We start from the raw sequence: 114,263 nt of genomic DNA on the forward strand, positions 1-114,263 counted from the left end.
GATCAAGGGTGGGGGGCGGCCAAGGGCGATGAGTTCGCGGCGGGATACCCCCACCCTGCTCGATGGACGGACTTAGCAGGCTAAGTCCTATCTCGCTTCCCTCCCCACAAGGGGGAGGGAAAGGGCCGTGGGCGTAAGTTTCCAAGTCATCGTCATTGCCCGGCTTGTCCGGGCAATCCATCGCTCACCGGGCGTAGCGGCGTGGATCACCCGGACGAGCCGGGTGATGACGATGGGGGAGCGTCCGTGTCCCCAAGGGCAAAGGGCCTAATACGTGCCATGCTGCGGTTGGCTGAAGATGATCTGGTTGCCGTCGGGGTCGCGGAATTTGGCGGTTTTGAAGAAATCGCCCATCGATTTGGCGACCGGCATCAGGCCCTGGAGGCTGAGGCGGCCCAGCTCTTCTGACAGGTCATCGACGATCAGCGTGACCAGCGAGGCGCCGGCGCGGTCGGCGTCGGTGGCGATGTGGACCCAGCCGCCGCCGGGCAGCTTCCATTCGGCCACCTCCCCCATCGGTCTTGCGTCCGCGGGGCGACCGAACAGGCGCTCGTAGAAATCGAGCGCATCCGCAAGATTGTCTACAGCTATGCCGGCCAGCGCATTGGTGATGGTCAAATCATTGGTCCTTTTGTTCAAACCAGTTTGCATCCTAGCATGGTGGCACCAATGGGGCACGGCTGTTGGCGTTTTGTCATGGCGCTGTTATAGCCGGACCTGAGTTTTGGAGACGGATGGATGGCAGATCTCAAGGTCGTGGTAGCGGGCGCTGGTGGGCGCATGGGGGCGGCCAATATTCGGGCCGTGGTGGCGCTTTCGGGTCTGGCGCTGCATGGCGCGGTAGCCAATGCGCGCAACCTGACACTCCACGCCGCCGTCGATCGCGCAGGCACCCCGGCCATCGGGCAGGATGCGGGCCTGTTTGCCGGGATCGAAGCGCTTGGCGTTCTGATCACCGATGACATGGACGCGGCCCTAATGGGCGCCGATGCCATCATTGATTTTACCGCACCTGCGGCCAGCGTCGCGCTGGCGCAGAAGGCAGCCTCGCTGGGCCTCGTCCATATCATCGGCACCACGGGGTGCTCGGAAGCCGATGACGCGGCGATTGCTGCAGCTGGCAGGTCGGGCGCGCGCATCGTCAAGTCGGGCAACTTCTCGATGGGCATGGTGGTGCTGGCCAATCTTGTCGAAAAGGCCGCGGTGGCTCTGGCCGATTACGACATCGAAATCCTCGAAATGCACCACAACAAGAAGGTCGACGCGCCGTCGGGCACCGCCCTTTTGTTGGGTGAAGCTGCCGCCAAGGGGCGCGATATTGCGCTCAAGGACAATTCGGTGCGCGTCCGCGACGGTCATACCGGCCCGCGTCAAGCCGGCACGATCGGCTTTGCCACCCTGCGCGGCGGCAATGTCATCGGCGATCACATGGTTATTCTGGCCGGTCAGTCCGAGCGCATCGAGCTGACTCACCGGGCGCAGGACCGCACCATCTATGCCAATGGCGCAGCACGCGCCGCGCTGTGGGCGGCGAGCCAGCCGGCGGGGCTTTACGCTATGACCGACGTGTTGGGGCTCTAGCACCATGGCAACGCCGAACTGCTGGATCGGCGTTGCGGCACGCGCCCATGTGATGGGCGGCAAGGCGGGTGGCTTTGTGATGTTCGCGCATGGCAAACATTCCGCCGTCAAGCAGCTCGCGCCGGGCGACTGGTTTGCCTATTACGCGCCCGCCGAAACGCTGGGTGGCAAGGACACAGTCCGGCGCTTTGTCGCCATCGGCACCATTGCAGAGGGCGAACCTGAGCCTTCGGCGATCATGGGGATTGAGGACGCCTGGCAGCGCCGGGCGCATTATCTCGAGGCACAGGAAGCTGACATCTACCTGTTACTGCCCCAGTTCAAATTCGTCACCGACCCCAGCCATTGGGGCATGCATTTCCGCAAATCGCTGTTCAAGGTCGGCGCGGCGGATTTTTCTCTCATCGCCGAGGCCATGGGCGTCGGCAGCCAATTCAATCTCGGAGACTGACAATGACCGGCACCCTGATCCTCGTGCGCCACGGCCAGAGCGAATGGAACCTGAAGAATCTTTTCACCGGCTGGCGCAATCCGGACCTGACCGAACTCGGTCAGACCGAGGCGCGGGCCACCGGCAAGGCGCTCAAGGCCCATGGCATCGTCCCAGATCTCTATTACACCTCGGCCCTGCGCCGCGCCCAGCACACGCTCGATCTGATGCTCGAAGAGATGGACATTCTCAATGTCACCATCACCCGCAACATCGCGCTGAACGAACGCGACTATGGCGATCTCTCGGGTCTCAACAAGGACGACGCGCGCGATAAGTGGGGTGAGGAGCAGGTGTTGGTCTGGCGCCGCTCGTTCGACGTTCCCCCTCCAGGCGGCGAGAGCCTCAAGGATACCGCAGCGCGCACCCTGCCCTATTACGACGCCGAGATCGTGCCACAGCTCAAGGCCGGCAAGACCGTGCTGATTGCCGCCCACGGCAACTCGCTGCGCGCGCTGGTGATGGCCATCGAGGGGCTGACCCCGGACGAAATCCTCAAGCGCGAAATCGGCACGGGCGAGCCCACCATCTACAAGATCGGGGCTGACGGCGCACTGGTGGAACGCGTCGAACTCTGACCCTCGACCGGTCCCAACAGGACCGGTTTTTCGTCTCTCGGCTCGACATAGAGCTTGAGCACCATGGTGCGGATAACAGCGAAAATGGGTGTCGCCAGCGCGACGCCCATCAATCCGAACAGGCTCCCCAATACCGCCATGACACTGAGCGACCAGGCTGGCGACAACTTGATGATGCGCTGCTGCAGCATGGGGGTGAGGATATAGCCCTCCAGATTCTGGATCAGGAAGAGCCCGATGGCGCCGAGCAGCAGCACCTGGGTGTCCTGGGCGGCCAGGGTTAGCAGCACCGGCACGGCCGAAAAGATCGGGCCCAGGAACGGAATGAAGTTGAGGGCGCCGGCCAGCAGCGCCAGCACGAAGGCATTGGGCACGCCCAGCGCCCAGAGCAGCAGGCCGACAAGCGTACCGATCAGCACCATCATGGCGAGCTGGGTGACGATCCAGCCGCGCAGGGCTTCGCCCGATGCGCTGAGGGCATTGAGAATACGCGGGCGCTGCGCCGTCGGCACCAGTAGCAGGAAGCCATCGCGATAGCCGACGGGGTTGATGGCGAAGAACAGCCCGAGAAAGACGATAATCACCACATCGCCAATCACGCCGATGGTGCTGCCAAAGATCGAGCCGGCCTGATTGAGCAGGCCACCCGGATCAGGCAGCATATTGCGCAGCATGGCTTCGAAGTCGCTGCGGTTGACCTCGTTGACCAGCTCCATATCGACCAGCTGATTGTAAAGTCGCGTCGCCTCGGCGATCAGCACGCGCCACAAATCCTGCAGGCTCCGCCACAGCCCGAACCCGCCAAATGACAAAGCGATACCGATGGCGATGAGAATGGCCAGGCTGACCAGCGTCAGCAGGACCGGGCGCGGCGCTGGCAGGATGCGCCCCAGGCCACGCACGGCCGCGTCGAGCACGCAGGCAATCAGAATGCCGGCAAAGATGACCAGCAGGATATGCGACAGGTGCCAGGCCAGAATCAGCCCGGCGACCAGGAAAATCCCGATGATGATCGAACGCGTAGTGACCGGCATGGACGCTCCCCCAATGACTTACGGGGTACTAAGCCATGGGCAGAGTGATTGTTCCAGCCTTGTGCGGATTCACGTGAAACTTTGCCGGGTGGCTTGGCGCCGCTGAAGCGCCGGACGGTTCCCTCTCCCCTCAGGAGCTAGGGAGAGGCGGCTTAATGCGCCGCCGAGATAACCCCGGCTTCCCAACCGAGGATTGCCCGTTTACGCGGCACGCCCCAGTGGTAGCCGGTCAGCGCACCCGAGGTGCCGACGACGCGGTGGCAGGGGACGACGAAGCTGATCGGGTTTTTGCCCACGGCGGCACCCACCGCCCGCTGCGCGGTGGGGCGGCCGATATGGTTGGCCACCTTCTGATAGGTTGTTGCCTGCCCCACCGGAATCTTGAGCAGCGTCTCCCAGACCTTGACCTCGAAGTCCGTGCCGATCAGCACGACGCGCACCGGGCGGTCGGCTGACCATTTCTCGGGATCGAAGGCTTGCGCGATCATCGGAGCAACGCGGGCGTCGTCGCGGGTGAAGCGGGCATTGGGCCAGCGATTGGCGAGGTCCTCGAAGGCCTGTTCAATACTGGTTTCCGCATCGGCAAAGCCAAGGCCGGACATGCCATATTCGGTGGCGGTGACCACGGCCATGCCGAACGGCGAGGGCGCGGCGCCCCAGATCATGTCGAGCCCTTCCCCACCGGCGCGGAAAATCCCGGGGGGCATGGCCTCATAGTTGACGAACAGATCATGCAGCCGCGAGGTCGAACTCAGGCCCACCTCATAAGTGGTGTCGAGCACGCTCTCCTTGTTGCGCAGCAGGAACTTGGCATGATCGAGCGCCACGGCCTGGGCAAAGCTTTTCGGACTCAGGCCGCACCAGCGCCGGAACAGATCGGTCAGCTGACGTTCGGTGAGGCCAAGGGCGCGCGCAAAACCGGGCAGGTCCGCCACGTCCGGGCCGTTCTCGCTGAGGTAGCGGATTGCCGCACGAATCGTGTCGTAATCCGTCGCCGGGGTCGTTGGCATCATCTGGTTCATCGGAGCACCCGTCGCGTGTTTGCAGATAGCCATATTTAGGGCGTCAGGCGCGGCGCCGCGACCCGGTTTTAACCGCTTAGGCGCGGGCCTTGCGCAGCGCCGTGCCAAAGGCGCGGGCAAAGGTCGAGCGATCATCAAGGCTGAGGAACGACGCGATCTCGACCTGCTCGGCCTCGGCGCGCAGGTGAATGGCGGTGGTCTTTTCGTTGCTGTCGCGCTCGAGCAGCAGGCGTACCGATTTGGGATCAAAGCGGCGCAAGGTCTTTTCCCCCGCCCCGTCGGTCACCAGCACTTCAAGCCCGTCGGTCCACAGCGTCACCAGTTCGCGCTGGCGGCTTCGGCGCAGCGCGGAGAACAGCACCACGCCGATCGCCACAAGGTCGAGCGCCATGGCCCCCAGGATGAACCAGATCCCGGTCTCCAACAGCATCATGCTTGCCAGCGTCGTCAGCAATACCGTGAGCACGACAAGCAGGTTCGCGCTGCGCCGTGACAGCGAGCGATTGGGGGTCAGTTCCGCCGCAAACAGCGGCGTTGTGGTTGTGGCTTGCATTGGCATCGTGACTCTTCGAGATAACTATAGGCGCAGAATCAGGGGCGAGAGAATGGCCGCGAGCAAAAAAGTGAAGAGCCTGACCAAGGCCGAGGCGCAGGCGATTTTCGACCGCTTCCACCAGATGGACCCCGAGCCGACGGGCGAGCTCGATTACATCAATGCCTATACCCTGCTGGTTGCCGTGGTGCTGTCGGCGCAGGCCACCGACGTTGGCGTCAACAAGGCGACCAAGCGCCTGTTCGAACTGGCGCCCGATCCGGCTTCGATGGTGGCGCTGGGTCAGGAGCGGATCGAGGAGCTGGTCAAGACCATCGGGCTGTTCCGCACCAAGGCCAAGAATGTCTATGCGCTCAGCCAGATGCTGATCGACCTGCATGGCGGGGAAGTCCCCGATGATCGGGACTCGCTGGAGGCCCTGCCCGGCGTGGGCCGTAAGACCGCCAATGTGGTGCTCAACATCTATTTCAAGCAGCCCACCATCGCGGTCGATACCCATTTGTTCCGCGTCGGCAATCGCACCGGCATGGCCATCGGCAAGACGCCACTGGCGGTGGAGCAGAAGCTCGAAAAGATGGTGCCAGCCGAATATATGCTCCATGCGCATCACTGGCTGATCCTGCATGGCCGCTATATCTGCAAGGCCCGCACGCCCGAATGCTGGCGCTGCATCATTGCAGAATGGTGCCACTACGAGCCCAAATCGCCCCTGCCCCGCGGCAAGTGATCAGCCGCCGTAACCGCGGGCCATGGCAGCGGCAAAAATGGGGATCAACAAAAACACGCCGGCCTGCGCATGAATGAAGCGGCGCTGGCGCTTGATATCGGCCAGCGGTGGCTCATAGGCCGCATCAGTTGCCTGCGCCTTGTGCCAGAGGCGAAAGGCGAGCGTGGGCATGATGCTGAGCAAGCCGACCACGAGAATGGCCGCCATCTTGGCCCAGAACATCATATTGCCGACGTAATACTCCCAACCGCTGGCGCCAAAGATGACGCGCACGATGCCAACCACAATGACGATCCCGGCCATGGCGCCATAGACGGCATCGATGTTGGCCAGCTGGCGCAGGCGCGCTCCGCCCAGCCCCGGACGCACCAGCGCGAATTCGGCAGCAAAGATCGCCACAAGGGTGAACACCGCAAGATGGTGGGCAATGGCGAGCAGCAGATCGATATCCATTTGGAGCCCTCAACGCTCTATGTTATCAGCGATCACATATATTCAGCGCAAAGTTATCAATGTCAACATCACTCAATTCTCCCTATCACCATGGCAATCTGCGGCAGGCTTTGCTGGAGGCGGCGCTGATCATTTTGCAACGCGACGGGGAAGCGGGCCTGGGGCTGCGCGATATCGCACGGGCGGTTGGCGTGTCGCCGGCCGCGCCCTATCGCCACTTCGATAGCCGCGCGGCCCTGCTCGAAGCTCTTGCGGTAACGGGCTTTCAGCGCTTCACCGCCGCCATGGAAGATGTTGCGGCCAGCCCCGTGCCCGACAAGATGATGCTGATGGGCAAGACCTATGTGCTGTTCGCGCTGGAAAACGCCAACCTGTTCCGGCTGATGTTCTCAGCCGAACTCAAGCGCGAGGGGCGCCCGGGCCTGCGCATGGCGGCTGACGCTGCCTTCGACACCTTACGCCATGTCAGCGGTGGTGACGTTCAGGCCGGGCGGATCGCCGCCTTGGCCGCCTGGGCACGCGTGCACGGGCTGGCCGTGCTGCTACTCGACGGGCAGATTGCCATCCGCGCGGGCGAGGATACCGAGGCGCTGATCGCCGAAGTCATTGGGCATCTCTAGCTGCGGCGTTGCGCGGGGAGGCGCGATCCTCTAAACCGGCTCACGGTTTCCTCCCTCCGGACCCCGTTCATGACCCAGACCCGCTTTGACGTCCTCACCATCGGCAATGCCATTGTCGATATCATCGCGCCGGTCGAGCCAGGCTTTATTGAAGCCGAGGGCATGAGCAAGGGCATCATGCACCTGATCGACGGCGCACGCGCCGAACATCTCTATGGCAAGATGCCGCTGAGCCGTCAGCAGATCTCGGGTGGCAGCGCCGGCAATACCGCCGCCGGTGTCGCGTCGCTGGGTGGCCGCGCGGCGTTCATCGGCAAGGTGGCCGATGATGCGTTGGGCGATGTCTTTGCCAGCGATCTCGACGCGCTTGGCGTGCACTACTCCACCAGCCGTCTCAAGGAAGGCGCGTTGACCGCCCGCTGCATGATCTTTGTCAGCGACGATGGCGAGCGCACCATGAACACCTATCTGGGTGCCTGCCACCAGCTGACCGAGCGGGACATTGATCCCGACGAAATCGGCGGCGCTGGCATCACCTATATGGAAGGCTTTTTGTGGGACCCGGTCGAGGCCAAGAAGGCCTTCGTTCTGGCCGCCCACTATGCCCACAAGAACGAACGTGCCGCCGCCTTCACCCTCAGCGATCCGTTCTGCGTTGATCGCTACCGCGCCGAATTCCTCGACCTGATCCGCTCCAAGACGATCGACTACGTGTTTGCCAATGTGCATGAGCTGAAATCGCTCTACCAGACCGACGATCTCGGCGAGGCGGTGCGCGAAATCGCCAAGGACGCCGAACTGGCCGCCATCACCATGGGCGCAGATGGCGCCATGGCGATCTATAACGGCGAGATTACTTCGGTCCCCGCCTTTCCGATCGACCGCGTGGTCGACGCCACCGGCGCCGGCGATCTGTTCGCCTCGGGCTTCCTGCTCGGCATGGCGCGCGGCCAGACGCTGGAGTCAGCACTCAAGACCGGGTGCCTGGCGGCATCGGAAATCATCAGCCACATCGGCGCCCGCCCCCATGTCGAACTGACGACACTGGCGCAGGAACATGGGCTGGTTGGGTAGGTTTTAGGGGATACCCCCACCTTGCCTCCCCCTGATAGGGGGAGGAATTCTATCGCCGTTTGGCGTCGTCCACAGTCCCGCTTGGCCCTGTCGGTATCATGCGGCCTTGAGCCGGGATCCATCCTGAGATGGCCCATTGAACCACTTTGCGGATGTGGCGAGATATCGAGATGGACCCCGGCTCAAGGCCGGGGTGACCCGGGGGTGTCAGGGGTAACTTACCGTCCGAGGATCCGCACGGTCTCATCCAGTGCCGCAGCCGTGCCGCCAATCGGCTTGAACTCCAGCCCGACGAAACCATTGTAACCATTGGCGAAGAGGCAATCGAGACTTGCCTTGAGCGGCAGCTTGCCGGTGCCGGGCTGGTTGCGGCCGACATGGTCGGCAACGTGGATATGGGCCACGCGGTCAACGCGTCCGGCCAGCACGGTGGCGGTGTCTTCGCCCATCACCATGGAATGGTAGAGATCGTAGAGGATTTTGATCTCCGGCCGGTTGACCGCGTCGACGATGTCGAGGCCTTCGGTGGTCGAGGGCAGGTAATAGCCGACGTGATCGACCAGGGTATTGAGCGGCTCGAGCGCGAGGACCACGCCTGATCCCTTGAGCACCTCGGCCGAGCGGGCCATGGCTTCGACCAGCGCATCATGCTGCTGGTTGCGCTCGATACCAGCTAGGTCCGGGCCCGCCTGGGCGATCATCACCCTGGTGCCAAGGCGCTGCGCGACGACAAGGCTTTTTTCGAGGCCATCGAGAAAGCGCTGGTGATCGCTGGTGCGGGTCAGCTCGGCGAAGGGTTCGGCGACAATGCCGGCCAGTGGCAGGCCCGTTTCGCCCAGCGCGTCTTCGATGGCATCGAGATCCTTGTTGGACCACAGCCAGAATTCCACCGCATCCATGCCCGCCGCCTTGGCGAGACGGATGCGCTGGGCCACGTCGGCGCTTTCGCCGGTGAACAGCATGTCGACACAGGCGGAATAGCGCATCATGCGAACCTCGTGCCGCTGTTCATTTCGGCCAGAATGGCGCGGGCTGCGGCAGCCGGATCGGCTGCCTCGATGATGGGACGGGCGACAACCAGATGGGTTGCGCCTGCGGCCAGCGCTTCGGCTGGTCCCATGATGCGCTTCTGGTCGCCTGCCGCGCTGCCCGCCGGGCGAATGCCGGGGGTAACGATGGCCATTTTGGGCCCAATGATGGTGCGCACCATTTCGGCTTCGTGAGGCGAGCTGACAATGCCGCCAATGCCCGCGTCGCGCGCCTGCTGCGCCCGCAGCGCCACAAGGCCCGCCGCGTCGCGCTCGTAGCCAGCCTCCTTGACGTCGGCATCATCCATCGAGGTGAGGACGGTGACGCCGAGCACGCACAGGCCCGACCCGGCAGCGGCCTTGGCGGCGGCGCGCATGGTTTTGGGATAGGCATGAACCGTCAGCATAGCGGCGCCGGTTTCGGCAAAGGCCGCAACGCCCTTTTCGACCGTGTTGTCGATGTCGAGCAGCTTGAGGTCGAAGAACACCTTCTTGCCTGCCGCGATCAGCGCCTTGCCCAGCGCATAGCCGTCAGCGCCATAAAAGCACTGATAGCCGATCTTGTAGAAATCGACAGCGTCGCCCAGGGCCGCAACGATCTCTTCCGCGCGGGCGCGTGACGAAACGTCAAGGCCCACGATCAATTGGCCAGTCATGAGTTTGCCTCCAATGTCGAATGTTTGGTTGGGACTAGAGCAATTCCCGGCACACCGCAACCTGCTGGAACATCCTAGCCGAACCAGCCCGGCGCGAAATCTTCCATCGCAGTCCATTCGCTGCCCAGCCGCATGGCGTCGAGATCGAAGCTAAAGTAATTGCCGCCGCCTTTATGGCCGCCGCGGTTTTGGTCTTCGGCGCGTGAAATGGAGCGCCCTGCAACATGGCATTTGAGCAGCGTACCGACGGCGCCGTGGCCGCAAAAGACCATGGGCGTGTTTGTCGGGGCGGAGGCGAGCGCTGTTACCACCGCATTGACGATCCGGATTTGTGCATCGATGGCCCGCTCCCAGCCGTCAATGCTGGCATTGGGGTCCGCGAAGAACCGGTCGGCCGTCGCCTCAAACAGGTCAGGTGGCAGAAAGCCGGTGGCGCTGCGATCGTTCTCGCCCATGGCCAAATCGGTGATGATCCGCGTTCCGGCCGCAGCGGCGAGAAACTCGGCCAGTTCAACCGCCTTGGTCTCTTCGCTGGAATGGATCACGGCCCCCTTCGGGATGATGCCGCGCCGGGCGAAGGCCTCGGCGCGGGACCGACCGGCGTCTGACAGACCCCATTGCGGCACGGGTACGCTGGGATCAACCCGCACTTGCGGATGGGTGACATAGAGCGCGCGCATCTTAGCCCCGGCTGAAATGGGTCAGCTCGTGCACCATCTGGCCCACCTTTGCGGTGATGGCGGGTTCGACGGGCGCCCCGGCCGCATCGAACGCGGTTTCGGCGGGGCCGATGCCGAGCAGCGTCGGGACAACCAGGGTGCCAATCTTGGTGAGGGATTCGCGCAAGTGGCTGAGCGACCAGATGGTGCCGTATTTGCCCGAGCTGACGCCCCCAATGCCAAAGACGGCGTGGCGGAATGGGCTGGGCTTTTGCCGACTAAGCCAGGCGACGGTGTTGACCACCAGCGGGGGGACGCCGCCGTTGTATTCGGGCGTGGCGATGAAGACGATGTCGTGGCTGCGAAACAGCTCGGCCAGCCGTCCCGCCGCCTCGGGAATATGGTCGGGCTCAAGGTCTTCATTGAAGATGGGCATGTCGAAATCACTGAGGTCAATCGCGGTGACCGCGACACCCGCCAGTTCCAGCTGACGCCCCATATGGGCCTGCAGCACGCGATTATAGGACCCTTTGCGGATCGAGCCGGAGAGGGTGAGAGCTTTGGTCATCGGGCAGTTTCCTCAGTCTGGGTCACCCGACTGTGCCGTTGCCCCCGCGCGCTGGCAAGCGGCTTGACTCCCGACCGCGCCAATCTGACACTCGCGCCATCACCTGAGCGAGACGTGTGGAGATACAGCATGGCCACCAATATCTTCGTCAATCTGCCGGTTATCGATCTTGATGCCTCAAAGGCATTTTTTGAAAAGCTCGGCTTCGCCTTCAACCCGCAATTCACCGACGAAACCGCGGCGGCGATGGTGATCGACAGCAACATCTTCGCCATGCTGCTGACCCACGACAAATTCCGTCAGTTCACCCCCAAGGCCATCGCCGACGCCAAGACCACCAGCGAAGTGCTGATTGCCCTGTCACGCGATAGTCGCGATGCGGTCAACGACCTCTTCGACAAAGCCATTGCCGCCGGCGCCACCGAAGCGCGCCCGGGCGACGACTATGGCTTTATGATGAGCAAAGCCTTTTCTGACCTCGACGGCCATATCTGGGAAATCATGTGGATGGACCCCGCCAACGTGCAGGGGTGAGGTCTCGGCCAAGTCAGGCCAGGCGGAACAAGCGCTTCACGCTTCGCAGGATGCGCTCGCGGCGATATTGGTAGAAATAGGCATTGGTCATCAGATGCCGATAGGTGCGCTTGAAGGCGACGCGTGACCACACGACCCACGGTTTGTCATTGGCAGAGTAGTGCACGATGGTCGGGTTCAGAACCTCATGCGCCGGTTCGGCATTCTGCAGGTTCCAGGTGTTTTCAAGTTCGAGGATACGATGCTTGAAGCAGAAATTGATGATGTCCTGGTCGTAGTAGAACATTGCCAGTTCGGATTCCGGCAGCCCCTGGGACAGGGTCTGCAGGAAATCCATTTCACGATACTGGGCCATATCAATCAGCATGACGCCTGAATTGAAATATGGCTCGGCCATCGAGAACGCATTGCGCGTGCGCAAATCGGTGCCCGCGACACAGTGGATCCGATCCGGCTGGACGACCGCAGCAATGGCATGACCCTGCATGTCCATGAAGAACAGCGGGTCGAGCGCTGCCCGCACGAACACATCGCAATCGAGATAGAGTACTCTTTCGATGTCTTTATCGAGCAGGTCTGCCAGAAACAGTCGGGCGTAGATAACCTTGCTGAACCGTCGCATGCGGATTTTTGGCAGGCTGGCGATCCGCTCGTCCAACAAGGCGCGTGCATCAATATCGATGAAGTTCATCGTCGCACCATACTCGGTGCCGATGCTCTCAAGCGCTGCCCGGTGTTCTGGCGTCAGCATCCGGTGAAGAAGATGAAACCTGATCTGCCGGGGATTGTGCGTGGTGAGGCACACCGAGCGCATCGTTGCATAGCAAGGCGCCCAGAAGCCGTCGTCGAACGTCAGCGCGATCTCAATGCTGTCCGCTTTCCCCAGACTAGGCGCAGCCTCTGCCTGCAACCCATCTGAACTCACGCCTCAAACATCTTCTTGAGTTTGGCGAAGAAGCCGTCCGAGGTCGGGTTGGTTTCTTCGGTGGTGAGGCGCTGGAATTCTTCGAGGAGTTCGCGCTGCTTGCGGCTGAGGTTTTGCGGGGTCTCGATGTCGAGCTGGACATAGAGATCGCCGACATCCTTGCTGCGCAGTACCGGCATGCCCTTGCCCTTGAGGCGAACGCGCTGGCCGGGCTGGGTGCCAGCGGCAACCTTGACCTTGGCGCGGGCTGCGTCGAGCGTGGGCACTTCAAACTCACCACCCAGAGCCGCCGTCGCCATGGCGATCGGCACGCGCGCATAAAGGTCGGCGCCATCGCGCTGGAACAGATCGTGCGGGCGGATGGAGATGAAAATATAGAGGTCGCCCGGAGGGCCACCGCGGAGGCCGGCTTCGCCCTCATTGGCGAGGCGAATGCGGGTGCCGTCCTCAATGCCCTTTGGGATATCGACGCTGAGCTTGCGATTTTCCTGACGGCGGCCCTGGCCACCGCAATCGGTGCAAGGCTGGTCCATCATCTGGCCACGGCCCTGGCAGACGGGGCAGGTGCGTTCGATGGTAAAGAACCCCTGCGCCGCGCGCACCTTGCCGTGACCATTGCACTGGCGGCAGGTGTGGGTGCCGGTGCCCGGCTTGGCGCCCGAGCCATCGCAGGTGTCGCAGCCGACAAGGGTCGGCACGTCGATTTCGACGGTGCGGCCCTCAAAGCTTTCCTCGAGGCTGATTTCCAGATTATAGCGCAGATCGGCGCCACGCAGCTTGGCCGCATTGCCACCGCCGCCGCGACGGCCACCGCCGCCCATGAAATCGCCGAAGATGTCGTCGAAAATATCGGACATCGAGGAGTTGAAGTCCGAGCCAAAGCCGGATGGACCGCGGGCGCCACCGCCATTTTCGAACGCGGCGTGGCCGAACCGGTCATAGGCGGCGCGCTTCTGGCCGTCCTTGAGCGTGTCGTAGGCTTCGTTGATTTCCTTGAAGGTCGCCTCGGATTCGGCATTGCCCGGATTGCGATCGGGGTGATGCTGCATGGCGAGCTTGCGATAAGCGCTCTTTAGGGCTGCATCGTCGGAGCCCTTGGCTACGCCGAGCACCTCGTAGAAATCGCGTTTGGCCAAGTGTCGTGTCTCCGAAACATAAAGCGTGCGACCAGTCGCGCCCAAACGGCGCGCCATTGCCGGCGCCAATTACAAAATGCCCTGCCCCTAGATGGCAATCGCCCGCCCATCTCGCAAGGGGTCTTGCGGGTCAAGGGGGCAAACCATTTGATGCCTCCTTTAGCAAGGGTGATCGGCGGCAGCAACAATGGTGTGATCATCAAGCAAAACGGCCCCGGTTTGACCCGGAGCCGCAAGGATTCACGTGAAACTTCGAGCCGTGCCCAAGAGGGCAAAAACGCTCCGGTGGAGCGTTTTGAGGCGAGAAGGCCATGAGAGCTGTGCCCGAATGGCGCGGGCCCACGCTCGGTTGGCTCCGACAGGGCCCCCTCACCCGGCCCAAGCGGGCCGACCTCTCCCCCAAAGGGAGAGGTGAAGAACAGGCCTAACCGAGTTTACTCAGTCAGTGCGTCGGCCATCACGACGTTGTTGTCCATCAGCTTCTTGCGCGCGGCGTTGACGGCGTCGACGGTAAACGCGTCTTCATTGCGCAGCACGATGGCTTCGGCGGTCAGATCGCTGCGACCGTGTTCGACGAGCTTTTCAAAGCCTTCGCTGAGGTCGGCTGTCATCATCATGTCGGTCAGGACACGCACCGCGCCAACGCGCTTGTGCTTGGAGCGCACGGTCACCAGTCGCGTGGTGCGGCCTTTTTCGGCGGTGCGGAATTCTTCGACAGCGGTCAGGCCAGTGAAAAACGCGCGCTCGACGGCGTCTTTGTGGGCATTGCCCGCCAGCTCGGCGATGCGCATCTGGCAGCCGAAAGCGAGGTCGGGATAACCGAGCCGGACAGCATTGGCCATCAGCTTGCGCAGTTTCTCAGGGTCGGTGAAGGTTTGGGGGTCTGGAATGTTCATGAAGCACAGTAGGCCATCCCCGCCTCAATAGCCATTGCTAACGGATTGCCGGTCAAAGCGGGCCGGCAACGAAAAAGGGCCCGGCTTGCGCCGGACCCCTGTGGTCGTCAATTCAGAAAAGCTTAGGCGGACTTCTGACCGTTGTCGTCGTCCTTGACCTCTTCGAAGTCAGCGTCGACGACGTCGTCTTCGTCCTCATCATCGGTGCCATTGGCCTTGGCTTCGGCTTCTGCCTGGCTGGCCTTGTACATGGCTTCGCCAAGTTTCATCGAGGCTTCGGCCAGCGCCGAGGTCTTTTCCTTGATCACTTCGGCATTGTCACCGTCGATCACGCCCTTGAGGTCGGTGATGGCAGCTTCAATGGCCGTCTTGTCCTCGGCCGAAACCTTGTCGCCATATTCCTTGAGCGACTTTTCAGTCGAGTGGATCAGGCTTTCGCCCTGGTTCTTGGCTTCCACAGCTTCGCGCTTGGCCTTGTCGGCATCGGCGTTCTGCTCGGCTTCCTTGACCATCTTTTCGATGTCAGCGTCGCTGAGACCACCCGAAGCCTGGATGCGGATCTGCTGCTCCTTGCCGGTGCCCTTGTCCTTGGCCGACACGTTCACGATGCCGTTGGCGTCGATGTCGAACGTCACTTCGATCTGTGGCACGCCGCGTGGTGCGGGTGGAATGCCGGAGAGATCGAAATTGCCGAGCAGCTTGTTGTTGGCGGCCATTTCGCGTTCGCCCTGGAACACGCGGATGGTCACTGCCGACTGGCTGTCTTCAGCGGTCGAGAAGGTCTGGCTCTTCTTGGTCGGGATGGTCGTGTTGCGATCGATCAGACGGGTGAACACGCCACCCAGCGTTTCGATGCCGAGCGAGAGTGGGGTCACATCGAGCAGCAGCACGTCCTTGACGTCGCCCTGCAGCACGCCGGCCTGAATGGCGGCGCCCAGTGCCACGACTTCGTCAGGGTTCACGCCCTTATGGGGATCCTTGCCGAACAGCTGCTTGACCAGTTCCTGCACCTTGGGCATGCGGCTCATGCCACCAACCAGCACGACTTCGTCGATCTGGGCAGCGGTGACGCCGGCATCCTTGAGCGCGAGCTTGCAAGGGTCCAAAGTGCGCTGGATCAGGTCATCGACCAGAGTTTCCAGCTTCGAGCGGGTCAGCTTGAGCGTCAGGTGCTTTGGACCCGATGCGTCAGCGGTGATGAAGGGCAGGTTGATTTCGGTCTGGGTCGCGCTCGAAAGCTCGATCTTGGCCTTTTCAGCGGCTTCCTTCAGGCGCTGCAGCGCCAGCTTGTCGGAGCGAAGGTCGATGCCCTGCTCTTTTTTGAACTCGTCGGCCAGATAATCGACCAGGCGCATGTCAAAGTCTTCGCCGCCCAGGAACGTGTCGCCGTTCGTGGACTTCACTTCAAACACGCCGTCGCCGATTTCCAGGATCGACACGTCGAAGGTACCGCCGCCAAGGTCATAGACCGCGATGGTGCCGGTGTTCTTCTTGTCGAGGCCGTAAGCGAGAGCCGCTGCGGTTGGCTCGTTGATGATGCGCAGCACTTCAAGGCCGGCAATCTTGCCTGCGTCCTTGGTGGCCTGGCGCTGGCTGTCGTTGAAGTAAGCCGGAACCGTGATGACGGCCTGCGTGACGGTCTCGCCGAGATAGCTCTCAGCGGTTTCCTTCATCTTCTGCAGGATCATGGCCGAAACCTGCGAGGGCGAGTACTTGTCGCCCGAGGCTTCCACCCATGCGTCGCCATTGTCGGCGGGCACGATCTTGAAGGGAACGAGGTTCTTGTCCTTGGCAACGACCTTGTCGTCGTAACGGCGCCCGATCAGGCGCTTGACGGCAAACAGCGTGCCTTCCGGATTGGTCACGGCCTGGCGCTTGGCCGGCTGGCCAACCAGACGTTCCCCGTCCTTGGAGAAAGCAACCATGGATGGGGTCGTGCGTGCCCCTTCCGCGTTTTCGATGACCTTAGGGGAAGAACCGTCCATCACTGCAACGCAGCTATTGGTGGTGCCCAGATCAATACCGATGACTTTAGCCATTAACGAGCCTCTCTTTCAGCAAACCCAAGTCAGAGCCCTCCTTGCGAAGCAGCCCCGTGGCCGCGCGGGCCGGGTTCCTTGCAACTGGAATGCGCCCATCTCTGGGCCTTGGGCGTATATAGGGGGGTGGCCTTGGCGCTTCAAGCGCGCAGAGCACTGAATTGCCTCGGGGGTGTTTCATTGTGACGCCCCGCCAGGATAGCGGGCCGCTTGGCCTAAGGAATCGGCGCGGCAAACAGCCTGAGTACGGCCGTGCCGCCCCTCAAAAATGTGTCCATGCTCATACTATCCCAAATGGCGGCGCGGGGTGGTGCGTCGGGTCGGGTTTTCTGCCACGGACACTCCCGTTCGCCAATAGCTAATTGTTGGGTTGAGGCGGTGACGGCGCGCCCGAAATTGCCTAGAAGTCCGCCATGTTCGCACCTGGCTCCGTATTGCTCCATGATACGCGCGCTCCCGGCGGGGAAAACCTGCTGTTCAGCGCGCCCCGCTCTGTGCTGGTGGCCCATGACGCCGCCGGCGTGCGCGCTGCATTGGCGGAGCTGGATGCGGCCAAAAGCCAGGGCCTGTGGGCGGCGGGATATCTGGCCTATGAAATGGGCTTTGTCTTCGAAGAGCGGCTGGCACATCTGCTACCCGAACGCTCGGCAACGCCCCTGCTCTGGCTTGGGCTTTATGACGCACCGCAGCGCTTGAGCGTCGATGAGGTCGATCAGCTGCTCGCCGAGACCGCTGGCACAGCAACCGGGCAAGCAGTGGATGTGGTGCCCAGCCTGGACCTGGCCGATTACACCAAGGCCTTCACGCGGGTGAAAGCGCTGATCGAGGCAGGCGATACCTATCAGGTCAATCTGACGCTCAAGGCGCGCTTTCGGCTCGACGGCGATCCAGTGGCACTCTACCGCGATCTCGTCGCCAAGCAGCCTGTCAGCTATGGCGCGCTGATCCATACCGGCAGCCAATGGATCCTGTCGCGCTCGCCCGAACTGTTTGTCGCGAGCAAGGGCGATACGCTGTCGGCCCGTCCGATGAAGGGCACGCTCAAGCGCGGACGCACCATCGCCGAAGATGCGGTCGGTCGCGCGGCATTGGCTGGCGATGAAAAGAACCGCGCCGAAAACCTGATGATCGTCGATCTCTTGCGCAATGATCTCGGCCGTATCGCCACGATCGGCTCGGTTAAGGTGACGCACCTGTTCACCGTCGAAACCTATTCGACGCTTCACACCATGACTTCGGGGATTGCTGCCCAGCGGCGGCCGGGGATTTCCACCACCGAGGTTTTGGCCAATCTGTTCCCCTGCGGCTCGATCACCGGCGCCCCCAAGCTGCGCGCCATGGAAATCATTCACGAGGTCGAGGCCGGACCGCGCGGCGTCTATACCGGCTCCATCGGCTATTTTGCGCCTGACGGCGATCTCACGCTCAATGTCGCCATCCGCACCGCTGTGATCGACGCAGAGGGTCGTGGCGAGATCGGCATTGGCGGCGGCATTGTCGCTGACTCCACCGCCGAGGACGAGTATCGCGAGGCCCTGCTCAAAATGGCATTCCTGACCAATTCGGCTGTTCCGGTGACGCTGATCGAAACCCTGCGCTGGGACCGGGCAACAGGCTATGACCTGCTCGACCGCCATAGTGCGCGCATGGATTTGTCGGCGCAGTATTTTGGGCTGCCCTACGCGCGAGAGGCTGTTCTCGCCCAGCTTGAACAGGCCAGCGCCGGTTTTGCTGCCGAGCAGATGCGGGTGCGCCTGACGCTCGACGCCAAGGGTCCTGCCGTCACCGCCGTCGCCCTGCCCCCCAATCCGGATGTATTCCGCTTTGCCATCGCGCCAGACCGGCTTGATTCGGCGAGCCTGTGGCTGGCGCACAAAACCACCAACCGCGCGTTTTACGATGAGCCCCGCCAGCGCGCCCATGCCGCCTGGGGCGTGGATGAAGTCGTGTTTCTCAATGAGCGCGATGAGCTGACGGAAGGCTCGATCACCAATCTCTTTGTCGAGCGCGACGGCATCCTGCTGACCCCGCCGCTCAGCTCCGGGCTGTTGCCCGGCACCTTGCGGGCCGAGCTGCTCGCCAGCGGCAAGGCCGTCGAGCAGGTTTTGCGGCTTGCCGACCTCGAACGCGCCGATGCACTCTGGCTCGGCAATTCGGTGCGCGGCCTCTTGCCCGCCCAATGGATCAAAACCGAGGATACGCCATGACCACCGCCATCCGCCCCACCGACGTGCTCGTCATTGTCGATGTGCAATATGATTTCCTGCCGGGTGGTAATCTGGCGGTGGCCGGAGGCGACGAGATCGTGCCGCTGATCAATCAGTTGGCCAAGAAGTTCACCAATGTGGTGCTGACCCAGGACTGGCATCCGGCTGATCACATCTCCTTTGCCAGCCAGCATCAGGGCAAAACGCCATTCGAAACGGTGGAATTGGCCTACGGCACCCAGGTGCTGTGGCCCGATCACTGTGTCTGGAACACCCACGGCGCAGCGATCACCAGTGAACTCGATGTGCCGCACGGCCAGCTGATCATCCGCAAGGGCTATCACCGCCAGATCGACAGTTATTCCGGCTTTCAGGAAGCCGATCGCGAGACGCTGACCGGGCTGGCTGGGTATCTCAATGAGCGCGATGTCGACCGGCTCTATATCGTCGGCCTCGCGACGGATTTCTGCGTCGGCTGGACTGCCATCGATGCGGCTGCGGCGGGCTTTGACGTCACCGTCATCGAGGACGCCACTCGCGCCATCGATAATGCTGGATCGTTGGAGAAGGCCTGGGCGGATATGGAAGACGCCGGCGTGGTGCGGGCGATGAGCCGGGAGATTTTGGGGTAGGCCGCATTCAATGCGCGGGATTCTCCCCCACCCTTGATCCCTCCCCACAAGGGGGAGGGAGACGACTGATGGGCTGGTGTTTCCCTCTTCACTGCGCTGAGTCCCGCCCCCTCACTCACCGCGTCACCCTCGGGCTTGACCCGAGGGTGTTTGCTGAGGCCGCAGAAAGTGCAGAGCCCTCGGGTCAGGCCCGAGTGTGACGACCGGTGGGGGTGGACAGACCCTGTCCCAAGGATTCACGTGAAACCATCGTCCTCTGTCAGGCACCGGCCTCGAGCATAACCTTGATCTTTTGGGCTTTTTCGAAGTGGTCGAGCTTGTGGGTCTGGATCCACCAAGTCGCCGCTTCCATCAGCAGGTCCGGATCTTCATTACGGTTGGCGAAAAAGGCGTAAAAGGACAGCCCGACCCCCTCGCCTTTTGCGGCGATCTTAGCTGTGCACACGGCGATGGCTTTGTGTCGAAGCGATGCTCTCATCGGGCCCATTCTCATTATGCCAAACAAAAAGGACGCCCGCTGGGGCGCCCTTTAATTCTTGTGGCGACAGAAGCGTCAGACGCTCTTGTCGATTGCTTCGTCGGCCGGAGCGTGGCTCGGGCCGCCCTTGGCAACGCCCACCATGGCAGGACGCAGCACGCGGTCGCCAATGGCAAAACCGGCCTGAACCACCTGAACCACGGTGCCTTCGGGGCGCGTGGGATCGGGTACTTCGAACATCGCCTGATGCTTGTATGGATCGAACTTCTGACCGTCGGCCTCGATTGGCGTCACGCCGTGCTTGGCCAGAAGGCGCTGCATTTCGCGCTCGGTCATTTCGATGCCTTCGATCAGGCTCTTTGTGGTTGCGTCGCCGCTTTCGCGCGCCTCGGCTGGCAGCACCATCAGCGCGCGGCTCAGCGCATCGGTGGCGCTCAGCATGTCGCGGGCAAAGCCGGCAATGGCATAGCTGCGGGTATCGGCCACGTCGCGTTCGGTGCGCTTGCGCAGGTTTTCCATCTCGGCAATGGTGCGCAGCACCCGATCTTTGAGCTCGGCGTTCTCAGCGCGCAGCGCGTCCACCGGGTCGATTTCGGGGGTAACGTCCGCCGAAATGTCGATCTCTGGGGTCTCGTCGGGCGAGGCGTTTTCGTCGCTCATCATTATCTGTTCCGCATGTCACTAGGGTTTGAACCCGCATATCGGCCAAAGCGGCACGGTTTTCAAGCCTTGCCAAAGCCGCACCGGATTAACTGCGCTTGCGCGCCATCATCGCGGTGATCACATTGGCGGTGTAGTCGACCACCGGCACAATGCGCGCATAGTTGAGGCGCGTCGGACCGATGACGCCCAGAACGCCGACCACCTTGTCATTGGCATCCTTATAGGGCGACAGGATGACCGAGGAGCCGGAGAGCGAGAACAGCTTGTTTTCCGAGCCGATGAAAATGCGCACGCCCTGCGCCTTTTCGGCGTCGCCGAGCAGGTCGAGCAGGCCATCCTTGCTTTCGAGCTCGTCGAACAATTGCCGTATCCGCGCCAGGTCGTCCGAGGCCATGGTGTCATTGATCAGGTTTGCCCGGCCCCGCACGATGACCGTGGGCTGGCTCGAGGCTGAGGGCTGGCCGAGCGTGGCGATCCCGGCATCGACCAGCTTTTGCGTCAACTCGTCGAGTTCGGCACGTTGTTCGGCGCGCTGTTCGCTCAAAGCCTTGCGCGCTTCGGCAATGGTGCGGCCAATAACGTGATGGGCGAGGTAATTGCTGGCTTGTTGCAGGGCACTGGCGGTGAGGCCCGGTGGCAGTTCGACGATGCGGTTTTCCACCTGTCCGTCATCGCCCACCAGAATCGCCATGGCCCGCATGGCGTCGAGCCGGACGAATTCGAGATGCTTGAGCACCATGTCGGCCTTGGTGGCGATCACAACTCCGGCACCCTGGCTGAGGCCGGATAGCATCTGGCTGGCCTCGGTCAGGAAGTCTTCGACCTGACCTTGCCCCTGCCCCTGAATATGCTTGGCAATCTGGCTGCGCTCGCGCTCATCGACCGAACCCACCTCGAGCATGGCATCGACGAAAAACCGCAGCCCCTCCTGGGTCGGCGCGCGACCGGCGGAGGTGTGGGGCGCCGCGATCAGCCCCAAATCTTCAAGATCTGCCATGACGTTGCGGACCGAGGCAGGCGACAGCCCGACCTGCAACATGCGGCTCAGATCGCGCGATCCCACCGGCACGCCGGTGTCGAGATAGCGCTCCACAATCTTGCGGAAAATGTCCTGGCTGCGGGTGTTGAGCACCGCAAGAAAGTCTTCTGGGGGCTTTGCCATGATGTTTTTGATAAAATCGTCCGCTTTAACCCTGGTGGCTCATTTAAGCCTTATGAGCGCCCGCGCCAAGCGCCCGGCGCTTGTGAGGCGGTCCGAGGAGGGTTAAGAGGCGGTTAACAGGACTTTTTGCACTCTTAAGGTGATTTGCCCATGCGGCCCTCCGGACGTGAACCCAATCAGATGCGCGCTGTGACCATCGAGCGCAACGTCTCGCAAAAGGCGGAGGGTTCGTGCCTTGTGTCGTTCGGCAATACCAAGGTGCTGGTGACGGCATCGGTTGAAACGAGCCTCCCCGGCTGGTTGCGTGGCAAAGGTCAAGGCTGGGTCACTGCCGAATACGGCATGCTGCCCCGCGCCACCGGCAGCCGGACCCGTCGTGAAGCCGCTGCTGGCAAGCAGACCGGCCGCACTCAAGAAATCCAGCGCCTGATCGGCCGCTCGCTGCGGGCGGTCGTCGACATGCAGCTTTTGGGTGAAAACCAGATCACCGTCGACTGCGACGTGTTGGAGGCCGATGGCGGCACGCGCACCGCCTCGATCACCGGCGCCTATGTGGCGCTGGCCGACGCCATTACCTGGATGGACCAGCGCAAGCTGACCAAGGGCAAAGCCCTGCGCGACAGCGTTGCGGCGGTCTCCTGCGGCATCTATCGCGGCACGCCCGTGCTCGATCTCGATTATCTCGAAGACGTTGAAGCCCATACCGACGCCAATTTCGTCATGACCGGCAGCGGCACATTCGTTGAAATTCAGGGTACGGCCGAACAGGTCCCCTTCTCGCGCGATGAGCTCAACGCCCTGATGGCTCTTGCCGAAGATGGCATTGGCGAGCTTACCCTTCTGCAACAGGCGGCGCTGCAAGCATGAAACGCTTCTTCGACCTGATCGTGAACGCGGCCAACCGCGACGGTGCCGTGCGGCGAGCAAAGCCAGCTGCCCATCACCCTGCCCATGACAAGGTCGCCCCTGACTGCGCCATCTGGAACGACATTTCGCGCGCGCTTGACATTTCCCCGCGCGACCTGGTCGGCAAAACCAAATCCGAGGACACCCGCAAATGACATCGATCCCCAAACTGCGCGCTGGTGACCGTCTGGTTCTGGCCTCCCACAACAAGGGCAAGCTGGTCGAGTTCCAGGAGCTGTTCGAGCCTTTTGGCCTCGAGATTGTTTCCGCCGCAGAGCTGGGCCTGCCCGAGCCCGAGGAAACCGGCACCACCTTTGCCGAAAACGCCCGTCTCAAGGCCCATGCTGCGGCGCAGGCCTCGGGCATGCTGGCGCTGTCAGATGATTCCGGCCTCTGCGTTGACGCGCTGGGCGGCGATCCCGGCGTCTACACCGCCGACTGGGCCGGTGTGCCGCGCAATTTCGACCATGCCATGAAGCGCGTCGAAGATGCGCTGCAGGCCGCCAATGCCACCTCGCCCAGCCAGCGCCACGGCTCGTTCAATGCCACGCTGTGCCTGGCCCATCCCGATGGCCGCGACGAGCTCTATGTCGGCAAATGCGAGGGTACGCTGGTGTGGCCGCCACGCGGCGAGCGTGGTCACGGCTATGATCCGGTGTTCATGCCCAATGGCTACGACATCACCTTTGGCCAGATGCCCGCTGAAATGAAGCATTCCTGGGAGCCGGGCAAAGAAGGCCTCTCTCACCGCGCCCGCGCCTTCGCCAAATTTGTCGAGGGTCAGATTGATCAGGCGTGACCTCACAGTGTCACGCTCAGGTCCTGGAGTAGGTCATGGCCGTTAAGACTCGCAACGACCTGTTTGGCGTTTACGTGCACTGGCCCTTCTGCGCCAGCAAATGCCCGTATTGCGACTTCAACTCGCACGTCCATCGCGGTGCGTTCGATGAAGAAGCCTATGTCGCCGCCTATGAGCGCGAAATCGCCCATGCCGCCGAGCTGACGCCCGGTCGCGTGGTGCAGTCGGTGTTCTTTGGCGGTGGCACGCCCTCGCTGATGTCGCCCTGGGCAACCGGGCGTATCATCGACGCCATTGCCAAGCATTGGACCGTCGAGCGCAATGCCGAAATTACGCTCGAAGCCAATCCGACCAGCGTCGAGGTCGATCGCTTCAAGGGCTTCCGCGCCGCTGGCGTCAATCGCGTCTCGCTGGGCGTGCAGTCGCTGCGGCCCAAGCCGCTGGCCGATCTCGGGCGGCGCCACTCGGTGGAAGAAGCCGTCGCCGCCGTGCGCATCGCGCAATCGGTGTTCGAACGCTCCAGCTTTGATCTGATTTATGCGCGTCCCCACCAGACCCTTGATGACTGGGAAGACGAGCTCAAGGAAGCGCTCTGGCTGGCCCAGGGACATCTCTCGCTTTATCAGCTGACCATCGAGCAGGGCACGCGCTACTTTGACCTGCACAAGGCGGGCAAGCTCGCCATGCCCGATGAAGATCTGGCGGCTGATTTCTACGAAATCACCCAGGAGCTGACGGCCGCAGCGGGCATGCCAGCCTATGAGATTTCCAACCACGCCCGCCCCGGTCAGGAGAGCCTGCACAACATGCTCTATTGGCGCTATGGCGAATATGCCGGCATTGGCCCGGGTGCCCATGGTCGTCTGATGATCAACAATCAGCGTCATGCGACGGCGGCTGAAAAGATGCCGTTCGACTGGCAGAAGAAGGTCATGGCCAATGGGCACGGCATGGTGGTGGACGATGTGCTGACCTGGGAAGAACAGGGCGACGAGTTCCTCGTCATGGGCCTGCGCCTCAAGGAAGGCATTTCGCCGGCCCGCTTTACCGCCATTTCCGGTCGCAAAATCAACCAGCGCCAGATCGATGATCTCAAGGGCTATGGCTTTGTCGAAACCCTGCCCAATGGCAATCTGCGCGTCACCGAGAAGGGTTTTCCTGTTCTCGACGCGGTGGTGGCTGATCTGGCGGCATAGGGTAGCGTCCGCGCTGCCCCAGTAGACCTCGTGGTGAGCCCGTCGAACCACGAGGGCGTGGCAAAGGGACCTCCACTCGCTCGACCTCGTCCTTCGACAGGCTCAGGATGAGGTCTTTGAGGATTGGGGCGGTTATGGAACTGCCCAATTTCCCCACACACCGGCGCTGCCCTCGGACTTGATCCGAGGGCCACTCTCCATTCGGCACTCGCGGGAAACTCCGGGCCTAGAGCTTGACGCCCTCGATGACCTGGCTGCCGCCGGGGGCGAGTTTTTTGAGCACGAGACCATATTCGCTGCGGCCATTGCCGAGGAACCGGAACACGCCGTCGCGGCCGTTAAAGCCGGTGGCGGCGGTGAGCAGGGTTGCATTGTAGGGCTGGCCGGCCATGGACAGCGTGTTGACGTTGGCGAGGATCGTCGCGGTATAGGCGATGGTGGCGAGGGCGTGGGGCTGGCCGCCAAAGCGGGCGGTGTAATCCCCGCGAATGGCCGCCATGCCGGCGGGGTCAACGCTGGGGTAAACCGCGCCGCTGAGTTGGGTGGCGCTGGCAATGGCGGGATCGCCCTCCCAATCGGCCGAGCCGACAATCTGCAGATCGCCTGGCGGCAGACCGGCCTGTGCCAGGAGCGTTCCGAAAGTTGGCGCGCTGGCGCGATCGGGCAGGATCAGCGTGTCGATCATGCCGCGCTGAATGGCGGGCAGGGCCTGATCGATGATCTGCTTGGCCTCGCCGACATTGGAAAATGTATAGACCGCCTGCGGGGAAAACCCGGCGGCGACGGCCTGCTGGCGGAACGCGGTTTCCTGCGCCTGACCGAATTCGGTGGCAGGGAACACCCCGGCAATGCCACGGCGACCCTGGGTTTTGATCCAGTCCAGTGAGCGCTTCATCTCGGCGTCCGGCAAGACGCTCAGGAGGTACACGCCGGGGCTGGCGGCGTTGGGATTGTTGGAAAAACCGATCAGGGGCAGCCCAGCCGAGCGCGCGACAGCGCCAGCGGCGGTGACCTGATCGGCGCGCAACGGCCCCAGGATCAGCTTGGCCCCATCGGCCACAGCAGCGCTGGCGGCGCTGGTTGCGCCCTGCACGGTCGCGCCGGTATCGCGCAGGGTGATGGTGATATTCTCGGCGATATTGGGATTGGCTTCGATGAACGCAATCGCCAGCCGGCTGGCATTGGCGAGCGAGGTGCCGACACTGGCAAGGCCCGCGTCGCCGCTCAACGGCAGCAGCAGCGCCACCTTGACCGGACCACGGCCAAAGCTTTGGGATGGGCCGGTGGGCATCACGGGTTGCTGGGTCGGAAAGCTCTGCTGGGGCTGGCCGCCATCGTCGCCGCCAAAGCTCAGCGTGCGCGAGCCGATCTGGATATCGCTCATGGTGCAGGCCGACAGCACCATCAGCAGGGTGGCGCCGAGGGCAGCTCGCCTCCAGCTTTTGGCAGCGTTGAACGCGTTCACCGATGTCCCCAAAGCGTGCACATACTGTTAGCATTGAGGCTATCAATAGGTTAACCGAACGTTGAAATCTGCGAAGGCGAGACCCAAGGCGCATGACTGATCCACATTCCGGCTATTTCATCGCCGGCTCCGCCTTTACCGCCCCGCCCCTGGCGCCGGGTCTTTATGTGGTGGCGACGCCCATCGGCAACCTGCGCGACATTACCATCCGCGCGCTCGAAACCCTGGCCGCCGCCTCGGTGGTGCTGTGCGAAGATACGCGCATGTCCGCCCGCCTGCTCGATCACTATGGCATCAAGGGACGGCGTATTGCGCTGCACGAGCACAATGAACGGCACAAGGCCGAAGAGATCGTCCGCCATGTGGCCGCTGGCGAGGCCATTGCGCTGATCTCGGACGCGGGGACCCCCCTGCTCTCCGACCCCGGCTTTCCCCTGATCCGTGCCATGGCAGAAGCGGGCCAGCCGGTATTTCCCATTCCCGGTGCCTCGGCTTTGCTCTCGGCGCTGGTGGTGGCGGGCCTGCCGACCGACGCTTTTGCTTTCCATGGCTTTCTGCCCAACAAGGCTGGCGCGCGCGCCAATGCGATCACGGCGCTGAGGGATTCACGTGAAACCTTGGTGTTTTACGAAAGCCCGCGCCGCCTTGATGATACGCTGGCAGCGATGGCCAAAATCTTTGGCGAGCGGCAGGCGGCAGTGGCGTTGGAGCTGACCAAGCGCTTCGAGCGCGTCAGTCGCGGCACGCTGGCCGAACTGGCTGCAGAATTTGCCGATAACGAAACCAAGGGTGAAGCTGTGATCGTGGTGGCTGGTGCCGATGCGCCCACCGCACCCGATGCGGCGGACTGGCAGGCGGCTTTGGTCGAAGCGATGGCAGACCAGCCGACGCGGGCAGCGGTCGACGAAGTGACCAAAAAATACGGGCTCAAGCGCAAGGAAGTCTATGATGCCGCCCTCGCCCTCAAGGCCCAAGAGTAAGGCACGCATCGCCGCCCATTCCGGTGGTCAGCGCGCCGAAGCGCTGGCTGCTTTGTTCCTGCGGTTGAAATTCTACCGCATCATCGCCCGACGCTACAAAACCCCGGTCGGCGAAATCGATCTGATTGCGCGCCGCTTTGGCGTCACCGTGTTTGTCGAGGTCAAGGCGCGCGCGCGATCCGCGGCGGAAGCCGAGGCGCTGGGGGCGGTCAACCAATCGCGCATTGTCCGCGCCGCGCAGTACTGGTTGGCCAAACACCCCCGTCTCACGGAAACGCCATTCCGCTTCGATGTTATTTTCCTTGCACCCGGTCGATGGCCGCGCCATGTCATCAACGCCTTCGACGTAAGCGCCTGACACGGGCTCACCCACGGTGTCATTCCCGCGAAAGCGGGAATCCCCTTTTGCGGGAGCGTGATGGCGAAGGGAGATTCCCGCTTTCGCGGGAATGACGCAGCGCAAGAGGTCTCATATGAAACTTAAAGTCGCCGTCCAGATGGACCATGTCTCCACCATCAATCCACGCGGCGATTCCACGTTCGCGCTGATGCTGGAGGCGCAGGCGCGCGGCCATGAGCTGCTGCACTATACGCCTGATACGCTGGCGCTGCGTGGCCATGAGGTCAGCGCTCTGGCCCAGCCCATCACCGTTTTCGACAAGCCTAAGGGCGAGCATTTCGAACTGGGCGAGGCGCGTCGTGTCGATCTGTCGACCCAGGACGTGATCCATATGCGCCAGGATCCGCCCTTCGACATGAACTACATCACCATCACCCATCTGCTCGAAAAGCTGCACCCCAAGACGCTGGTGGTGAACCCGCCTGCGGCGGTACGCAATGCGCCCGAGAAAATCCTCGTTACCGATTTCCCCGAGCTGATGCCGCCAACGCTGGTGACGCGTGACCGCGAGCAGATCCATGCCTTCCGCAAGGAGCACGGCAACATCATCGTCAAGCCGCTCTACGGCAATGGTGGCGCGGGCGTGTTCTTCATCCAGGAAGGCGACCATAACCTGGCGAGCCTGCTCGAACTGTTCGAGAGCAATTATCGCGAACCCTTCATGATCCAGCGTTACCTGCCGGACGTGCGCAAGGGCGACAAGCGCATCATCATCGTTGATGGCGAGCCGGTGGCTGGACTCAACCGCATCCCGGCCGATGGCGAAGCGCGTTCCAACATGCATGTGGGTGGTCGCCCCGAGCTGAGCGAACTGACCCCACGCGAGCGCGAGATTTGTGCGGCGATTGGGCCAGCGCTCAAAGAACGCGGCATGATCTTTGTCGGCATTGACGTGATCGGCGACTATCTCACCGAGATCAACGTCACCTCCCCGACCGGCATTCGCGAAATCAAGCGCTTCGGCGGGCCTGATATTGCCGTGCTGATCTGGGATGCGATCGAAAAGCGTCGCGCCTAAACGCCGGTAAAAAGACCTCTGAGATCGGCAATACTGTCGAGAATGATATCTGCGTGGGCGGCCAGTTCCGCCCGCGTGCTATTACCCGAGAGCACGCCGATGGCGAGCCCTGCCCCACCGGCCCGCGCCATCTCGAGATCGTGGAGGTTATCCCCCACCATGGCGATGGCGGAGGGTGGAAGCCCGGTCTTTTCGGCAAACAGATGCAACTGATCTGGATAAGGCTTGGCCCGCGCCACCGAGTCATAGCCGATGATCGCCGCCATCAGATTGGTGATGCCCGAGCTTTCGGCCATGGCGCGGGCGCCCGCCTCTGAATCATTGGTTGCAATGCCCAGCACATAGCCCAGCGCAAGCAGCTCCTCGAGCGTTTCGGTGAGGCCGGGAATTTCGACGGCGGTGTGAGTGATCTGCGCATTGACCAGATCCTCATAATGGGTGGCGCGCTGGCGCACCGCATCGGGCGTGAGCTCTGGATGCCAGAGCGACACCAGCTCGGCGGTGGTCCCCGCCGCAATCACCGAGCCGCCGACAAAGCGCTCGGCGTCCCAGTCATAGCCACCCCGCGTCACCAGTTCGCGCGCCGCGTCTTCGTCGCCCTTGGCGGCGGCGCGGGCCAGACCCATCAGAATGGAAAACCACGACTGGTTGAAGTCGATCAGCGTGCCGTCCTTGTCGAACAGAATGCCGCGAATGGCTGAAATGTCGGGCATGAGGTTCCTTGGGAATTACTGCTGCCCCGAGGCTAGGGGGCGAAGATGTCGCTGACAAGTCACCGCGCTAGCCGAGGACCCGCCCCGCTACCAAGGCCACATGGAGAACATGGGCGATGACAAAGCCCGATGCGGCAAAGAGATAGGCCCAGCTGACCCAGCGGCGAAATGTCGAGCTTAGGTCAAAACCGATCAGGCCAATGCCCGCCAGCCAGAGCGCAGGCGTATAGGCGGGCGCGGCAAGGCCGAGCAAGCTTTGGCTCCAGCCTGAGGCTGGCGCGGTAATTAGTGGCCACCAGGCGAAGCCATAGGCGAGAAGGCCAAGCGCGTAGAGCGCGAGACCGACTTTCTGGCGGCGGGTGCGGAGGCGCAGCAACATCAGAGCCGGCAGGCCGGTGACGGCATAGCGGCAGAGATTTTCCGCCAGCGCCAGCGGCATCGGAATATCGCGCCAGAAGGTTTCGGATTGCAGCATGGGCGGCAGCGCACCGGCGAAGAGCAGGTTGATCGCCAGCACCGGAAGCATCAGCCAGAAGCAATTGCCGAGATATGCGCGCATATGCCCCCCGACACCTTGATGCTCGTCGCCTCTTGGTAGACGAGATGGGACGGGCTGGGCAATCGGCGTCGAACCGGCTAGGTCTCATGCGGGCCTTGGGGAGCTGCACCGTGCCATCCAGTTTTATCGCCGTCACCTGTGGGTGCATTGTCTGATGTGGTTGGTGGTGGCGGCACTCCTCAGTAGCGGTGGCTGGTTTCTGTTTCGGCGATGGCGCCGGACCATTCCGACCGATCCGCGCCTGACAATGGCCTATTGGCGCAATTCCGGCCTCGTGCTCGGGGCATACCTGTTGTCCATTCTGCTCGGCGCAGGCGTGACGCGCATCATGGTGGGGTTCAATCGCGGGGGTTGGGCGGATCTCTTGATGGTCGCCTTCTTCATCGTCTGGGTGGGCTATGGCGCGGTGTGGATGCTGCGCTATCTGCCAACGACAAAGCCGCAACCGGCCTGGCTGACGCGGCCACGCGGCTGGCTTGACGCGGTGGCGCTGCTGGCATTGGCGGGGCTGGCAACCGGAGCACGGATGCTGTGATCCCCTGTTTTTGCCGGGCTCTGGGCAAAGCAGCGCAATCGGGCTAGGTCTATGCCCAGCCTTGGGGGATCAAGACCATGCCAACCACCACATTCTTTGTCGCCTTTGCGACCCTGTTTGCCACGGTTGGCGTCGCCGATATCGCCTTCATCTTTGCCGCGCTGACCAAGCACAATACGGCCAAGCAGCGCTTTGCCTTTGCCACGCGCGGCGTCATCATCGCCGGCATCATCCTGCTGCTGTTTGGCGTGCTGGGCACGCCTATCCTCGATCTCTTCGGCATCACTATCCCCGCGCTGCGCACCGCTGGTGGCCTGCTGCTGTTCCTGATCGCCATCGACATGGTGTTCGCCCGCCATTCGGGCGGCACCGGCACGACCGATGAGGAAGAGGTGGAGGCGCGCCAGCGTGATGATATCGCCGTGTTCCCGCTCGCCATGCCCCTGCTCGCCGGTCCCGGCGCCATCAGTGCGGTGATCCTGCTGACAACCGGCACCACGACGGACCTTGAGTTCTGGGCTGTGCTGCTGGCGATCGTGGTGATCCTGTTCCTCGCCTGGCTCACCCTGCTGGTGGCCATTCCCATCCAGCGCCTGCTCGGGGTCACCGGCCTTGCGGTGGTGTCGCGCGTGGTGGGTATCCTGCTGGCGGCGCTGGCGGTGCAGTTCGTCTTTGACGGCATCAAATCGAGCGGGCTGCTGAGCGGCGTGGCGGCTTAGCCCAGAGGGGCTGGAGCCGCGCCTGATCGGTAAACTTTTCTTTAATTTACAGGGTTAATCAAAGCTTAACCTAGTCGTTGACGCGGCGCCCCAAACAGGCCATTGCAAGGCTCAATGCTTCTCCTGGAGACAACGACAGTCATGCGTATCGCGGCCGCTATCAGTCTATTCATTCTTGCGATCATGGCCGCCAGCTCGAGCGGCACCACGGCTGCGCGCTCCGAAATGCTGCTGCCCCTGACATCGACCGCCAATTAAGCAAAAACGGCCGGCTTGCGCCGACCGTCCAAAAGCTTTTTTCAAAGCCCGCAATTACTTCTTGCTGTTGCCGGCGCTGCCGCTGCCCAGACCCGTGACAGGCGTATTGGCGACGACCTTGTCCTTTTTCGGTTTCTTGGCTTCTTTGTTGCTGCGCATCTGACCCTTGGCCATGTCCATTCTCCTCACATCGGGCGGCTCGCCCGGGAATGATGGCTAAAAGCTAGTCCTCCCCACGGACGGTTGCAAGCCATGCCCGGTGCCGGCGCGCAGATTTGACATTCCCCCCGGTTCTGCTTTGATAGCGCCATGCACGCTTTCGATTGTTGCCATCGCCAGCATTACCGGTTCCGCCTCCTCCGAGGCGTTTGACCTGGTTCGGCCACCTGCCACGCCCTCGGGCAAGCGCAAGGGCCGTGCCAGGATTTAAGCCCCCATACCATCAGTGATCCCTGCACCCGCTTCGCGCGGCGTGCCTGTCATCGTCCGCCGATCCATTGCCCCCAAAGCGATGGCGCGGGGCGATGCGCTTTTACGGAACAAGACGATTATGACTTTCCCATACGGCCTGACCATCGCCATCAGCGGCAGCCACAAGCTCAAGCGTTTCACCCAGTGGGCCGAAGCCACCCTGCCCGACCTGCAATATCGTCTGCCCCCGCAAACCCCGATCAAGACCGAGACCATGACCATTCGCCTGAGCGCGGTGGAAGATCGCGCGCGGGTGCTCTCGGCCCTCTCGACCAGCAAGCTCTAGGTGGCCCGGGCGTCGCCATGCGTGCTCGCGGCGCCCTCTCTCCCATTTCTCTCAACACAAAAGGAAACCAAAACCATGGGTGCCCCCGCCCAGTTCTTCATGACCGACCGGGACTATGCCATCCTGCGCGGGATCGCGATGGCCCGGCCGACCGGCGAACGCGGTTATTTCGATCTGCTGCGGCATAAGCTTGTCTATGCCGACATCGTGGCGCCCGACCTGATCGATCCCGATGTCGTAACCATGAACAGCCAGGTTCGCTACAAGCTCGGCGACGGCCGCTGGCTGGAGCACAAGCTGGTGATCGGGGCGGCACGCGAAGTGATCGGCCAGACCGTGTCGCTGCGCTCCATGCATGGGCTGGCGCTGCTGGGCATGCGCGAAGAACAGGTCTTTGCCTATGACGGCTCGGCCGATGCGGTTTCGGTCGAATCCGTGTTGTTCCAGCCTGAGGCAGACGCCGAAGTGCGCTCCTATGGGCAGGCCCGGATGTGGCAGGGGCGCTAAAAGCGCCCCTTTATCCTATTTGGCAAACTGGCAGCGGCCGGTCGGCGCGAGATAGGCAATGGCCCGCGGATCGCATCCGGTCGAGAGGAATGTCAGCCAGTCATTCTGGTTGCCATAGAAGGCATTGCGATCGACTTCGCCCTTCACGCCCGGCACCACGCCGGTCTGCGTCCACTGCCAGAAGGTCCAGGTGCGATTGCGGTAGCGTTCATGCGGCTGGGCCGCCGTCGAGCGCAGCCAGAAGGCATTGGGGAAGCTCTCGCCTTCCAGAATATCGCGGTGGAAGTTCATGTCGGTGTAAATGATCGGCAGCTTGCCGGTGTGGCGCTCCATCGCGTCGAGCATCACGCGGATCTTTTCCAGCGCATCGGCGCGGTTCGGTTTGACCTTGCAGCTCGAATGGTTGTTCCATTCCAGATCGAGCACCGGTGGCAGCGCATCGGGATCATTGGGCACATTGGCCACGAACCACGCCGCCTGTTCGGACGCCAGCGAGCACCAGGTCATGAAGTGGTAGGCGCCGCGCGGCATGCCGGATTCGCGCGCCCGCACCCAGTTCACCCGGAAATTGGGGTCGATATAGTCCTTGCCCTCGGTCGCCTTCATGAACACGAAGTTGATCCCGGCGGCACGCGCACGCTGGAAATCGACGTTTTCCTGATAGCGCGCCACATCGATCCCCTGAATGGGCATGGCGCGGGCGCGATCAACGCCCGAATGCGGCCGGTTATCGCCCTGGATCGGGCCATAGAGCCCACCCCCGCTGGAACAGGCGACCAATATGGCGGCCAGGGCAGCAGCCAGCGTGATTTTCGCAAGTCCACGGAGCGAGGGGAATGGCCGGCAGGCGGTCATGGGCAGAACTCAACGCATTAGATTTAATTGAGCCTTTCAATCACCATGGCGCGGTTAATGGAGGATTAGGGTAACCATTGTGGCAGCGAGCATGGTTAACAAGCCGTCTTTCGTTCGCCCTACGTTCTTGTTCGCCCGGAAAGCCTCTGCTAGCCTCGTTCAGGGCTTGGGGCGTTTTGACATGGTCACGCGCGTTTCGACGGTGGCATTTCTCGGTATCGAGGCGGTTCCGGTGGATGTGCAGGTGCAAATCGCGCCCGGCATGCCCGCCTTCGTGCTCGTCGGATTGCCCGATAAAGCCGTCAAGGAAAGCGGCGAACGCGTCCGCGCGGCGCTGGTTGCCTCAGGGCTGGGTCTGCCGCCCAAGCGCATCACCATTAATCTCGCGCCCGCCGATCTACCCAAGGAAGGCAGCCATTACGATCTGCCCATCGCGTTGGCGCTGATGGCCGCCATTGGCGCCATTCCGCAGGATGCGCTGGATGGCTATCTGGCGCTGGGCGAACTGGGGCTCGACGGGCGGCTGGCCCATGTCGGCGGCATCTTGCCTGCGGCGATTGCCGCGCAGGGGCGTGAGCTGGGCCTGATCTGCCCGGCACCGTCGGGCTCCGAGGCCGCCTGGGCGGGGGAAGGGCTTGATATCATTGCCGCCGAAAGCCTTCTGGCGCTGGCCAATCATCTGACCGGCCATCAACTGGCGGCGCGCCCCCTGCCCCGCAAGCATCTGAACGCGACAGGCCTGCCCGATCTCAGCGAAGTGCGCGGCCAGCAGGTGGCGCGGCGCGCGCTCGAAGTGGCGGCGGCGGGCGGGCATAACCTTTTGATGATCGGCCCTCCCGGTGCGGGTAAATCCATGTTGGCGGCGCGGTTGCCCTCCATCCTGCCGCCGCTCGATCCGCGTGAATTGCTTGATATTTCGATGATCCAGTCCATTGCCGGCGAGCTGGCGGGCGGCGCGATTTCCGATCGCCGTCCCTTCCGCGCGCCGCATCACTCGGCCTCGATGGCCGCTTTGGTGGGTGGTGGGCTCAAGGTACGCCCGGGCGAAGTCAGCCTCGCGCATAATGGCGTGCTGTTTCTCGATGAGCTGCCTGAGTTTGCGCCCAGCGTGCTCGACAGCCTGCGCCAGCCGCTTGAAGCGGGGGAAACGGTGATCGCCCGCGCCAATGCGCGGGTGAGCTATCCCAGCCGCGTGCAGCTGATCGCGGCGATGAACCCCTGCAAATGCGGGCTGGCAGGCACACCCGGGCATACCTGCAAGCGCGGTAAAGCCTGCGCCGACGACTATCAGAGCCGCGTTTCCGGGCCTTTTCTCGATCGCATCGATATTCGCGTCGACGTGCCCGCTGTGACGGCTGCCGATATGATCGCGCCCTCCGGTGCTGCCGAAAGCTCGGCCGATGTGGCCCATCGCGTCGCCGAAGCGCGGCATCGTCAGCGCGAGCGCTATCTCGCCCATGGCGCGCCTGAGGTGTTCACCAATGCCGGGGCTGGGCCCAGCCTGATCGAGGCCGTGGTCAATCCTGATCGCGAAAGCCAGTCGCTGTTGCTGCAGGCCGCCGAGCGGTTCAATTTGTCTGCCCGCGCCTATCACCGCGTGCTCAAGGTGGCCCGGACGCTGGCCGATCTGGCCGGAGCCGACGCTGTCGGGCGCCCTCATATCGCTGAAGCGCTCAGCTATCGGCTCAATTTCGGAGTGGCTTAGTTGGCCCATCGTATTTCCGCGGGCGTGCTCGCCCTGAATGAGGGCCGGATTTTGCTGGTGCGCCACTATCGCAATGACCACCACGATTTCTGGGTGGGTCCGGGCGGCGGCGTTGAAGGCGGCGAAGAGCTCCCCGCTGCGGCTGAGCGCGAATGCCTTGAGGAAACCGGCCTTACCGTGCGGGTTTCTCGCCTTGCCTATATCGACGAGCTGTGGAGCGACACCGATCGTGCGATCAAGTTCTGGTTTCTCGCCGACTATGTGTCCGGCGCGCTCGATGTGAACGCCAATCCTGCTGACGGCGAGTCCATCGTGGAGGCCGCCTGGTTTACCCGCGATGACCTGCCGGAAGGGCATGTGTTTCCCGATCCGCTCCGTACACGGTTCTGGGATGATCTGGCGACCGGGTTCCCGCATCCGATCAAACTGCCTCTGCGGCGTATGCAGTTTTGAGTGCCTGCTCTTTCCACTGAACATCTCTACACATCGGCGCTTCCCTTGGACTTGATCCGAGGTGTCTTCCACTTGTGCCGCGCTGAGAGTGGCACTCGGATCAAGTCCGAGGGCAGCGCCGGTGTTGGGGGCTGGGGTGGAGGATGGGAGAGGAATCTCCCTGCTCAAACCGCCCCGCGCCCGGCGTAGAGGAGGTCACAACGCGTCTGGGGGCGCGATTGCATGTAGAGGTCGGCGCTGGGCAGGAACAGCTGCTGCCATTCCGTCGCCCACTCTCCGACGCCCCGCGCATAGGCTGCGGCCAGCGTGGTGGAGCGGTCGCTTTCGACAAAGATTTTGAGGCTGTAGAGCGCCGCGACATCAGGATGGAGCGATGAAACGCCCTCAATGATCACTGATTTGTCGAGGGTCACGGTCCGCGCTTCCGGAGCGATGCTGAGCGTTGACCAGTCGAACGGCTGGTAGCTGCACCTGCCCGTCTGCGCCAAAGCCTGGATGGCGTCGAGAAATGCGTCATAGCGGATGTATTGGAACGGAAAGGCAGGCTGGGTTCGGCTGGGCCAGTCTGCCGGAGCGGCAATGAAATCATCGAGATAGATGCAGTTGAGATCAAGTCGGTCGATCAACTGGTCGGCCAGCGTGCTCTTGCCCGAGACCGGAAGACCATCAATGGCAATGAGGCCGGGTGATGCCAGATTGGTGACTGTCGTGATGATGTCGTCCAGCGTCGCGACAGTCACGCGATTAGCGCTGAAGCCAGCGCGTCGACGTCGCGCTCGGTGAAGACGGCAATGCCGTTTTGGCGCAGCAGGGCGGCGGTGACGCCGGCAGCATGATGGCGGGTGCCGTCGAATTTGCCGTCATAGATCGTGCTGCTGCCGCAGGACGGACTGCCGTCGATGAGAAGGGCATGGTGGATATCGTGCTCGCGGGCCAAGGCGAGCGCCGCTTCGGCACCAGCAAGGAACGGCGCGGTGACGTCGGCGCCGGTATTGTCGACGACGCGCCCCGAACCGGACAGCACGGCATCGCCGGAGCTGTTGTCAGCGATTTCGGCCGGTGGACGCGGCACCGAAAAACCGCCTGCGAGTTCGGGGCAAATGGCAACCAGGCGCCCCTCGTCGCGCCAATGGGCAACCAGCGGATGATCGAGCGGTTTGCCCTTGCCGTTGTAGCGCACGGGGCGACCCAAAAGGCAGGCGCTGATCAGGATTTTCGGTTTGGTGCTCATCGACAGCTTTATAGGCCGGATTGGATCCGGTGGATAAGCCTGTGAATAGGTGTTTCACGTGAATCCTTGTTACCGCACGCTGGTATAGCCGCCCGCAACGCCGTGGGGCGACAGCACGACCTGCCAGAGATTGATGTTGCGGGCCCGGAACAATGCGGCCGACACCGACAGGTAATAGCGCCACATGCGGCGGAAGCGCTCGTCATAATGATGCGCCAGGGTCGGCCAGGCGGCATCGAAATTGGCGAGCCAGGCCATCAGTGTGCGATCATAATGGGCGCCGAAATTGTGCCAGTCTTCCATGACGAACAGGCCTTCGAGGGCTTTGCCGATCTGGGCGACCGATGGCAGCATGCCATTGGGAAATATGTATTTTTCGGTCCACGGATCGCCATGCGTGCTCGATTGATTGCCGCCAATGGTGTGCAGCAGCATCAGCCCGTCGGGCGCCAGCAGCGTTGCGGCCTTCTCGAAATAGCTGCGATAGTTTTTGTAGCCGACATGCTCGAACATGCCGATCGAGATGATGCGGTCGAATTGACCGTCCAGCGCCTCATAATCGAGCAGCAGCGTTTCGACCGGCAGGCCCGCCGTGCGGGCATTGGCCAAGGCCGCCTGTTCTTTGGAGACAGTGACCCCAACACCGGTCACGCCATAGCGCTCGGCGGCAAATTGCAGGAAGCCGCCCCAGCCCGAACCGATGTCGAGAATGCGCATGCCGGGCTGAAGACCGATCTTGCGGCAGATGAGGTCGAGCTTGGCCTCCTGCGCGGCATCGAGGTTGGGCGCATCCTTCCAATAGGCGCAGGAATAAATCATGCGCTTGTCGAGCATGGCCCCATAAAGGTCATTGCCGATGTCATAGTGTTTCTCGCCGACTTCCGTGACATGTCGTCGCTGCAGGTTGAGCAGTTTGGCGCGCAGCACGCTGCCGATCAGGGCGAGATCTCGGGGAAAATTATCCTGGATATGGGCGGCGGCGAACTTGAACACCATCTGGTCGAGCGCCTCGGCGTCCCACCAGCCGTCCATGTAGCTTTCCCCAAGGCCCACAGTGCCTTGGCTGAGAACCCGGCTGAACAGGGCCTCATTGTGAACTTGGATATCCCAAGGGCGATCCCCACCTATGCGAACGTCGGCGCGGGCGATTTGGGTTTCTACGAATTGCCTTGCAGTGCTGGACATGATGGCAGCATGAGTTGGCTTAAGGGACGCTGAGTATGCTTCATCGTCAATCGACGATCAATAGCGCTCAGCTTTCGTTAAACGCGCCTGCGGTACGGAGGTTGCGTGGGGTGGCATATGCGACGTAGTGGCGAACTGATTCAGTGGAATAACAAGGGCGGTTACGGCTTTGTCCGTGACGAGCAGGGGCGGGAATATTACGTCCATATTTCAAAGGTTCCCGGTGACAGCCGTCCGCGCCTGGGGGATCGGCTGACGTTCGACGTCGCGACCGGGCGAAACGGGCGTCCTGCCGCGGTCGATGTGATCATTGCCCCACAGCCGACGACGCCTGCTCCCAGACCCAGCCTGCGCCCGACCTCATCCAATGTGTCGCCCTATAAACTTGGCCTGCGCACCGCGGCAGCCACCATGATGACCCTGCTGATCGTGCTGGCCATTGCCAATGGCCACATGACGCCCTGGTTCAGCCTGATCTATATTTTCATGGGAACGGCGTCGGCGCTGTTTTATCGCTTCGACAAGCTCTACGCGCTCAGCGGGCAGTATCGGGTCAGCGAGGGCTCGCTGCACATCGTCGATTTTACCTTTGGCATCATCGGCGGGCTGGCGGCGCAGGAGGTCTATCGCCACAAGACCGTCAAGCCGCGCTTTGTTGCCACCACCTGGGCAATCGCGTTGCTGCACACCGTCGCGCTGGCCTTTGTGGTCTTCGTGCCGTTCTCCGCCTAATCCCCGGCCGGTGATTCACGTGAAACTGCCGCCTGATGGGCGCGCCATTCGGCCTCCCATTCGTCGCGCCATTCGCGTTCGAGCACGGCGCGGCGCTTGCCGTAACGCTCCTCGGTGACGGTCAGCTCGACAATGCGGTCGGTGCGGAAATTGCGGAAGGCTGTGCGCAGGCAGCACCAGGCGGCGATGATCTGCTTGCCTTCGTAATAGGCCAATTGCACCGGCCAGATGGTGCGCTCGGACGGATTGCCGCCCTCATCCTGATAGCCAATGCGCAGCGCTTTTTCGGTGCGCATGGCCTGCCGGACCTGCCCCAGCACCGGCATCGGCTTTTTCTCGCCCCAGACGGCGACGGGCCAAAGCCCGGTATCGTTGATGCGGTCGCGCAGATCTTCGGGGGATGCGGTGGCGATCTTGGCCAGTGCGTTTTGTGCCGCGGCGCCAAGGCCGTCATCGGGCTGCGCCCCCACCCAGCGGGCCCCCAGCACCAAGGCTTCAAGCTCTTCGGGGGTGAACATCAGTGGCGGCAGGAAGAAACCGGGCTTCAGCATATAGCCAACTCCCGCCTCGCCATCGATGGGCGCGCCAAGGCCGATAAGCGTCTGCACGTCGCGATAGAGCGTGCGGACGGACACACCCTGCTCCTGGGCAAGCGCGGCTGCCGTGACCGGACGACGATGCCGCCGCAGCGCGTCCATGACGGCAAAAAGGCGCTCGGTCTTGTCCATGGTTTGCTCTCCGTGCGGTGCGGGGACTGCTCGATTCTGGGCAGGCGCTGCAGTTTATGCGATCTGGCCGTAAAACGCCCGGATGTCATGGGCCATCTCCTCGGGGATTTCGAGCGCAGGAAAATGGCCGCCTGCCCGCGCTTCGCTCCAGCGCACGATGTTTTGCAGGTTTCTCTCGCCCCAGGCGCGCGGCGCAGGATTATCGAAGGGCGGCAACAGCACGGCGTGCGGCACCTGATGGCGCGGCGCGGGTCCCATCAATTGGGGATCGGCAAAGGCTTCCTTATAGAGCCGCACCGAGCTGCCAATGGTCTGGCTGAACCAATAGACCGAGAGGATTGTGGCAAGATCATCGAGGGCGAAGGCATTGGCTATGTCGCCGCCATTGTCGCTAAATACGTAATATTTCTCGAGAATCCATGCGGCGAGGCCCGCCGGGGAATCATTGAGGCCAACCGCCAGCGTGGCCGGCTTGGTGCCCTGGATCGTCACATAGGCGCCCTCGGTAAAGGCCATATAGTCGGCGCGTTGGAGAAAGGCTGCTTCTTCCGGCGTTGGGTCACTGGGGCGGGGAAAGCCTGAAAAAACATTGACGTAATGCGCCCCGATCAACCGCTCTGGGACATCGCGCACCAGCGCCATTTCAACGCCAGTGCCCATATCCGAGCCCGAGATGAGGAATTTATCATAGCCCAAACGCGTCATCAGCTCGGCCCAGAGCGGCGCAACGGCGCTGAGGTTCATGCCCGGCTTGTTGGGTTGGCCGGAAAAGCCAAAGCCGGGCAGCGAGGGGATGACGACGTCGAACGCCACGCCATCGACCGGCGCGGTGAGCAGAGGCACCAGCGGCAGCAATTCGACGAAATTGGAGGGCCAGCCATTGGTCAGAAGGATCGGCACATTGGTGTCGCCCTGCCCGCGCACATGGACGAAATGGACGGCCTCGCCGTCGATCTCTTCAACAAATTGGGGGAAGGCGTTGAGCCGGGCCTCGGCGCCGCGCCAGTCATATTGCTCGGCCCAATAGGTGATGAATTCGCGGAGAAACCCATCCTCGATGCCATAGTCCCAGCCGGTATGGGGCAACGTTTTGGCAAAACGGGTCTGGCCCAACCGTGCTTCAAGATCAAACAGCGCCGCGTCGGGAATAGCGATGGTAAAGGGGTGCATTCCGGTGTCTCCAGGGGCGCAGCCATGGGCTGCATCGTGGAGAGAGCTATGCGCCAGCGGTGCTGACAGGGCGTGGCAGCAGAAACGCCGAGTCCCTCAGTGGCCGTCATTGCCCGGCTTGTCCGGGCAATCCATGCGTTGGTGCATCCGGGGGAGATGGATCACCCGGACGAGCCGGGTGATGACGGTTGTGAGGAGATCGCGGGTCACAGGGTGATCGACCAGAAAGGCTCTCGGATAAGGCCCGAGGGTAACGCTCGCTGAAGGATGCTTCACCTCGACCGGTCACTATAGCAACCGGCCACCGATCCATCGTCATTGCCCGGCTCGTCCGGGCAATCCATGCGCCCGGCAGAAGATGGATCACCCGGACGAGCCGGGTGATGACGGTTATGGGGAGGTCGTGGTCTTACGCGATCTCGAATTCGCACCAGTGGCGGTAGGGGCGCTCTGGGGAATAGATGATATTGGGGAAGTGAGGATTGTGCAGCGCGTCGGCAAAGGCCTGATCTTCAAGACAGAAACCGGAATGGTTCCCATAGTGCTTGCCGCCGAGGCCGGGCGCCGCCACATCGGTGGTGACGCTGTTATAGACCTGCACGCCTGGACGATCGCTCCATAGCTTGAGCGTCAGATCCTTGTCGGGGGATATAACGGTCGCGATCGGCTCTGAGGTGGCCCGACCGGTGTCGAGCACCATGCCGATATCATAGTCCACCGGTGCGCCAGACGCGTCGCGCATGGTGCGGGCGGTCCGCAGATCATAGATCGTGCCGCGCGATGGCAGAATGGCGCCGGTTGGCGCGAGATCTTCGCCCAGCTGGGTATAGGCGCTCGAATTGACCTGGATGGAGTGGTCGAGCACATCGGCCGTGGTGCCGAGGTTGAAATACTGGTGCTGAACCAGGCTGATCGGGGTGGGCTGATCGGTGGTGGCGCTCAGCTCGAGACGCAGCTTGTTGCCGCGCAAGGTGTACGTGGCCGAGAAGTTGACGCTGCCGGGATAACCCATGGCGCCATCGGGGCTGAAATGGGTGAAGCGGACGGCATTGTTGGCCTCATCGACCTGACCATCCCACACCTGGCGGCCCAAGCCTTCATCGCCACCATGCAACTGCAACGTGCCAGCATTGGCGGGGAGCGTGTAGTGCTTGCCGTTGAGATCAAAGCTCGCATTCTTGACGCGATTGGCCACGCGGCCAGCAAGCGAGCCGAAATGGGGGCTGTGTTCAGGATAGGCGTCGAAATTGTCGAAGCCGAGAACCACCGAGCGTTCGCCACCGGCAACCGGCACACGCCAGTCGCGCACGGCAACGCCGTAGCCGATAATGTCGACGCTGACGCCGGTCGTGCTGACGAGGCGGAACTGGTCGACGCGCTTGCCTTTGAATTCGCCAAATGTCGAAACGTCGATCGGCATCGGTGCCTCCCCCTGTTTTATGAGCGCGGCACCTGTAGCGCGCTTCACAGGCCCCAAGCAACGCACTCTTGACGTTTTGTCGCAGCGCGCCAAAGGTGGCCGCAAAGCCGTGGGAGCCAAAGTGAACGAAATTGGACTGAGACGCCGTGCCACTGTCCACGATGTTGCGCGGGCAGCAGGCGTGTCCCTGGCGACGGTCGATCGCGTGCTGAACGGGCGGCCCGGGGTGCGGGCTGCGACGGTCGAAAAGGTCGAGGCCGCCATTGCCGAGATCGGCTTTCAGCGCGATTTGTCCGCCTCGCTGCTGGCCCGGGCGCGCGATCTGCGCGTGGTGTTTATCATCCCCGACAGCTCCAATGAGTTCATGGCCAGCCTTGCCGACGCCGTGACGCGCCGCGCCGGACAGGCCCTGACCGACCGCATCTATATCGAAACCCAGCGCTTGCGCGCGCTCGATGCCGGGGCTTTGGCCAAGGCGCTCGACGGGCTCGATGCCCGCACCACCGATTGCGCCGTGATTGTGGGGGGCGAAGAACCATCGGTGCTGACGGCGGTCGATAGCGCCACCAAGCGCGGCATAGTGGTGATGACGCTGGTGTCGGACTTGCCGGCAACGCAGCGCCACCATTTCATCGGCGTCGACAATGTGGCCGCCGGACGCACGGCGGCAAGCCTGCTCGGTCGCTTCCTGCCGCAGGGCGGCAAGGTGGCTGTGATCGCCGGTTCGTTGCATTTGCGAGACCATAGCGAACGCCTGAGCGGGTTTCGCGCGACCATGGCAGCCGAGTTCCCTGCCCTCGAGCTGATCGGGCCGAGCGAGGGCCATGACGAGCGCAGCGAAACCGAGGCGATTGTCGCCGATGTGCTGGCGCGTCATCCCGATCTGGCTGGGCTATATAATCTCGGTGCGGGCAATGCCGGGCTTGTCGCCGCCCTTGATGCCGCGCCAAGCGCCAGTGCCCTGCGCGTCATTGCCCATGAGTTGACCGAGCCCACAAGGCGTGGGTTGCGCTCGGGGGTGATCGACGTGGTGCTGGACCAGAACCCTGATGGCGAAATCCGCGAGGCGATTGCGGCGGCGCGTACCTTGGCTTTGGGTGGACACGGCGCCCTTGTCAGCGACCCTATTGAAATCGGGATTTTCCTGCGCGACAATTTGCGCTAAGAGAAGCGCCATTCATCAAACCGGCGTGGCCCAAAAATGGGCCGGGAGGACGTTCAGATGTTGTTTGTCACCGTAAATGAGGTACGTGCCTCATGACCTATCTTGGCATTGATATCGGCACGTCCGGCGTCAAGGTTTTGCTGATCGACGCGCATGGTCGCGCCCTCGGCGAAGCATCTGCCGCTGCCGTTGAGCCGGTCCGCCCGCATCCCGGCTGGTCCGAGCAGAACCCCGCCGATTGGTGGACTGCGACGCTCGAAGCCATCGATAAATTGTCGAAGGCGCATCCGTCTGAGGTGGCAAAAGTGCGCGGCATTGGCCTCTCCGGTCATATGCATGGCGCGACCCTGCTCGGCAAAAACGACGAAGTCTTGCGCCCCTGCATCCTGTGGAATGACGGTCGTTCGGCTGCCGAGTGCAAGGAAATGGAAGCGGCGCTTCCAAGCCTGCGCCAAATCTCGGGCAATATCGCCATGCCCGGCTTTACCGCGCCCAAGATCGCCTGGGTGCGCAAGCATGAGCCTGAAATCTACGCCAAGATCGCCAAGGTCCTTCTGCCCAAGGCCTATGTGCGCCTGCTGCTGACCGGCGAGCATGTCGAGGACATGTCCGACGCCGCTGGCACGCTGTGGCTCGACGTCGCCAAGCGCGACTGGTCTGACGAGCTGCTGGCCGTCACCGGCCTCAATCGCTCCCACATGCCGCGCCTTGTCGAAGGCTCGGCGCCCTCGGGCAATCTCAAGCCCGAACTGGCGTCGCGCTGGGGCATTGGTGGCACGGTTGTCGTCGCTGGTGGCGCCGGTGACAATGCCGCTGCCGCGTGCGGTATCGGCGCGATCCGGCCCGGCGAAGGCTTTGTCTCGCTTGGCACCTCGGGCGTGCTGTTTGTCTCCAACGACAAGTTCCGCCCCAATACCGAAGCGGCGGTCCACGCCTTCTGCCACGCCATTCCCGATACCTGGCACCAGATGGGCGTCATCCTCTCGGCGACCGATAGCCTCAACTGGCTGTCGCATATCACGGGCCAGAAGCAGGCTGCCTTGTCGGGGGCTGCCGAAGCTGATTTCACCGGTCCGGGCGAGGAAATCTTCCTGCCCTACCTGTCGGGTGAGCGTACGCCGCACAATAATGCCGGTGCGCGCGGCTCCTTCGTGGGCCTGTCGCATCGCTCCGATCCGGCCAAGCTGGCCCAGGCGGTGATGGAAGGCGTGACCTTTGCCTTCCGCGACTGCCAGCGCGTGTTGCATGACGCGGGCACCAAAATCGATCGCCTTCTGGCGGTGGGTGGCGGCGCCAAGTCTGCGCTCTGGCTCAAGATGATCGCCACCAATCTCGACATGGAAATCGCCCTCCCCGAGGACGGCGATTTCGGTGGCGCGCTGGGCGCCGCCCGTCTCGGCTTTTGCGCCGCGGAGGGCGCGGACCCGCACACCATCATCACCATGCCTGATATCAAGACCGTCATCGCGCCCGATCGCGCGCTGTCATCTGCCTATGCCGACCAATATGCGCGCTATCGCGCACTCTATCCCGCCATCGAGGAGGCTCGTAAGTGACTGATTTCTTTAAGGGTATTTCGCCGGTCAAGTTTGAAGGTGCCAACAGCACCAACCCACTGGCATACCACCACTACAACAAGGACGAGATCGTCGCCGGCAAGCGGATGGAAGATCACATCCGTCCAGCCGTCGCCTATTGGCACACCTTTGCCTGGGAAGGCGGCGACCCATTTGGCGGCCGTACCTTCGATCGTCCATGGTACGATACCGGCATGGACGGCGCCCGCCTCAAGGCTGACGTCGCGTTCGAATTCTTCGACCTGCTCGACATTCCCTTCTTCTGCTTCCACGACGCCGATATCGCCCCTGAAGGCGCGACGCTGGCCGAGAGCAACCGCAATGTTCGCGAAATCGGCGAGATTTTTGCGCGCAAGATGGAAACCAGCCGCACCAAGCTCCTCTGGGGCACGGCGAACCTCTTCTCCAACCGCCGCTATATGTCGGGCGCTGCCACCAATCCCGATCCAGAAGTCTTCGCCTATGCCGCTGGCCAGGTGAAGAACGTGCTCGAGCTGACCCACGAACTGGGCGGCGAGAACTACGTGCTCTGGGGCGGTCGTGAAGGCTATGAGACGCTGCTGAACACCAAGATCGGCCAGGAACAGGACCAGATGGCCCGTTTCCTGCACATGGTGATCGAGCATGCCGAAAAGATCGGCTTCAAGGGCCAGATCCTGATCGAGCCAAAGCCACAGGAGCCCAGCAAGCACCAGTACGACTTCGACGTCGCCACGGTGTATGGCTTCCTCAAGAAGTACGGCCTTGAGACCAAGGTGAAGTGCAATATCGAAGTGGGCCACGCCTTCCTCGCCAACCATACGTTCGAGCACGAGCTGGCTCTGGCCGCTTCTCTGGGCATTCTCGGCTCGGTCGACGCCAACCGCAACGACATCCAGTCCGGCTGGGATACCGACCAGTTCCCCAACTCGGTGCCTGAGACGACCCTGGCCTTCTACCAGATCCTCAAGGCCGGTGGCCTGACCACCGGTGGCTGGAACTTCGACGCCAAGGTGCGTCGCCAGTCGATCGATCCAGCAGACCTGCTGCATGGCCACATTGGTGGTCTCGATGTCTTGGCCCGCTCGCTCAAAGCCGCTGCTGCGATCATCGCTGACGGCACCTATGACAAGGCCGTCGACGCCCGTTACGCCGGCTGGAACACAGCTGAAGGCAAGGCGATCCTCGAGGGCAAGGTGTCGCTTGCCGACCTCGCCGCCAAGGTCGAGAAGGATAACATCAACCCGCAGCCAAAGTCCGGTCAGCAGGAATACCTCGAAAACCTGATCAACCGTTTCGTTTGATTTAGATTTGGGTGGGGCCAGTCGCCCTGCCCCATAAATACGCACCCTCGGGCCCCGCCCGGGGGTGTTTTTGTTTTGGCGCGAGCGCCCCGGGCAGATTCACGTGAAACAGCGGCACGATCCGTTCACCATCGCGGGCACGGATTGGCGTGGCAGGGCTGCGTGACGAAAAGACTTGTTGCGAGGTGGGCTTGCCCGTGGTTGACCCGAAATGGTCAAATTACGGCAAGGGCGTAGAACGCCCATCCGCACCCAGGAGGATATGTTGAAGCTCGAATCGCTCGCCCTGCACCACGGCTATACGTCGGAGGCCACCACCAAGGCGGCTGCCGTTCCGATCTATCAGACCACGTCCTACACCTTCGATGACACCCAGCACGGCGCCGACCTGTTCGATCTCAAGGTCGCCGGCAATATCTATACCCGCATCATGAACCCGACGACCGCGGTGCTCGAAGCCCGCGTCGCCGAAATGGAAGGCGGCATTGGCGCGCTGGCCGTCGCCTCGGGCATGGCCGCGATCACCTATGCGATCCAGACCATTGCGGGTGCCGGCGACAACATCGTCTCGACCTCCCAGCTCTATGGCGGCACCTATAACCTGTTCGTGCACTCGTTCCCACGCCAGGGCATCGAGACCCGCCTGTTCAGCTACGACGATTATGATGCGCTGGAGCGCCTGATCGACGAGAACACCAAGGCGGTATTCCTTGAATCCATCGGCAATCCAGCCGGCAACGTGGTCGATATCGAGCGCATCGCCGAGATTGCCCATCGCCATGGCGTGCCTGTCATCGTCGACAACACGGTCGCGACGCCCTACCTCACCCGCCCGTTCGAGTTCGGCGCCGATATCGTGGTGCATTCGCTGACCAAATATATTGGCGGCCACGGCACCTCCATCGGCGGCATTATCGTTGATAGCGGCAAGTTCGACTGGAAGGCCAATGCCAAGCGCTTTGCCATCCTGAATGAGCCCGATCCGTCCTATCACGGCGTCGTCTATACCGAGGCGCTCGGTGCTGCGGCCTTTATCGGTCGCGCGCGCGTGGCTCCGCTCCGCAATACCGGCGCGGCGATCTCCCCGTTCAACGCCTTCCAGATCCTGCAGGGCCTTGAAACGCTTGGCCTGCGCATGGAGCGCCACACCGAAAATGCCCTCAAGGTCGCCAGGCACCTCAAGGCCCATCCAAAGGTCGAGTGGGTCAACTATGCCGGCCTGCCAGACAGCAAGTTCCACGCCCTCGCCCAGAAGATCTCCAAGGGTTCGGGCTCGGGCATCCTCAGCTTTGGCATCACCGGTGGCAAGGAAGCGGGCGGCCGTTTCATCGATGCGCTGCAGATGATCCTGCGCCTGGTCAATATCGGCGACGCAAAGTCCCTGGCCTGCCATCCGGCCTCGACCACACACCGTCAGCTCTCGCCAGAAGAGCTGGCCAAGGCAGGCGTGTCGGAAGATCTGGTCCGCATTTCGGTCGGCATCGAGCATATCGATGACATCCTCGCCGATATCGATCAGGCCCTCGCCAAGGCCTAGCCGATCACAATTTCCCGATCCGGGGCGACAGCGCCTCGGGTCGGGCCTACACTCTCTTCACTTGCAGACCAGCGTTCGTCCCTGACCGCTCTGTAATTGCCTTGGCCAGACGGCGGCGTTTTCCCTGCATTGCAACGGGAGTTTCGTCATGGCCCATTTTCACGTCCTGTCCGGCGCGAGCGACACGCTTGATCGGCCGGCCATCCGCACCATCACCATTGCTGACCTGTTCGACGTGCTGCGGCGCGGCGCCGCTGACTTCTGGGAAAAGCCATCCCACTACGTCATGTTGACCTTGATCTATCCCATTGTCGGCATTGCGCTCGCCGTGTGGATGAACGGCTATTACACTTGGCCCATGCTCTATCCGCTGGTCGGTGGCTTTGCCCTGCTCGGGCCTTTTGCGGCGATTGGGCTCTATGAAATCTCCCGGCGTCGCGAGCTGGGCGAAGACACGTCCTGGAAACATGCCTTTGAAGTCCTTCGCTCTCCCGCCATTGGCTCGATTGCGGCCATCGCCGTGCTGCTGTTCGCCATTTTCACTTTGTGGCTGACCGCCGCGCAGGCGCTGTATGAGAGCCTTTTTGGCTCCGCCCCACCCATGGCGCTGGGCGGTCTGATCAATCAGGTGCTGACCCAGCCGGGCGGTATGACTCTGTTGATCGTTGGTAATCTGATCGGGCTGCTCTTTGCGGTGGTGACGCTGTGCATGACGGTAATTGCCTTCCCGCTGCTGCTGGATCGCGATGTCGGGGCCTATATGGCCGTTGAAACATCGTTCCGCGCCGTGATGCGCAATCCGATCCCGATGCTCGCCTGGGGCGTGATTGTTGCGGTGGGGCTGTTTGTCGGCTCGATCCCGGTCTTTGTCGGGCTGGCGGTGGTCATTCCCATCTTTGGTCATGCCACCTGGCATCTCTATCGCAAGCTGGTGGTTTAGCCGTCCAAACATTGGGACAAAGCCGCGCGCAGCGGTTGGAATTTATCAGCGAAGGCCTTAGGGTCTCGGCTTTCCTAGCCGAGACCAGATGACTTGATGGATCAGACGCCGCTCGAACCCGCGCAGACCCAGGCCCTGACGCCCATGATGGCGCAGTATTTCGAGATCAAATCGGTCAATCCGGGCTATCTGCTATTCTATCGCATGGGCGACTTCTACGAGCTGTTCTTTGAGGACGCCGAGATCGCCAGCGCGGCCTTGGGCATCGTGCTGACCAAGCGCGGCAAGCATCTGGGCGAAGATATCGGCATGTGCGGCGTACCCATCCACGCGGCCAATGATTATCTCAATAAACTGATCAAGCTGGGCCATCGCGTCGCCATTTGCGAGCAAGTGGAAGACCCAAAGGAAGCCAAGAAACGCGGGTCTAAATCGGTTGTAAAGCGCGACGTGGTGCGCCTGATCACCGCCGGTACGCTCACCGAGGACGATCACCTCGATGCCCGCAAATCCAATTTCCTCGCCGCGCTGGCCATGGTGCGGCACGGCGAAACCGATTTCGCCCTTGCCTGGGCCGATGTGTCGACCGGCGAGACCTTCACCGTCGATCTCAGCGCCGATCAATTGCAGGACGAGCTTGCCCGCGTCGATCCGGCCGAACTCTTGATGGCCGACGCCACACGACAAGCTCTGGTTGAGCGACATCTGTTTGCCCCCGCCTGGGCTGGCATCACTCATGCCGCGCCCGCCGAAAGCTTTGATAGCGAAACCGCGACCGCTTCACTGCGCGCCGCCTTTCCGATTGGCATCTTTGATCCGACCGCTTTGTCGCGCGCCGCTCGCGCGGCTTTGGGGGCCGTCGTCGCCTATGTCGGGGAAAGCCAGAAGGGCGTCGGCATTGCCCTGCGCGCGCCTGTGGCTGATGGCTCCAGCCGCCATCTGGCGATTGACGCAGCCACCCGCTCGAGCCTTGAACTGCATCAGACCCAGCGCGGCCTGCAACGGGGCTCGTTGCGGCAGGTGATCGATCTGACAGTCACGGCGCCCGGATCGCGGCTGTTGTCGGCCCGCCTGGCCGCGCCCTTGGCCGATGCTGTGGCGATCAATGAACGGCTTGATGCAGTGGGCCTGCTGGCCGAGGACACCATGCTGTCGGGACGCATCCGTTCCGATCTCAAATCGGTCCCCGATCTGGCCCGCGCTCTGACGCGTCTCGCGCTCGATCGCGGTGGCCCGCGCGATCTGGCCTCCATCGGCAAGGCCGTGGGCGCTGCCGTGGCCTTGGCGGGACATTTTACCCGGCTCAGCGATGCGCCGACGGTTTTGGCGCGCTTGGCGAGGACCCTGGCGGAGGCCCCCGTGCAGATGGCGTCGGAACTGGCGCTGGCGCTTGATGATGAGTTGCCGTTGTTCTCGCGTGATGGCGGCTTTGTACGCCGGGGTTATGACGCAACGCTCGACGATGAGCGTGCGCTGGCCAGCGCCACCCGCGAGGTCGTGGCAGCGCTGCAGGCGCGGCTGATCGACGAGACCGACGTTCGCTCGCTCAAGATCCGGCACAATGGCGTACTCGGTTACTTCGTCGAAGTCCCGGCCGCCCATGGCACCAAGCTGCTCGAGGAGCCACATCGGCAGGTGTTCATTCACCGCCAGACCCTCGCCAATGCCATGCGCTTCACTACCACGGAGCTGGCCGAACTCGAGGGGCGTATCGCCAAGGCGCATGACGCGGCGCTGCAGATTGAACTGACCATTTTCGCCCGCCTGCGGGAAGCGGTGCTGGGCCGCACCGATGCGTTACGGCAATTGGCAGATGCTTTGGCCGAACTCGACGTCACGGCGGCACTGGGACATCTTGCCGCGACGCGCAGCTATGCCCGCCCCGAGATTGACACCTCGCTGGCCTTCGCCATCGAGGGCGGTCGCCACCCGGTGGTCGAGGATATGGTGCAGGCCGAGGGGCATAGTTTTGTTGCCAATGATGCTGATCTCTCCGGCGCCGAAGACATTGGCGGTGGCCGGTTGTGGCTGGTCACCGGCCCGAACATGGGCGGTAAATCGACCTTCCTCCGCCAGAACGCGCTGATCGCCATTCTGGCGCAGATGGGTAGCTATGTGCCCGCAACCTCGGCGCATATCGGTGTGGTCGATCGCCTGTTCTCGCGCGTCGGCGCATCCGATGACATTGCCCATGGCCGCTCGACCTTTATGGTCGAAATGGTTGAAACTGCAGCCATTCTCAACCGTGCGACGCGCCGCAGCCTTGTCGTTCTCGACGAAATCGGCCGCGGCACGGCGACCTTTGACGGGCTGTCCATTGCGTGGGCGGCGGTCGAAGCGCTGCACGAAACCACCGGCTGCCGGGCACTGTTTGCGACGCACTTTCACGAGCTGACCAGCCTCGCCAAAACGCTCAGCCGCGTTTCCAACGTCACCATGAAGGTGCGCGAATGGGAAGGCGAAGTGGTGTTCCTGCACGAAGTCGGTCCCGGCGCGGCCGACCGCTCCTATGGTATTCAAGTGGCGCGCCTTGCCGGCCTGCCCGAACCGGTGCTGGCGCGGGCGCGGCAGGTATTGACCGTGCTGGAGCTGCGCTCGGCGGGGACCGCCTCTTCCAGCCAGAAGGCCAGCGTGCTAGACGATCTGCCGCTGTTTGCACATCAGCCTGCTCCCAAGCCGGTGGTGCACGATCCAGTTCTTGCCGCGCTCGACGCCGTTCGCCCAGACGAAATGACTCCCAAACAAGCCATTGAAGCGCTCTACGAGTTGAAGAAAATCCGCGATGACGCTCGCCGAAGCTGACGCCAAACCGCGAAAACCGCAATTTGCGCTGAAATCCGCCGAGACCCTGATGGGGGAACTCGACGGCCTTGTCGGCGATCTCGATCCCAAATCGAGCGCCGCGCGGGCTGTGGTGCTGGCCCATATGCGCCAGACCCTGGCCGATGCGCGCACCAGCGCTGAAGCCGAATTGCTGGCCACCAGCAAGGGCACCCGCTGCGCACAGAACCTCTCCAATGCGCAGGACGAAATCATCACCGCGGTGCATCTGTTTGCCACCCGCCGCGTCTATCCGGTCGATAATCCCTCGGGCGCCGAGGCGATCGCGCTCTCCGCCGTTGGCGGTTATGGCCGGGGCACCCTCGCCCCCGGCAGCGACATCGATCTCCTGTTCATCCTGCCCTACAAGCAGACGCCCTGGGGCGAGCAGGTCACCGAATACATTCTCTATATGCTGTGGGATCTGGGCCAGAAGGTCGGCCATGCCGTCCGCTCGGTCGATGAATGTATCCGCATGGCCCGCGCTGATATGACGGTGCGCACGGCCACGCTCGAAGCCCGCTATGTCACGGGCGACAAGGGCCTGTTCGAGCAGCTGGTGCATCGCTTTGAAACCGAGATCATGCCCAAGACGGGGCCGGAATTCATCGCTGCCAAAATGGCCGAGCGCGACGAACGCCACAAGCTGATGGGCAATACGCGCTATGTGGTCGAGCCCAATATCAAGGACGGCAAGGGGGGGCTGCGAGACCTCAACACACTGTTCTGGATCGGGAAATATTTCTATCAGGTCAAATCGAGCCATGAACTGGTCGGCAAGGGCGTGCTGTCGCAGGCCGAGTATCGCCTGTTCTCCCGCGCCGAAGATTTCCTCTGGGCAGTGCGCTGCCACCTGCATTTCCTCACCGCACGCGCCGAAGAAAAGCTGACCTTTGACGTGCAGCCCGAACTGGCGCGTCGCATGGGTTATGCCGAACGCGTCGGCATGCTGGGCGTCGAGCGCTTCATGAAGCGCTATTTTCTCGTGGCCAAGGATGTGGGCGACCTGACCCGCATCATCTGCGCGAGCCTGGAATTCAATCACGCCAAGGATATGGATCTCGTTGGGCGTGTGCTGGCGCCGTTCCGCTCCGGCAAGTCCAAAATCAAGGGCGAGACCGATTTCGTGCTCGACACCGGTCGGCTCAACATTGCCAGCCCCGATGTGTTCGAGAAAAACCCGGTCAGCCTGATCCGCATTTTCCTCGTGGCTGGGCGCGAACAGCTGCTGTTTCACCCGGACGCCATCAAGGTCATCACCCGCTCGCTGCACCTGATCGACAACAAGCTGCGCAATGACCCCAAGGCCAACGATAATTTCCTGACCATTCTGACGGCGCCGCAATCGGTCGAGCGCATTCTGCGCCAGATGAACGAGAGCGGCGTTCTCGGCAAGTTTGTGCCGGATTTTGGCAAAATCGTCGCGCTGATGCAGTTCAACATGTACCACCACTATACGGTGGACGAGCATCTGATCCGCTCGGTCGGCGTCATGGCCGATATCGCCAATGGCGGGCTGCGCGATCAGCTGCCGCTGACCCATGAGCTCCTACCGCAACTCAACGATACGCGGCTGCTCTATGTGGCGCTGTTCCTCCACGATATCGCCAAGGGCCGCCCCGAAGACCATTCCATCGCGGGCATGAAGATTGCCAAAAAGCTCTGCCCGCGCTTTGGCCTCACCCCGGCTGAAACCGATACGGTGAGCTGGCTGATCGAGCATCACCTGCTGATGAGCGAAATCGCCCAGGCCCGCGATATTCAGGACCCCGAAACCGCCAAAGCCTTTGCCGATGTGGTGCAATCGCCGCAGCGGCTGGCCCTGCTGATGATCCTCACCGCCTGCGATATTCGCGCGGTGGGTCCCGGCGTCTGGACTGGCTGGAAGGGTAGCCTGCTGCGCGCGCTCTATTATGCCACCGAACCATTATTGTCCGGTGGCCATAGCCAGGTGACGCAATCGGATCGCATCAATGCGGCGCGTTACGCGCTGGCCAATGCGCTCGAAGCCTGGCCCCAAAGCGATATCGAGACCTATATCGCGCGGCATTACGACCATTACTGGCTGCGCGCCGAGCCCGAATTGCAGGTGGCCCATGCCAAGATGATCCGCCAGGCCGATCTGGCCGAGCAGCCTTTCGCGGGCTCGATGCGGATCAAGGCCTTCGAGGGCATTACCGAGGTCAGTTTCTATACGCCGGACCATCCCCGCCTGCTCTCGTTGATTGCTGGTGCCTGCACCATGCAGGATACCTCCATTATCGGGGCGCAGATTTTCTCGACCCGCGATGGCCGCGCCATCGACACCTTCCGCCTGCGCCGCAGCTTTGCCTCCGATGAAGACGAAAAGGTCCGCGCCACCCGCATCATCGACACCGTGCGCCAGCTGTTGCAGGGCCAGCGTCAGGTGCTGATCGATCTGGGCAAGGAATCGCGCCACAACAAGCGCCTCAAACCCTTTGCCCTGCCCGCGCAGGTCACGGTCTCCAATGCGTTGTCCGAAAAATTCACCGTCATCGAGGTGTCGGGGCTCGACCGCATCGGCCTGTTGCACGCCCTGACGCGCGAGATTTCCGATCTCAGCCTCACCATTGGCTCGGCCCATATCGGCACCTATGGCGAAAAGGCCGTCGACGTCTTCTACGTCACCGACCTCACCGGCCAGAAGATCATGAGCAAGCCCCGCCAGCGCAAAATCCACGACGCGCTGATGGCCGTGTTCCACCCCAAAGCCACGGAAAAGGTGGCTAATGGGTAGGGCCATGCTCTTGGCACACCCCCACCCAACCTCCCTCTCGAAGGGGGAGGCGCTGGAGCGGTGTTTGGGGCGCGATGGTGCCATCCTTCTCCTCCCCCTATCAGGGGGAGGCCGGGAGGGGGGATCCCCTTACCCATGAGCCTTTACCGCAATTTTCTTTCTGTCGGCGGCCTGACCCTCTTGTCGCGCGTGGCCGGCTTTGCCCGCGATGCGCTGATGGCGGCTGTGCTGGGAACCGGCCCGGCGGCGGACGCGTTCAATGCGGCGTTCCGCTTTCCCAATCTATTCCGGCGCCTGTTTGCCGAGGGTGCCTTCAACACCGCCTTTGTGCCGATGTTTTCGACGGCGCTGGAAACGCAGAGCCGGGAGGAGGCCAAACTTCTCGCCAGCCGCATCATGAGCTGGCTGGTGGCGGCGATCCTTATCGTCACCATCCTCGCCGAAATCTTCATGGAACCCATCATGCGGGTTTTCGTGCCCGGGTTCGATGATCCGGAAAAGTTTGCGCTGACGGTGTTTTTGACGCGCATCATGTTCCCCTATCTCGCCTGCATGTCGCTGATGGCCGCCTATGGCGCGATCCTGAACACGCTGGGGCGGTTCTTTGCCGCTGCCTTCGCCCCGATCATCCTCAACATCGTCAATATCGCCGCCCTCGTGCCGCTGGCCATTTTCGTGCTCGATGATCGCGCCGACGCGGCCTTCTGGGTGGCCATTGCCACCATGCTGGGCGGTATAGCGCAGCTGGCGCTGGTCTATGGCGCGGTGCGCCGGGCCGGGTTTGTGCCCCGCATCACCCTGCCCCGACCCAATGCCGAAGTGCGCCGCTTCTGGCTGCTCGCTATTCCGGCAATCCTGGCCGGTGGCATTACCCAGATCAATATTGTCGTGGGCACCATCATCGCCTCGAGTGCCGAAGGGGCCATCTCGATCCTCTCCTATGCCGACCGGCTCTATCAGCTGCCGCTGGGGATTATCGGCATTGCTATCGGTACCGTGCTGCTGCCCGAACTCAGCCGCCATCTGAGCGCCGGACGCAATGAGGCGGCCAAGCAGAGCCAGGATCAATCCCTGCTGCTCGCCATGCTGCTCTCCATGCCTGCCGCTGCCGCTTTGGCCTCGCTCTCGGTGCCCATTGTCCGCGTGCTGTTCGAGCGCGGCGCGTTTGATGCGGCGGCCACGGGCCATGTCGCCGAGGCCTTGGTGGGCTATGCCTGGGGCCTGCCGGCATTTGTGCTGATCCGCGTGCTGCAGCCGGGCTTTTTCTCGCGCAAGGACACCATCACGCCGACCGTCTTTGCCGGTATTTCGGTGGTTGCCAATATCGGGCTGTCGCTGTGGCTGTTCCCCAGCCTGCAGCATGTCGGCATCGCACTGGCGACCACGCTGTCGTCGTGGCTCAATGCCGTGATGCTGGCGCTGTTTCTGGCGTTGCGCGGTTATTTCTCGCTGCCACTGGCGTCGCTGCGCAAACACCTCTTCACCATTGCCAGCAGCCTTGTCATGGCCGGGGTGCTTTATGTGCTAGGCCTGCGCGCCCATGCGATCTTCTCGCCGGGCACCCCCATCCTGCTGCAGATCGCGGCGCTGTTTGCCATCTGCGTCTTTGGTGCGGTGCTCTATTTCACGCTGGTCCATATCACCGGGGCGCAGAAGCTGGGCATGCTGGCGAGCCGGTTGCGGCGCAAGCGGGCTTAGACAACGCGCCATATCGGATATAAGGGTTTCACCAATAACCGCACTTTCGAACGGCTAGGCTGACTTCATGGCTTTTACCTCGCGCGTCTTTTCGGGCATCCAACCCTCCGGCGATCTGCATCTCGGCAACTACCTCGGCGCCATCCGGCGCTTTGTGCCGCTGCAAGACACGCATGAGACCATCTATTGCGTGGTCGATATGCATGCGATCACCGTGTGGCAGGACCCCGATGACCTGCGCCGCGCGACGCGCGAAGTGGCCGCTGCCTTCATCGCTGCAGGCGTCGACCCCAAGCGCTCGATCGTCTTCAACCAGTCTCAGGTCATCCAGCACGCCGAGCTGGCCTGGGTGTTCAACTGCGTCGCCCGCATGGGCTGGATGCAGCGCATGACCCAGTTCAAGGACAAGGCCGGCAAGAACTCCGAAGCCGTGTCGCTGGGCTTGCTGGCCTACCCATCGCTGATGGCAGCCGATATCCTGCTCTATAAGGCCACTCAAGTGCCGGTCGGCGACGACCAGAAGCAGCACCTTGAACTGACACGCGATATCGCCGCCAAGTTCAACAATGACTATGCCAAGTCGATTGCCGATCAGGGGCTGGACGCCGAGTTCTTCCCCATCACCGAGCCACTGATTGCCGGTCCCGCGACCCGCATCATGAGCCTGCGCGATGGCACCAAGAAAATGAGCAAATCGGACCCCTCCGATCAGTCGCGCATCTCCCTGCTCGACGACGCCGATGCGATCTCCAAAAAGATCAAGAAGGCAACGACCGATCCAGAGCCCCTGCCCGAGACCGTCGAAGGTCTGGCCGGTCGCGCCGAGGCCGACAACCTCGTCGGCATCTATGCCGCGCTGTCCGACAAGACCAAGGTTGAGGTCATTGCCGAATATGGTGGGAAGGGCTGGGGCGCGTTCAAGCCGGCTCTGGCCGATCTGGCTGTGGCCCAGTTGGCGCCCATGTCCAATGAAATGCGTCGCCTGATCGAGGACACCACTACGATCGACGCCATTCTGCGGGACGGCGCCGAGCGCGCCCGCGCCATCGCCGAAAAGACCATGGTGGACGTGCGCAATATCGTCGGCTTCATCCGCTAAACGGAGGCGCAATGTACGAGACCGAGTACAAACGCAAATTCCTCGTCGTCATTGACGAGACGCCTGAATGCGACCGGGCCCTGACCTTTGCCGCCTATCGCGTCAAGCGCACTGGCGGCACGGTTGTGCTGATGAGCGTGGTGCCCAAGCCCGAGTTTATCGGGCTGGGCGTCGAGGATGTGCTGCGCGCCGAAGCGGTCGAGGATGCCGAGCGCAACCTCGACACGCGCCTCGCCCGCATTCGCGATATCGGTGAAGTGAAGGTTGAATCGGTCATCCGCGAAGGCGAAGCGGCCGAGGAGATCGAGCGCGTCATCGATCAGGACCGCGATATCGCCATTCTGGTGCTGGGCGCCTCGATATCATCGGAAGGCCCCGGCCCACTGGTGATGCACTTCGCCAACCGTGCCAATGCCCTGCCCATCCCGCTCACGGTCGTGCCGGGCCGGATGAGCGACGAAGAGATCGTGGCTATCTGTTAAGCGGCGGCCTTGGCGCGTTCGTGCCGGGCCAGCATCGGATCATTGAGAAACGTACCGAACGGGAAGAACGAGGCGACAGTCGTGCGCAGCCACTGCACGGCGGTAAAGCCCGTGCCCCACAAGCACACTACCATGGCCAGCAGATAGACCACGAAGGCCACGCCATGGATCATGCCCACCGGCGGCACCAGGTGCGGATAATCGAACCAGTACTTCAGCGGCATGGCCACCAGAAACAGGGCCAGCGTCGTAAGGCCTTCGATAAGGCCGATGGTGCGGAACAAGCGGATCATGGCTTTGTGCTATCGCCGGGCGGGTTCGCCGTGAAGGCGGCACATGGTCGCTATGCGCAATCGCCCTTGCACTCCGCGCATAAAAGTCTATTTTAGAAGCATTCTAATCGTAAATTTCAAGGCTGCCAGATGTTCATCCAGACCGAAGCCACGCCAAATCCTGCGACGCTCAAGTTCCTGCCGGGCCGCGATGTGCTGGTGGGTGAACCCCGTGATTTCCGCAGCCCCGAAGCCGCTTCGATCTCGCCTCTGGCGATGGGCCTGTTCGCCATTTCCGGCGTCAATGGCGTGTTCCTCGGCTCCGACTTCATTTCGGTGACGAAGGACGACACCAATTGGGCCCACATCAAGCCCGCCATTCTCGGCGTCATCATGGACCACTTCCTGTCCGGCAAGCCCGTGATCGTGGAAGGCAGCGCTGATGTCACCAATCTCGACGAGGTTGAAGAGTTCTTTGACGAAAGCGATGCCGAAACCGTCGAAGTGATCAAGGAATTGCTGGCCACCCGCGTGCGCCCGGCCGTTGCCATGGATGGCGGCGACATCATCTTCAAGGGCTTCCGCGAAGGCCAGGTGTTCCTCCACATGCAGGGCGCCTGCTCGGGCTGCCCATCCTCGACGGCAACCCTCAAGAGCGGCATCGAAAACCTGCTCCGCCACTTCGTCCCCGGTGTTGAAGGCGTGCACCAGGTCTGATCTACACCAGTTAGCAGCAAGCCGAGGGCCTGGGGAGTAATCCCTGGGCCCTTAGTTTTTTGCCCTTACCTCTCCCCCAAGGGGAGAGGTAGGGCCACGCCGTTGGGTGTGGGGAGATTGAGGTGATGCACGGACTGTAGACTGGCGCTTTGGGCTTGGGTCGATGCCCCCAACCCCAGATCGTCACCCTCGGGTCAAGCCCGAGGGTGACGAGCGTTGGGGGTGGCGCCAAACCAAAAGAAAAAGCCCGGATCACTCCGGGCTTTTGACTTATTCCGCAGCGGCCTTCTGGGCGTCGGTGCGTTGGTCGGTGATGGCCAGCGTTTCGGCTGATCCCTCGACCTTGCGGCGGATGCGGAGGCGTTTGATGCGGCGGCTGTCGGCGGCGAGGACTTCGAATTCGAAGCCGTCGAGTTTGGTGACGCGTTCGCCGCGCTTGGGCACATGGCCGGCCAGGTCGAAGACCAGGCCACCAATGGTGTCGACATCCTCGGCGTACTCGCCGGGATCGAATTCGGGACCCAGCATGGCGCGGACATCGCTGAGTTCGGCGCGGGCATCGGCAATATAAGTGTCCGTGCCGACCTTGCGGATCAGCGCGGCCGCGAGTTCGTCATGCTCGTCCTCGATCTCGCCGACAACGGCTTCGAGCAGATCCTCGATGGTCACCAGACCATCGGTGCCACCATATTCGTCGACCACGATAGCCATATGCACGCGGGAGGCGCGCATCGACTGCAACAGGTCGCCCACGGGCATGAAGGTGGGCACGAACATGGCGTCGCGGATGATGTCGAGCTTGCCCAGCTTCTGCTTAAGCACGGTCGAGACCAATTTGACCGGCACTTCCTTTTCGGGATCGGTCACCGGCTCGGTGATCTTGGCCAGGGCATCCTTGACGTGGATGAAGCCCAGGATGTTGTCGAGGCCATCATCGTAAACCGGCAGGCGCGAATGGCGCACATCGCGGAAACGGGCAATCAAGCTGCCCAGGTTGATGTCGGATTCAACGGCCTGAATGTCGGAGCGTTCGACCATGACGTCGCCCACAGACACAGTCCCCAGTTTGAGGACGTTGGTGAGGATCGTGCGTTCGCTCTCGGAGAAATCGGCCTCCGCACTCCCCTGCTCTTCCAGCGCGACCTGAAGGTCATCGCGGAGGGAAACCGTGCGAAGGGCCATGAGGGCCCGGATACGGTTCCAGATCGACGGCCTCCGTGCAGGCACGGAGGCGGGACTAGAAGGAGGCTCGGGGTTGGCGGGCGTCTGAGGGCCCAAACTGTCGCTGTCGTTCATCGTTTGCTGCCGTCGGGTGACGGCTTTCTGACCTTTAAAAAGGAAAACTGCACCGCCGATTATACGGCGGGCACATCAATCGGCATAGGGGTCGTCTATTCCCAATGTAGCCAATATCTGGGTCTCAAGGCTCTCCATTTGAAGGGCCTCTGTGTCAGTGATGTGATCATAACCCAGAATATGGAGGAATCCATGCACGATCAGGTGCGTGAAATGATCGTTAAAGCTCTTGCCGAGGTCGAGCGCTTCGGCCTCCAGCGTCTCACGCGCCAGCGTGATATCGCCCAGAATGCCCACGACCGGCCCAAAGGGCTCGATCTGGGGGAAGCTCAGCACATTGGTTGAGCTGTCCTTGCCGCGCCACTGCTTGTTGAGCTCATGCTGCTCCTCGTCATCGGTCAAAAGGATCGACAGCTCTGCCGCCCCCCTCACCTTGGCCTTGGATTGCTTGAGCGCTTCGAGCACGGCACGTTCGGCCAGAGGATCGAGATCCTCCGGCCAGGCTTCGTCGTTGCGGATAATGGCGATGTCGAGCGGCGAGACGGTCAGCGCGGTATTCCTTCGGTGGCTTTTTCGGCCAGCTTCTTGGCGGTATCGGCCTCGTAGGCACGCACGATGCGGCCCACCAGAGCGTGGCGAACCACGTCCTTATCGTTGAAGCGCGAAATATGCACGCCCTCAACGCCGTCCAACAGGCCAATGGCCTCCACCAGCCCCGATTTTTCGCCGCGCGGCAGATCGACCTGTGTCGGATCGCCGGTGACGATCATCTTGGAGTTCTCGCCAAGACGAGTCAGGAACATCTTCATCTGCATCGATGTGGTGTTCTGGGCTTCGTCCAGGATCACCACGGCATTCGCCAAGGTGCGGCCACGCATGAAGGCCAGAGGCGCGACTTCGATGATCCCGGACGTGATGCAGCGCTCGACGTTTTCAGGCTTCATCATGTCGTAGAGCGCGTCATAGAGCGGACGCAGATAGGGATCGACCTTTTCCTTCATGTCGCCGGGCAGAAAGCCGAGGCGTTCGCCCGCTTCCACGGCGGGACGCGACAGGATGATGCGGTTGATATCGCCGCGTTCCAGCAAGGATGCGGCATGCGCGACGGCGAGATAGGTCTTGCCGGTACCGGCCGGGCCGACACCAAACACCAGCTCGCTCCGTTCCATGGCGCGCATATAGGCATCCTGGGCAGGTGTGCGGGCGACGATAGTGGATTTGCGCGTGGCGATCTGGGCCATGCGCACCTTGCCCTTGCGCTCAAGGGTCGGCAGGGTCAGCTGGCTGTCTTCGGTCTCGATCATGCGGATGACGCCATCGACATCAGAAATGTCGACAGTGCGGCCTTCCTCAAGCGAGCCATAAAGGGATTCCAGCACGCGCCGGGCCTGATCGACCTGGCTGGATGCGCCTTTGAGCAAGACATGGTTGCCACGCGGCGTAGCCGTGACCTTGAGCCGCTGTTCGATCAGCGCGAGATTTTGATCAAAATCGCCATAGAGCTGTGCGGCCAGGCGGTTGTCTTCAAAAGCAAGTTCGAGTTGCGATGCGAGTGCGTTGTCGGCGGTCGGGGCCAAATGCCTGCTCAAACTGGTGTTGCTCCACGTGCATACGCGGCGCGGGAGTGCTCCGCGAGAATAGAAGGACGCTAGGCCGTTTTGCCAGCGATGTCTGTAGCAATATTGTGACGATACGTCGCCGCGACAAGGGTTTGGGTTCGGGCGGATTGCCTGTTCGGGTATCGTATACCCTAAAACGATCGCCATACGCAAAAAATACCCAAGATGATGCAGCTATACAGAACGCCATGCCCGTGGTAGTCTAATTTGTAGAATGGAATGCGATGGCCGCGTCTTGGGCGACGCGCCGTTGGACGGCATGGAGATGAGCGATGATGCGGGCGGACCGGAACTGGGTCAATCAGGCGGCAGCACAGCTGGCCGAGGACGCCAGCTGTTGTTCGGAAACCAGCCTGATCCGTATCGAAACGCCTCTGGGCTATCCGACCATCTATATGAAGGACGAATCCACCCACGCCACCGGTAGCCTCAAGCACCGGCTGGCCCGCTCGCTGTTCAGCTATGGGCTGTGCAATGGCTGGATCGATGCCGACACCCATATCATCGAATGCTCCTCGGGCTCGACCGCCGTGTCGGAAGCCTATTTTGCCAAGATGCTGGGTCTGCGCTTCACGGCCGTGATGACCAAGAAGACCTCGGCCGAAAAGATTGCGCTGATCGAGGCGCATGGCGGCACCTGCATGCTGGTGGATACCGAGGCCGAGGCCAAGCAGACCTGCGTGGACCTGGCGCGCGAACCCGGCACCCATTTCATGGACCAGTTCACCTATGCCGAGCGCGCCGTCGACTGGCAGGCGCGTTCCAGCATGGCCAATGTGAGCTTTGAGCAATTGGCGGGCGAGCCGAACGCCATCCCCGATTGGATCGTGGTCGGTGCCGGGACCGGTGGCACGGCGACGTCGTTTGGCCGCTTTATCCGCGCGCGCGGCCACGCCACTCAGCTTTGCCTCGCCGATCCCGAGGGGTCGGCCTATCACTATGCCATCAACAATCCCGGCGGCGCCGAGCGCGTCCCGGCTGGTTCGCTGGTGGAAGGCATTGGCCGCAAGCAATGCGAAGCCTCGTTCCTGCCCATGCTGATCGATCGCGCCATTGCCGTGGCCGATGCGTCGAGCATTGGTGCGGCCCATGCGCTGTCCCATCGTCTGGGCAAGCTGGTTGGCGGCTCATCGGGCACCAATTTGTGGGTGAGCATACTGCTGGCGCAGGAGATGCACCGGCAGGGCCACTCCGGCAGTATCCTGACGCTGATCTGCGACACCGGCGAACGCTATCGCAGCACCATGTATGACCCGGCCTGGCTCGCTGCCAAGGATGTCGATTATCTGTCCGCCATGGAAAAGGTTGGCGCCTTTATCGGTCGGGCGGAAATTGTGCGGCGTGATGCCGGATGCGACGACGCGCAGGCCATGTCGCTGGCCAAGGAAGCCGGCGCCAGCAGCGTCGGCCTCCACGCGTAGGAGCCTTTGGGGGCACGTTCACTAGAACACATAAACCAGCAGTGCGTTGTCACTCTGGACCACGCCGAGCACGTGGCCGGGCTGATAGCGCGTGCGCGACAGAGCAGCATGGATCAGGGCGTCGTCCGCCACCGCCCGCACCAGCGTATGATAGGCGCGATTGGCGGCAAGATAAGCGGCCAACTGTCCGCGAATATTGGGGCAGAGCTTGATCGGGATCAGCTGGATCGACTTGGCTCGGCTCCAGCCCCGTAGGCTGGTATTCTCAAAGATCTGCAGTAGTTGGGCCGAGCTGGTCCCTGCGCAGGCTACACCCATTGGCGGCGCCATGGTGACGCCGCCATAGCTGGACCCACCGGAATACCCGGGCCCACTAGGGCCGCCGGGGCCCCCAGGCCCACTGGGTCCGCCGGGATTGCCCGGGCCACCGGGGCCTCCAGGTCCGCCGGGGCCGCCAGGATTGCCGGGACCTCCGGGGCCGCCTGGGCCGCCTGGCGTGCCTGGTCCGCCAATGCCGACCTTGACGTCGACGAGACTGCCGCCCCCGCCGACATTGACATTTGTTGTGACGAGCCCGCCGCCCACATTGGCTTTGACATCGACCAGCCCCGATGCACCACCAACGTTTACATTGGCATTGGCCAGCGGCGCGCTGCCGCCCCCGACATTGGCGTTGACCACATTGCCGCCACCCCCGCCGAGCCCGAGATTGACCAGGCCCGAAGTCCCGGCCGAGCCTTTGTCGATGGTGATCAGGGCCCCGCTATCGCCATTGCCGATAATGCCGAGCAGACCGCCCGCATGGCTGGCGGCCGTGCTGGCCAGGGCGAAGGCGAGGATGGAAATCGTCAGTCCGATGCACTGTTTCATGACGTCCCTCTCTGTGCCGACAAATCGCGCGGCATGGTGGGTCCATCATCTCTCCAGGGGGGAGCGTGCAGAATTCGATGCTCTACGTAGATTTTAGTCAAACCGTTGGCGCGGTTAATAATTCCTCAACAGTCAGCTCGCGGCTCAGCTCGAACGGAAGTCGGGCGGCACCCAGCTGTGATAGAGCGGGTGATCGGGGGCGATGGGGAGCGCCACATCCTTGTGTGTCGACGATGAGTGATAGAACGCGGTCACCAGCTCGAGCGAACGACGGGAGTCAGCGCTGGTGATCGGCAGCGGACCCGTTCCCATCAGGGCGGCATGGAAACGGGCCATCTGCGTCGCATAGCCGGGGGGAACATGTACCCAATCCTTGAGCAGGGCATCGATTCTGGCTTTGGTTTCCCCATTGCGCGGTTCGATGGTCCAGAGCTTGTCGCCGGGACTGTAGGGCGTGTGATCGCTTTCGAAGGAGACGTTTTCGAAGGCGAGGCGCAGCCGAGTCATATTGCCGACATCGCCTAGCGTTGCGGTGAAGCTGGCCAGCGCACCGCTTTTCATTTCGAGCGACGCGGTGATGGTGTCTTCGACCTCGATGGGGTTCACGCGGGTCGCCACGCGGCCAAATATCCGCGCGATATCGCCCATGAGATAGGTGAACATGTCATGGGGATGAATGGCATGTCCCATCAGGACACCGCCCAGCTCACTGGCCCATTTGCCGCGCCACGGCACGGCGTAATAATCGGCATCGCGGCGCCAGAAGGTTTCGACCGTCCCCACAAACGGCCGGCCCGCGATCCCTGCATCGATGATGGCTTTGACCTGCTCGATGCCATCACCAAAGCGATATTGAAACACCGGCATCAGCAGGCCACGTGAGACTTTCTCCTGCGCCACGATGGCGTCCACCTGCGCCAGTGAGCCGACCAATGGCTTTTCGCACACCACATGCTTGCCAGCCTTGAGCGCGGCCATCACCATGGGGAAATGCAGGTTTGGCGGCGTACAGACGTCGATGACATCCACATCGTCCATGGCCAGCACATCTTCAAAACTGGTGACGCGGCGGGAAATACCAAACTCTTCGCCCACCGCATCCATGCGCTCGGGGCTGAGATCACAGAGCGCGATCACCCTGAACTTGTCGCCATTGGATACATAGCCATCCAGAATATGACTGCGGCCAATGCCCATGCCGATCACGGCGACATTTCTGATATCGCTCATTGCGCCCACTCCGTGCCGCGCTCGGCCAATTGCTGGGCAGTTAGCGCCAGCTTCATGGCGTTGAAGCACCGCTCCTGCGGCATGGCCGTTTCGGTGCGGTTGCGCACATCGTCGAGGAACTGGCGGCCAAAGGGCAGTTCGATATCGGAGCAATCGATATGGCGCGGACCCTGACGGTTGTTGACGATGAACAGGTGGTTTTCCCCGGGACGGCCGGCAATGTCGATATATTTGCGCAGCTCGATATAGCCCTCGGTGCCCAGAATGGTCAGCCGCCCATCGCCCCAGATCGGCAGGCCGTCGGGGGTGAACCAGTCGACGCGGATATAGCCCGACGTTCGCGGGGCCCTGAGATGCACGTCGCCGATATCCTGCAGGCCCGGATGATCCGGGTGCGCACGATTGGCCACGCTGGCCGAGGTAATCTCGCCGTCCATAGCGTTTGAGAAAAACAGGAACTGTTCGAACTGGTGGCTGGCGATATCGCAGAGGATGCCGCCATAACGTGTGCGATCAAAAAACCAGTCGGGGCGCTGGTTGTTGCGAATGGCGTGGGGGCCGAGACCGATCGTATTGATGACCTCGCCGATGGCGCCCTGCCCGATCAGATTGCCTGCCTCGACGGTGCTTTTGACCTCGAAATGCTCGGAATAGAGCACGCTATAGATCCGCCCCGTTTCCCGCTGGACGCGCCTGATCTCGTCGAGCTGGGCAAAGCTGGTCATGCCCGGTTTGTCCGACAGCACATCCTTGCCATGCTGCATCGCCGCAATGGAAATCGCCGCGCGATCGGCAGGAATGGCTGCGGTGGTGATGATGGCGATAGCAGGGTCTTCGAGGATCTCCCGCGCCTCGGCGACACGCCGGGCTTCGGGGAATTTGTTGGCGAAGGCTGCCGCCAGATCATCTTCCACCGCGTGAAAGGCCACCAGCCGCGCCCCTGCCCGCTTGAGGCACTCAACCTGCCCATAGATATGGCTGTGATTGATGCCGATGGCGGCAAAGCTGAGATCAGTCATAGACGAGGCCCCGCTGGCAAACTGCGCGCATTGGGCAAGCTCACCATGTCGGGACCAGAAAAGCCAGCCTTGGCGCGCCAACCGAGACTATGTGGTGGGCGCCAGGGCTGGCTGATTATTCAAGAGGCGAGGATCTTAGCCCTCGAGTTCCTCGCGCAGGACTTCAAGTTCAAGCCATTGTTCTTCGGCGGCGGCGCGTTTGGCTTCGGTCGCTTCAAGCAGCTTGGACTTGGCAGCAAAGCCAACCGGGTCCTTGGTGTAGAAGTTGGAATCGGCCAGCGCGGCGTTGATCGATTTGATCTCGGCCTCGAGTTTGGCGATGTCCTTGGGCAGCGTTTCGAGCGCGTGCTTTTCCTTAAAGCTCATCTTGCGCTTGCCGGTGGCCGTAGTGGTCTGGGCCAGCGCGGTCTTGCCGGGACGGTGGGCCTTGGTGATGGCGGCGCGGGCATTAACGCCCTCGCCACGCTGAATGACCATGTCGGAATAGCCGCCCGCATATTCCTGCCATAGCCCGTCGCCCTCGGCGATGACGATGGAGGTGGCAACGCGGTCCAGGAAGTCACGGTCGTGGCTGACCACGATCACGGTGCCGGAATAGTCCGAGACCATTTCTTCGAGCAGATCGAGTGTTTCGAGATCCAGATCGTTGGTCGGCTCGTCCAGCACCAGAAAGTTCGATGGCAGCGACAGCGCATGGGCGAGCATGACACGGGCGCGTTCACCACCCGACAGCTTGCCGATCGGGGTATTGGCCTGTTCGGGGGTGAACAGGAAGTCCTTCATATAACCGATGACGTGACGGCCCTCGCCATTCACATAAATGGTGTCGCTGCCCCCGCCGGTCAGCGCATCCCGCAGCCGCGTTTCAGGCTGCAGCTTGGCGCGGCCCTGGTCGAGCATGGCCAGCTCCAGCGCCGAGCCAAGCTTGATGGTGCCGCTATCGGGCGCGAGAATGCCGGTCAGCATCTTGATCAGCGTCGACTTACCGGCGCCATTGGGGCCGACAATGCCGATGCGGTCGCCGCGCAGCACGCGGGTCGAAAAATCATTGACGATCATGCGGTCGCCGAACGCCTTGACGATGTTTTCGGCCTCAACCACCAGCGCACCTGAGGTGCGGCCCTCGGACACGACCATATTGACCGAGCCGGTGACGCGGCGCTGCTCGCGACGGTCCTGGCGCAGATTGCCCAACCGTTCGAGGCGGCCGACATTGCGCTTGCGGCGCGCGGTGACGCCATAGCGCAGCCAATGCTCTTCCCGCACGATCTGGCGGTCCAGCTTGTGGCGGTCGCGCTCTTCTTCTTCGAGCACGGTATCGCGCCAGCCTTCAAAGGCGGCAAAGCCCTTGTCGAGGCGACGGGTGATGCCGCGATCCAGCCATACGGTGGCGCGGGTCAAATCGGACAGGAAGCGACGATCGTGGCTGATCAACACCATGGCCGAGCGCATAGAATTAAGCTCGGACTGCAGCCATTCGATGGCAGGCAGATCGAGATGGTTGGTCGGCTCGTCGAGCAGCAGGATATCGGGCTGGGGCGCCAGCACGCGCGCAAGGGCAGCGCGGCGGCCTTCACCACCCGACAGGTTCTTGGGGTTTTCTTCGCCGGTCAGGCCCAGCGAATTGAGCAGATATTGCGCGCGGTAGTCGTCGTCGCCAGGCCCGAGGCCTGCTTCGACATAGGCGAGCGTCGTCGCATATGCCGACAGGTCCGGCTCCTGCGGCAGGTAGCGCACGGTGGCGCTGGGCTCGACAAAGCGCACGCCGCCATCATGCTGCACATCGCCAGAGGCGATCTTGAGCAGGGTGGACTTGCCCGAGCCGTTGCGCCCCACCAGCGCGATGCGCTGGCCGGGCGACACGATCAACTCGGCGCTTTCCAAAAGCGTCGTGCCGCCAAAGGTCAAATGGATGTTCTGAAGCGAAAGAAGAGGAGCTGCGGCCATGGGGATCCCGGATTTCGGCCCGGATAGATCATAGCGGGCCCCCGATATCAATGCGGGTGAAGGTTTGGAGTGGTCTGGGGAGACGAAATAGGCTGGTCAGGGCGTTGAGGACCCTGACCAGCCCGGGGAGACGGTAGCAGCAAGCCCCGTCGTCTCTCTGCTGCGACGTCTGAAGATTGATCCCCTCGACCGATCAGCGCCGCGCGATGACGACAGAGAACCACAATGTATTATGACTGTCAAACTCATAATAAGAATTCGGGGAGCAGAAAATGCATCACCCCCGGATCGGTGAGCCGGGGGTGATGCGAAATTTGGGATTGCTGGAGGGCGCTTAGTGCGCAGGCTCCATCACGGCTTCGAGCGCCGTGAGGCCAAGCCGCTCGCGGATCGAGCGCTTCTTGCTGGCCAGATCGGCAATGGTGTAGCTGGCGAGCACTTCAAAGAAGGCACCCAGCGCTTCACGCAGCGCGCTATTGAGGTCGCATTCCCCGATCAGCGGGCAATCGGCGCCATCTTCGAAGCATTCTGCCAGAGCGAAGTTTTCTTCGGTGAGGCGGATGGTATCGAGCAGCGTGATGTCCTCGGCGGCCTTGCCCAGCTTGATGCCGCCATGGCGGCCGCGCACGGTGGCGAGCAGACCGTTCTCGACTAGCGGCTTGATCAGCTTGAACAAGAAGAGCTCGGAAATATTGTATGCCTTGGCAATGTCGGCGACGCGGCTCAGGCCAGGATCATTGACGGCGCAGTACACCAGAGTGCGAATGGCATAGTTGGATTGACGTGTCAGTCTCACTTTAGACCTCTCTGTCGCCGACTTCGATGCGGCGCGGCTTACAGACGATGATGCCAGCAAATTCTGGCGTTTCACCATCGATTCGAACTGTCGGCTGCTTCTTAACCTGCCTCCTAGCTTATAACCATTCTAAAATATGTCAACTAAACTTGATCAGGTCGTTCAGGTTTCATTTGAACGGGGGCTATCTGGACATTTTCTTAAGTTCATTGTAAGAACTTAAGCATCAAGGAGCCAGATATCGTGGACAAAACGGTCACGAGGGCCATGTTGAGTGAAGCCGCTGCCGACCGTGCCGGGGTCAGCAAGGCAGAAGCATCCGCCATAGCCGATAGAATGTTTTTGCTGATGCGGCAGGCGCTGATGTCCGGCGAGACCGTAAAGCTGACTGCTTTCGGTTCGTTGCAGCTCCGCTCCCGCGCTGAGCGGGTCGGGCGCAATCCACGCACCGGCACCGAGCATCGCATTCCGCCACGTCATACGGTGGTGTTTACGCCCAGCGCGCAATTGCGCGAAATGCTGTCCAAACTCACCCCGCCAGCCAAAGATCTTAACTGACGATATCGATCAGGTCGCGCGACAGAAACCGCCGATAAAGCGTCAGTGCGGCTGCGCCCGTCGCCGGGGCCAGCGCGCCGACATGTCCATGCAGGATTTGCGGCAGGGCGAAGGGCGGATTGGGCAGCAGCGCCAACTCGACCTTGACCTGTTCAACGAGGCGCCTGGTGATTGGCTTGGGCATGACACCGTCAATCACCACAAGTCCGGTTTCAATCACGGTCGTGGTGTTGAACACCGCCTTGGCCAGCGCCTTTGCGCTATCGGCCAGCCACTCTTCCAGCACCTCGCCAAATTGCTCCCAAGCCCAATCCTCGGGCACGTCGCCATTGAGGCAATGGCCGCTCTCGGCCAACCGGAGCGTCAGCGCATCAATCGAGGCAATGTCGTGGACCGGCAACAGGCTCCCGATTGGCGCTTCGATCAGCATGCCGCCCAGATTGGCGGAGTTACCGGTCGGACCCTCCCATAGGGTGCCTTCCCCGACAATGCCGGCGCCGACAAAGCGTGAAATGATGAAATAGATAAAGCTGGCCGGACGAGGCGCATCGAATGCCAGCAGCTCGGCCCAGCAGGCCGCATTGCCATCATTGAACACCGAAACTTCCAACCCGGTGCGCTGCTGCAGGTCTGTGGCAACATCGATGTCGGACCATGGCCGTGTGCTGGCCCGCCCGTGCTTTTGGGCTGTGTGGTCGATGGCCATGGCGGAGGGCATGGCAATGCCCATTTCGAACAGCCTGGCCTGCCCACTTTCCGGCAGGCTCTCAATGAGTTCGGCCGTCATCCGGGCGATCTCGGGCAGCACTTTGTGCGGCTCGGGGAAATCGTGATGCCATCGGCGGCGACCCTGAATCTGCGCATTGAGATCGAGCAGCAGCACATCCACATGGCGCCAACCAATCTCGACGCCGATGGCATAAGCGCCTTCGGCCCGCAAATAGATAGGGGTAGCCGGCTGGCCCCGTCGACCGCGCAGCACATCGCCGCGCCGGATCAATCCGGCCGCTTCAATCTCGCTCAGAATGGCGGAAACGGTCTGCGGCGCGAGGCCGGAAATTCTGGCAATTTCGGCATTGGACAGACCGGGATTGAAGCCAACCGTCATCAGGACGACACGCACATTGGCGCGCCTCAATCCCTCATGCCGCAGCCCTCGTCCACCCGCGTCGAAAATGTCTCGTTCAGGCCTATCCCTGGGCGCCATTGCAACATCTCGCATCAATATCGGGATGGCGCGACATGAGATCGACCACAGTGCGCGTCAGCAATGACATTTCCCAACCATAACAATAGACCCGCCAGCCTGGCGCTCAGGCTATCGGGCAAAAAACTGCGCAAATAAAAGCTTAGCAGAATCACCGTGAACAACGAACCCCCGTTGGTCATCTGCGAGCGCTATGCGTTTGATGTCTATTGGCATTTTTCCAGATAGGCCAGAGGTATAGGTGCGATGAGACAATATGACGACGCGGGCGCGGCAAGAATGCCACGCCCGTTGGGTCGCGCTCCAATAGTGTCGGATTGGCCCTGCATTACTTGTCGGTATTGGGCAATTGAGCGGCGCAACTGGCCTGAGAGACCGATGCGCCGCCACCGGAAGGCCTAGCGCAGGGCGCGCCCGGCCTCGTCGAACAGGTGAATGTGATCGCGCGGCAGGCCGACATGGATGGCCTGATGCAGTTCAAGATCGGGCGCGCCGTCGAGCTTGACGGTCATCAGATCCCCATTGGGCATTTCCACATAGGCCAGGGCGTATTCGCCGAATTGTTCGATCACCGACAGCGTGCCGCTGAACTGTGCGGTCTCCGGCGTCGCCAGCACCAGATGTTCAGGACGAATACCCAATGTGCGCGCATTGCCACGCTGTGGGTGGTTTGAGGCCACGCTCTTGCCACCAGGCAGCACCAGCCGGTCGCCTTCGACCGTCACCGGCAGGAAATTCATCCGCTGGCTGGCAATGAACCCGGCAACGAAGGTGTTGATCGGGTTGCGATAGAGCTCGAGTGGACTGCCGACCTGTTCGATCCGCCCGGCATTGAGCACAACGATCCGGTCAGCCAGGGTCATGGCTTCAACCTGGTCGTGGGTGACGTAGATCATCGTGGCGTCGAGCGTATCGTGCAGCTTGGCGATCTCGATGCGGGTCTGCGCACGCAAGGATGCGTCAAGGTTGGACAGCGGTTCGTCGAACAGAAACACCTTTGGGTTGCGCACGATGGCGCGGCCAATGGCGACGCGCTGGCGTTGACCACCCGAAAGCGCCTTGGGCATGCGGTCGAGATAGTCCTCGATCTGGAGGATCCGCGCGGCTTCGCGCACCCGCTGATCGACCTCGGCCTTGGGCGTTTTGGCGAGTTTGAGCCCGAACGCCATGTTCTCGTAGACCGACATATGCGGGTACAGCGCATAGGACTGGAACACCATGGAAATGCCCCGCTGCGGGGACGGGATGTCGTTGACAACCCGCCCCTCGATCGAGATTTCCCCGCCCGAAATGGGCTCCAGCCCGGCGATCATGCGGAGCAGGGTGGACTTGCCGCAGCCCGAGGGGCCCACAAAGACCACGAACTCTCCGGACTTGATGTCGAGGTCGACCCCATGGACCACTTCAAGTGACCCATAGGATTTGCGGACCCCGCGCAGCGAAACGTCAGCCATCTATGCCTCCTCAGGTTTCGATCAGCAGGGTGGCGATTTCAAACGGACGCAGGCTCAGCGCCACGCTATTGCCCTTGAGCGGCAAAGGCTTGCTGTCACCATCTTCCATCAGATTGACCACCCGCACCGATTTGACGGAAATGCCGAAGCGGATCGTGGTTTCGGCGCGGATATTGGCGTGCTCGAAAACGCGCAACACCACGGCGTCAGACTTCTCAGCCTTCTTGACGGTTTCCAGTGTCACATTGGTCTGATCGGCGCTGGCAAAGCTGAAATTGGCCAATTCGCCTGCCACCGACTTGGCTGGCTTGAGCGAGCCGATGACGGCGACCGGATTGTTGAACCGCTCTGCTGCGCGGTGCACTTCCGCCAGATCGGCAACGCCGTCATGCACGAACAGGGCATAGCGCAGATGGTGCTCGCCAAGATCGGCTTCTGGATGTGGGAAGGTCGAGCCGCGCACCAGCGTCAGGCGCACCGACTGTTCGAGGCAGTCATAGGCATATTTGCAGTCATTGAGCAGGGCGACGCCGAAATCGCTCTCGCTGAGATCGACCCAGCGATGCATCGAGGCCTCAAACCGCGCCTTGTCCCAGCTGGTGTTGCGATGGGTGGCGCGCTTGACGTGGCCAAACTGGATTTCCGAACGGATTTCCGAGGTGTTGAGATCGAAGGGGAACTGGGCCTTGAGCACCGTCTGGCGTTCCTGCCAGTCGATGAAGGTGTCGAACTCGACCTGTCGCGCGCCAGCGGCCAGCGAGATGACCTGAACGATCTTGGAGGCCTGATACGCCCGCTCAATGCGGATTGCGGCACGATGCGGTCCGGTTTCGACCACGCTGATCGAAGACTTGCCATCGGCAAGCGGCCAGAACTGCTCTTCGAAATAGCGGTCGATATCCCAGGCATCCCACTCCATCGGCTTGTCTTCATAAGCGATGAGGCGGTTGGCCTTTTCGCCGGCAGCCAAGGTCTCGCGGTTGCGGGACTTGTCAAAGATCGAGGTGATTTCACCTGACTTGTCGAAGCTCAGCTTGAGCAGCTCGTTTTCGAGATGGCTGGTAGAGACCGAAAGGGTGGATGTCACCTTGTCGGCCTTTGCCACCACCTGACCACCGGTCCAGCCAAGGGCGGAGAGGTTGGGTGCGGGGGCGGCAAAGCTGGTCGAACCGTCTGCGCCGACCAGTTTCTGGATCGGGGCGGCAGACGTGCCAGTGGCGAGCGACGCGCCGTCCAGCGCTACATCCGTGCCGAGCCGGACCAGTTCGGACCGGGTCTGGCCGGTGAAGTTGAACAGGCGCAGCTGATCGACGCCGGGCTTGGCGAAGGCCTGCGCGGCCGAATGCCAAGGACCGTTCTGCGAGCCAAGCGTCGAGAAAATCTGGCCGTATTCGTTGTCGCTGTCCTCATAGACCTCCGGGATCGAGGTGCCGGGCAGGATGTCGTGGAACTGGTTGATCAGCACTAGCTCCCAGAACTCGGCCAAAGTGTCGACCGGGTAGGGGGCGCCGGTCTGGGTCAGCGCCATGGCGCCGAGGAATTCCAGCTCACGCAGCAGGCGCTCGGCGCGGCGGTTATTGGCCTTGTTCTTGGCCACCGAGGTCAGGGTGCCCCGGTGATATTGCAGGTAGAGCTCGCCATTCCAGGTGGGGAATTTGTTGCCGGGGGCGTCCATCTTGGCGCCGAGGCGATCAAGGAACGGCACGATACCTTCGAGCTTGACGCGCGGCGCGCCGGGGATGCCGCGCTCCATGCGGATGCCGCGCTCGACCATGCCGCGGGTTGGGCCGCCGCCGCCATCGCCATAGCCATAGGACATGACGACTTCATTGTGGACGGCCTTTGGCTCGTAGCGCTTCCAGGCGCCCATGGTTTCAGACACCGAGAGATCGCCATTATAGGTGGTGAAAATCTCTTCGCTTTCATAGCGCTGGGCGGTGATGAGCTGAGCCTTGGTGATGGTGCCGTCGATGCCGCGCCAGTGGAAACTGTCATAGGGGTGGCGATCGGTGTCGTTCCAGCTGAGCTTGGAGGTGACGAAGTATTTCAGCCCCGATTTGTCCATGACCTGGGGCAGGTTGGCCGAATAGCCAAAGGTGTCGGGCAGCCAGACCGTCTTGGGGTCGACGCCAAATTCCTCGATGTGGAAGCGGCGACCGCGCATGATCTGGCGGACCAGGGATTCCCCCGAGACGATATTGACGTCGGGCTCCACCCACATGGCGCCTTCGATCTCGAACTGGCCGGATTTGACGCGCTTTTTGAGGCGCTCCCACAGCTCGGGATAGTCCTTCTTGAGGAAGTCGAACAGCACCGACTGGTTATACATGAAGATGAATTCGGGGTACTCTTCCATAAGGTTGAGCACTGTGGCGAAGCTGCGCCCGGTCTTGTCGCGCGTATGCATGACGCGCCACAACCAGCCCACATCGAGGTGGGTCGAGCCAACGGCGGTGATCTGTGGCTGCAACTCGGTGTCGACCAGCGCGTAGATTTCAGCGGCGATCTTTTCGGCAGCGCCCAGCGAGTCGGTGAACGACTGCGTATGGCCGCCACGGCGGTCGAGCGCGCGCAGCGAGCGGTCAACGATAGCTAGAATGGCATGGCGGCGCGGATCGGACTGGTGCAGGCGGATCGCCACGTCGAGCGGGGTCTGCAGATCGTAATAAAGCTTTTCGGCGCGCTCATCGCGGGTGAAGAACTCGACGGTAAAGCCCACAAGCGGACGATCAAAGAAGGTGAAGGCATTGACCAGAAGCGTGTGCTTGCTGCCCGGCTTGGCCTTGCGCTCGATCACCAGCTCGGTGTGGTTGCCATCCAGCGCCTGGGCGATCTTGCCGTCGATATAGGCCAGGCATTGCGGGTCGGTCGAGCCGGGGCGATCCTGCCACTGGCTGGTAAACTTGAGCACCAGCGTCTTGCCCTTGGCGGCTTCGGGCACCGTGACTTCGGCGGCAAACCAGGTGTGACCCTGCTTTTTCGCCCAGACGGAGTGCGAGCCAAATTCTTCCCACTTGCGCCAGTCGGCGGCCAGCGCGGCGTCGGCTGATAGGTCGGCATGCTGGACATGCCACTGGAAGGGGGCATCGGAGATGGGCGTCAGGATCTTCTTGCCGAGATCGGCGCAAAGACGAAGGAGCTTGCCTTCCATCTTGAGATCATCGTCCACCAAAGCCAGTTTGGACGAAAGGGGATTGGAATAAGTCATCCTTTGACTCCGACACCGGCGAAACCTGTGTTCATGTTGCGCCGTAACAAGAAATAGACGCCGACCGCCGGCGCTGCGTAGATGATCGAAAAGGCCGTCAGGAACCCGTAATTGATGGCGCCCTGCTGGCCGAAGGCGGCGTAAAGGCCCACCGACATCGGGAAGCCGTCCTGCACGCGCGAGAAAATGAGCGGCAGCAGGAACTCGTTCCAGGCGCCGGTGAAGCTGAAGAACCAGACCACGGCGATACCGGCCCGCGACATGGGCAGCACGATCCGCGTGACGATCTGGAATAGGGTTGCGCCCTCCACATAGGCGGCTTCCTCAAGCTCGATCGGCACAGTGTCGAAGAAGTTCTTGAGCAGCAGCAGGGTGAAGGGGAGATTGAGAATGGTCAGCGCGATGATGACGCCGAACTGGTTGAGCAGGCCCCCGCGTTGCGCCGCAAAATAGAGCGGCACCAGCACGCCCGCCGATGGCAGCATGCGCAGCAGCACCAGCGTCCACAGGAACGCGTTGCGGCCCGGAATGCGCAGGCGCGACAGCGGATAGGCCGCCGAAATGCCGACCACGACGCTGAGCGTTGCCGTGCCCGCCGCGATTAGCAGCGAATTGAGAAATTGCCGACCGGCATTGCCGCTGACGGCGAGCGCGAAATTGTCGAGGCCGATGGACTTTGGAATTTCCAGCTGCCCGGTCGACATGGGGTTGAAGGCATTCAGGATCAGCCAGGAAAACGGGCTTACCCAGATGACGGCCATGAAGCTCAGCGCAATGGCGGTGAGGCGGCTGGTCGTGGCGTTGGACTCCATTATTTGGGCTCCCGCAGCATGCGTAGATAAACGAGCGACAAGAGGCCGACGATGACCAGCATGGCCACCGAAATGGCGCTGCCAAAGCCCAGATTGCCGCGGGCAAAACTCTGATTGTAAAGGAACACCGCCAGCGTCTCGGTCTGTCGGCCCGGGCCACCTCCGGTCATCGCGTAGATCAGCGGGAAGTAGGTGAAGGTCCAGATGGTGATGAACAGCATATTGGTGGCGATATGGGGCCGGATGATCGGCAGCTGCACCAGCCAGATGCGCTGGAACGGCGTTGCACCATCCACCTTGGCCGCCTCCACCACCTCCCGCGATACCGAGTCGAGCGCTGCCGAGAACAGCAGGTAGGACCAGGCCGTGCCCTTCCAGATATTGGCGATGATGACGATGGGCAGGGCGTAATCATTGATGAAGTTGATCGGCGGCAGGCCAAACGGACGCACAAAGATCGCGTTGATCAGGCCGGTTTGGCTGGTGGTCGCCGACCACAGGAACGCCGCCACGATATCGGGCAACAGCCAGCCCAGCATGATGCAGACTTCGATCACCGACTTGAGGCGGCTCGCAGTACCACGCAATGTGGCGGCGAGCAGGAAGCCCAGCACCGACTGGCCGACAAGGGCCGAGAAGAACACGAAGATAACCGTGGTCCAGAGCGATTCCAGAAAGCCGCGGCGGGTGAACAGGCGCTCAAAATTCTGGAAGCCGACCCAGCTCCAGTCCACGGCCTTGGTGCCGACAAGCGCCAGATCGGTGAAGCTGAAAGCGAAGGCCCAGGCGGTGAAATACAGCAATGCAGCGATCAGCAGCGCCGCTGGCAACATGCCAAGGCCGAGAACCAGAAGATTGCTGGTGAGCCAGGGATTGGCCTGGTTTTTCATGGGTCTAATCTCACTCACGCAAACGGTTCAAACGCTGCATCATCCCGGTTCGGGGCCGGGGTGACACGGTGGTGTTGAGGCTATTGGGACAAACCGCGTCCCGTCACGGCGGCACCCAGAGGACAGGTTGGGCGCCGCCGCATCGGGAGGTGTGGCTTATTCGTAGGTGATGACCTTGTCGGCACCGAACTCATCGACCAGAGCGTCGTGATAGTTCTGGACGACTTCATCGACCGAGACGCCATCGAGGATGTCGGACGTCGCCTGCTGGATCAGCGCGGAAACCGTCTGATAGCCAGGAATAGTGTCACGACCGGTGGTGTCGGCCGCCAGCGCGGTTGCCTTGGCAAGGAATGGATCGGCCATATATTCCGGGGATTCCGAAATGTCGGTCCGAACCGCCATGCGGTGGGTCGAAAGCGTCCACGCCTTGAAGTTGGCTTCGTCAAAAATAGCCGTCACCAGCTTGAAGGCGAGGTCCTTGTCGGTGGCCTTGGAGTTGATGCCGATCGTCCAGCCACCCGAAATATTGGTGGTCGTCTTGGCACCGGGCTCACCCGAGCCTGGCCATGGCGTCCAGCCTACCTGGGCATCGCGCTCTTCGCGGCTTGGAGGGGTGTTGCAATCCCACAGGCATGCATCTTCCCACGAGCCAGAGGCCAGAATGCCGAGCTTGTCATCGGCCAGAGACTGGCGAACCGCTGCGCCGATATCGGTGGCGTAGTTGAGATCGGCCGGGTTCAGCTTCTTGTCGACATAGACCTGATGGTAGAGATCGAAGGTGCGACGCAGGGCAGGGCTGTCGCCGATCCACTGGTTGGTTTCGCGGTTGAGCAGGCGGTTGCGATCGCCTTCTGGAACGTCGGCGCCGAGCAGGGCCATGTAGACACCCTGCATGGTTGCCGCTTCTGCCTGCTTGGTGCCAGCGGGTAGCTGGAACGGGTATTGAACGCCCGCATCTTTCAGCTTCTGGGCAGCGTCGAGAATGTCGGCCCAGGTCTTGGGCTCCCATGGCACTGTGATCCCGGCCTTTTCGAAGTTGGACTTATCGTACCAGAGCATGCGCACGTCGGTATCGGTGGGCAGGGCATAGACCTGGCCCTGATAGGACGCCACTTCGAGCAGGCCTGGGAGGTAGTACTGATACTGGTCCCACTTTTCGGCTAGGGGCCCGATGGGTTCAAGATAGCCAGCGGCAGCCAGTTCGGACACCATGAAGCTGTCCATCACATTGACGTCGGCAGCAGTGCCCGCGCTGAGATCGAGCGCGATGCGCTGATCATAACCCTGGCCCGGCAACTTGATGCCCTTGACCGTTTCGCCACTTTCTTTCTCGAAATTGGCAATGCCTGGTTCGACCAGCGCAGCGATCCATTCGGGATACATGAACGTGACTTCGGCCCGCGCGGGGATGGCGGCAGTCGCCATCAGCGACAGCGCAGCCACCGTGGTCAGAAAACCCTTTTTGAGCATCAACTCCTCCTCTGCTGCTCGCGCCGCCTCTTACGGGCGGCCTGCATCCGGACCCTCATCCGGACACGGCGAAAGGTAAACACATCGAATGCAACGTTGCAATTGACAATCGTATTTGGACAGGTCTGGTGACGTAACGGGAAATTGAGCTATAAAATACAATGTGATACGAAATTTGTATCGTTTGCAAACGTGGTGGAAAACATATGCATCGTTGCAAAATAAGGGGAGTTTGGTTTCATCGCAGAGCGGTGTAAAACGTGGCGGGGCAAGAGTGACGAGATGAACGGCAAATCCACATCAACGGGCATGGCGCGCGGCGCTGGCAATCAGCGCGTCACCCTGCGCACCATTGCCGAAATGACGGGGCTCAGCCTGTCGACGGTGTCGCTGTCTTTGCGCGGCGGTACCACGCTGAAGCAGGAGACCCGCGACAAGGTGGCCGAGGCCGCGGCCTCTTTGGGCTATGTGCCTGATCGCGCTGGGGTTCGTCTGCGCACCGGAAAGACCAATGTCATCGCTCTGGTGCTCGACGGCGCCGAGGATTCCATTGATTTCGCGCGTCAGATGATCCGGGGTATTGGCCAGGGCATCAAGGGCACGCGCTACCATTTAACGGTGACGCCGGAGTTCGAACGGAACCTGTCGGCCGACACCATCCGCTATGTGCTGGATAACCGCACCGCCGACGGCGTCATCATCACCCATACCGAGCCGCGCGACCGCCGCGTGCAGATGCTGATCGATGCAAACTTCCCCTTTGTCAGCCACGGCCGCACCGAGTTCTTCACCCCGCACGCCTATCACGACTTCCACTCCGAGACCTTCACTGCCATGGCGGTGGAGCGACTGGCGCGAAAGGGCTGCAAGCACGCCCTGCTGGTAGTGGGCGACGACAGCACCACCAATTACCACAACATTGTCACCGCCTATCACCGCGCCACGGCGCGTGCCGGAATCGAGGGCACGATCCTTGATGGTGCTCAACGCCGCAGCTCGGCGGAAATGCGCCGTCTCGGCCTCGACATCAGCCGTCAGCCCAACCGGCCTGATGGGCTGATCTGCGACAGCGAAATGCGCACGATCGCGCTGGTGGGTGGGCTGCAGGAGGGTGGGCTGCGGCCGGGCGTCGATATCCAGCTGATCTACAAGCAGACCTCCGATATTTTGCCCACGCTGTTTCCCACGTTGGACAGCATTGGCGAGGACGTGTTTGCGGCTGGGGTCGAGCTGACGCGCCTGCTGTTGCAGCGCATCGAGGGCGTGCCGGTCGACCAACTGCAGACCATGGCCGAACCCACGCCGAACTGGCGCAACTAGCTCAGGCGCAGCGGATAAACCCGGGTAATCAACAGGGTAATACTGCCGCCGATCAGGGTGGCGACAACGCGATCGAGTGCCTCTTCGATCGCGCCGCCTTGCACCAGAACCAGCAATTGCACTATGGTTGCGGTGATGGCGAAGGTGAAGGCGATATAGTGCGCCTTGCGCAATCCGAAGGCCGCGCCCGCCATTAGGATTGCTCCGGCAATCAGCAGCGGCGCGCTGTTCTGGACCAGAAGGGCGAAGGTCGAGGCGGCGATGCTGCCCGCTACAGTCCCGGCAAAGCGGGCGAGACCGCGCGCCTGCGTTTGCACCCGGCCCGGCTTGAGGATCAGCAGCGCCGACATCGGCGCCCAATAGCCATGCGGCAGACCAACGGCGTTGGCCACAATCATCGCGGCGGCGACGCAGACCGCAGCCTGCCCGAGATAGGTCACAATGGCATGGCGCGACTGCACTTCCCGGTTCACCGGCACAATGGCGGCTTCGCGCCACAACAGGCGGTTGACCATGATGACGCAGCCCAGTTGCAGCACGCCGCCTAGCGCCACAAACAGCGCCCGGTGCAGCGCGGCATCGACGCCATTGTGGAACGAGCCGGCCACCAGGAGCGCAATGACCATCTGCACCGAGAGCCACCAGGCCGCATCATTGCGCGTCAGGCCGAAATAGGCGGCCATGGCCGAGCCCAGCGCGGCGAGCATGACCAGCAGCGGATATTCCTGCCCAGCCAGCGTACCGATAAAGGCGGCCAGCGTCGTTGCGCCGATCGTCGCCATCATGGCGCCCCAGCGGTAGCCTCCCAGGGTGTAATTGGCGCCCAGCGAAACCGTGAAGGCCGCGCTCGAGGCGATGATCGCGTCACCGCGTCCCAGAAAAATTGATGACAGCACCAGGCACAGCGCAAAGCCGGGCAGGCAGGCGAGCATGTCGCGCCGGTTAAAGGGCGTGACGAGCTGTCTGATCTGGCTGGCCAAGGCTGGCGATTGCAACACGGACGATCCTGAGTTCGATGCGGCACACTATCAACGCGCAGGACGCCTTAAGGCAACTGCCGCAGGGGCAGGGCCAAGCGGTTGTGACCGCCAAGCCCCTTCGCAGCCCAGACAATTTGTGAGATCAAACAGGCTGGAGTATGCCCATGCTTGTTTATGTCTGGACGGCGCTGACCATCATCCTGCCGCTGGTGACGCTGGCGGTCTGTGCCCGCGTACTGCTGCGGCCGCATCGCGATCCAGCCTCGCGCATTGCCTGGCTGGTGGTGGTGGGTGTCATTCCGGTGGTGGGCGTATTGGCCTATCTGTTTTTGGGCGAAGTGCGCACCGGCAGCCGTCAGCGGCGCGAATTGCGCGGCCAGACCCTGCTGCGCGAATGGCCCGAGGAGATCGAACGCCTGCTACCAGACCGGCATCGCAACCTGTTCCGGCTCGGCCAATCCATCAATGGGTTTCCTCCAGTCGCCGGCAATAGCGCGGCGCTGCTCGCCGACTCCAATGCGGCGGTGGATGCCATGGTGGCCGATATCGATGGGGCCACCCGGCAGGTGCATGTCGACTTCTACATCTGGCTGGCCGATGGCAACGGGATCAAAATGGTGCAGGCGCTGTGCCGCGCCGCCCAGCGCGGGGTCACTTGCCGGGCGCTGGCCGATGATCTGGGCTCGCGCGTTCTGGTGCGGTCCGCCCATTGGCAGGCCATGCGCGATGCGGGCGTCGACGTGCGCCGGGCCTTGCCCATCGGCAACCCGCTGCTGCAGGCCTTTACCGGGCGCATCGACGTGCGCAACCACCGCAAGATCGTGGTGGTCGATGGCAGCGTAACCTATTGCGGCAGCCAGAATTGCGCCGACCCTGACTTTCTGCCCAAGGCCAAGTTCGCGCCATGGGTGGATGCCATGGTGCGCTTCGAAGGCCCAATCGTGCAGCAGAACCAGGCGCTGTTTGCCGCCGACTGGGCGCTTGCGACCCATGAGCGGCTTGAAGATCTCGACAGCGTTCCTCCCGCCCCCGCTGGCACCAGCATGCCGGCGCTGGCTATCGGCACGGGACCAACGGTGCGCTATTCTGCCATGTCGGAAGTGTTTGAATCGCTGTTCTTTGCCGCGCGGCGGCAATTGGTGGTCACGACGCCCTATTACGTGCCCGATGAAGGCTTGCAGAGCGCGCTTTGCGCCTGTGCCTATCGCGGTGTCGAGACCATTCTCATCCTGCCCGAGCGCAACGATTCATGGATCGTAGCGGCAGCCAGCCATAGCTATTACGCCGATCTGATCCGGGCCGGGGTCAAGATCCACGAATATGTCGGCGGCCTGCTGCATACCAAGTCCATCACCATGGATGGTGAAGTCACCCTGATCGGCTCGGCCAATCTCGACCGGCGCAGTTTCGAACTGAACTTCGAGAACAATATCCTGGTCTATGACGAGGCCCTGACGCAGTCGGTGCGTCAGCGCCAGATGGATTATATCGATCACTCCAAGCCGGTGACCGCCGAGGATGTTGATGCCTGGCCCATGCACCGCAAACTCTGGAACAATGCGATCGCGACACTGGGGCCGCTGCTTTAGGCGCTGCGGACAGTGATGGCAAAGTCCTGCCCGCGCCAGGCTTCCGTCTGGCTGTCACGCCAGGTGAAACGCAGGGTCTGATAGTCCTCCAGTATGGAGGCAGACAGCACGACGCTATGCAGCCCGAAGGGCCCGGGCGTTGAGGTGAGGTCAACCACGCGATGCCATTGCCCGTCGCCCAGATGCAGGGTGAAGGGCGTATCGCGGTCAATCTGCACATCCTTGCCCGCCGCAATCGCCTCAAAGGCGCTGCTTTCGCGCCAGAACCAGCGCGACGCAGACGGAATGGTGCGCGCATAGCGTGCTTCGATCTCGGTGAAAGTCTCTTCGGCGCGCCCGGTGGTGATGGCGGCAAGGAGCTTGAGAAATTCAGCATGTGCCCAGACCAGCGGCATGGCGCTGCCGGTGGGAAAGCCCGGTTCCAATTCGTGCTGAGGCATGGATGGGCCATCCCAGATCTGTTCAGGTAACAGCCCGCCCGGTCCGATCATCCGGCTCATGGCTTCGAGATAAGGCATGCCGTCTCCGCCCGCCAAGACGGCGTAATGGCCGCGCTCGCCCGTCAGCAGCGGCCACAGTCGCCCGACGCCAGTGCCGTCGAACGGGCTACCATCAGCCTTTTCGCCATAACCGTCGCCATTATAACGATAATAGGCCGGGCCATTCGGGGTCTCGGCGCGCAGCATGGTGTCGACCAGTTTGACCGTGTCGGTGATGCGCTTGTCATGGGCATCGCGCAGTCCGGCGCGCACCAGATAGAGAAACTCCATGCCGATCAGGTCATTGGCGGGGACTTCGCCATGCGCCACATTGCGCCGATTGATCAGCCCGGCAAGGCCGCCTTCGGCGGGCTTGGGCGACATGCGCACATAATAGCCATCGATCCCCAGATCGGCGCCCAGGGGACCCTGTTCGGCATAGGTCCATTCCTCGATGCGCTCGTTCCAGCTGTCGGCCAGCGCCAGAAGATATTCGCGCTCCTCGGCGTCGAAATAATCGGCAGAGACCACCAGCGCCGAGATGGCGATGGCCAGGGTGAACGGGCTCGCGCCAGCGTTTTCCTCCCAGCGATCCTGATCGCTCATCGGCCCGTTGCGCACGATAAAGCCGATAGCGTCGCGCACCATGGCCAGTTCCGGCCCCGAAAAGGTCAGATGCCCCACTGAGCGCAGCTTGGCCGCGAGCAGCACGGGGAGCGCCACTTCGTCGAGCTGACGTCCGGTCCAATAGCCACGTCCATCAGGGAAATAGTTCTGCGCCCAGCTGCCATCCTCGCCCTGGGTGCCGATCAGATAATCGAGCGTGCGCCCGGCATCTTCCAGTTGGCCCACGGCGACCAGCGCAAAGGCCGCCTCCACCGTGTCGCGCGTCCATACCAGATGGTATCCGCCCGCATCGTCATGGCTATTACCCCACGGCACGCTGAGGCTGGCCACCATGGCGCCGGCATAGGTGCGATCCTCATGCACCTTGATGACGGTGGCCGACAGCTCGGCCTCGCGGCGCAGCTGCGGCGTCGTATAGGGAATTTGCAGCGATGTGGACCAGTCATGCCACTGCTCGACGAAATTGGCGCAGGTTTCCACATAGCCATCGGCAAGGCTTGAACGCGACAGCGTGCGCGCGCCTTCGAGCGTTTCGGCAAAGCCGAGCGAGAGCACGCCACTATTGGCGTTGAGCTCGCCCATCAGCGAGACATTGCCCTCGATGGCCTCGGGATAAGTCCAGGTCATCGCGCCGTTGGCGTGGAAATCCTGCCAGCCGTCGGAGGCGCCGACATAGCCCGCACTGGTGCGGCTGAAGCCGAGATTGGCGCGCAGGCACAGCGCCACCGCGCCGTTTCGAGCCGACAGGTCGCCATCGGCCCAGGCGTCGTTGCTGGCGCTGGAATTGAGGTGAGGCGCCAGTAGCGCATAGAGCCGGACATCATCCCCCGACAGCTCATATTTGATCAGTAGGCTATCGCGCTGTGGATGGCAGAGGAATTCCAGCTCAAGCCGGTAGCCGGGGCCCTCGTGCACCACGCGGGCCAGCGGCGCATTGGGGTGGAGGGTCGAGATGACATAGCGGTTCTCCCGCTTAATCTCGTGCCAGCCATTCGGCGTCGTGACGATAAAACCAAGGTCGCGGATCTGCGGGTGCCCGGTCGAAGGCCAATAGACCTCGTTGACGATGCCATGTCCGATGGTCGCCCAGACGCGGCTGGAGCCCAGCGCGGTGGTGACGGCGTCTTTGTTGCTCGAGGTCCAGGTGGGCGCAATCCCCGGTGCGCCAGGCGGTGTGGATGTACTGTCCATCTTGCGTCGATCCCTCGCTCACGCAGCGGCGCGCCAGAAAATCGCCCGTGCTGGCAAGAGGATCGCTGATATTACCAGGCGCGCCAACGCAATAATATGTGTTGGTAAACGCCGCTCGATCAAGGGAACCAACGCGCCTTATGGCACGCTGGCATTGGTCAATTGCCCGGTGGCAAAGGCCATGGTTGCGGCAGCGCTGAGCGAGTCACTGCGGGCTTGGGCGCGGGCATATTGCGCCTTGAGCAGGCCCGTTTGGGCAATGCTGATATCGGCCATCGTGCCCAGCCCGTTTTTGTAATAGTCGAGCGCCGCGTCGTAATTGGTCTGGGCGGCGTTGACCAGTTCGGTCGCCGCGGCGTGGCCCGACAGGCTGGTGCGCAGCACGTCATAGGCCACGACGATTTCGCGGGCAGCAAGGTTTTGCAGCTGGGCAAATTCCTGCTCGGACGCAGCCGCCTGTGCCACGGCCGCCTCCATCCGCGCATCGCGCAGACCGCCATCGAACAGCGGCAGGCTGAGGCCCACGAGCACAGCCGCATTGGGCTGATTGACGTTGAGGCTGCCCACCGTGCCGACACGACTGTCGTCGATGGAGTAATGCCCCACATTTTGATTGAGCGTACCGGTGACGGCAACCTTGGGCATGTATTCGGCGCGCGCGGCGGCAATGCCTTCCTTATTGGCTTTGACGCGGGCAAAGGCCGCCTGCACATCGGGGCGACGCTGCAATGAGGCGACAATCAGCGTATCGAGATTGGTCGGCACCACACGCGGCAATGCGCGGCCCGACACATCCTGCACCTTGATCGTGGTGGTGGGTGAAATGCCCATGGCTTCAAGCAGGTAGTGATAGGTATTGCGCTCGCGCCCGGTTGCCTGGGTCAGGTCGAACTCGGCCTGCGCCACCTGCTGCTTGGCCTGCGCCACCTCCATCGTGGTGGCGATACCCTGCTTGAGGCGAGCCTCGGACGCGCTGAGCACGACCTTGCTATTGGCCAGCGCATCGCGGTTGATCCGGCTTTGCGAGCGGGCCGCGCTATACTGGAAAAACGCGTTGCTGACGTCGAAGATCAGCTTCTGATGGGCCGCATTGAAGGTGACATTGGCGGCAAACGAGAGCTGCTGCGCGCTGGCCAGCGCCGCGTCGCGCGCGCCGAAATCAAACAGCAGCCATTTGACGGCAAGGGCAGGGGTAGCCTGAATGCCCGAGGTGGTGACGGTGCCCGATGGCACGGTGACCGGGCCGATATCAATGCCGGGCACGGTATTGGACGTCACCGCATATCCGGCCAGCACGTCGGCGGTCAGAATGGGGAGATAGGTGGCCTCAACCGCCCCCGATGCCGCCGCTGCCTCACGCGCCCGCTGCCAGGCGGCGCGGGTGACGGGGTTAGACAGCTGGGCGATATTGATCAGCTCGGGCAGGCTATAGGTATGGTTGGCGTCAAGCTTGGGCGCAGCAATGACGATGGGCATGCTGGGGTCCGTCGCGACGCCAAAATCAGCGCTTCCGCCATTGACCGCAGCCTGCCCGGCAACGCCCTTATAGGGCGTGGTGGCGCTGGCGGGCGCCAGCTTCATGCTCGACGATGAACAGGCGGCGAGCCCGACCATGGCCAGCCCGGCAATCAGCACCATCCAGTTCCGGCGCGCGTTCACAGCACATATCCTGCGGCGCTGGAAAGGGTGGCCTGCAATTGCCGATAAAGCACCATGGTTCGATCCAGATCCCGTTTCCACCAAGAGCGTGGTCCGCCCTTGCGTGCTGCCAGAGTTTCAAGTCGCCGGAGGGCGTTGGCGCTTTCATCCAGCCTGTGCGTCAGCTGGCCGCGCAGCGCTGGCTCCGGAGTCACCATAGCTGAACCTGCCCCGGCGAGAAACTCGGCGACCGACGCTTCATAGGCAAGCGTTGCCGCTTTCACACAGCGGGGTGCGCCAAAGAGATATCGCGGGGCGTTGCGCGCCGCCTCCACCTGCACCAGCGTCAGCGCGGCCTCGTCGATTGCATCGGCAATGGTGCGCCCATGCGGCAGCACGGGCGAGAGGATGCGCAGGCGGTTGACCTCGAAAATGGACAGGCTGCCCAGACGTCGGGCTTCCGCCAGCATAGGCCAGACAGTGGCCAGCCGGTTCGGCTGGCGCTGCAGCGTACGGGTCAACACCTGTACCGCGCCTTGCAGCGCCCTGGAGAACGCCCCGGCGACGCTCACGGGCCAGATGCCGAGGAAAATCAGCAGCACCACGACATTGCCGATCAGAATGCCAATGATGCGATTGGTTGCCACGGCGGTATCAAGGCCCGGCCCATAGCCCTGCAGAATGCACAGGAAGAAGGCCAGGGCCATCTGCCAGCCCATATACTGGATACGGCTCGTGCCGTTGGATACCCAGGCGGCGATCAGGCTGCCCACGCCCACCAGCAGCAGCAAATGGCCGATATCGGTCATATGCGGCATGAACAGCACGATCGAGCCCACGCCCATCACCGCGCCGATCAAACATCCGGCAATGCGCAGGGCCGATTTGTGGAGGGTTTCACCGGCGCTGCCCAGCGCCACATAAAAGCAGGTGATCATGGCCGTATGGACTTCGAACCAGTCCCAGGCGGTGTAGATGATATAGGTGACCAGCACCGCCAGCAGCGCCTTGAGCGCGAACTGCAGATAGACCGGATTGGTGAAGGCGTCGGGCGCAATCAGCGGCGCCTTGTCGTCAGCGGGGCCGGAGGGCGCCGTGATCGCACCACTCCACAGGCCCGCCAGATTGCGTGTCGTCAGGTCAATCGGCGCATTGGCAATGGGGGCCGGCGGCAGCGCAAACGCTTTGCCCGCTCGCACAGCGTCGGCCATTGCCAGCAAGCGATCAACATCTGCCTGCGCCCCGGTTGGCAGGGCCATCGCCAGGGTCAGCAGACGCTGGGCATCGGGGGCCATGGCCGTTAGACGCGCGCCTTCGGCCTTGGAGAAATAGCCGAACAGGCCACCCATCCGGGCATTGGTATTGAGCTCGGCCACGCCCTCTTCGAGCAGCGCATGAGCCCATGTGCGGGCGCTCGCATCGCCCGCGATCAGCCGTGCCGCAACGGCCAGGCGGTCGGCAATGGCGCGACGGGCCAGCCGCGCCGGATTGGGGCCGAACAGCACATTGACCAGAATGAGCGTTGCCATAGGAAAAAACACCACGACCCACATCCAGCTCAGGCCGCGCGACAGCAACTCTGGGATCGGCACGATGTCATAAAGCGTCATGACAAAGGCCAGTACGAACCCGACGGTGGCGGCGATCGCCCCCAGCCGGCTGGCCTGCGAAAAGAACATGCCGGCAAAGGTGAACAGCACGAGGAAGGCGAGCCGCAACATCGGTTCGTCCGCCGCAAGTTGCAGGAACAGCAGGCCGATCAGAATGCCCACGGACACCGCAATGATCAGCCCCACGGCAATCAGAATGCCCGAGCCCGCATTATTGCGTGACGCAAAAAAGATCAGGTAGCAGGACAAGGCTGCTTCCGGCACCTGCTGGCTCATCGCCACCAGCACCACGATCATGCAGGCCAGCGCCATGCGCAGCGAGCGGCCCAATCGCCCGTCATAGGGTTTGAGCTCGGCCGCGAGAAAGGCGAGCAGCCCGACCCTAGTGGCTAGCGTTGCCATCGCCGGTCTCTGCTGCCGCCTCGGAAATGACGACGACCGCCGATGCGCCCACGCGCATGATGTCGTCGGGCGGCTCATGCAGATGCACATAGACCGGGAAGCGCTTGGCCACCTTCACCCAGTTGAGCGAGTTGGACACCAGCGGCAGGCCCAGAATGGTCGCCGCATCTTCCGAGCGCACGCCCCAGCCAATCGCCGAAACCGTGCCCGAAATCGGGTTGTCGGCATCGGCCATGACAAAGACCTGCGCGTGATCGCCAATCGAAATCGACGGCAGTTCAGTTTCGCGGAAAAACGCCACCGCTTCCCAACCCGAGGTATCGATCAGCGAAAACACGGTTTGGCCGGTAATGACATACTCGCCCGCCGGCATGACAAGGCCGACAATGCGACCGTCAAACGGCGCGCGCACGATGGTATTGTCGAGGTCGCGCTGCGCAAGCGACACGGTGGCGCGAGCGGTGTCGACCTGTGCCTGACGCGTATCAAGCGTGCCGATAATCTGGCTGGCGCCCTGCGATTGCTGCAGAGCCTGCGCCAGGCTCACCAGCGCATCATTGAGCGCGGTACGCGCCTGATCGACCTGTTGTGCGGTGACAAAGCCACGGTCGAGCAGTGGCTCGAGACGATCCAATGTCTGCTGGGCGAGGTCGGAATTGAACTGGGCACGCTCAATCTGCTTTTGCGCCACTTCGGCATTGCTCTGTTCGGTAGCAATATTGCGCTGGCCCTGCGCCAGCTCGGATTCAGTTGCGCGCAGTTCCGCCTGTGCCTGATCGAGCCGCAGCTGATAGGGCTCTGGATCGATGCGGAACAGCACATCGCCCTTCTGCACCTTGGCGTTGTTGGCCACCTCGATGGCAATCACCCGGCCTGGCACAGTCGAAGAAATATGCACCAGCGGCGCTTCAATTTCAGCCACGTCGGAGCGGGGGCTCTGCGCATTGGCGGCAAAAGCCAGATAGACCAACACCAGCGTCGCCAGCATGATGCCGTAGCCGATGAGTTTTCCCAAAATCGTCCGCATCAGCCAATAGCTCCCGACCAGATCAGCCAAAACACGATACCGCTCGATATGGTGAGGCAAAGATAGACCAGCGGTGGCGCTGGCAGATGTTCATCGATCTTGAGACGGATCAGAATGGCGCGGACGATCAGCGTCAGCACCACGCCGCCCACGGCGCAGATGATCCAGGCCGGAAAAAACGAACCAAAGACCGGCACGGATGGGGCGCGGGCGGTGCCCGTGCATCCCGCCAGGCTCACCGCAGCCAGCAGCGCTGGAAAAAGTCTCAACATCAAAGCTTTCACCGCCGATCCGGGTCCAATCATTTGATCTATAGCGAATTTATCTCGAGCGTGAAACTTGGGAAGTGTCGCCGTGGTCGGCCGCCAGCAGGGCGCGCAGACGGTTGGCATCGGCGGGAGTGGCCGGATTATAGACGATCATGCCGAGGTCGGGTCGGCCGTCCACCGCGAAGCCGGAATACTCCAGCTCGATCAGCCCAAGAACGGCGTGATCGAGCCGCTTGGTGCCCTCGCCATGGCTGTGCACATCATGGTCCCTCCACATGGCAGCAAATTCGGGGCTGATGGCGCTGAGCTCGCTGACCAGTTGGGTGATGGCGCTGGACGCACCGGCCCGTGCCGCGTCGGCGCGAAACGCCGCGACCACGAACCGTGCCATCCTGTCCCAGTCGAGCTGGGCAGCGCGAATATCGGGCCGCCCGAAGATTAGCCGCAGGATATTGCGCTCTGCGGCGGGCAGACTGCCGTAATCGGTCAGGATCAGCGCGGCGGCGCGGTTCCACGCCACTACGTCCCAGGTCGCTGTCTTGATGATGGCGGGGCTGATCTCGAAGGCATCCAGCAGGCGTTGCAGGCGCGGCGTCACCGCATCGACGGCGCGGTACTGCACTTCGGGTGGGCGACCGAGCCCAAGCATGAACAGGTGCTCGCGCTCCACCTCGGTCAGCATCAACCCATTGGCGATGCGGTTGAGCACGTCCGCCGAGGGCGCGCCGCCGCGCCCCTGTTCCAGCCAGGTGTACCATGTCGGGCTGATATTGGCGCGCTGCGCCACTTCTTCGCGGCGCAGGCCGGGCGTACGCCGTCGCCCTGCGGAAAAGCCCAGCGCCACCGGGTCGAGCCGTTCCCGCCGATCCCTCAGATACGCCCCCAGCAGATTTCCCGAGCCCGTCGTCGCCGCCATGCTGTTACCAATTATACCGGGATAAGATCACTACTTTAACGGGATAGAGAATAGGCGCTGATCGGGGAAAGACCAATGGAGCAGTTCACATGCAGATCTTTCTCACCGGCGCGACCGGGTTTATCGGTTCGGCCGTTCTGGCCCAATTGCTGGGGGCTGGCCATCAGGTGCTGGGCCTCACCCGATCGCAGGCTGGCGCCCGCGTGCTGGCAGCAGCGGGGGCCCAGCCCCATCTCGGCGATATCGAAGACCTTGATGGCCTCCGCCGCGCGGCGGCCTCGTGCGATGGGGTGATCCACACCGCGTTCGACCACAATTTCGCTGAGTTCGCCGCCAATTGCCAAAAGGATGGGCGGGCCATCACGGCGCTGGGCCAGGCGCTGATGGGGTCGGATCGTCCACTGGTCATTGCCTCGAGCACGGCAATGGGCGCGACGAAGGCGGGCGAACCTGCACGCGAAAATGAGTTCGATGCACAGAGCCCCAATCCCCGCGTCGCCTCCGAGCGCGCCGGTGCCGCTCTGCTCGAGCGCGGGGTCAACCTGTCGGTGGTGCGGCTGTCCCAGATCCACAACACAGTCAAACAGGGCCTCGTGACCGATGTGATCGATCTGGCCTGGCACAAGGGGGTGTCCGCCTTTGTCGATGCGTGCGACAATTGCTGGTCGGCCACCCATCTTGATGACGCGGCGCGCCTGTTCCGGCTGGCGCTGGAAAAGGGCCAGCCCGGTGCGCGCTATCACGCGACCGATGAAGGCGCGATCCCGTTCCGCGATATTGCTGAAGCCGTCGGGGCCTATCTGGGCGTGCCCACCCTGTCAGTGGCCCGGCCCGATTGCGCTGCCCATTTCGGCTGGCTCGCCGCGTTTGTTGGCAAGGATATGTCGGCCAGCAGCGCCCGGACGCGGTCCGAACTCGATTGGACACCCACCGGACCTGGCCTGCTCACCGATATCGCCAATATGGCAATCAAAGCCTGAGCCACCCCGGCATCTGCCTCTGGATATTTGCCCGCCTGCGCGGCACAGTGAGCCCGGGGTAGGGGACACGCCGGACATGATCGACATCGACGCCTGCAGGACAATCCTGGTGGTTTCACCGCACCTTGACGATGGCGTGCTCAGCGTTGGCGGCCTGATCGAGCGGGCCGCCGTCAATGGCGCCGATGTTATCGTTGCCACGGTGTTCACCGCCGATAGCCCGCAGGGCGGTGCGCTCTCGCCGCTGGCGCAGGAGCTGCACGGCATGTGGAATCTGGGCGCCAATCCCTATGCCCCGCGGCGCGACGAAGACGAGATTGCCGTAACCTCGCTCGGTGCGCGGCCGGTGTTTGGCGGCCTGCTCGACGCGCTCTATCGCACCAGCCATGGCGGCGCCCCGCTTTATCCGACACGCCAGTCAGTGTTTGCCGCGCCCCATGTCGATGATCCGATCGGCGCACCATTGCTGCAGCTGCTACAGGGCTGGGTCACCGATTTCGCGCCCGATCTGGTGTTGGGGCCGCTGGGTGTTGGTGGCCATGTCGATCATGCCGTCACCACAAGGGCGCTGTATCGTCTGGCCGCACAGCGCCCGATCCAGTTGGGCCTTTACGAGGACATGCCGTACGCCACCGGCCTGTTCCCGCCCAATGCGCCCGATACGGTCGCGGCGGCGCTGCGCCGCTCGCCCTTTGCGCCCAAGGGGTCCAGTCTGATTGCCGTCGATCTGCCCGGCAAGCTCGGCGCCATTGCTGCCTATGCCTCCCAGATTGCCGATATTTTCCCCAATGGGCTGGCGTTCGGCTCCGTCATCGACAATTACATGCGCAGCCACACCGAAGACGGCGTCTATAGCGAGCGCCTGTGGGACGTTCTGGCCCGCGCGTGAGCCCTCGGCAAAAATCGGCGTGGCGCGCCCTCGCAAAGCCAGATCGTTCAACCTATATCGTAAAATTACGATATTATGGAGTTCGTCATGGTTGCGCTGTCTATTCTCGATCTCGTCCGGGTCAACGAGGGGTCGGGACCCAAAGCGGCATTGGACAATGCGCGCGCCGCTGCGGCACATGCCGAGCGCCTGGGCTATACGCGTTTCTGGGTCGCCGAACACCACAACATGCCCGGCATTGCCAGTGCTGCCACCTCCATCGCGCTGGCCCATATTGCCGCCGGCACCGCCACGATCCGCATCGGCGCAGGCGGCATCATGCTGCCCAACCACGCCCCCATGGTCATCGCCGAGCAGTTCGGTACCTTGGCTCAGCTCCATCCTGGCCGTATTGATCTTGGTCTGGGACGCGCACCCGGCACCGACCAGATGACCATGCGCGCTCTGCGCCGCTCCCTCACCAATTCGGATAATTTCCCGCAGGATGTGCTGGAGTTGCAGGCCTATTTTGCCCCCGCAGAACTCAATCAGCGCCTGCAGGCTGTGCCCGCCGCTGGCACCGAGGTGCCGCTGTGGATCTTGGGCTCCAGCACCTATGGCGCGCAGCTGGCCGCCGAGCTCGGCCTGCCCTATGCCTTTGCCTCTCATTTCGCGCCCGACGCCTTGATGCCGGCGCTGGAGATTTATCGCAGCCGGTTCAAGCCTTCCGAGCAGCTGGCGGCGCCTCATGCGATGATCGGCGTCAATATCATCGCCGCTGAAACCGACGCCGAGGCGCGGCGTCTGGCCACCACCCAGCAAATGTCCTTCGCCAATATTTTCCGGGGCGCGCGCGGGCTCAGCCAGCCCCCGATCGACGATATCGAAGCCTATTGGTCACCGGCAGAAAAGGCGCAGGCGGCGCACATGCTGGCCCATTCCATCTACGGCTCGCCCAGCACGGTGCGCGCAGGCATCGCCGATCTGGTGGCACGGACTGGCGCCGACGAGCTGATGATCGTCTCGGATGTTTTCGATCACGCGGCCCGGATGCGCTCTTTCGACATCATTGCCGAGAGCCTCTAGCGCCAACGGGCGCGCACAAACCACGTGGGGCCGCCGCAGCGGCCCCTTTTTTGCGCGTAAAGTCCGGGCGGGCTTATTGGTCGATCTGGGTGACCAGACCATCGAAAATCTGCCGCACGCGATTGGGGACGCGGGCGCCATTGAGGGCATCGAGATTGGCGGGCGCGCTGCCCACCACGATCAGCCCCACCATGCCCATGGCAAAGTGCGGCGCGCATTTATAGCCATAGGCCCCCTCGACATCGAAGGTGACCTCGATTTCCTCGTTGATCTTGCCCTTGAAGGGTGCCGCGCCTTCCGGAATCATTCCCGCGATGGTTTCGGCGTTGTGCCCCTTGTCGGTGGCGATGAACTTGACGGTATCGCCCTTTTCGATCTGCAGGAACGCCGGCTCAAACACCATCTGCCCGGCTTCGCCGCGGTTCATCATCTTGATTTCATGATCTGCCGCCATGGCGCTCATCGTCAGGGAGAGCATGATTGGGGCGACGATCATGGCGAGCTTACGGTTCAGCATGGGTGTGTCCTTCAATAGAGGTCGTTTGTGTTTCAAGCCAGGCTCGGAGGCCAGCTGCGTCTCCGGTCGCGACCGTGGCGCCGCGGCTTGCAAAAAGGTCTGGGTATTGGGTTTGGGCACTGGCGCCGCCCAGATAGGTCGGCAGTGCTGCCAGATCGCGGGCGGCAATGGGCATGCGATCAAGGTTCTCTGGCCAGGCGGCATCCATCACCGCCAAGGCATGGACCCGGTCGGGCCAGGTCAGGGCGAGCAACAAGGCCATGGTGCCGCCCTCGCCCACGCCCAAAAGCCCCACCTTGCCGTGGCCGGACCGCTCGAGCAGCAATTGCTCCAGCTGAAACAGGCCATCGCCGAGCGTGGACAGTTCGGGGTTATGTTCGGGGCCGACGTACCAGAAATAGCCGAGCGGCAACCCCGCCCCGCCATAGGTCTGGGTCCGGCCCGATTGCACCGCAATCCGCCGGGTGAGGGCGGGCAGCAAGGAGGCGCCAATCGTGCGCGCCTGATCGAGGTCGGACAAACGCGGATGCAGAACCAGCCAGGTTGGGGCCGTAGTCGGGCCGTCCGTATAGGTGTGAAGTAAACTGCTCATGATTGTGCCGGATATGGCGCCGGGATATCCCGGCGCCATAGTCCTCAGGCCTGCTTCATGGCGTGTTCGGCGGCCAGGTATCCAAAGGTAATGCCAAGGCCCAATGTGCCCCCGCCACCCAGATAGCTCTTGCCGGACGGAGACGCGCCAGCATTGCCCGCCACATAGAGACCGGGAATGGGCTGGTCATGAATATCGACCACCTGCGCGTTTTCGTCGAACACCGGGCCGCCCTTGGTGTCGAGCGTTCCGCCCGCCAGCAGCACGGCAAAGTAGGGGCCGGTGTCCGACAGCGGCGCCATGTATGGATTGGGCAGACCACGATCCACGCGCACGGCATGGAAATAGGCATCGATCGGCGCTTCGCCCCGGTGGAAGTCGGTGTCTTTGCCGGTTTCGGCAAAGGTGTTGTACCGACCAATCGTCTCCTTGAGATTGTCGAGGAAAGCTGGATCCAGCTTATAGGGGCCAATCCGGTCTTCCAGGCTGTCAAAGCGCACCTGCACCGCCTCGGTAAGCGCCTCAAGCGTGTCGGCCTGGATGACATAGTTCGGGATATCCGAGCCCGGTTCGGGGATCAGCATGCCGCCAAACTCGCGGGCCTTTTCGTCGAAAATGAACACCTGGTAGAGGTTGGGATAGTCGCCGGTCCACTGATCGTAGACGGCGTGCGAGCGACCGCGTTCGGGATAGACGTATTTTTCGTCATACATGCGCTGGCCAAACTTGTTGACCGCGATCGAACTGTCGCCGCCCAAAAAGAACACGCCGCTTGGCACGCTGGAATATTCAAGCACTTCCTCGAGGATTTCCTGCTGGTTCCAGGCTTCGTTGAGGTTGCCCAGCTTTACCCCGATCTGGCTCGACATCAGGATGAGGTCGCCCTCGTTGGTTGGCACGGCACAGCCGCCCAGAATAGGCGTGCGCAGAAAGCCCGTGGCCATTTCCTTGTTGTGGGTGAAGCCACCTGTGCCAAAGACCACGCCCTTTTTGGCGCGGAAACGCTTGGTGCCGTCAGTGGTGGTGGCTTCAAGACCAATGACGCGGCCGGTTTCATCACGCAGGATCTGGGAGACACGGTGGCCAACCTCGATGCGCCCGCCATGATCTTCCACATACATCGACAGATAGACGATCATGTCGCCGCCATACCCGATCGAGCCGTCTTCGGAGCGCGTCGCCATCTGGCGGCCACGGATATCGGCATTCTCGACCAGCTGGGCGTGATAATCGGGCGCTGGCTTGCCATCCCAGGACAGGAACATGGTGGAGGGCAGCGCGCCGGTATCGTCCAGCGTTTTGGCGATCCGGGCGCCCTGATCATAGAAGTGGTCGAGCAGCTTGTAGTTGCGCTCGTAAAGGCCAAAGGTCGGGCTGCCGGGCCGATAGAGCTCGGGGAACGCCACGCGTGCGCTATAGCGCAGGAAATCTTCCTTGGTGTCGACAATGCCCTTGGCATGCATGTGATGGTTGTTGGGCACCCACCAGCCGCCGCCAGATTTGGACGTGGTGCCGCCGACATATTCCGCCTTTTCCAGCACAATGACCGAACCACCGTTCTGGATGGCCGAAACGGCGGCAGCCAAACCGGCGCCACCGGAGCCAGCAACAACGACGTCGGCCTCGCCGTCCCAGGCAAATTCTTCAGCTTGAGCCGCTGTTATTGTGGTGGCGCCAAGTGCCGTGCTGGCAACGCCAAGACCGGCAGCGCGCATGAATCCACGGCGCGAAACGCGCGACTCTTCAGTGTTAGACATTTTCCCTCTCCCTCGGATCGAAGTTTCGATCGCACGCAAACTTGTACGGCACCATACGAGTTGGCAAGCCCCTTTGCGTTGTCGGGCGGCATTTTCAGGAGTACATGCGAAGAGTGGAACCGGAGCGACCGTCTGTGGGCACAGGACCTGAAAACAAGTCGGCAGCGAGTCTGCCAACCTGGGAAGAAAAAGGTGATCTTCTCTACATGCTGCATGAGCTGTCGCGGCTCATGGCGACCTGGTTCGATCAGGCGGTGCACCATCTGGGGGTGACGCATTCGCAATGGTGGATGCTTATGCACCTGCACCGGCATAACGGCTCCACCCAGAGCGAACTGGCCGCCATCTGCATGATGGGCAGGGCGGCAGCGGGTGAGCTGATTGCCCGCATGGAAGAGCGCGGCCTGGTGTTTCGCATCAATGACGAGGCCGATGCGCGCATCAAGAGGGTGTTCGCCTCCGATGCAGGGCTCGCTCTGCTGGGCTCGATGGATGAAGAGACTCGGCGCCTCTACGACATCGCCTTCGCCCGCGTTGGCAATACCGAGTTTCACAACGCCCGCAGTGCCATGGCCCAGATGCGTCTGAACATGCTGGACACGCTTAAGCCCTGATTGATGCCCGTCTGGCCCTGGCCACAAAAAAGCCGGGGGCCGGGGGCTCAATGGTGGTGGGACCGGCGACCGCATCCTTGAGTCGCTGGCATGGAGGACTGCTATGCGAAAACTCGGACCCATTGCGCTCGTCGTTATTAGCGCGCTCTCGCTCACAGCATGCACGACCACACAGCGCACCGTGACTGGCGCAGCTATCGGCGGTGCCAGTGGTGCTTTGGTGGGTGGGGCCCTTGCCGGCTATGGCGGCGCCGTTATTGGTGGTGCCGGCGGCGCCGCAGTCGGCAGCTTGCTCGCCAATTAGCCGTGATTGGTGCTGGCCGATTGTCGAAGCGCTACGGCTGGCGCAAATCGGGACGGCGTTATCCGTCTCATATGATCGCTGCGGCGGCGTGAAATCAAACAAATCAACGGCATAGGACTGCAAGGGCGCGCCGTTTCCGATGCGCCCTTTTTGCCACGGACGATCAGCGATGGCCTTCTGGGAGGGGGCGGTGCCAGCCGGAAGCCGACGCCTGCTCGATAGTTGGCATTGCGCGCCGGGTAGCGCCCGCGCATTCTTAGCGAGCTAGATCAAACGCACGGCCGGGCGAATAGTGTTCCGAGTAAAGATCCGATTTTTGCTGTGCTGCGGACGACTCAGTATTCCTGCGTACTGCAAATTAATGGCGTATTAACCATTTTTCTCAAATGTATATGGCGGCGCGTTTGCTCCTGCGCAGCAGGCTACCCATGCGCATTGCCTGCGTGGCGACTGTTGTTGCCGATTTTGTTTCTAATCATACGGATGAGTTCAAGACTTACATCGATACAGTGATGCGAGGACGCCTATGCCAAACATCTCGACAAATTTGGCGATCGAACCTGTTCACAATGCAAATATTATTGGCGTCTCGGGGACGCAATTAAGCGCTTCTTGCCGTGGACGGATTGCCCTGCCGGTTTTGATGGTCTTGGCTCTGGCAGGCGCTTTGCTGTCGAAAGGCGAGGTGTTAGCGGACGAAGAGTGCGGCGTTATTACCATTTCTGTGCTCGCGGCGACGGCCGTGTGTGATGGCATAGCAGGCAATTCTGGTGCTGGAACGGTGAACATAACCCCCAACAGCGACGTGGGGGATACCTCGCCCTTCTCCGGGGGCATTTCGTATACCAACCTCAATGGCATGACCCTTCATGTGCAGGATGGCGTTGTCATCCAGCGCGCTATCAACGATGGAGAGAATGGTGTTCATCTAAGCAGTTCTTCGACCGCTCCGCTCGCGGTCGTCTTGAGTACCGGCGTGAAAATCGGTGTGGGTGGGGTGGATACGAATGGCGTGCTTTTGGAACAGTATGGCTCGGGGGCCATCAGCATCATTTCCGGCGCCGACATAACGGCCAGCAGTCCAATCCCAGACCCAAACATCACACTTGGTGCTAATGGCTTGAATGGAACCATCCATGATCTCCTGAGTACTGCTTCTGTCTCAATAGATCAAATAGCAGGGAGCACCATCAAGACATCGGGGGAGTATTCAATCGGTGTTTACGGTGTCCATTGGGGGCGTGGTTCGGTTTTTCTTAATTCGTCAGGAAAGATAGCAACCGACGGGTATTCTGCTTACGGGATGAACGCCCTGGCTACGCAGGGAGGCGATGCATCGGTCAATTTGACCGCCTCGGGATCAATCATCACGGACGGCGTCAACGCGGTCGGCATGTATGCCCTCAATTATGGTGATGGCGGAGCGTTCGTCACTGCGGCAGGATCCGTGGAGACCAAACAGGACGGTGCCGATGCGGCGCTGGCCTATGTTGACTCAAACGGTCCTGGCGCTGTGTCGGTTGACCTGAGCAGTTCCGCCTCGCTCCTCACTCGAGGAGACAATGCCAAAGGAGCTTGGGCGCTCAGCGGGGGCATGGGGACTGTTACCCTGGCGTCAGCCGGTGAAGTACAAACTTACGGTGACGGATCCGCTGGACTTCGCGCACAAATCAGCAATGCCGCAAATTCCCAGCCCATTCTCCTCACCACGTCTGCCGGTGCAAGCGTATCGACCTCCGGTAACTCCGCGACCGGTATTCATGCGACCCATGCTGGTGTCGGGCAGGTCACTATCGAGCTGGGCGGTGGCGCCTATGTGACCACGAGTGGGAATGGCTCTGCTGGTGCCCTTGGGGAAAGTGCGGGCACTGTCGACATAGCCATCGCGGGAGCGGTTTCGACATCTGGCAATGACAGTTCGGGTGTCTCCGCCTCATCGAGCGGGGATACGGCAACGATCGTGCAAACCGCCGGCTCCGCCATCACGGCGGACGGCGCCAATTCGGCGGGTATTCGGGCGGCCGGCGATACGGGCGCCAAAATTGCTTCCAATGGAACGGTTTCTGCCGCGGGCGAGTATGGCGTTGGTCTGATGGCCACCACGCAAACGGGGGCGGCTGAGATTGCCATCGGGGCTGGCACAACTGTAACCGGGGGGTGGCAGGCTACGACATCAGGCGTTGGTGCCCCCCTTGGTGTCGCTGCAGCTGGCGTCCAGATTGGTTCGGGCGTGACCAGTCTGTTAACCAATTACGGCACCATCCAGGCAGGCTCTGACCGCGCCATCGGCCAGGTGGGGGCGGCGGGCAGCCTAAGGATCGAGAACTACGGCACCGTTACCGGCTTTGTCGAGCTGGCCGGCGGGGGCGGCAATATCTTCAACAACCGCTCGTTCAACTCCTTCGATATCCGCCACTTCACCGACACCGATCTCGATGGAATCCGCGACACCAAGCGGGTGGCGATTTCCGATTTTGGCGGCCCTGGCGCGGTGTTCAACAATTTTGCGCCCGGTGCCGTCCGGTTCCTCGACGTGTTGGGGGCGAAAACCACCGATACTTCGGGCTTCTACCTGCCCACCACCGGCACCAATAGTCGCGCTTTGGACGTCGCCTTTTACGACATGGCCCGCGAAGGCGTCGTCCAGGGTCAGTTCACCAATCTCGCCACCTTCAACAATGCGGGCCTGGTCGACCTGCGTGGCCCTGCGGTGGGCAATACGCTGGTGATGACCGCCAATGGCGCAGCGGGTGGCCCCGCAGGAAATGGTGTCTTCGTCTCCAACGGTGGCGCGCTCTACCTCAATGCAATTCTCAACGCCGGCATCCCCGTGGCGGGGCAGACGGGCTCCAACGCCGATATGCTGATCGTCGATGGCACGCAGCTGGGCACAGGCGCGACCACCATCTCGGTCACCAACAAGGGCGGCCTTGGCGCCGCAACCTTGGGGAACGGCATTGAACTGGTTGAAGTGCGGAATAAGGCGGCATCCGCCGCGCGCGCGTTCGCGCTCAACGGGGACTATGTGAACAATGGGCAGCAGGCCCTTGTCGCGGGCGCTTACGGCTATACACTCAATCACAACGGCGTCGGAGCCGACGCCGATGACGGCAACTGGTATCTTCGCTCCACGGCCTATCAACCGGGTGTGCCGCTGTATGAGGCTTATCCGAACACCTTGCTGCGCCTCAACACATTGCCCACGCTGCGCCAGCGCGTCGGCGACAAAAATCGCGGTCAAGCTTTCGCGCCCAGTGAGCCGGAGACCATCTTTTGCAAGGATGCGTCGCAAAACTTCCGTTGCATCATCAACAACGAGCAGGCCGCCTATTACCTCGATGCCAACCCGAGCCGCTCGAGCACTGGCATCTGGGGGCGTATGGAGGCCGGCCACGACCGAATTGATCCAAGGCTCTCCACCAGCGGCATGACCTTTGCCACCAATGCGCTGCAGGTCCAGGCGGGGGTCGATACCCTGCTCGTGGACAGCGATCAGGGCAGGTTGATCGCCGCCCTGACGGTGCAATACGGCACAGCCCGCTCGGACATCACCTCCGCCAATGGCGAGGGTTCTATCGACACAACAGCGTACGGTCTGGGCGGCTCTCTGACATGGCTGGGCGAGACAGGTTTTTACGCTGATGCCCAGGCGCAGCTGAACCGCTCCGACAGCACCCTGTATTCAAGGACGTTGGGTCACTCCATGGTCAGCCACAATAACGGCATGGGTTATGCTGTCGGGGTTGAAGTGGGTCAGGACGTCAGGCTCGGTGACAGCTGGATGCTCACACCGCAGATCCAGCTGACCTATTCGACCGTCGATTTTGACCCCTTCGTCGACCCCTATGGTGCCCCCGTTTCCTTGGCGAAGGGCGATAGTTTGCGCGGACGCCTCGGCCTTGGCTCGCGCTATCAAAGCACGTGGAAGGACCAGTCCGGCGAGGCTTCGAGCCTTGACGCCACTGCCACCTTAAATCTCTACAATGAGTTTCTCGACGGCACCCAGGTGGACGTTGCGGGCGCGCGCTTCAGCAGCGATGGCGATCGCCTCTGGGGCGGTATCGGGCTTGGTGGAACCTACCATTGGGCCGACGGCAAATACGCGCTCCATGGGGAGATTTCCGGCACGACCAGCCTGATGAACTTCGGCAAAAGCGCATCGCTGAGCGGCACGCTGGGGCTCACGGTAAAATGGTAGGCGCTACAGACCGGCCTGGGGCAACCTGATTTGCGTGCAGTTGTGTCGAGGGTCTTGCTGCTGTGTATTTGCCTGCTCGGAGTGGCGAGCTGCACGAGTACGGGTCCTGCAAGGCCTGAAGCTGTGCAGGCGACCTCCTATGCGGGAGAGCCCTACAAAGTCAGGATTGTTGATCGCAGCCGGTTCGACAAACGCTTTTGGCCTGTGACCGTTGATGCGCCCATCAGCGCGCCTGCGGGCAGCATCCTGATCGATACCCAGCAACGCTTTCTCTATCTCATTGGAGGGAACGGAACGGCGAAGCGCTATGGCGTGGCCGTTGGGGCGGCGGGTCATCGCTGGTCGGGAGCAGCGACCATCGGGCGTAAGGCGGTCTGGCCCGCGTGGTACCCGACCGATGATATGCACCAACAAACGCCGAACCTGCCGCGCCGGATCGATCCGGGCCCGGGAAATCCCCTCGGGGCCCGGGCTCTCTATCTGTTCGAGGGGGGCGCCGACACGCTGTACCGCATTCATGGCACCTCTGAGCCCTGGACCATCGGCACTGAAGCGTCATCGGGATGCATCCGCATGCTCAACGAGGACGTCATCGATCTCTATGATCGCGTCAACGAAGGCGCCGCTGTATGGGTGCGCTAGAGGTCACCGTGGCAGAGGGAAATTCTGCAGCAGTGTCGCCGGACCAAGGCCGGTGGAATCACGAGCGCTCGGCAATGGCACGGCCAACGTCCCGACCGGCGGCGGTAACAAGGGCGCGCTTGCTGAGGAGGCGCTTGCTGCCGATCTCGCTCATGGGCGTGGCCCGGTGCCGGGCGCGAGGGTCTTCGCCACGGCGATCAACTGCTCGACCACGGCATCGCTTATGCGCTGACCCTTTTCGGGGGAGGCATAGGAGGGCTCGCCGACAATGCCGGAACCGCCCGAAATATCCTTCATCGAGCGATAGACGCTGCCACCGGCGCCGCGCAACATATCGCCTTCGGCCCACTCATAGGTGTGCACATAGTGCTTGCCGTCGGGGATCGGGCCGCGCACCTTTTCGGGGGCGATCAGCTGAATGAGCGAGGTCTCAAACTCGCAGGCATGACCAACGCCGAACGGGCCGCTTTCGCTGATCTCGGCCAGCGCCGTGCGCGCAAGGGTCCACCATGTCGCCATGGCGATGGTGACGCCCGGATTGTCCGAACCGAACTGTTCGACCAGCACCTGCCCGATGGCCTGATTGCCGCCGTGACTGTTGACCACGACGATGCGCTTGAACCCGGCATGGACGACGCTGTTCAGAACCTCGGTGACATAGGCCAGAAACGTCATATGGCTGACGCTGAGGGTGCCGGCGAAATCGAGGTGGTGGCGCGAGCAGCAGACCTTGACCTGCGGCAACACCAGAACCTGCTGGCCGAGTACGGTGTCGAGCCGGTCGAGAAAATGATTGCCGATCAGCGCGTCGGTGGCCACGGGCAGATGGGGGCCATGCTGCTCGATGGCGGCAATGTTGAGAAACACCGGAATGGTGCGGTCAAGCGCGTCGAATTCGACGGTGGTGAGGTCTTCCCACTTCATTTCTTGGCAGCCCACATTTCGATTTCAATTTTGAAGTCTGCCAGCAGGCCGGTCTGTACTGTGGTGCGGACGGGATGCGGCTCGGGCATGACTTCGCGATAAATGGCGTTGAACTCTGGCCAGTCGGCCAGATCGGTGACGTAGCAATTGACCTTGAACACATCGGCCAGCGTGCAGCCGGCAGCGGCCAGTTGAGCGGCGCAATTGATCAGCGTTTCCCGCGCCTGTCCGGCAAAGTCGGTCTGGCGTAGCGTGCCGCTTTGATCGACGCCCACCTGTCCCGAAATCACGACGAGGCGCGAGGCGGAGACTTCGAGCACGGGGGAATAGGGACCTGCCGTATCGTGCTGGCGCGAGGCCGGGGCGCGAATGGCGGGGGCGCTGGCAAGGGTCGCGCCCATCGGGTTGGGCAGGAAGCCGAGGAACCCGGCAATCTTCCAGACGCCATCGACGCGGCGGCAGACGTAGATGGTCTGCCAGTTGAGCACGTCAAAGCCGCCACCGGTCAGCGCCACCGAGCCATCGAACTTCTTATGGGCGATGGCGAGATCGCCGATGATGTCGATGTCGCGCAGGATGGTGCAGCGATAGGTGGCCATGCGCAGATCTTCGGCATAGCTGGCATTGGCGCCCTGTTGGGCAAAGGCGACCCAACTTTTCGCGTAGCTCTCGAGCGTCGGATACAGCGGGCGCCAGCCATCGGGATTGCCGGTCCTAAGGCCATCAATGCCGAAAAAGCCCGAAGCGTCGAAGTCGAGCGCGTGGCTGTCCCAATCGACATTGAGATAGGCCTCGATGTCGCGCCGCACCAGCATTTCCCAGATGGCGTGCCGGTCGGTGTCCGCTGGTGGGAAGGGATTGATATCGTACGACATGAATAAGCCTTAGAGCGCGAAGACGTTTTCGGACTGCTTGAAGCGCGCAATGGCTTCGGGCGATGGCGTGACGCCAAGGCCTGGACCTTGCGGCAGCGCCACATAGGGCGGACTGAACGCCAATGGGGTCTCGAGCAGATCATGCGAGCGGATCAGGCGGCCAAAAATGTCCGATGGCCAGGTGCAGCTTTTGGCGGCGGCGGCCTGATGCACATACATCGCTTCCAAAATGCCGAGATCGACTTCCGAGCCATGCCAGCAGGGCAGGTTGGCGGCGGTGGAAATGGCGTCCAGTTCCTTGAACTTGGCAAGGCCGCAATTGAAATTGAAGCCATCGACGGCGCCATGGGCCAAAGCGTTGATGGCATCATAGGGGCGCTGGCCCTGGTAGACATAGGGCAGGGAGAGATGAAGAACCACGGGCGTTGCGGTGAACGTGCGCAGCCGCGCATAGTCCTGCAACATCCAGCGTGGAATGGGATCCTCGATCAACATCAGGTTCCCGATGCGATCGAGGGCCTGCAGGCGTCGCCGCGCCTCGCCGGCATTCTCCCAGCGCTGGTTGGGATCAACGATGACCCACATGCCCGGCGCATGGTTATGGATTTCCTGGCACCAGCCGACGATATCATCGTCAAGGCCGGCCTTGAGCTTGATCGTGTCAAAGCCCTGATCCTGGAACGACTTGGCCAGCGGGCCCATCTCGTCCATTTCGCGCCAGCTGCTCCAGGAGCCGACCTTGACCTTGTCGCGCACCGCGCCGCCGAGCAGGCGATGCAGCGGAATATTCAGCGACTTGGCGGTGGCGTCCCAAATGGCGCATTCAAAGCCGTCATATTCGCGCGACAGCGGAATAGGTAGATCCTGCAGTGGCAGCTCATCCAGCGTGCGTCCGAGCAGATTCTGTGAAACGGCGCTGACGGTGGCCCAGTTGTGGTCGCGATAAAACTCGCCCCAGCCCACAGTGCCGTCAGCAAGGCGCAGTTGCAGAATGAGTTTTGGCAGCTCGTCGAACTGGACCGACCAGCCCGATTTTCCGCCCACGGGTAGCATATGGAGAGGTTTGTCGTGGCCTGGCGTGTTGACCGAGCCGGGATTGGCGGGAACGATTACTTCTTCGAAGCGCAACTCTACAATAGTGTTTGGTACCAGGCTCATCCGCATTCCCTCTGGAGATATCTCATTGATAGGTCCGCGCCTTAGTCATTGCAATCGCAAAATTACATATTTGCAAATCAGGAGTAGTTAAACTACTTTTGAAAGCGAGTAATGACGGAGGCCGAAATGGCGGATTGCGTGGTGGTGACCGGGGCGGCTGGCGATATCGGCCGGGCGCTGGTGACACTGTTTCTGGAGCGTGGAAAAACCGTCGTCGGCTGGGACATCGATCCGGTGCGACTGGCCGACAATGATGCCCTGTTTGCCGAGCGCTACACCTCCGTTGTCGTCGATATTTCGAGCGCCGACGCCGTTGCCAACGCCTATGCGGCGACCACTGCCAATGGCAGCCATGTTGCAGTTCTGATCAACAATGCCGGCGCCGTCACCGAGCCGCGTCTGGAGCAGACGGACGAGCGCGAATGGATGCGCGACATGGAGATCAATCTCAATGGCGCGTTCCGCTGCATCAAGGCGGTGCATCCGGCCATGGCTGCGGCCGGAAGTGGTGCGATCATCAACGTCGCATCCGTCAATGGCGTCGCCATGTATGGCTATCCCGGCTATAGCGCGGCCAAGGCGGGGCTGATCCAGCTGACCAAATTTGCCGCCACCGAATATGGCCCCAACGGCATTCGCGTCAACGCCATCATGCCTGGCACGGTGCGCACCAAGGCCTGGGATGAGCGGCTTGCGGTGAACCCGGCTATCATGGACAACGTCAAGAAATACTATTCGCTGCGCGATGTCTGTGCGCCATCCGACATTGTTGAGCTGGCGTGGTTTCTCGCCTATGGTCCATCGCGTATGATCACCGGCGCAGTCATTCCGATTGATGGCGGGTTGACCGCTGGCATAGGATTGGTTGCAGGCGAATTTTGCGGCGTGGAGTTCTGATCATCGACAAGCGATCCAAACTAGAAGCTGGCCCCAAAAAGGCCCCGCAGGCTCGGTCTTCGCGCGAAAATCGTCCCGATTTGCTGGAGCGGTTACAGGTCGCATCCGAAACGCTGCACAGCGCCGAACTGGAGGTCGCTCGAACGATTCTCGCCGATCCTGACTGGGTCAGTCGCTCCTCGATCAAGGCTTTGGCAGCGCGCGCCAGCGTTAGTGAGCCCACCGTGATCCGGCTGGCGCGCAAGCTGGGGTGCACCGGTTACACTGACTTCAAGCTGCAGTTGGCGGAAGATCTCGTGGTGACGAGGATGTTCCTGTCGCCCGATGCGCTGGTGCATAATTCACAGCCCGCCTCGATCGCCGAGCGCATGTATGAAGCCGCGACGCGGACCATGACCGAAGCCATGACGATGCTGAACGAAAAGGCTTTCGAGCAATCGGTGAAGCTGTTGTCCAAGGCGCGGCGCATTCAGTGCCTAGGCGTCGGCGGCAGTTCGGCTATCATGGCGCAGGAAGCGGAAAACCGGCTGTTCCGACTGGGCATTGCGGTGCAATCGAGCGCTGATCCCTACAAGTCGCGCATGATCGCGGCCATCATGGCGCCCGAAGATGTCCTGCTGTGTTTCTCGGCGACGGGCAAACCTGTGTCTGTGATCGACAGTGCCGAAATTGCCCGGGCCAATGGCGTCAAAGTCATCGCCATTGCGCCTGCCAATAGTCCACTGGCGGAAGTGGCTGATGTGAACCTCGCCATTAGCGTTTTCAACGACGAGGTCTATTTCAACCTGCCCAGCCCGACGCGTTACGCGCAGCTCTATCTGCTCGATTGCCTTGCGGCAGCCGTGGCGGTGGAATTGAGCCCGCATTCGCTGCAGCACCTGAAAAACATCCGCCGCACGCTCAGCGGTTTGCATGGCACGATGAAATTCCAGCCAATCGGCGACTAATTGCAAAACTACGCAGCTATATAGAATCGCGTTGCAAAACTACAGATGCCTTGCTAGGGTTTCTCCTGCGCCTTGAGGGGTGCGCTTCAGGAGGGATGTATGCAAAAAACTCTACTCGCCCTTGGGCTGGGGACGGCGCTGAGCGCGCTGTCATTCGGCGCTATGGCTCAGGACGGTGTAAATCTGGTCTATTGGTCGCTGTGGAACGAGCCCGAGCCCGGCGCCAATGTGATGAAGTCGCTGATCGCTGACTTCGAGGCCGCCCATCCGGGCGTGACCATCACCCCAGTGTGGAACGGGCGCCAGAACCAGACGACAGTGCGAAATGCGCTGGCGGGTGGCACCCAGATCGACATTATGGATTCCGATATGGACGGGCTCAAGGGTGGCCTGGCGGCCGCCGGGGCGCTGTTGCCATGGGATGCTGAATTGGCAGCGCCAGCGCCGGGCGGGGAAGCCGGCACTTTTGGCGATCTGTTCTATCCGCACCTGCTGGATATGGCGTCCAATGACGGCACGCTCTACCAGATCCCCTACATGCTCTACGCCTACAACATCTTCTACAGCCAGGGTGCGCTGGAAAAGGCTGGCGTCTCGGCGCTGCCCGAAGATTGGGATGGCTTTGTTGCCGCCCTCGAGCAGGTCAAGGCCAGCGGCCTCAACGGCATTGCGGTGGAAAGCGATATCGCCTTCTACAACATCAAGTGGTTCAACTACCTGATCGAGCGCGTTGCCGGTCCCGACTTCCTGATGCGCGCCACCGAAGACAAGACCGGCGAAACCTGGCGTGATCCTGCCGTGCTCAAGGCTGTCGAGCTTGAACTCGACCTGTGGGCGCGCGGGCTGATCCCGGCTGAAAGCCGCGGCTATCAGTGGCCAGCCGGTCAGCAGACCATCGCGTTTGACGAAACTGCAGTCGAGCTGGTTGGCTCGTGGCTGCCGGTGGAGCTGGCCGACACGGTCGAAGACGACTTCAAGTGGGGCGCGATCCGCTTCCCATCCGTTGAAGGTGGTCTGGGCGATGTGAACCACGTCGAGATCAACTCGCACAGCATGGCGATCCTTGCGAGCTCGACGCATGAGGCCGAAGCGCGCGAGTTCATCAAGTTTATCGCCTCGACCCCATCCCAGCAGCGCTACGCGACCGACGCCAAGATCGGCGTTGCCAATCGCAATGTCGAATGGGCTCCGGAAGTTGCCGCCGCGCGCAAGTCGCTCGATGAAGCCACGCTGATCCTTTCGGAAAACCACGGCATCAAAGCCAAGTATCCGGACTATTCGACCAATGTGTACGAGGCCCTGCATAACCAGGTGTTCCTCGGCAGCATCACGCCCGCCGAGTTCGTCGACCAGATGGTCGCGCGCACCAAGGAATTCTGGGCCAACCGCTCCTGATCGATTGCAGCGCGGATGCATAGTCTGCGCTGCACCCTCCCTCGCTTTTCCGGTGGTGTCGCGTGATACGCAAGCGGCTGATTGTGCTGTTCCTGGCTCCGGCCAGTCTGATCTATGGCGGGCTGTTTCTGGTTCCGACCCTGTCGACCTTCTATTTCTCGCTGTTCTCCTGGTCGGGGTTCGGCGAGCAGATGACCTTTATCGGTCTCGATAATTACACGCGCCTGTTCAACGACACCGTGTTCTGGCTGAGCCTGCGCAATACGCTCGCCATCCTGTTTGTCGGCGGTTTCTTCGTCTTCGGCCTGGCGTTTCTCTATACGGTACTGCTCACCTCGGGCATCTGGGGCAAGAAGTTCTTCCGGCTGGTGTTCTTCCTGCCCAATGTGGTGTCGGTCGTCGCGCTCGCCGGCATGTGGGCCTATATTTACAATCCCCGCAGCGGGCTGCTCAACACTACACTCTCGGCGGTCGGGCTGACCGATGTGGCCAAAACGCTGTGGACCTCGCCCGACAATATCTTCTGGGCCATGCTGGCCGCGCTGGTCTGGGTGTTCACCGGGTTCTTCCTGATCCTGCTGATGGCGGGCGTCGACAAGATACCGACGGACGCCTATGAGGCCGCCGATCTTGAAGGCGCTTCGCTCTGGCAGAAGTTCTGGTTCATCACCGTGCCCATGCTCTGGGACGTGATGGCGATCTCCTTCGTCATCTGGATGATCAACGCCATCAAGATGTTCGAATTCCCCTACGCCTTCGGGTTCTTGCAGGTGCCCCAGCAGCTCTACACGCTCGGCATCTACCTCTACATCATGGGCTTCGGCCAGCGCGACCCGATCTACCAGCTCGGTTATGCGACCGCCATTGGCGTCGTCATGCTGGTGATCACCTTCGTTCTCATCGTTGTCGTGCGCCGTCTGCTGCGCCGCGAGCAGCTGGAGTTTTAGGCATGAGCGATACCGTTTATCAAAGCCCGCCGCCTGCCCGCCGCATCTCGCGTGTGCCTGGCTGGGTCCGTCGCCTGCCAGCCTATTTCCTGGTCTGGATGTGGACGGCCTTCACCCTCGCCGCTATCGCCTATGTTCTGTTGAGCGCCGTCAAATCCAAGCGGGAAGTGTTGCGCTCGGGCTGGAACCTGCCGCAGGAATTCATCTGGTCCAACTTCGCCACCGCCTGGAATGTCGGGCGGCTCGGCGACTATTTCCTCAACTCGGTCATGGTGGTTGGCGGCTCGGTGTTTGCCATCCTTCTGGTCTCGACGCCCGCCGCCTATGTGCTGGCGCGCGCCAAGTTCCCCGGCCGCGAAGCGGTGACCAACCTCTTCGTGCTCGGCATGGGCATCCCCATTCCCATGCTGTTCATCCCCATCTTCGGCATCCTGTCATATTTGCGCATGACCGATAGCCTGACGGGTCTGAGCCTTGTGTTCATCGCCATCTCCATCCCGGTGACGATCTACCTGCTGACCGGCTTTTTCGCCTCGCTGCCGTCCGAGCTGGAATCGGCTGCGGTGCTAGAAGGCTGCAATGATTTTCAGGTGTTCTGGCATGTCATGCTGCCCATGGCGATGCCTGGCGTTTTGACCGCGCTGATCCTCAACCTGATCTGGCTGTGGAACGAATATCAGCTCTCTCTGGTGATCCTGAACAGTCCGGACAATCGAACGCTGCCGCTCGGGCTCTATTCGCTGCAGAACGCCATGCAGTACACAGGTGACTGGCCGGGCATGTTTGCCGGCGTCACCATCGTCATCATCCCCACCATAATCGCCTACGCGCTCCTCTCCGAAAAGATGATCGCCGGCATGACCATGGGCGCCGTCAAATGAGCCAATCAATCCCCGCCTTCGAGGCGCGCGGTGTCAGCAAGTCCTATGCGCAAACCGCCGTTCTCAAATCCATCGACCTGACCATCGAGCGCGGCGAATTCGTCGTGCTGCTGGGGCCATCGGGTTGCGGCAAGTCCACGCTGATGCGCTGCATTGCCGGGCTCGACGATATCGGTGGCGGCTCCTTCAAAATCGAAGGGCAGGACGTGACCAACGCGGCGCCCGCCGCGCGCGACGTAGCCATGGTGTTCCAGTCCTACGCGCTGTTTCCCCATATGAACGTGGCGGACAATATCGGCTTTGGCATGCGCATCGCGCGCCGCCCCAAGGCAGAGATTGCCGAGCGCGTTTTGGCCGCCGCCAAAATCCTCAAGATCGAGCATCTGCTCAATCGCAAGCCCAAGGCCCTGTCGGGCGGCCAGCGCCAGCGCGTTGCCATTGGCCGCGCCATTGTGCGCAACCCCAAGATCTTCCTGTTCGACGAGCCGCTGTCCAATCTCGATGCGGCATTGCGCAGCGAGACGCGGGTTGAGATCACAAGGCTGCACCGCCGCATCGGTAATACCATGATCTATGTGACCCATGATCAGGTGGAGGCCATGACCATGGCCGACCGGATCGTGGTGATGCGCGCAGGGGTGATCGAGCAGGTCGGCGCGCCGCTCGAACTCTACAACAATCCGCGCAACCTGTTCGTCGCGACCTTCCTTGGTCAGCCGCCGACCAATATCGTTTCGGCCAGTGTCGAGCAGTCGAGCAGCGACGCGCTGGTGCTGCGCGTCGGCAATGCCGGTCGTCTGACTCTGCCCTCGATCAATGGCGCGCTCAAGGCTGGCGAAGTTATCCGCATCGGCATTCGGCCCGAAAGTTTCTCCATCGGTTCGGGCGCCGGCATCGTGCCGGTGACGGTCGATCTGGTCGAACAGCTGGGCAATGAAACCCAGATCTACTGCCGCCTCGACGATGGCCAGTCGCTCACCCTCAATATTGCTGGGCAGATCAATCCGCCCGTGGGGTCCTCGCTCGATCTCCAGATCGCTCCCGAGCAGATCATGGTGTTCGGCGCCGACGACCAAAATCTGCGCTACAGCGCCAAACAGTAAGGAACAGTCCCATGAAGCTTTTGCGATACGGCGCGCCGGGCAAGGAACTGCCAGGACTGCTCGATGCTGAGGGGCGCTTGCGCAGCCTGTCCGGACAGATCGCCGATGTGATCGGCGCCACCATCACCCCCGATGAGATTGCCCGGCTGAGTGCCATCGATCCCAAGACCCTGCCGCTGGTGGAGGATGAGCCGCGGCTTGGCCCCTGCGTCGGAGAAGTGGGAAAGTTCATCTGTATCGGGCTCAACTATGCCGATCACGCCGCCGAAGCAGGCATGCCCATTCCGCCCGAGCCGATCATTTTCAACAAATGGACCTCGGCCATTGTCGGACCCAATGATGACGTGCTGATCCCGCGCGGCTCGAGCAAGACCGATTGGGAAGTCGAACTCGGCATCGTCATCGGTACGGCCGGCAGCTATATCGACGAGGCCGATGCGCTGGACCACGTCGCTGGCTATTGCGTCATCAATGATGTCTCCGAACGCGACTATCAGCTCAACCGTGGCGGCTCCTGGGACAAGGGCAAGGGTTGCGATACCTTTGGCCCGCTCGGCCCGTGGCTGGTGACGGCAGACGAAGTGCCGGACCCACAAAACCTGCGCCTTTGGCTCGAAGTGGACGGCAAGACCATGCAGGACGGCTCGACCGCCACCATGATCTTCAGCGTCGCCCACATTGTCTCCTATCTCAGCCAGTTCATGAGCTTGCAGCCCGGCGACGTGATCGCCACCGGCACCCCGCCCGGCGTTGGTATGGGTCAAAAGCCGGCCCCGATTTTCCTCAAGGGCGGCGAGGTCATTCGCCTTGGTATCGACGGGCTGGGCGAGCAGCGTCAGCGCGTGTTGCGCCATGACTGACACTGTCGTCGACGCACTGGTGCAGATGGGCCTCGTGGGTGAGGGAGAGAGCATCAGCCTCTCCCCGCTGACCGGCGGGGTCTCCTCGGACATCATGCTGGCCGAAGTCGGCGACCGCCACTTTTGCGTCAAGCGCGCGCTGCCCCAGCTCAAGGTGGCGGCGCAATGGCTAGCCCCGGTGGAGCGCAATGCGGTCGAAGCGGCCTATCTGCGGATTGTCGCGGGTTGGTTGCCGGGGCTGGTGCCCGAGATCTTGGGTGAGGACCGCGCGGCGGGCCTGTTCACCATGGCCTATCTGCCTGAAGAGACCCATCCGGTGTGGAAGCGCCAGCTGCTCGACGGCAAGGTCGATGTGGCGTTCGCCGCGTCGGTCGGCACGGCACTGGGGCGCATCCATAAGCGCTCGGCGGCCGATCCCGACGTGCCCGCGCAGTTCGACAACATGAACCTCTTCGAAGCGCTCCGTCTCGATCCCTATCTCCGCGCCACCGGCCGCGCGCATCCCGATCTTGCGGCAACGCTCGAAGCGTTGGCCGACAAGGTGGCTGGCACGCGCAAGGCGCTGATGCATGGCGATGTCAGCCCCAAAAACATGTTGGTGGGGCCGAGCGGTCCGGTGCTGCTCGACGCTGAATGCGGCTGCTTTGGCGATCCGGCGTTTGATCTGGCGTTCCTGCTCAATCATCTGCTGCTCAAGGCCACGCTGTTCCACACTCAGCCCGCGCCCTATCTCGCCGCCCATTCCGCCATCGCCGAGGCTTATCTCGCCGAAGTGGATTGGGAGGATCGCGACGATCTTGCCCGGCGTTGCGCGGACCTTTTGCCGGGTCTGTTACTAGCCCGTGTCGATGGCAAATCGCCTGTCGAATACCTCGATGAACCCGCCCGCGACTGGCTTCGCCAATTGGCGCGACAATTGCTGGTCACGCCGGGGACGTCGCTTTCTCAACTTCCTGATTTCTGGAGCCTGCGCCATGCCTGATACCGCAATCACTCAGATTAGGGCTCGCCGCATCTGGGATTCTCGCGGCCGCCCGACGGTCGAAGTCGACGTGACGCTGGCCGATGGCAGCACCGGTCGCGGCGTTGCCCCAGCCGGTGCCTCGCGTGGGTCGCGTGAAGCGCTCGACTTGCGCGATGGCGGCGAGCGCCTTGGTGGCTTTGGCGTCGTCAAGGCCCTGCGCGCCATCGAAACCGAAATTGCTCCTGTGCTCATCGGACGCGATGGCACCGATCAGGCCGGGATCGATGCCGCGATGATCGCGCTCGATGGCACGACGCTCAAATCCCGCCTTGGCGGCAATGCGCTGGTGGCGGTGTCACTGGCCGTGCTGCATGCAGCGGCGGCCAGCGCGGGCAAGCCGCTGTGGCAATATCTGGCTGGTGACGGTCCGGTCAGCCTGCCCATGCCCGAAATCCAGATCTTTGGCGGTGGCGCCCATGCCGGTCGGCGCATCGATATTCAGGACCTGATGGTCATGCCCATCGGCGCTAAAAGCGTTGCAGAGGCGCTTGAGATGACCGCCGAGATTTATCTCTCTGCCGGTCGCATCATGCAGTCGCGCGGGCTGATTGCCGGCGTGGCGGATGAGGGTGGCTATTGGCCCGCCTTCTCCACTAATGAAGAGGCGCTCGATACGCTGGTGGCGGCCATTGAAGGCGCCGGATTTGATCCGGCGACCGAGGCCGCGATCTCGCTCGATATCGCGGCATCCGAATTTGGCTCGAACGGCCACTATCGTCTCGGGCTGGAAAAGCGCGAGCTTGATAGCGACGCTATGTGCGACCTGTTGCTCGACTGGTGCGCGCGCTACCCGATTGCCTCGATCGAAGACCCGCTGGCCGAAGACGACCGCGCGGGCCTGATCCGCTTTACCGCTGCGGCGGGCGGCAAGGTGCAGGTGATCGGCGACGACTATCTCGTCACCAGCGCCGAAAAGGTCGAGCGGGCCGCCGCCGACAATGCGGTCAATGCCGTCTTGCTCAAGGTCAATCAGGCGGGGACCATCACCGAGACCCGCGCGGCGCTGCAAGCAGCGCAGCGCCATGGTTTTGGTACCGTCGTTTCGGCGCGCTCGGGGGAAACCGAGGATGTGGCCATCGCCCACCTCGCAGTCGGCTGGAATGCGCAGCAATTCAAGGTTGGTTCGTTTGCGCGCTCTGAGCGCACCGCCAAGTGGAATGAACTGCTGCGGATCGAAGAGGCACTCGGAGCCAATGCGCATTTTGCCGGTACGGCCGGCATTCGGGGAATAGGGAAAGCATCATGACGTCTCGTCTGGACAATCGGTCCGCCATCATCACCGGTGGCGCCCAGGGCCTTGGCTTTGCCATCGCCCAGCGCCTGCTCGCCGAGGGCGCCAGCGTGACGCTGTGGGATGTGAATGCCCAAGTGCTGGCTGAAGCACGGCAGCAATTGGCGGGTCTGGGCAAGGTCGCGGTCTTTGCCGTCGATATCACCGACGAGGCCTCGGTTGATGCGGCCGCCGCAGCGGCCGATGCAGCGGGCAGTGGCT

At 62.1% G+C, this 114,263-nt stretch carries 110 protein-coding genes (1 of these 110 running past the window's edge); 55 read left to right on the forward strand and 55 right to left on the reverse strand.

From position 1 onward, the window contains the following. Window positions 1-267: 267 nt before the first annotated feature. Window positions 268-618 (reverse strand): VOC family protein, encoded by a 351-nt coding sequence (locus tag WH87_RS08340; protein WP_156458164.1) that lies wholly within the window; start codon window positions 616-618, stop codon window positions 268-270. A gap of 120 nt (window positions 619-738) precedes the next feature. Here WH87_RS08340 and dapB point away from each other — a divergent pair, with 120 nt between their 5' ends. From dapB to WH87_RS08355, 3 genes are read left to right on the forward strand one after another with little or no spacing between them, the layout of a single operon-like run. Beyond that, window positions 739-1,581, forward strand: a complete 843-nt coding sequence (gene dapB / locus WH87_RS08345; protein WP_046139533.1) for a 4-hydroxy-tetrahydrodipicolinate reductase — start codon at window positions 739-741, stop codon at window positions 1,579-1,581. Window positions 1,582-1,585: 4 nt separating this feature from the next. After that, complete coding sequence (locus WH87_RS08350) at window positions 1,586-2,032, forward strand: EVE domain-containing protein (protein WP_046139532.1); 447 nt, start codon at window positions 1,586-1,588, stop codon at window positions 2,030-2,032. Between the two features lie 2 nt (window positions 2,033-2,034). Then, the gene (locus WH87_RS08355) at window positions 2,035-2,649 is read left to right on the forward strand and encodes a 2,3-bisphosphoglycerate-dependent phosphoglycerate mutase (protein WP_046139531.1); all 615 of its coding nucleotides are present in this window, start codon (window positions 2,035-2,037) and stop codon (window positions 2,647-2,649) included. Here the strand turns inward: WH87_RS08355 and WH87_RS08360 are convergent. The 3 genes from WH87_RS08360 to WH87_RS08370 form a co-directional block, all read right to left on the reverse strand. Further along, entirely contained in the window at window positions 2,601-3,683 is a 1,083-nt protein-coding gene (locus WH87_RS08360; protein WP_046139530.1) for an AI-2E family transporter, read from the reverse strand. The genes WH87_RS08355 and WH87_RS08360 overlap by 49 nt on opposite strands. Before the next feature lie 152 nt (window positions 3,684-3,835). Then, a complete protein-coding gene (locus tag WH87_RS08365; protein WP_046139529.1) occupies window positions 3,836-4,705 on the reverse strand; it encodes a methylated-DNA--[protein]-cysteine S-methyltransferase in 870 nt (289 codons plus the stop codon). Between the two features lie 76 nt (window positions 4,706-4,781). Continuing rightward, window positions 4,782-5,264: a DUF2244 domain-containing protein gene (locus WH87_RS08370; protein WP_082092576.1), complete on the reverse strand. Its 483-nt coding sequence runs from the start codon at window positions 5,262-5,264 to the stop codon at window positions 4,782-4,784. A 46-nt stretch (window positions 5,265-5,310) separates the two neighbouring features. Here WH87_RS08370 and nth point away from each other — a divergent pair, with 46 nt between their 5' ends. Continuing rightward, window positions 5,311-5,985, forward strand: a complete 675-nt coding sequence (nth, locus tag WH87_RS08375; protein ID WP_046139527.1) for an endonuclease III — start codon at window positions 5,311-5,313, stop codon at window positions 5,983-5,985. Here nth and WH87_RS08380 read toward each other — a convergent pair whose 3' ends face one another. Continuing rightward, window positions 5,986-6,438: a DUF2214 family protein gene (locus WH87_RS08380; RefSeq protein WP_046139526.1), complete on the reverse strand. Its 453-nt coding sequence runs from the start codon at window positions 6,436-6,438 to the stop codon at window positions 5,986-5,988. It abuts the gene before it with no gap. Between the two features lie 59 nt (window positions 6,439-6,497). On the opposite strand from WH87_RS08380, the gene WH87_RS08385 reads away from it, so the two are divergent. Then, window positions 6,498-7,058 (forward strand): TetR/AcrR family transcriptional regulator, encoded by a 561-nt coding sequence (locus tag WH87_RS08385; protein WP_046139525.1) that lies wholly within the window; start codon window positions 6,498-6,500, stop codon window positions 7,056-7,058. Between the two features lie 69 nt (window positions 7,059-7,127). Beyond that, window positions 7,128-8,132 (forward strand): adenosine kinase, encoded by a 1,005-nt coding sequence (locus tag WH87_RS08390; RefSeq protein WP_046139524.1) that lies wholly within the window; start codon window positions 7,128-7,130, stop codon window positions 8,130-8,132. 218 nt (window positions 8,133-8,350) lie between these two features. On the opposite strand, the gene WH87_RS08395 is transcribed toward WH87_RS08390, so the two are convergent. From WH87_RS08395 to WH87_RS08410, 4 genes are all read right to left on the reverse strand, one after another. Next, a complete protein-coding gene (locus WH87_RS08395) occupies window positions 8,351-9,121 on the reverse strand; it encodes a TIM barrel protein (protein WP_046139523.1) in 771 nt (256 codons plus the stop codon). Next, complete coding sequence (gene pyrF, locus WH87_RS08400; protein ID WP_046139522.1) at window positions 9,118-9,816, reverse strand: orotidine-5'-phosphate decarboxylase; 699 nt, start codon at window positions 9,814-9,816, stop codon at window positions 9,118-9,120. The genes WH87_RS08395 and pyrF overlap by 4 nt, the downstream gene beginning before the upstream one ends. Before the next feature lie 74 nt (window positions 9,817-9,890). Continuing rightward, window positions 9,891-10,496 carry a histidine phosphatase family protein gene (locus tag WH87_RS08405; protein WP_046139521.1) on the reverse strand — a complete coding sequence of 202 codons (606 nt, stop codon included), beginning with the start codon at window positions 10,494-10,496 and terminating at the stop codon, window positions 9,891-9,893. Between the two features lies 1 nt (window position 10,497). Further along, entirely contained in the window at window positions 10,498-11,043 is a 546-nt protein-coding gene (locus WH87_RS08410) for an NADPH-dependent FMN reductase (protein WP_046139520.1), read from the reverse strand. A 129-nt stretch (window positions 11,044-11,172) separates the two neighbouring features. On the opposite strand from WH87_RS08410, the gene WH87_RS08415 reads away from it, so the two are divergent. Next, complete coding sequence (locus WH87_RS08415; RefSeq protein ID WP_046139519.1) at window positions 11,173-11,577, forward strand: VOC family protein; 405 nt, start codon at window positions 11,173-11,175, stop codon at window positions 11,575-11,577. Window positions 11,578-11,590: 13 nt separating this feature from the next. Here the strand turns inward: WH87_RS08415 and WH87_RS08420 are convergent, their stop codons facing one another. From WH87_RS08420 to dnaK, 4 genes are all read right to left on the reverse strand, one after another. Continuing rightward, on the reverse strand, window positions 11,591-12,502 hold the full coding sequence (locus tag WH87_RS08420; RefSeq protein WP_082092577.1) for a glycosyltransferase family 8 protein: 912 nt from the start codon (window positions 12,500-12,502) through the stop codon (window positions 11,591-11,593). Further along, a complete protein-coding gene (gene dnaJ / locus WH87_RS08425; RefSeq protein WP_046139856.1) occupies window positions 12,499-13,638 on the reverse strand; it encodes a molecular chaperone DnaJ in 1,140 nt (379 codons plus the stop codon). The genes WH87_RS08420 and dnaJ overlap by 4 nt, the downstream gene beginning before the upstream one ends. Before the next feature lie 434 nt (window positions 13,639-14,072). Next, window positions 14,073-14,534, reverse strand: coding sequence for a hypothetical protein (locus WH87_RS08430; protein ID WP_046139517.1), 462 nt, complete (start codon window positions 14,532-14,534; stop codon window positions 14,073-14,075). Between the two features lie 122 nt (window positions 14,535-14,656). Further along, window positions 14,657-16,573, reverse strand: coding sequence for a molecular chaperone DnaK (gene dnaK / locus WH87_RS08435; RefSeq protein ID WP_046139516.1), 1,917 nt, complete (start codon window positions 16,571-16,573; stop codon window positions 14,657-14,659). Between the two features lie 413 nt (window positions 16,574-16,986). Between dnaK and WH87_RS08440 the strand changes: the two genes are divergently transcribed. Then, the gene (locus WH87_RS08440; protein ID WP_046139515.1) at window positions 16,987-18,780 is read left to right on the forward strand and encodes an aminodeoxychorismate synthase component I; all 1,794 of its coding nucleotides are present in this window, start codon (window positions 16,987-16,989) and stop codon (window positions 18,778-18,780) included. Beyond that, on the forward strand, window positions 18,777-19,412 hold the full coding sequence (gene pncA, locus WH87_RS08445; protein WP_082092578.1) for a bifunctional nicotinamidase/pyrazinamidase: 636 nt from the start codon (window positions 18,777-18,779) through the stop codon (window positions 19,410-19,412). Before WH87_RS08440 ends, pncA begins: the two co-directional genes overlap by 4 nt. Before the next feature lie 259 nt (window positions 19,413-19,671). Here the strand turns inward: pncA and WH87_RS08450 are convergent, their stop codons facing one another. The 3 genes from WH87_RS08450 to hrcA form a co-directional block, all read right to left on the reverse strand. Continuing rightward, window positions 19,672-19,890, reverse strand: coding sequence for a DUF6500 family protein (locus WH87_RS08450; protein WP_046139855.1), 219 nt, complete (start codon window positions 19,888-19,890; stop codon window positions 19,672-19,674). Window positions 19,891-19,965: 75 nt separating this feature from the next. Then, on the reverse strand, window positions 19,966-20,550 hold the full coding sequence (gene grpE / locus WH87_RS08455; protein WP_046139854.1) for a nucleotide exchange factor GrpE: 585 nt from the start codon (window positions 20,548-20,550) through the stop codon (window positions 19,966-19,968). An 88-nt stretch (window positions 20,551-20,638) separates the two neighbouring features. Then, entirely contained in the window at window positions 20,639-21,715 is a 1,077-nt protein-coding gene (gene hrcA / locus WH87_RS08460; protein ID WP_046139513.1) for a heat-inducible transcriptional repressor HrcA, read from the reverse strand. A gap of 150 nt (window positions 21,716-21,865) precedes the next feature. Between hrcA and rph the strand changes: the two genes are divergently transcribed. Genes rph through hemW form a run of 4 tightly spaced genes read left to right on the forward strand, consistent with a single transcriptional unit; the run spans window position 21,866 to window position 24,616 of the window. Continuing rightward, a complete protein-coding gene (rph, locus tag WH87_RS08465; RefSeq protein ID WP_046139512.1) occupies window positions 21,866-22,582 on the forward strand; it encodes a ribonuclease PH in 717 nt (238 codons plus the stop codon). Next, window positions 22,579-22,776 (forward strand): hypothetical protein, encoded by a 198-nt coding sequence (locus tag WH87_RS08470; RefSeq protein ID WP_046139511.1) that lies wholly within the window; start codon window positions 22,579-22,581, stop codon window positions 22,774-22,776. The genes rph and WH87_RS08470 overlap by 4 nt, the downstream gene beginning before the upstream one ends. Further along, window positions 22,773-23,420 carry a non-canonical purine NTP pyrophosphatase gene (locus WH87_RS08475; protein WP_046139510.1) on the forward strand — a complete coding sequence of 216 codons (648 nt, stop codon included), beginning with the start codon at window positions 22,773-22,775 and terminating at the stop codon, window positions 23,418-23,420. Before WH87_RS08470 ends, WH87_RS08475 begins: the two co-directional genes overlap by 4 nt. 35 nt (window positions 23,421-23,455) lie before the next feature. Beyond that, window positions 23,456-24,616: a radical SAM family heme chaperone HemW gene (gene hemW / locus WH87_RS08480; RefSeq protein WP_046139509.1), complete on the forward strand. Its 1,161-nt coding sequence runs from the start codon at window positions 23,456-23,458 to the stop codon at window positions 24,614-24,616. A 226-nt stretch (window positions 24,617-24,842) separates the two neighbouring features. Here the strand turns inward: hemW and WH87_RS08485 are convergent, their stop codons facing one another. Then, entirely contained in the window at window positions 24,843-26,081 is a 1,239-nt protein-coding gene (locus WH87_RS08485; RefSeq protein ID WP_046139508.1) for a penicillin-binding protein activator, read from the reverse strand. A 92-nt stretch (window positions 26,082-26,173) separates the two neighbouring features. On the opposite strand from WH87_RS08485, the gene rsmI reads away from it, so the two are divergent. The 3 genes from rsmI to gshB all read left to right on the forward strand — a co-directional run bounded on the left by rsmI (window position 26,174) and on the right by gshB (window position 28,479). Next, entirely contained in the window at window positions 26,174-27,061 is an 888-nt protein-coding gene (gene rsmI, locus WH87_RS08490) for a 16S rRNA (cytidine(1402)-2'-O)-methyltransferase (RefSeq protein ID WP_046139507.1), read from the forward strand. Further along, window positions 27,027-27,419: a YraN family protein gene (locus tag WH87_RS08495; protein ID WP_046139506.1), complete on the forward strand. Its 393-nt coding sequence runs from the start codon at window positions 27,027-27,029 to the stop codon at window positions 27,417-27,419. The genes rsmI and WH87_RS08495 overlap by 35 nt, the downstream gene beginning before the upstream one ends. 115 nt (window positions 27,420-27,534) lie before the next feature. Then, window positions 27,535-28,479, forward strand: a complete 945-nt coding sequence (gene gshB, locus WH87_RS08500) for a glutathione synthase (RefSeq protein ID WP_046139505.1) — start codon at window positions 27,535-27,537, stop codon at window positions 28,477-28,479. Here the strand turns inward: gshB and WH87_RS08505 are convergent. Together WH87_RS08505 and WH87_RS08510 are read right to left on the reverse strand one after the other, a co-directional pair. Continuing rightward, a complete protein-coding gene (locus tag WH87_RS08505; RefSeq protein WP_046139504.1) occupies window positions 28,476-29,192 on the reverse strand; it encodes an HAD family hydrolase in 717 nt (238 codons plus the stop codon). The two genes, gshB and WH87_RS08505, sit on opposite strands and share 4 nt — an antisense overlap. Before the next feature lie 67 nt (window positions 29,193-29,259). After that, window positions 29,260-29,751, reverse strand: a complete 492-nt coding sequence (locus tag WH87_RS08510; RefSeq protein WP_046139503.1) for a hypothetical protein — start codon at window positions 29,749-29,751, stop codon at window positions 29,260-29,262. 154 nt (window positions 29,752-29,905) lie between these two features. Here WH87_RS08510 and WH87_RS08515 point away from each other — a divergent pair, with 154 nt between their 5' ends. The 4 genes from WH87_RS08515 (at window position 29,906) to WH87_RS18945 (ending at window position 32,527) form a co-directional block, all read left to right on the forward strand. After that, the gene (locus tag WH87_RS08515) at window positions 29,906-30,286 is read left to right on the forward strand and encodes a hypothetical protein (protein WP_046139502.1); all 381 of its coding nucleotides are present in this window, start codon (window positions 29,906-29,908) and stop codon (window positions 30,284-30,286) included. 77 nt (window positions 30,287-30,363) lie between these two features. After that, window positions 30,364-31,005 carry a MarC family protein gene (locus WH87_RS08520; protein ID WP_046139501.1) on the forward strand — a complete coding sequence of 214 codons (642 nt, stop codon included), beginning with the start codon at window positions 30,364-30,366 and terminating at the stop codon, window positions 31,003-31,005. Window positions 31,006-31,813: 808 nt separating this feature from the next. Then, window positions 31,814-32,020 carry a hypothetical protein gene (locus WH87_RS08525; protein WP_046139500.1) on the forward strand — a complete coding sequence of 69 codons (207 nt, stop codon included), beginning with the start codon at window positions 31,814-31,816 and terminating at the stop codon, window positions 32,018-32,020. Between the two features lie 75 nt (window positions 32,021-32,095). Then, the gene (locus WH87_RS18945) at window positions 32,096-32,527 is read left to right on the forward strand and encodes a hypothetical protein (RefSeq protein ID WP_052726492.1); all 432 of its coding nucleotides are present in this window, start codon (window positions 32,096-32,098) and stop codon (window positions 32,525-32,527) included. Between the two features lie 15 nt (window positions 32,528-32,542). Here the strand turns inward: WH87_RS18945 and WH87_RS08535 are convergent, their stop codons facing one another. Then, entirely contained in the window at window positions 32,543-33,382 is an 840-nt protein-coding gene (locus WH87_RS08535) for a glycoside hydrolase family 25 protein (RefSeq protein WP_046139499.1), read from the reverse strand. A 181-nt stretch (window positions 33,383-33,563) separates the two neighbouring features. Between WH87_RS08535 and WH87_RS08540 the strand changes: the two genes are divergently transcribed. After that, window positions 33,564-35,087: a YifB family Mg chelatase-like AAA ATPase gene (locus WH87_RS08540; protein ID WP_046139498.1), complete on the forward strand. Its 1,524-nt coding sequence runs from the start codon at window positions 33,564-33,566 to the stop codon at window positions 35,085-35,087. Further along, window positions 35,088-35,540, forward strand: a complete 453-nt coding sequence (locus tag WH87_RS18950; protein WP_052726491.1) for an NUDIX domain-containing protein — start codon at window positions 35,088-35,090, stop codon at window positions 35,538-35,540. 164 nt (window positions 35,541-35,704) lie between these two features. Here the strand turns inward: WH87_RS18950 and WH87_RS08550 are convergent, their stop codons facing one another. The 3 genes from WH87_RS08550 to cfa form a co-directional block, all read right to left on the reverse strand. After that, window positions 35,705-36,280, reverse strand: a complete 576-nt coding sequence (locus WH87_RS08550; protein ID WP_046139497.1) for a uridine kinase family protein — start codon at window positions 36,278-36,280, stop codon at window positions 35,705-35,707. After that, on the reverse strand, window positions 36,277-36,771 hold the full coding sequence (locus tag WH87_RS08555) for a DUF523 domain-containing protein (RefSeq protein WP_046139496.1): 495 nt from the start codon (window positions 36,769-36,771) through the stop codon (window positions 36,277-36,279). Before WH87_RS08555 ends, WH87_RS08550 begins: the two co-directional genes overlap by 4 nt. A 69-nt stretch (window positions 36,772-36,840) precedes the next feature. Next, entirely contained in the window at window positions 36,841-37,956 is a 1,116-nt protein-coding gene (cfa, locus tag WH87_RS08560) for a cyclopropane fatty acyl phospholipid synthase (protein ID WP_046139495.1), read from the reverse strand. A 117-nt stretch (window positions 37,957-38,073) separates the two neighbouring features. Here cfa and WH87_RS08565 point away from each other — a divergent pair, with 117 nt between their 5' ends. Beyond that, window positions 38,074-38,688, forward strand: a complete 615-nt coding sequence (locus WH87_RS08565) for a DUF1294 domain-containing protein (protein WP_046139494.1) — start codon at window positions 38,074-38,076, stop codon at window positions 38,686-38,688. Here the strand turns inward: WH87_RS08565 and WH87_RS08570 are convergent. From WH87_RS08570 to WH87_RS08580, 3 genes are all read right to left on the reverse strand, one after another. Then, a complete protein-coding gene (locus WH87_RS08570) occupies window positions 38,685-39,416 on the reverse strand; it encodes a helix-turn-helix transcriptional regulator (protein WP_046139493.1) in 732 nt (243 codons plus the stop codon). The two genes, WH87_RS08565 and WH87_RS08570, sit on opposite strands and share 4 nt — an antisense overlap. A 54-nt stretch (window positions 39,417-39,470) precedes the next feature. Beyond that, window positions 39,471-40,586 (reverse strand): epoxide hydrolase family protein, encoded by a 1,116-nt coding sequence (locus tag WH87_RS08575; protein ID WP_046139492.1) that lies wholly within the window; start codon window positions 40,584-40,586, stop codon window positions 39,471-39,473. A 409-nt stretch (window positions 40,587-40,995) separates the two neighbouring features. Then, window positions 40,996-42,006 (reverse strand): aldose epimerase family protein, encoded by a 1,011-nt coding sequence (locus WH87_RS08580; RefSeq protein WP_046139491.1) that lies wholly within the window; start codon window positions 42,004-42,006, stop codon window positions 40,996-40,998. Window positions 42,007-42,127: 121 nt separating this feature from the next. On the opposite strand from WH87_RS08580, the gene WH87_RS19585 reads away from it, so the two are divergent. From WH87_RS19585 to WH87_RS08630, 10 genes are all read left to right on the forward strand, one after another. Next, window positions 42,128-43,171: a LacI family DNA-binding transcriptional regulator gene (locus tag WH87_RS19585; RefSeq protein WP_197410763.1), complete on the forward strand. Its 1,044-nt coding sequence runs from the start codon at window positions 42,128-42,130 to the stop codon at window positions 43,169-43,171. Between the two features lie 92 nt (window positions 43,172-43,263). After that, window positions 43,264-44,727 (forward strand): xylulokinase, encoded by a 1,464-nt coding sequence (gene xylB / locus WH87_RS08590; RefSeq protein ID WP_046139490.1) that lies wholly within the window; start codon window positions 43,264-43,266, stop codon window positions 44,725-44,727. Further along, window positions 44,724-46,031: a xylose isomerase gene (xylA, locus tag WH87_RS08595; protein WP_046139489.1), complete on the forward strand. Its 1,308-nt coding sequence runs from the start codon at window positions 44,724-44,726 to the stop codon at window positions 46,029-46,031. Before xylB ends, xylA begins: the two co-directional genes overlap by 4 nt. A gap of 265 nt (window positions 46,032-46,296) precedes the next feature. Then, entirely contained in the window at window positions 46,297-47,568 is a 1,272-nt protein-coding gene (locus WH87_RS08600) for an O-acetylhomoserine aminocarboxypropyltransferase/cysteine synthase family protein (protein ID WP_046139850.1), read from the forward strand. Window positions 47,569-47,716: 148 nt separating this feature from the next. Beyond that, window positions 47,717-48,508 (forward strand): DUF2189 domain-containing protein, encoded by a 792-nt coding sequence (locus WH87_RS08605; RefSeq protein ID WP_046139488.1) that lies wholly within the window; start codon window positions 47,717-47,719, stop codon window positions 48,506-48,508. 96 nt (window positions 48,509-48,604) lie between these two features. Then, a complete protein-coding gene (gene mutS / locus WH87_RS08610) occupies window positions 48,605-51,310 on the forward strand; it encodes a DNA mismatch repair protein MutS (RefSeq protein ID WP_046139487.1) in 2,706 nt (901 codons plus the stop codon). Then, a complete protein-coding gene (locus tag WH87_RS08615) occupies window positions 51,291-54,086 on the forward strand; it encodes a [protein-PII] uridylyltransferase (protein ID WP_052726490.1) in 2,796 nt (931 codons plus the stop codon). Before mutS ends, WH87_RS08615 begins: the two co-directional genes overlap by 20 nt. A gap of 135 nt (window positions 54,087-54,221) precedes the next feature. Beyond that, entirely contained in the window at window positions 54,222-55,784 is a 1,563-nt protein-coding gene (gene murJ / locus WH87_RS08620) for a murein biosynthesis integral membrane protein MurJ (RefSeq protein ID WP_046139486.1), read from the forward strand. Window positions 55,785-55,851: 67 nt separating this feature from the next. After that, window positions 55,852-56,883: a tryptophan--tRNA ligase gene (gene trpS / locus WH87_RS08625; RefSeq protein WP_046139485.1), complete on the forward strand. Its 1,032-nt coding sequence runs from the start codon at window positions 55,852-55,854 to the stop codon at window positions 56,881-56,883. 11 nt (window positions 56,884-56,894) lie between these two features. Next, window positions 56,895-57,365 carry a universal stress protein gene (locus WH87_RS08630; protein WP_046139484.1) on the forward strand — a complete coding sequence of 157 codons (471 nt, stop codon included), beginning with the start codon at window positions 56,895-56,897 and terminating at the stop codon, window positions 57,363-57,365. On the opposite strand, the gene WH87_RS08635 is transcribed toward WH87_RS08630, so the two are convergent. Next, the gene (locus WH87_RS08635; protein WP_046139483.1) at window positions 57,362-57,658 is read right to left on the reverse strand and encodes a DUF3817 domain-containing protein; all 297 of its coding nucleotides are present in this window, start codon (window positions 57,656-57,658) and stop codon (window positions 57,362-57,364) included. The genes WH87_RS08630 and WH87_RS08635 overlap by 4 nt on opposite strands. 129 nt (window positions 57,659-57,787) lie before the next feature. Here WH87_RS08635 and WH87_RS08640 point away from each other — a divergent pair, with 129 nt between their 5' ends. Further along, complete coding sequence (locus WH87_RS08640; RefSeq protein WP_046139482.1) at window positions 57,788-58,354, forward strand: NifU family protein; 567 nt, start codon at window positions 57,788-57,790, stop codon at window positions 58,352-58,354. A 270-nt stretch (window positions 58,355-58,624) separates the two neighbouring features. Here WH87_RS08640 and WH87_RS08645 read toward each other — a convergent pair whose 3' ends face one another. From WH87_RS08645 to WH87_RS08655, 3 genes are all read right to left on the reverse strand, one after another. Next, a complete protein-coding gene (locus WH87_RS08645) occupies window positions 58,625-59,536 on the reverse strand; it encodes a hemolysin family protein (protein ID WP_046139481.1) in 912 nt (303 codons plus the stop codon). Window positions 59,537-59,725: 189 nt separating this feature from the next. Then, window positions 59,726-60,199, reverse strand: a complete 474-nt coding sequence (gene ybeY, locus WH87_RS08650) for an rRNA maturation RNase YbeY (protein WP_046139480.1) — start codon at window positions 60,197-60,199, stop codon at window positions 59,726-59,728. Further along, window positions 60,196-61,239: a PhoH family protein gene (locus WH87_RS08655; protein WP_046139479.1), complete on the reverse strand. Its 1,044-nt coding sequence runs from the start codon at window positions 61,237-61,239 to the stop codon at window positions 60,196-60,198. The genes ybeY and WH87_RS08655 overlap by 4 nt, the downstream gene beginning before the upstream one ends. Window positions 61,240-61,541: 302 nt before the next feature. Here WH87_RS08655 and WH87_RS08660 point away from each other — a divergent pair, with 302 nt between their 5' ends. Beyond that, the gene (locus tag WH87_RS08660) at window positions 61,542-62,690 is read left to right on the forward strand and encodes a PLP-dependent cysteine synthase family protein (RefSeq protein ID WP_082092581.1); all 1,149 of its coding nucleotides are present in this window, start codon (window positions 61,542-61,544) and stop codon (window positions 62,688-62,690) included. 21 nt (window positions 62,691-62,711) lie between these two features. Here the strand turns inward: WH87_RS08660 and WH87_RS19985 are convergent, their stop codons facing one another. The 5 genes from WH87_RS19985 to rirA form a co-directional block, all read right to left on the reverse strand. Beyond that, the gene (locus WH87_RS19985) at window positions 62,712-63,560 is read right to left on the reverse strand and encodes a hypothetical protein (protein WP_052726489.1); all 849 of its coding nucleotides are present in this window, start codon (window positions 63,558-63,560) and stop codon (window positions 62,712-62,714) included. Window positions 63,561-63,704: 144 nt separating this feature from the next. Beyond that, a complete protein-coding gene (locus WH87_RS08670) occupies window positions 63,705-64,790 on the reverse strand; it encodes a Gfo/Idh/MocA family protein (RefSeq protein WP_046139478.1) in 1,086 nt (361 codons plus the stop codon). Next, complete coding sequence (locus tag WH87_RS08675; RefSeq protein ID WP_046139477.1) at window positions 64,787-65,809, reverse strand: Gfo/Idh/MocA family protein; 1,023 nt, start codon at window positions 65,807-65,809, stop codon at window positions 64,787-64,789. Before WH87_RS08675 ends, WH87_RS08670 begins: the two co-directional genes overlap by 4 nt. A gap of 135 nt (window positions 65,810-65,944) precedes the next feature. Then, a complete protein-coding gene (locus tag WH87_RS08680) occupies window positions 65,945-67,756 on the reverse strand; it encodes an ABC-F family ATP-binding cassette domain-containing protein (protein WP_046139476.1) in 1,812 nt (603 codons plus the stop codon). Between the two features lie 334 nt (window positions 67,757-68,090). Then, window positions 68,091-68,552, reverse strand: coding sequence for an iron-responsive transcriptional regulator RirA (gene rirA / locus WH87_RS08685; RefSeq protein WP_046139475.1), 462 nt, complete (start codon window positions 68,550-68,552; stop codon window positions 68,091-68,093). 243 nt (window positions 68,553-68,795) lie between these two features. Here rirA and WH87_RS08690 point away from each other — a divergent pair, with 243 nt between their 5' ends. Continuing rightward, window positions 68,796-69,110, forward strand: a complete 315-nt coding sequence (locus WH87_RS08690; RefSeq protein ID WP_156458167.1) for an HU family DNA-binding protein — start codon at window positions 68,796-68,798, stop codon at window positions 69,108-69,110. Here WH87_RS08690 and WH87_RS08695 read toward each other — a convergent pair. The 6 genes from WH87_RS08695 to WH87_RS08720 form a co-directional block, all read right to left on the reverse strand. Further along, window positions 69,103-70,233, reverse strand: a complete 1,131-nt coding sequence (locus WH87_RS08695) for an ROK family transcriptional regulator (RefSeq protein ID WP_197410764.1) — start codon at window positions 70,231-70,233, stop codon at window positions 69,103-69,105. The genes WH87_RS08690 and WH87_RS08695 overlap by 8 nt on opposite strands. A 482-nt stretch (window positions 70,234-70,715) precedes the next feature. Continuing rightward, window positions 70,716-71,771, reverse strand: coding sequence for an ABC transporter ATP-binding protein (locus WH87_RS08700; RefSeq protein WP_046139472.1), 1,056 nt, complete (start codon window positions 71,769-71,771; stop codon window positions 70,716-70,718). Window positions 71,772-71,781: 10 nt separating this feature from the next. Then, complete coding sequence (locus WH87_RS08705) at window positions 71,782-74,979, reverse strand: alpha-mannosidase (protein WP_046139471.1); 3,198 nt, start codon at window positions 74,977-74,979, stop codon at window positions 71,782-71,784. Next, on the reverse strand, window positions 74,976-75,791 hold the full coding sequence (locus WH87_RS08710) for a carbohydrate ABC transporter permease (RefSeq protein ID WP_046139470.1): 816 nt from the start codon (window positions 75,789-75,791) through the stop codon (window positions 74,976-74,978). Before WH87_RS08710 ends, WH87_RS08705 begins: the two co-directional genes overlap by 4 nt. Continuing rightward, entirely contained in the window at window positions 75,791-76,681 is an 891-nt protein-coding gene (locus WH87_RS08715; RefSeq protein ID WP_046139469.1) for a carbohydrate ABC transporter permease, read from the reverse strand. The genes WH87_RS08710 and WH87_RS08715 overlap by 1 nt, the downstream gene beginning before the upstream one ends. Window positions 76,682-76,837: 156 nt before the next feature. Continuing rightward, on the reverse strand, window positions 76,838-78,154 hold the full coding sequence (locus WH87_RS08720; protein ID WP_046139468.1) for an extracellular solute-binding protein: 1,317 nt from the start codon (window positions 78,152-78,154) through the stop codon (window positions 76,838-76,840). A gap of 282 nt (window positions 78,155-78,436) precedes the next feature. On the opposite strand from WH87_RS08720, the gene WH87_RS08725 reads away from it, so the two are divergent. Then, the gene (locus WH87_RS08725) at window positions 78,437-79,474 is read left to right on the forward strand and encodes a LacI family transcriptional regulator (RefSeq protein ID WP_046139467.1); all 1,038 of its coding nucleotides are present in this window, start codon (window positions 78,437-78,439) and stop codon (window positions 79,472-79,474) included. On the opposite strand, the gene WH87_RS08730 is transcribed toward WH87_RS08725, so the two are convergent. Beyond that, window positions 79,471-80,472 (reverse strand): FUSC family protein, encoded by a 1,002-nt coding sequence (locus tag WH87_RS08730; protein WP_156458168.1) that lies wholly within the window; start codon window positions 80,470-80,472, stop codon window positions 79,471-79,473. The two genes, WH87_RS08725 and WH87_RS08730, sit on opposite strands and share 4 nt — an antisense overlap. 146 nt (window positions 80,473-80,618) lie before the next feature. On the opposite strand from WH87_RS08730, the gene cls reads away from it, so the two are divergent. After that, on the forward strand, window positions 80,619-82,043 hold the full coding sequence (cls, locus tag WH87_RS08735; protein WP_245622349.1) for a cardiolipin synthase: 1,425 nt from the start codon (window positions 80,619-80,621) through the stop codon (window positions 82,041-82,043). Here cls and WH87_RS08740 read toward each other — a convergent pair. The 6 genes from WH87_RS08740 to WH87_RS08765 all read right to left on the reverse strand — a co-directional run bounded on the left by WH87_RS08740 (window position 82,040) and on the right by WH87_RS08765 (window position 90,202). Beyond that, window positions 82,040-84,340 carry a glycoside hydrolase family 15 protein gene (locus tag WH87_RS08740; RefSeq protein ID WP_046139465.1) on the reverse strand — a complete coding sequence of 767 codons (2,301 nt, stop codon included), beginning with the start codon at window positions 84,338-84,340 and terminating at the stop codon, window positions 82,040-82,042. The two genes, cls and WH87_RS08740, sit on opposite strands and share 4 nt — an antisense overlap. A gap of 138 nt (window positions 84,341-84,478) precedes the next feature. After that, window positions 84,479-85,999 carry a TolC family protein gene (locus tag WH87_RS08745; RefSeq protein WP_156458169.1) on the reverse strand — a complete coding sequence of 507 codons (1,521 nt, stop codon included), beginning with the start codon at window positions 85,997-85,999 and terminating at the stop codon, window positions 84,479-84,481. Beyond that, window positions 85,996-87,990, reverse strand: a complete 1,995-nt coding sequence (locus WH87_RS08750) for an FUSC family protein (RefSeq protein ID WP_052726486.1) — start codon at window positions 87,988-87,990, stop codon at window positions 85,996-85,998. The genes WH87_RS08745 and WH87_RS08750 overlap by 4 nt, the downstream gene beginning before the upstream one ends. Then, the gene (mdtN, locus tag WH87_RS08755; protein ID WP_046139463.1) at window positions 87,971-89,017 is read right to left on the reverse strand and encodes a multidrug transporter subunit MdtN; all 1,047 of its coding nucleotides are present in this window, start codon (window positions 89,015-89,017) and stop codon (window positions 87,971-87,973) included. The genes WH87_RS08750 and mdtN overlap by 20 nt, the downstream gene beginning before the upstream one ends. After that, window positions 89,017-89,289, reverse strand: a complete 273-nt coding sequence (locus tag WH87_RS08760) for a YtcA family lipoprotein (protein ID WP_052952316.1) — start codon at window positions 89,287-89,289, stop codon at window positions 89,017-89,019. Before WH87_RS08760 ends, mdtN begins: the two co-directional genes overlap by 1 nt. Window positions 89,290-89,338: 49 nt before the next feature. Next, entirely contained in the window at window positions 89,339-90,202 is an 864-nt protein-coding gene (locus tag WH87_RS08765; protein WP_046139461.1) for a helix-turn-helix transcriptional regulator, read from the reverse strand. 89 nt (window positions 90,203-90,291) lie between these two features. Between WH87_RS08765 and WH87_RS08770 the strand changes: the two genes are divergently transcribed. The 3 genes from WH87_RS08770 (at window position 90,292) to WH87_RS08780 (ending at window position 93,136) form a co-directional block, all read left to right on the forward strand. Next, on the forward strand, window positions 90,292-91,182 hold the full coding sequence (locus WH87_RS08770) for an SDR family oxidoreductase (RefSeq protein ID WP_046139460.1): 891 nt from the start codon (window positions 90,292-90,294) through the stop codon (window positions 91,180-91,182). A gap of 76 nt (window positions 91,183-91,258) precedes the next feature. Further along, window positions 91,259-92,071 (forward strand): PIG-L deacetylase family protein, encoded by an 813-nt coding sequence (locus WH87_RS18960; RefSeq protein WP_052726485.1) that lies wholly within the window; start codon window positions 91,259-91,261, stop codon window positions 92,069-92,071. An 87-nt stretch (window positions 92,072-92,158) separates the two neighbouring features. Next, window positions 92,159-93,136, forward strand: a complete 978-nt coding sequence (locus WH87_RS08780; protein ID WP_046139843.1) for an LLM class flavin-dependent oxidoreductase — start codon at window positions 92,159-92,161, stop codon at window positions 93,134-93,136. A gap of 73 nt (window positions 93,137-93,209) precedes the next feature. Here the strand turns inward: WH87_RS08780 and WH87_RS08785 are convergent, their stop codons facing one another. Genes WH87_RS08785 through WH87_RS08795 form a run of 3 tightly spaced genes read right to left on the reverse strand, consistent with a single transcriptional unit; the run spans window position 93,210 to window position 96,002 of the window. After that, window positions 93,210-93,653, reverse strand: a complete 444-nt coding sequence (locus WH87_RS08785) for a pseudoazurin (protein ID WP_052726484.1) — start codon at window positions 93,651-93,653, stop codon at window positions 93,210-93,212. Beyond that, window positions 93,640-94,245 carry a hypothetical protein gene (locus tag WH87_RS08790; protein ID WP_046139459.1) on the reverse strand — a complete coding sequence of 202 codons (606 nt, stop codon included), beginning with the start codon at window positions 94,243-94,245 and terminating at the stop codon, window positions 93,640-93,642. Before WH87_RS08790 ends, WH87_RS08785 begins: the two co-directional genes overlap by 14 nt. A gap of 44 nt (window positions 94,246-94,289) precedes the next feature. Further along, window positions 94,290-96,002 carry an FAD-dependent oxidoreductase gene (locus WH87_RS08795; protein ID WP_046139458.1) on the reverse strand — a complete coding sequence of 571 codons (1,713 nt, stop codon included), beginning with the start codon at window positions 96,000-96,002 and terminating at the stop codon, window positions 94,290-94,292. Between the two features lie 134 nt (window positions 96,003-96,136). Here WH87_RS08795 and WH87_RS08800 point away from each other — a divergent pair, with 134 nt between their 5' ends. After that, the gene (locus tag WH87_RS08800) at window positions 96,137-96,616 is read left to right on the forward strand and encodes a MarR family winged helix-turn-helix transcriptional regulator (protein WP_052726482.1); all 480 of its coding nucleotides are present in this window, start codon (window positions 96,137-96,139) and stop codon (window positions 96,614-96,616) included. Between the two features lie 103 nt (window positions 96,617-96,719). Next, complete coding sequence (locus WH87_RS08805; protein WP_046139457.1) at window positions 96,720-96,920, forward strand: hypothetical protein; 201 nt, start codon at window positions 96,720-96,722, stop codon at window positions 96,918-96,920. Window positions 96,921-97,608: 688 nt separating this feature from the next. Here WH87_RS08805 and WH87_RS19770 read toward each other — a convergent pair. After that, the gene (locus WH87_RS19770) at window positions 97,609-97,848 is read right to left on the reverse strand and encodes a hypothetical protein (RefSeq protein WP_197410765.1); all 240 of its coding nucleotides are present in this window, start codon (window positions 97,846-97,848) and stop codon (window positions 97,609-97,611) included. A gap of 375 nt (window positions 97,849-98,223) precedes the next feature. On the opposite strand from WH87_RS19770, the gene WH87_RS18965 reads away from it, so the two are divergent. Together WH87_RS18965 and WH87_RS08815 are read left to right on the forward strand one after the other, a co-directional pair. After that, window positions 98,224-101,118, forward strand: coding sequence for an autotransporter family protein (locus tag WH87_RS18965; protein WP_052726481.1), 2,895 nt, complete (start codon window positions 98,224-98,226; stop codon window positions 101,116-101,118). Window positions 101,119-101,241: 123 nt separating this feature from the next. Next, on the forward strand, window positions 101,242-101,760 hold the full coding sequence (locus tag WH87_RS08815) for a L,D-transpeptidase (protein ID WP_052726480.1): 519 nt from the start codon (window positions 101,242-101,244) through the stop codon (window positions 101,758-101,760). A 150-nt stretch (window positions 101,761-101,910) separates the two neighbouring features. Here WH87_RS08815 and WH87_RS08820 read toward each other — a convergent pair whose 3' ends face one another. Genes WH87_RS08820 through WH87_RS08830 form a run of 3 tightly spaced genes read right to left on the reverse strand, consistent with a single transcriptional unit; the run spans window position 101,911 to window position 104,717 of the window. Beyond that, window positions 101,911-102,684: a creatininase family protein gene (locus WH87_RS08820; protein WP_046139456.1), complete on the reverse strand. Its 774-nt coding sequence runs from the start codon at window positions 102,682-102,684 to the stop codon at window positions 101,911-101,913. Next, window positions 102,681-103,559, reverse strand: coding sequence for a Rid family hydrolase (locus WH87_RS20295; protein WP_082092589.1), 879 nt, complete (start codon window positions 103,557-103,559; stop codon window positions 102,681-102,683). The genes WH87_RS08820 and WH87_RS20295 overlap by 4 nt, the downstream gene beginning before the upstream one ends. A gap of 9 nt (window positions 103,560-103,568) precedes the next feature. Further along, window positions 103,569-104,717, reverse strand: a complete 1,149-nt coding sequence (locus WH87_RS08830; RefSeq protein ID WP_046139455.1) for a mandelate racemase/muconate lactonizing enzyme family protein — start codon at window positions 104,715-104,717, stop codon at window positions 103,569-103,571. A 111-nt stretch (window positions 104,718-104,828) separates the two neighbouring features. On the opposite strand from WH87_RS08830, the gene WH87_RS08835 reads away from it, so the two are divergent. From WH87_RS08835 to WH87_RS08880, 10 genes are all read left to right on the forward strand, one after another. Next, complete coding sequence (locus tag WH87_RS08835; protein ID WP_052726479.1) at window positions 104,829-105,614, forward strand: SDR family oxidoreductase; 786 nt, start codon at window positions 104,829-104,831, stop codon at window positions 105,612-105,614. Further along, a complete protein-coding gene (locus WH87_RS08840; RefSeq protein WP_052726478.1) occupies window positions 105,596-106,561 on the forward strand; it encodes a MurR/RpiR family transcriptional regulator in 966 nt (321 codons plus the stop codon). The genes WH87_RS08835 and WH87_RS08840 overlap by 19 nt, the downstream gene beginning before the upstream one ends. Window positions 106,562-106,660: 99 nt before the next feature. Beyond that, window positions 106,661-107,956, forward strand: coding sequence for an ABC transporter substrate-binding protein (locus tag WH87_RS08845; RefSeq protein ID WP_046139454.1), 1,296 nt, complete (start codon window positions 106,661-106,663; stop codon window positions 107,954-107,956). Window positions 107,957-108,018: 62 nt separating this feature from the next. Beyond that, window positions 108,019-108,903 carry a carbohydrate ABC transporter permease gene (locus tag WH87_RS08850; protein WP_046139453.1) on the forward strand — a complete coding sequence of 295 codons (885 nt, stop codon included), beginning with the start codon at window positions 108,019-108,021 and terminating at the stop codon, window positions 108,901-108,903. 2 nt (window positions 108,904-108,905) lie between these two features. Further along, entirely contained in the window at window positions 108,906-109,784 is an 879-nt protein-coding gene (locus tag WH87_RS08855; protein ID WP_052726477.1) for a carbohydrate ABC transporter permease, read from the forward strand. Next, window positions 109,781-110,887, forward strand: a complete 1,107-nt coding sequence (locus tag WH87_RS08860) for an ABC transporter ATP-binding protein (protein WP_046139452.1) — start codon at window positions 109,781-109,783, stop codon at window positions 110,885-110,887. The genes WH87_RS08855 and WH87_RS08860 overlap by 4 nt, the downstream gene beginning before the upstream one ends. 11 nt (window positions 110,888-110,898) lie before the next feature. Continuing rightward, window positions 110,899-111,747: a fumarylacetoacetate hydrolase family protein gene (locus WH87_RS08865; protein WP_046139451.1), complete on the forward strand. Its 849-nt coding sequence runs from the start codon at window positions 110,899-110,901 to the stop codon at window positions 111,745-111,747. After that, the gene (locus tag WH87_RS08870) at window positions 111,740-112,729 is read left to right on the forward strand and encodes a phosphotransferase family protein (RefSeq protein WP_046139450.1); all 990 of its coding nucleotides are present in this window, start codon (window positions 111,740-111,742) and stop codon (window positions 112,727-112,729) included. Before WH87_RS08865 ends, WH87_RS08870 begins: the two co-directional genes overlap by 8 nt. Continuing rightward, window positions 112,722-114,017: a phosphopyruvate hydratase gene (gene eno / locus WH87_RS08875; RefSeq protein WP_046139449.1), complete on the forward strand. Its 1,296-nt coding sequence runs from the start codon at window positions 112,722-112,724 to the stop codon at window positions 114,015-114,017. The genes WH87_RS08870 and eno overlap by 8 nt, the downstream gene beginning before the upstream one ends. After that, window positions 114,014-114,263, forward strand: partial view of an SDR family NAD(P)-dependent oxidoreductase gene (locus WH87_RS08880; RefSeq protein WP_046139448.1) — the start only. 500 nt of this gene lie beyond the right edge of the window; the window shows 250 of its 750 coding nt (coding positions 1-250); the start codon lies at window positions 114,014-114,016; the stop codon falls past the right edge of the window. Before eno ends, WH87_RS08880 begins: the two co-directional genes overlap by 4 nt.

Source organism: Devosia epidermidihirudinis (assembly GCF_000971295.1).
Classification (GTDB): Bacteria; Pseudomonadota; Alphaproteobacteria; order Rhizobiales; family Devosiaceae; genus Devosia; species Devosia epidermidihirudinis.

Coding starts and splice junctions, on each gene's coding strand:
- WH87_RS08750 (WP_052726486.1), bottom strand. CDS start 87,990: ATGGCAACGCTAGCCACTAGGGTCGGGCTGCTCGCCTTTCTCGCGGCC.
- WH87_RS08780 (WP_046139843.1), top strand. CDS start 92,159: ATGGTTGCGCTGTCTATTCTCGATCTCGTCCGGGTCAACGAGGGGTCG.
- WH87_RS08630 (WP_046139484.1), top strand. CDS start 56,895: ATGTACGAGACCGAGTACAAACGCAAATTCCTCGTCGTCATTGACGAG.
- WH87_RS08535 (WP_046139499.1), bottom strand. CDS start 33,382: ATGACCGCCTGCCGGCCATTCCCCTCGCTCCGTGGACTTGCGAAAATC.
- WH87_RS08570 (WP_046139493.1), bottom strand. CDS start 39,416: ATGGACAAGACCGAGCGCCTTTTTGCCGTCATGGACGCGCTGCGGCGG.
- WH87_RS08835 (WP_052726479.1), top strand. CDS start 104,829: ATGACGGAGGCCGAAATGGCGGATTGCGTGGTGGTGACCGGGGCGGCT.
- WH87_RS08440 (WP_046139515.1), top strand. CDS start 16,987: ATGTTCGCACCTGGCTCCGTATTGCTCCATGATACGCGCGCTCCCGGC.
- hrcA (WP_046139513.1), bottom strand. CDS start 21,715: ATGGCAAAGCCCCCAGAAGACTTTCTTGCGGTGCTCAACACCCGCAGC.
- WH87_RS08505 (WP_046139504.1), bottom strand. CDS start 29,192: ATGCCCGACATTTCAGCCATTCGCGGCATTCTGTTCGACAAGGACGGC.
- WH87_RS08830 (WP_046139455.1), bottom strand. CDS start 104,717: ATGAGCCTGGTACCAAACACTATTGTAGAGTTGCGCTTCGAAGAAGTA.
- WH87_RS08790 (WP_046139459.1), bottom strand. CDS start 94,245: ATGAGCAGTTTACTTCACACCTATACGGACGGCCCGACTACGGCCCCA.
- WH87_RS08370 (WP_082092576.1), bottom strand. CDS start 5,264: ATGCCAATGCAAGCCACAACCACAACGCCGCTGTTTGCGGCGGAACTG.
- nth (WP_046139527.1), top strand. CDS start 5,311: ATGGCCGCGAGCAAAAAAGTGAAGAGCCTGACCAAGGCCGAGGCGCAG.
- WH87_RS08710 (WP_046139470.1), bottom strand. CDS start 75,791: ATGGAGTCCAACGCCACGACCAGCCGCCTCACCGCCATTGCGCTGAGC.
- WH87_RS18960 (WP_052726485.1), top strand. CDS start 91,259: ATGATCGACATCGACGCCTGCAGGACAATCCTGGTGGTTTCACCGCAC.
- cls (WP_245622349.1), top strand. CDS start 80,619: ATGCTTGTTTATGTCTGGACGGCGCTGACCATCATCCTGCCGCTGGTG.
- WH87_RS08430 (WP_046139517.1), bottom strand. CDS start 14,534: ATGAACATTCCAGACCCCCAAACCTTCACCGACCCTGAGAAACTGCGC.
- WH87_RS08640 (WP_046139482.1), top strand. CDS start 57,788: ATGTTCATCCAGACCGAAGCCACGCCAAATCCTGCGACGCTCAAGTTC.
- WH87_RS08415 (WP_046139519.1), top strand. CDS start 11,173: ATGGCCACCAATATCTTCGTCAATCTGCCGGTTATCGATCTTGATGCC.
- WH87_RS08705 (WP_046139471.1), bottom strand. CDS start 74,979: ATGACTTATTCCAATCCCCTTTCGTCCAAACTGGCTTTGGTGGACGAT.
- WH87_RS18965 (WP_052726481.1), top strand. CDS start 98,224: ATGAACGCCCTGGCTACGCAGGGAGGCGATGCATCGGTCAATTTGACC.
- WH87_RS08510 (WP_046139503.1), bottom strand. CDS start 29,751: ATGCGCGCATATCTCGGCAATTGCTTCTGGCTGATGCTTCCGGTGCTG.
- gshB (WP_046139505.1), top strand. CDS start 27,535: ATGAAACTTAAAGTCGCCGTCCAGATGGACCATGTCTCCACCATCAAT.
- WH87_RS18945 (WP_052726492.1), top strand. CDS start 32,096: ATGGGTGCCCCCGCCCAGTTCTTCATGACCGACCGGGACTATGCCATC.
- WH87_RS08700 (WP_046139472.1), bottom strand. CDS start 71,771: ATGGCTGACGTTTCGCTGCGCGGGGTCCGCAAATCCTATGGGTCACTT.
- WH87_RS08410 (WP_046139520.1), bottom strand. CDS start 11,043: ATGACCAAAGCTCTCACCCTCTCCGGCTCGATCCGCAAAGGGTCCTAT.
- WH87_RS08805 (WP_046139457.1), top strand. CDS start 96,720: ATGCGAAAACTCGGACCCATTGCGCTCGTCGTTATTAGCGCGCTCTCG.
- WH87_RS08395 (WP_046139523.1), bottom strand. CDS start 9,121: ATGATGCGCTATTCCGCCTGTGTCGACATGCTGTTCACCGGCGAAAGC.
- WH87_RS08820 (WP_046139456.1), bottom strand. CDS start 102,684: ATGAAGTGGGAAGACCTCACCACCGTCGAATTCGACGCGCTTGACCGC.
- WH87_RS08380 (WP_046139526.1), bottom strand. CDS start 6,438: ATGGATATCGATCTGCTGCTCGCCATTGCCCACCATCTTGCGGTGTTC.
- WH87_RS08575 (WP_046139492.1), bottom strand. CDS start 40,586: ATGCACCCCTTTACCATCGCTATTCCCGACGCGGCGCTGTTTGATCTT.
- pncA (WP_082092578.1), top strand. CDS start 18,777: ATGACCACCGCCATCCGCCCCACCGACGTGCTCGTCATTGTCGATGTG.
- WH87_RS08865 (WP_046139451.1), top strand. CDS start 110,899: ATGAAGCTTTTGCGATACGGCGCGCCGGGCAAGGAACTGCCAGGACTG.
- pyrF (WP_046139522.1), bottom strand. CDS start 9,816: ATGACTGGCCAATTGATCGTGGGCCTTGACGTTTCGTCACGCGCCCGC.
- grpE (WP_046139854.1), bottom strand. CDS start 20,550: ATGAGCGACGAAAACGCCTCGCCCGACGAGACCCCAGAGATCGACATT.
- WH87_RS08760 (WP_052952316.1), bottom strand. CDS start 89,289: ATGTTGAGACTTTTTCCAGCGCTGCTGGCTGCGGTGAGCCTGGCGGGA.
- WH87_RS08555 (WP_046139496.1), bottom strand. CDS start 36,771: ATGAGCACCAAACCGAAAATCCTGATCAGCGCCTGCCTTTTGGGTCGC.
- WH87_RS08405 (WP_046139521.1), bottom strand. CDS start 10,496: ATGCGCGCGCTCTATGTCACCCATCCGCAAGTGCGGGTTGATCCCAGC.
- rsmI (WP_046139507.1), top strand. CDS start 26,174: ATGACTGATCCACATTCCGGCTATTTCATCGCCGGCTCCGCCTTTACC.
- WH87_RS08615 (WP_052726490.1), top strand. CDS start 51,291: ATGACGCTCGCCGAAGCTGACGCCAAACCGCGAAAACCGCAATTTGCG.
- WH87_RS08635 (WP_046139483.1), bottom strand. CDS start 57,658: ATGATCCGCTTGTTCCGCACCATCGGCCTTATCGAAGGCCTTACGACG.
- rph (WP_046139512.1), top strand. CDS start 21,866: ATGCGGCCCTCCGGACGTGAACCCAATCAGATGCGCGCTGTGACCATC.
- trpS (WP_046139485.1), top strand. CDS start 55,852: ATGGCTTTTACCTCGCGCGTCTTTTCGGGCATCCAACCCTCCGGCGAT.
- WH87_RS08670 (WP_046139478.1), bottom strand. CDS start 64,790: ATGAGCGATATCAGAAATGTCGCCGTGATCGGCATGGGCATTGGCCGC.
- WH87_RS08785 (WP_052726484.1), bottom strand. CDS start 93,653: ATGCTGAACCGTAAGCTCGCCATGATCGTCGCCCCAATCATGCTCTCC.
- WH87_RS08715 (WP_046139469.1), bottom strand. CDS start 76,681: ATGAAAAACCAGGCCAATCCCTGGCTCACCAGCAATCTTCTGGTTCTC.
- WH87_RS08390 (WP_046139524.1), top strand. CDS start 7,128: ATGACCCAGACCCGCTTTGACGTCCTCACCATCGGCAATGCCATTGTC.
- WH87_RS08565 (WP_046139494.1), top strand. CDS start 38,074: ATGCGACGTAGTGGCGAACTGATTCAGTGGAATAACAAGGGCGGTTAC.
- WH87_RS08770 (WP_046139460.1), top strand. CDS start 90,292: ATGCAGATCTTTCTCACCGGCGCGACCGGGTTTATCGGTTCGGCCGTT.
- WH87_RS08350 (WP_046139532.1), top strand. CDS start 1,586: ATGGCAACGCCGAACTGCTGGATCGGCGTTGCGGCACGCGCCCATGTG.
- WH87_RS08360 (WP_046139530.1), bottom strand. CDS start 3,683: ATGCCGGTCACTACGCGTTCGATCATCATCGGGATTTTCCTGGTCGCC.
- xylB (WP_046139490.1), top strand. CDS start 43,264: ATGACCTATCTTGGCATTGATATCGGCACGTCCGGCGTCAAGGTTTTG.
- murJ (WP_046139486.1), top strand. CDS start 54,222: ATGAGCCTTTACCGCAATTTTCTTTCTGTCGGCGGCCTGACCCTCTTG.
- WH87_RS19985 (WP_052726489.1), bottom strand. CDS start 63,560: ATGAAACAGTGCATCGGACTGACGATTTCCATCCTCGCCTTCGCCCTG.
- WH87_RS08605 (WP_046139488.1), top strand. CDS start 47,717: ATGGCCCATTTTCACGTCCTGTCCGGCGCGAGCGACACGCTTGATCGG.
- mdtN (WP_046139463.1), bottom strand. CDS start 89,017: ATGCGGACGATTTTGGGAAAACTCATCGGCTACGGCATCATGCTGGCG.
- dnaK (WP_046139516.1), bottom strand. CDS start 16,573: ATGGCTAAAGTCATCGGTATTGATCTGGGCACCACCAATAGCTGCGTT.
- WH87_RS08495 (WP_046139506.1), top strand. CDS start 27,027: ATGATGCCGCCCTCGCCCTCAAGGCCCAAGAGTAAGGCACGCATCGCC.
- WH87_RS08645 (WP_046139481.1), bottom strand. CDS start 59,536: ATGGCCCTTCGCACGGTTTCCCTCCGCGATGACCTTCAGGTCGCGCTG.
- WH87_RS08660 (WP_082092581.1), top strand. CDS start 61,542: ATGATGCGGGCGGACCGGAACTGGGTCAATCAGGCGGCAGCACAGCTG.
- eno (WP_046139449.1), top strand. CDS start 112,722: ATGCCTGATACCGCAATCACTCAGATTAGGGCTCGCCGCATCTGGGAT.
- WH87_RS08450 (WP_046139855.1), bottom strand. CDS start 19,890: ATGAGAGCATCGCTTCGACACAAAGCCATCGCCGTGTGCACAGCTAAG.
- WH87_RS20295 (WP_082092589.1), bottom strand. CDS start 103,559: ATGTCGTACGATATCAATCCCTTCCCACCAGCGGACACCGACCGGCAC.
- WH87_RS08845 (WP_046139454.1), top strand. CDS start 106,661: ATGCAAAAAACTCTACTCGCCCTTGGGCTGGGGACGGCGCTGAGCGCG.
- dapB (WP_046139533.1), top strand. CDS start 739: ATGGCAGATCTCAAGGTCGTGGTAGCGGGCGCTGGTGGGCGCATGGGG.
- WH87_RS08365 (WP_046139529.1), bottom strand. CDS start 4,705: ATGAACCAGATGATGCCAACGACCCCGGCGACGGATTACGACACGATT.
- WH87_RS08520 (WP_046139501.1), top strand. CDS start 30,364: ATGCCAACCACCACATTCTTTGTCGCCTTTGCGACCCTGTTTGCCACG.
- WH87_RS08675 (WP_046139477.1), bottom strand. CDS start 65,809: ATGACTGATCTCAGCTTTGCCGCCATCGGCATCAATCACAGCCATATC.
- hemW (WP_046139509.1), top strand. CDS start 23,456: ATGGCCGTTAAGACTCGCAACGACCTGTTTGGCGTTTACGTGCACTGG.
- WH87_RS08680 (WP_046139476.1), bottom strand. CDS start 67,756: ATGGCCGCAGCTCCTCTTCTTTCGCTTCAGAACATCCATTTGACCTTT.
- WH87_RS08470 (WP_046139511.1), top strand. CDS start 22,579: ATGAAACGCTTCTTCGACCTGATCGTGAACGCGGCCAACCGCGACGGT.
- WH87_RS08475 (WP_046139510.1), top strand. CDS start 22,773: ATGACATCGATCCCCAAACTGCGCGCTGGTGACCGTCTGGTTCTGGCC.
- WH87_RS08725 (WP_046139467.1), top strand. CDS start 78,437: ATGAACGGCAAATCCACATCAACGGGCATGGCGCGCGGCGCTGGCAAT.
- WH87_RS08525 (WP_046139500.1), top strand. CDS start 31,814: ATGACTTTCCCATACGGCCTGACCATCGCCATCAGCGGCAGCCACAAG.
- WH87_RS08355 (WP_046139531.1), top strand. CDS start 2,035: ATGACCGGCACCCTGATCCTCGTGCGCCACGGCCAGAGCGAATGGAAC.
- WH87_RS08720 (WP_046139468.1), bottom strand. CDS start 78,154: ATGCTCAAAAAGGGTTTTCTGACCACGGTGGCTGCGCTGTCGCTGATG.
- WH87_RS08765 (WP_046139461.1), bottom strand. CDS start 90,202: ATGGCGGCGACGACGGGCTCGGGAAATCTGCTGGGGGCGTATCTGAGG.
- WH87_RS08515 (WP_046139502.1), top strand. CDS start 29,906: ATGTGGTTGGTGGTGGCGGCACTCCTCAGTAGCGGTGGCTGGTTTCTG.
- WH87_RS19770 (WP_197410765.1), bottom strand. CDS start 97,848: ATGAACACCATTCTCTCCATCGTTGATAGCGCGCTGGATGACAACGCC.
- WH87_RS08580 (WP_046139491.1), bottom strand. CDS start 42,006: ATGCCGATCGACGTTTCGACATTTGGCGAATTCAAAGGCAAGCGCGTC.
- WH87_RS08540 (WP_046139498.1), top strand. CDS start 33,564: ATGGTCACGCGCGTTTCGACGGTGGCATTTCTCGGTATCGAGGCGGTT.
- WH87_RS08795 (WP_046139458.1), bottom strand. CDS start 96,002: ATGTCTAACACTGAAGAGTCGCGCGTTTCGCGCCGTGGATTCATGCGC.
- mutS (WP_046139487.1), top strand. CDS start 48,605: ATGGATCAGACGCCGCTCGAACCCGCGCAGACCCAGGCCCTGACGCCC.
- WH87_RS08385 (WP_046139525.1), top strand. CDS start 6,498: ATGTCAACATCACTCAATTCTCCCTATCACCATGGCAATCTGCGGCAG.
- WH87_RS08855 (WP_052726477.1), top strand. CDS start 108,906: ATGAGCGATACCGTTTATCAAAGCCCGCCGCCTGCCCGCCGCATCTCG.
- WH87_RS08870 (WP_046139450.1), top strand. CDS start 111,740: ATGACTGACACTGTCGTCGACGCACTGGTGCAGATGGGCCTCGTGGGT.
- WH87_RS08860 (WP_046139452.1), top strand. CDS start 109,781: ATGAGCCAATCAATCCCCGCCTTCGAGGCGCGCGGTGTCAGCAAGTCC.
- WH87_RS08740 (WP_046139465.1), bottom strand. CDS start 84,340: ATGGACAGTACATCCACACCGCCTGGCGCACCGGGGATTGCGCCCACC.
- cfa (WP_046139495.1), bottom strand. CDS start 37,956: ATGTCCAGCACTGCAAGGCAATTCGTAGAAACCCAAATCGCCCGCGCC.